This is a genomic window from Labrys okinawensis (assembly GCF_047345005.1).
Lineage (GTDB): Bacteria > Pseudomonadota > Alphaproteobacteria > Rhizobiales > Labraceae > Labrys > Labrys okinawensis.
Map to the genome: position 1 here is coordinate 3,010,031 of NZ_CP178864.1, position 111,677 is coordinate 3,121,707.

General features: G+C 62.7%; 110 protein-coding genes, 4 tRNA genes and 1 riboswitch (2 of these 115 running past the window's edge). Of the genes, 81 read left to right on the plus strand and 33 right to left on the minus strand.

Annotated features, from left to right (window positions below; all coding sequences use genetic code 11):
- The 6 genes from acpS to ACMDCR_RS13985 form a co-directional block, all read left to right on the plus strand.
- Nucleotides 1-263, plus strand: partial view of a holo-ACP synthase gene (gene acpS, locus ACMDCR_RS13960; RefSeq protein ID WP_413993101.1) — the 3' portion only. It extends 145 nt beyond the left edge of the window; the window shows 263 of its 408 coding nt (coding positions 146-408); its start codon lies beyond the left edge, outside the window; its stop codon occupies nt 261-263.
- Nucleotides 264-376: 113 nt separating this feature from the next.
- Nucleotides 377-1,195: a signal peptidase I gene (lepB, locus tag ACMDCR_RS13965; protein ID WP_413993102.1), complete on the plus strand. Its 819-nt coding sequence runs from the start codon at nt 377-379 to the stop codon at nt 1,193-1,195.
- Between the two features lie 246 nt (nt 1,196-1,441).
- Entirely contained in the window at nt 1,442-2,152 is a 711-nt protein-coding gene (rnc, locus tag ACMDCR_RS13970) for a ribonuclease III (RefSeq protein ID WP_413993103.1), read from the plus strand.
- Between the two features lie 85 nt (nt 2,153-2,237).
- Complete coding sequence (gene era, locus ACMDCR_RS13975) at nt 2,238-3,152, plus strand: GTPase Era (RefSeq protein ID WP_413993104.1); 915 nt, start codon at nt 2,238-2,240, stop codon at nt 3,150-3,152.
- Nucleotides 3,153-3,170: 18 nt separating this feature from the next.
- On the plus strand, nt 3,171-3,902 hold the full coding sequence (recO, locus tag ACMDCR_RS13980; RefSeq protein ID WP_413993105.1) for a DNA repair protein RecO: 732 nt from the start codon (nt 3,171-3,173) through the stop codon (nt 3,900-3,902).
- Between the two features lie 66 nt (nt 3,903-3,968).
- Complete coding sequence (locus ACMDCR_RS13985; RefSeq protein WP_413993106.1) at nt 3,969-4,523, plus strand: hypothetical protein; 555 nt, start codon at nt 3,969-3,971, stop codon at nt 4,521-4,523.
- A gap of 199 nt (nt 4,524-4,722) precedes the next feature.
- On the opposite strand, the gene ACMDCR_RS13990 is transcribed toward ACMDCR_RS13985, so the two are convergent.
- Nucleotides 4,723-5,496 carry a TrmH family RNA methyltransferase gene (locus ACMDCR_RS13990; RefSeq protein ID WP_413993107.1) on the minus strand — a complete coding sequence of 258 codons (774 nt, stop codon included), beginning with the start codon at nt 5,494-5,496 and terminating at the stop codon, nt 4,723-4,725.
- 213 nt (nt 5,497-5,709) lie between these two features.
- On the opposite strand from ACMDCR_RS13990, the gene ACMDCR_RS13995 reads away from it, so the two are divergent.
- The 13 genes from ACMDCR_RS13995 to rpoC all read left to right on the plus strand — a co-directional run bounded on the left by ACMDCR_RS13995 (nt 5,710) and on the right by rpoC (nt 20,693).
- Nucleotides 5,710-5,794, plus strand: a tRNA-Tyr gene (locus ACMDCR_RS13995).
- Between the two features lie 22 nt (nt 5,795-5,816).
- Nucleotides 5,817-5,890, plus strand: a tRNA-Gly gene (locus ACMDCR_RS14000).
- 139 nt (nt 5,891-6,029) lie between these two features.
- Nucleotides 6,030-7,220, plus strand: coding sequence for an elongation factor Tu (gene tuf / locus ACMDCR_RS14005; RefSeq protein ID WP_284317121.1), 1,191 nt, complete (start codon nt 6,030-6,032; stop codon nt 7,218-7,220).
- Nucleotides 7,221-7,370: 150 nt separating this feature from the next.
- Complete coding sequence (locus tag ACMDCR_RS14010) at nt 7,371-7,697, plus strand: YbjQ family protein (RefSeq protein ID WP_413993108.1); 327 nt, start codon at nt 7,371-7,373, stop codon at nt 7,695-7,697.
- A gap of 217 nt (nt 7,698-7,914) precedes the next feature.
- Nucleotides 7,915-7,990: transfer RNA gene (locus ACMDCR_RS14015), tRNA-Trp, on the plus strand.
- Between the two features lie 181 nt (nt 7,991-8,171).
- Entirely contained in the window at nt 8,172-8,369 is a 198-nt protein-coding gene (gene secE / locus ACMDCR_RS14020) for a preprotein translocase subunit SecE (RefSeq protein ID WP_284316716.1), read from the plus strand.
- Between the two features lie 9 nt (nt 8,370-8,378).
- Nucleotides 8,379-8,912: a transcription termination/antitermination protein NusG gene (gene nusG / locus ACMDCR_RS14025; protein WP_284316717.1), complete on the plus strand. Its 534-nt coding sequence runs from the start codon at nt 8,379-8,381 to the stop codon at nt 8,910-8,912.
- A gap of 134 nt (nt 8,913-9,046) precedes the next feature.
- Complete coding sequence (rplK, locus tag ACMDCR_RS14030) at nt 9,047-9,478, plus strand: 50S ribosomal protein L11 (protein WP_413993109.1); 432 nt, start codon at nt 9,047-9,049, stop codon at nt 9,476-9,478.
- 4 nt (nt 9,479-9,482) lie between these two features.
- Entirely contained in the window at nt 9,483-10,181 is a 699-nt protein-coding gene (gene rplA / locus ACMDCR_RS14035) for a 50S ribosomal protein L1 (protein WP_413993616.1), read from the plus strand.
- Between the two features lie 783 nt (nt 10,182-10,964).
- Entirely contained in the window at nt 10,965-11,483 is a 519-nt protein-coding gene (rplJ, locus tag ACMDCR_RS14040; protein WP_413993110.1) for a 50S ribosomal protein L10, read from the plus strand.
- Between the two features lie 51 nt (nt 11,484-11,534).
- Nucleotides 11,535-11,915: a 50S ribosomal protein L7/L12 gene (gene rplL / locus ACMDCR_RS14045; RefSeq protein ID WP_284316722.1), complete on the plus strand. Its 381-nt coding sequence runs from the start codon at nt 11,535-11,537 to the stop codon at nt 11,913-11,915.
- 318 nt (nt 11,916-12,233) lie between these two features.
- The gene (gene rpoB, locus ACMDCR_RS14050; RefSeq protein ID WP_413993111.1) at nt 12,234-16,355 is read left to right on the plus strand and encodes a DNA-directed RNA polymerase subunit beta; all 4,122 of its coding nucleotides are present in this window, start codon (nt 12,234-12,236) and stop codon (nt 16,353-16,355) included.
- 138 nt (nt 16,356-16,493) lie between these two features.
- Nucleotides 16,494-20,693, plus strand: a complete 4,200-nt coding sequence (gene rpoC, locus ACMDCR_RS14055) for a DNA-directed RNA polymerase subunit beta' (protein WP_413993112.1) — start codon at nt 16,494-16,496, stop codon at nt 20,691-20,693.
- Nucleotides 20,694-20,979: 286 nt separating this feature from the next.
- Here the strand turns inward: rpoC and ACMDCR_RS14060 are convergent, their stop codons facing one another.
- Nucleotides 20,980-22,908, minus strand: a complete 1,929-nt coding sequence (locus ACMDCR_RS14060; protein ID WP_413993113.1) for a hypothetical protein — start codon at nt 22,906-22,908, stop codon at nt 20,980-20,982.
- A 1,414-nt stretch (nt 22,909-24,322) separates the two neighbouring features.
- Here ACMDCR_RS14060 and rpsL point away from each other — a divergent pair.
- The 33 genes from rpsL (at nt 24,323) to ACMDCR_RS14225 (ending at nt 45,897) form a co-directional block, all read left to right on the plus strand.
- On the plus strand, nt 24,323-24,694 hold the full coding sequence (gene rpsL, locus ACMDCR_RS14065; protein ID WP_068299562.1) for a 30S ribosomal protein S12: 372 nt from the start codon (nt 24,323-24,325) through the stop codon (nt 24,692-24,694).
- Between the two features lie 14 nt (nt 24,695-24,708).
- Complete coding sequence (gene rpsG, locus ACMDCR_RS14070; RefSeq protein WP_284316727.1) at nt 24,709-25,179, plus strand: 30S ribosomal protein S7; 471 nt, start codon at nt 24,709-24,711, stop codon at nt 25,177-25,179.
- A gap of 28 nt (nt 25,180-25,207) precedes the next feature.
- On the plus strand, nt 25,208-27,283 hold the full coding sequence (fusA, locus tag ACMDCR_RS14075; protein WP_413993114.1) for an elongation factor G: 2,076 nt from the start codon (nt 25,208-25,210) through the stop codon (nt 27,281-27,283).
- A 55-nt stretch (nt 27,284-27,338) separates the two neighbouring features.
- Nucleotides 27,339-28,529, plus strand: a complete 1,191-nt coding sequence (tuf, locus tag ACMDCR_RS14080; RefSeq protein WP_284317121.1) for an elongation factor Tu — start codon at nt 27,339-27,341, stop codon at nt 28,527-28,529.
- A 65-nt stretch (nt 28,530-28,594) separates the two neighbouring features.
- On the plus strand, nt 28,595-28,903 hold the full coding sequence (gene rpsJ / locus ACMDCR_RS14085; RefSeq protein WP_284317122.1) for a 30S ribosomal protein S10: 309 nt from the start codon (nt 28,595-28,597) through the stop codon (nt 28,901-28,903).
- A 31-nt stretch (nt 28,904-28,934) separates the two neighbouring features.
- Complete coding sequence (gene rplC, locus ACMDCR_RS14090) at nt 28,935-29,639, plus strand: 50S ribosomal protein L3 (protein ID WP_284317123.1); 705 nt, start codon at nt 28,935-28,937, stop codon at nt 29,637-29,639.
- A gap of 10 nt (nt 29,640-29,649) precedes the next feature.
- Complete coding sequence (rplD, locus tag ACMDCR_RS14095) at nt 29,650-30,270, plus strand: 50S ribosomal protein L4 (protein WP_413993115.1); 621 nt, start codon at nt 29,650-29,652, stop codon at nt 30,268-30,270.
- Nucleotides 30,267-30,563: a 50S ribosomal protein L23 gene (locus tag ACMDCR_RS14100; protein ID WP_284317125.1), complete on the plus strand. Its 297-nt coding sequence runs from the start codon at nt 30,267-30,269 to the stop codon at nt 30,561-30,563. Before rplD ends, ACMDCR_RS14100 begins: the two co-directional genes overlap by 4 nt.
- 28 nt (nt 30,564-30,591) lie before the next feature.
- The gene (gene rplB, locus ACMDCR_RS14105; protein ID WP_413993116.1) at nt 30,592-31,425 is read left to right on the plus strand and encodes a 50S ribosomal protein L2; all 834 of its coding nucleotides are present in this window, start codon (nt 30,592-30,594) and stop codon (nt 31,423-31,425) included.
- Nucleotides 31,426-31,436: 11 nt separating this feature from the next.
- A complete protein-coding gene (gene rpsS / locus ACMDCR_RS14110; RefSeq protein ID WP_284317127.1) occupies nt 31,437-31,715 on the plus strand; it encodes a 30S ribosomal protein S19 in 279 nt (92 codons plus the stop codon).
- Between the two features lie 3 nt (nt 31,716-31,718).
- On the plus strand, nt 31,719-32,099 hold the full coding sequence (rplV, locus tag ACMDCR_RS14115) for a 50S ribosomal protein L22 (protein WP_284317128.1): 381 nt from the start codon (nt 31,719-31,721) through the stop codon (nt 32,097-32,099).
- A 10-nt stretch (nt 32,100-32,109) separates the two neighbouring features.
- Nucleotides 32,110-32,820, plus strand: coding sequence for a 30S ribosomal protein S3 (gene rpsC / locus ACMDCR_RS14120; RefSeq protein WP_413993117.1), 711 nt, complete (start codon nt 32,110-32,112; stop codon nt 32,818-32,820).
- A 31-nt stretch (nt 32,821-32,851) separates the two neighbouring features.
- Complete coding sequence (gene rplP, locus ACMDCR_RS14125; protein WP_307430551.1) at nt 32,852-33,265, plus strand: 50S ribosomal protein L16; 414 nt, start codon at nt 32,852-32,854, stop codon at nt 33,263-33,265.
- A gap of 10 nt (nt 33,266-33,275) precedes the next feature.
- Nucleotides 33,276-33,479, plus strand: a complete 204-nt coding sequence (gene rpmC, locus ACMDCR_RS14130) for a 50S ribosomal protein L29 (RefSeq protein ID WP_413993118.1) — start codon at nt 33,276-33,278, stop codon at nt 33,477-33,479.
- Nucleotides 33,480-33,490: 11 nt separating this feature from the next.
- Complete coding sequence (rpsQ, locus tag ACMDCR_RS14135; protein WP_413993119.1) at nt 33,491-33,742, plus strand: 30S ribosomal protein S17; 252 nt, start codon at nt 33,491-33,493, stop codon at nt 33,740-33,742.
- A 339-nt stretch (nt 33,743-34,081) separates the two neighbouring features.
- The gene (gene rplN / locus ACMDCR_RS14140; protein ID WP_413993120.1) at nt 34,082-34,450 is read left to right on the plus strand and encodes a 50S ribosomal protein L14; all 369 of its coding nucleotides are present in this window, start codon (nt 34,082-34,084) and stop codon (nt 34,448-34,450) included.
- Between the two features lies 1 nt (nt 34,451).
- Nucleotides 34,452-34,769: a 50S ribosomal protein L24 gene (rplX, locus tag ACMDCR_RS14145; protein WP_413993121.1), complete on the plus strand. Its 318-nt coding sequence runs from the start codon at nt 34,452-34,454 to the stop codon at nt 34,767-34,769.
- Nucleotides 34,762-35,361, plus strand: coding sequence for a 50S ribosomal protein L5 (gene rplE / locus ACMDCR_RS14150; RefSeq protein ID WP_413993122.1), 600 nt, complete (start codon nt 34,762-34,764; stop codon nt 35,359-35,361). The genes rplX and rplE overlap by 8 nt, the downstream gene beginning before the upstream one ends.
- A gap of 42 nt (nt 35,362-35,403) precedes the next feature.
- Nucleotides 35,404-35,709: a 30S ribosomal protein S14 gene (gene rpsN, locus ACMDCR_RS14155; RefSeq protein WP_413993123.1), complete on the plus strand. Its 306-nt coding sequence runs from the start codon at nt 35,404-35,406 to the stop codon at nt 35,707-35,709.
- A 12-nt stretch (nt 35,710-35,721) separates the two neighbouring features.
- Nucleotides 35,722-36,120: a 30S ribosomal protein S8 gene (gene rpsH / locus ACMDCR_RS14160; protein ID WP_413993124.1), complete on the plus strand. Its 399-nt coding sequence runs from the start codon at nt 35,722-35,724 to the stop codon at nt 36,118-36,120.
- A gap of 17 nt (nt 36,121-36,137) precedes the next feature.
- The gene (rplF, locus tag ACMDCR_RS14165; protein WP_413993125.1) at nt 36,138-36,671 is read left to right on the plus strand and encodes a 50S ribosomal protein L6; all 534 of its coding nucleotides are present in this window, start codon (nt 36,138-36,140) and stop codon (nt 36,669-36,671) included.
- 12 nt (nt 36,672-36,683) lie between these two features.
- Nucleotides 36,684-37,046, plus strand: coding sequence for a 50S ribosomal protein L18 (gene rplR / locus ACMDCR_RS14170; protein ID WP_413993126.1), 363 nt, complete (start codon nt 36,684-36,686; stop codon nt 37,044-37,046).
- A 12-nt stretch (nt 37,047-37,058) separates the two neighbouring features.
- Nucleotides 37,059-37,616, plus strand: coding sequence for a 30S ribosomal protein S5 (gene rpsE, locus ACMDCR_RS14175; RefSeq protein WP_413993127.1), 558 nt, complete (start codon nt 37,059-37,061; stop codon nt 37,614-37,616).
- A 17-nt stretch (nt 37,617-37,633) separates the two neighbouring features.
- The gene (gene rpmD, locus ACMDCR_RS14180; RefSeq protein ID WP_413993128.1) at nt 37,634-37,825 is read left to right on the plus strand and encodes a 50S ribosomal protein L30; all 192 of its coding nucleotides are present in this window, start codon (nt 37,634-37,636) and stop codon (nt 37,823-37,825) included.
- A gap of 12 nt (nt 37,826-37,837) precedes the next feature.
- On the plus strand, nt 37,838-38,317 hold the full coding sequence (rplO, locus tag ACMDCR_RS14185; RefSeq protein WP_413993129.1) for a 50S ribosomal protein L15: 480 nt from the start codon (nt 37,838-37,840) through the stop codon (nt 38,315-38,317).
- Nucleotides 38,318-38,393: 76 nt separating this feature from the next.
- Nucleotides 38,394-39,731, plus strand: a complete 1,338-nt coding sequence (secY, locus tag ACMDCR_RS14190) for a preprotein translocase subunit SecY (protein ID WP_413993130.1) — start codon at nt 38,394-38,396, stop codon at nt 39,729-39,731.
- Nucleotides 39,728-40,336: an adenylate kinase gene (locus ACMDCR_RS14195; RefSeq protein WP_413993131.1), complete on the plus strand. Its 609-nt coding sequence runs from the start codon at nt 39,728-39,730 to the stop codon at nt 40,334-40,336. Before secY ends, ACMDCR_RS14195 begins: the two co-directional genes overlap by 4 nt.
- Before the next feature lie 204 nt (nt 40,337-40,540).
- Entirely contained in the window at nt 40,541-40,909 is a 369-nt protein-coding gene (gene rpsM, locus ACMDCR_RS14200) for a 30S ribosomal protein S13 (protein WP_068292123.1), read from the plus strand.
- 60 nt (nt 40,910-40,969) lie between these two features.
- The gene (gene rpsK / locus ACMDCR_RS14205) at nt 40,970-41,362 is read left to right on the plus strand and encodes a 30S ribosomal protein S11 (RefSeq protein WP_068292125.1); all 393 of its coding nucleotides are present in this window, start codon (nt 40,970-40,972) and stop codon (nt 41,360-41,362) included.
- 67 nt (nt 41,363-41,429) lie between these two features.
- Nucleotides 41,430-42,461, plus strand: a complete 1,032-nt coding sequence (locus ACMDCR_RS14210) for a DNA-directed RNA polymerase subunit alpha (RefSeq protein ID WP_284317146.1) — start codon at nt 41,430-41,432, stop codon at nt 42,459-42,461.
- 39 nt (nt 42,462-42,500) lie between these two features.
- Entirely contained in the window at nt 42,501-42,914 is a 414-nt protein-coding gene (rplQ, locus tag ACMDCR_RS14215) for a 50S ribosomal protein L17 (RefSeq protein ID WP_413993132.1), read from the plus strand.
- Between the two features lie 275 nt (nt 42,915-43,189).
- Nucleotides 43,190-44,587 (plus strand): Do family serine endopeptidase, encoded by a 1,398-nt coding sequence (locus tag ACMDCR_RS14220; RefSeq protein WP_413993133.1) that lies wholly within the window; start codon nt 43,190-43,192, stop codon nt 44,585-44,587.
- Complete coding sequence (locus ACMDCR_RS14225) at nt 44,587-45,897, plus strand: replication-associated recombination protein A (RefSeq protein WP_413993134.1); 1,311 nt, start codon at nt 44,587-44,589, stop codon at nt 45,895-45,897. Before ACMDCR_RS14220 ends, ACMDCR_RS14225 begins: the two co-directional genes overlap by 1 nt.
- A gap of 89 nt (nt 45,898-45,986) precedes the next feature.
- Here the strand turns inward: ACMDCR_RS14225 and ACMDCR_RS14230 are convergent, their stop codons facing one another.
- A complete protein-coding gene (locus tag ACMDCR_RS14230) occupies nt 45,987-46,736 on the minus strand; it encodes a pyridoxamine 5'-phosphate oxidase family protein (RefSeq protein ID WP_413993135.1) in 750 nt (249 codons plus the stop codon).
- A 113-nt stretch (nt 46,737-46,849) separates the two neighbouring features.
- Between ACMDCR_RS14230 and ACMDCR_RS14235 the strand changes: the two genes are divergently transcribed.
- Complete coding sequence (locus ACMDCR_RS14235) at nt 46,850-48,220, plus strand: PLP-dependent aminotransferase family protein (RefSeq protein WP_413993136.1); 1,371 nt, start codon at nt 46,850-46,852, stop codon at nt 48,218-48,220.
- 12 nt (nt 48,221-48,232) lie between these two features.
- On the opposite strand, the gene ACMDCR_RS14240 is transcribed toward ACMDCR_RS14235, so the two are convergent.
- Nucleotides 48,233-48,649 (minus strand): GFA family protein, encoded by a 417-nt coding sequence (locus ACMDCR_RS14240; protein WP_413993137.1) that lies wholly within the window; start codon nt 48,647-48,649, stop codon nt 48,233-48,235.
- A 15-nt stretch (nt 48,650-48,664) separates the two neighbouring features.
- A complete protein-coding gene (locus ACMDCR_RS14245; protein WP_413993138.1) occupies nt 48,665-49,132 on the minus strand; it encodes a GFA family protein in 468 nt (155 codons plus the stop codon).
- A 72-nt stretch (nt 49,133-49,204) separates the two neighbouring features.
- Between ACMDCR_RS14245 and ACMDCR_RS14250 the strand changes: the two genes are divergently transcribed.
- The 5 genes from ACMDCR_RS14250 (at nt 49,205) to ACMDCR_RS14270 (ending at nt 52,316) form a co-directional block, all read left to right on the plus strand.
- Nucleotides 49,205-49,426: a DUF1127 domain-containing protein gene (locus ACMDCR_RS14250; RefSeq protein ID WP_413993139.1), complete on the plus strand. Its 222-nt coding sequence runs from the start codon at nt 49,205-49,207 to the stop codon at nt 49,424-49,426.
- Nucleotides 49,427-49,447: 21 nt separating this feature from the next.
- On the plus strand, nt 49,448-49,771 hold the full coding sequence (locus ACMDCR_RS14255; protein WP_413993140.1) for an ArsR/SmtB family transcription factor: 324 nt from the start codon (nt 49,448-49,450) through the stop codon (nt 49,769-49,771).
- Between the two features lie 65 nt (nt 49,772-49,836).
- Entirely contained in the window at nt 49,837-50,844 is a 1,008-nt protein-coding gene (locus ACMDCR_RS14260) for an RluA family pseudouridine synthase (RefSeq protein ID WP_413993141.1), read from the plus strand.
- Nucleotides 50,845-50,850: 6 nt separating this feature from the next.
- Nucleotides 50,851-51,531, plus strand: coding sequence for an HAD family hydrolase (locus ACMDCR_RS14265; protein WP_413993142.1), 681 nt, complete (start codon nt 50,851-50,853; stop codon nt 51,529-51,531).
- Nucleotides 51,528-52,316 carry an ATP12 family chaperone protein gene (locus ACMDCR_RS14270; RefSeq protein WP_413993143.1) on the plus strand — a complete coding sequence of 263 codons (789 nt, stop codon included), beginning with the start codon at nt 51,528-51,530 and terminating at the stop codon, nt 52,314-52,316. The genes ACMDCR_RS14265 and ACMDCR_RS14270 overlap by 4 nt, the downstream gene beginning before the upstream one ends.
- Nucleotides 52,317-52,350: 34 nt before the next feature.
- On the opposite strand, the gene ACMDCR_RS14275 is transcribed toward ACMDCR_RS14270, so the two are convergent.
- Nucleotides 52,351-53,634 (minus strand): aminotransferase class I/II-fold pyridoxal phosphate-dependent enzyme, encoded by a 1,284-nt coding sequence (locus tag ACMDCR_RS14275; protein ID WP_413993144.1) that lies wholly within the window; start codon nt 53,632-53,634, stop codon nt 52,351-52,353.
- 187 nt (nt 53,635-53,821) lie between these two features.
- Here ACMDCR_RS14275 and ACMDCR_RS14280 point away from each other — a divergent pair, with 187 nt between their 5' ends.
- The gene (locus ACMDCR_RS14280) at nt 53,822-55,354 is read left to right on the plus strand and encodes an acyl-CoA carboxylase subunit beta (RefSeq protein ID WP_413993145.1); all 1,533 of its coding nucleotides are present in this window, start codon (nt 53,822-53,824) and stop codon (nt 55,352-55,354) included.
- 101 nt (nt 55,355-55,455) lie between these two features.
- Here ACMDCR_RS14280 and ACMDCR_RS14285 read toward each other — a convergent pair whose 3' ends face one another.
- Together ACMDCR_RS14285 and ACMDCR_RS14290 are read right to left on the minus strand one after the other, a co-directional pair.
- Complete coding sequence (locus ACMDCR_RS14285) at nt 55,456-56,079, minus strand: alpha/beta hydrolase (RefSeq protein WP_413993146.1); 624 nt, start codon at nt 56,077-56,079, stop codon at nt 55,456-55,458.
- A gap of 137 nt (nt 56,080-56,216) precedes the next feature.
- Nucleotides 56,217-57,164 carry a ring-cleaving dioxygenase gene (locus ACMDCR_RS14290; protein WP_413993147.1) on the minus strand — a complete coding sequence of 316 codons (948 nt, stop codon included), beginning with the start codon at nt 57,162-57,164 and terminating at the stop codon, nt 56,217-56,219.
- Nucleotides 57,165-57,493: 329 nt separating this feature from the next.
- Between ACMDCR_RS14290 and ACMDCR_RS14295 the strand changes: the two genes are divergently transcribed.
- The 4 genes from ACMDCR_RS14295 to ACMDCR_RS14310 all read left to right on the plus strand — a co-directional run bounded on the left by ACMDCR_RS14295 (nt 57,494) and on the right by ACMDCR_RS14310 (nt 62,067).
- Nucleotides 57,494-58,324, plus strand: a complete 831-nt coding sequence (locus ACMDCR_RS14295; RefSeq protein ID WP_413993148.1) for a hypothetical protein — start codon at nt 57,494-57,496, stop codon at nt 58,322-58,324.
- 153 nt (nt 58,325-58,477) lie between these two features.
- Nucleotides 58,478-60,493 (plus strand): acetyl-CoA carboxylase biotin carboxylase subunit, encoded by a 2,016-nt coding sequence (locus ACMDCR_RS14300; RefSeq protein WP_413993617.1) that lies wholly within the window; start codon nt 58,478-58,480, stop codon nt 60,491-60,493.
- Between the two features lie 130 nt (nt 60,494-60,623).
- Nucleotides 60,624-61,298: a Crp/Fnr family transcriptional regulator gene (locus ACMDCR_RS14305; RefSeq protein ID WP_413993149.1), complete on the plus strand. Its 675-nt coding sequence runs from the start codon at nt 60,624-60,626 to the stop codon at nt 61,296-61,298.
- A gap of 337 nt (nt 61,299-61,635) precedes the next feature.
- Nucleotides 61,636-62,067 carry a hypothetical protein gene (locus tag ACMDCR_RS14310; protein ID WP_413993150.1) on the plus strand — a complete coding sequence of 144 codons (432 nt, stop codon included), beginning with the start codon at nt 61,636-61,638 and terminating at the stop codon, nt 62,065-62,067.
- On the opposite strand, the gene lipB is transcribed toward ACMDCR_RS14310, so the two are convergent.
- Nucleotides 62,051-62,758: a lipoyl(octanoyl) transferase LipB gene (gene lipB, locus ACMDCR_RS14315; protein ID WP_413993151.1), complete on the minus strand. Its 708-nt coding sequence runs from the start codon at nt 62,756-62,758 to the stop codon at nt 62,051-62,053. The two genes, ACMDCR_RS14310 and lipB, sit on opposite strands and share 17 nt — an antisense overlap.
- Nucleotides 62,759-62,937: 179 nt before the next feature.
- Here lipB and ACMDCR_RS14320 point away from each other — a divergent pair.
- A tRNA-Leu gene (locus ACMDCR_RS14320) sits at nt 62,938-63,022 on the plus strand.
- Between the two features lie 350 nt (nt 63,023-63,372).
- Nucleotides 63,373-63,624, plus strand: a complete 252-nt coding sequence (locus ACMDCR_RS14325; protein WP_413993152.1) for a hypothetical protein — start codon at nt 63,373-63,375, stop codon at nt 63,622-63,624.
- A 317-nt stretch (nt 63,625-63,941) separates the two neighbouring features.
- On the opposite strand, the gene ACMDCR_RS14330 is transcribed toward ACMDCR_RS14325, so the two are convergent.
- Complete coding sequence (locus ACMDCR_RS14330) at nt 63,942-64,775, minus strand: polysaccharide deacetylase family protein (RefSeq protein ID WP_413993153.1); 834 nt, start codon at nt 64,773-64,775, stop codon at nt 63,942-63,944.
- Between the two features lie 159 nt (nt 64,776-64,934).
- Between ACMDCR_RS14330 and ACMDCR_RS14335 the strand changes: the two genes are divergently transcribed.
- Entirely contained in the window at nt 64,935-65,690 is a 756-nt protein-coding gene (locus tag ACMDCR_RS14335; RefSeq protein ID WP_413993154.1) for a GH25 family lysozyme, read from the plus strand.
- 23 nt (nt 65,691-65,713) lie between these two features.
- Here the strand turns inward: ACMDCR_RS14335 and ACMDCR_RS14340 are convergent, their stop codons facing one another.
- Together ACMDCR_RS14340 and ACMDCR_RS14345 are read right to left on the minus strand one after the other, a co-directional pair.
- Nucleotides 65,714-65,977, minus strand: coding sequence for a DUF3253 domain-containing protein (locus tag ACMDCR_RS14340; RefSeq protein ID WP_413993155.1), 264 nt, complete (start codon nt 65,975-65,977; stop codon nt 65,714-65,716).
- Nucleotides 65,978-67,214: 1,237 nt separating this feature from the next.
- Nucleotides 67,215-67,604: a hypothetical protein gene (locus ACMDCR_RS14345; protein WP_413993156.1), complete on the minus strand. Its 390-nt coding sequence runs from the start codon at nt 67,602-67,604 to the stop codon at nt 67,215-67,217.
- Between the two features lie 198 nt (nt 67,605-67,802).
- Here ACMDCR_RS14345 and ACMDCR_RS14350 point away from each other — a divergent pair, with 198 nt between their 5' ends.
- From ACMDCR_RS14350 to ACMDCR_RS14360, 3 genes are all read left to right on the plus strand, one after another.
- Nucleotides 67,803-68,444, plus strand: coding sequence for a glutathione S-transferase family protein (locus tag ACMDCR_RS14350; protein ID WP_413993618.1), 642 nt, complete (start codon nt 67,803-67,805; stop codon nt 68,442-68,444).
- Entirely contained in the window at nt 68,441-68,860 is a 420-nt protein-coding gene (locus ACMDCR_RS14355) for a DUF1489 family protein (protein ID WP_413993157.1), read from the plus strand. The genes ACMDCR_RS14350 and ACMDCR_RS14355 overlap by 4 nt, the downstream gene beginning before the upstream one ends.
- 265 nt (nt 68,861-69,125) lie before the next feature.
- Nucleotides 69,126-69,485 (plus strand): hypothetical protein, encoded by a 360-nt coding sequence (locus ACMDCR_RS14360; RefSeq protein ID WP_413993158.1) that lies wholly within the window; start codon nt 69,126-69,128, stop codon nt 69,483-69,485.
- A gap of 101 nt (nt 69,486-69,586) precedes the next feature.
- Here the strand turns inward: ACMDCR_RS14360 and ACMDCR_RS14365 are convergent, their stop codons facing one another.
- The gene (locus ACMDCR_RS14365) at nt 69,587-70,174 is read right to left on the minus strand and encodes a PAS domain-containing protein (protein WP_413993159.1); all 588 of its coding nucleotides are present in this window, start codon (nt 70,172-70,174) and stop codon (nt 69,587-69,589) included.
- A 201-nt stretch (nt 70,175-70,375) separates the two neighbouring features.
- Between ACMDCR_RS14365 and ACMDCR_RS14370 the strand changes: the two genes are divergently transcribed.
- Nucleotides 70,376-71,125, plus strand: a complete 750-nt coding sequence (locus ACMDCR_RS14370) for a rhomboid family intramembrane serine protease (protein WP_413993160.1) — start codon at nt 70,376-70,378, stop codon at nt 71,123-71,125.
- Between the two features lie 133 nt (nt 71,126-71,258).
- Here ACMDCR_RS14370 and folP read toward each other — a convergent pair whose 3' ends face one another.
- From folP to ACMDCR_RS14400, 6 genes are all read right to left on the minus strand, one after another.
- Nucleotides 71,259-72,590, minus strand: coding sequence for a dihydropteroate synthase (folP, locus tag ACMDCR_RS14375; protein WP_413993161.1), 1,332 nt, complete (start codon nt 72,588-72,590; stop codon nt 71,259-71,261).
- Nucleotides 72,587-73,459 carry an aminotransferase class IV gene (locus ACMDCR_RS14380; RefSeq protein WP_413993162.1) on the minus strand — a complete coding sequence of 291 codons (873 nt, stop codon included), beginning with the start codon at nt 73,457-73,459 and terminating at the stop codon, nt 72,587-72,589. Before ACMDCR_RS14380 ends, folP begins: the two co-directional genes overlap by 4 nt.
- A complete protein-coding gene (locus ACMDCR_RS14385; protein ID WP_413993163.1) occupies nt 73,456-74,022 on the minus strand; it encodes an anthranilate synthase component II in 567 nt (188 codons plus the stop codon). Before ACMDCR_RS14385 ends, ACMDCR_RS14380 begins: the two co-directional genes overlap by 4 nt.
- Complete coding sequence (gene pabB / locus ACMDCR_RS14390; RefSeq protein WP_413993164.1) at nt 74,019-75,377, minus strand: aminodeoxychorismate synthase component I; 1,359 nt, start codon at nt 75,375-75,377, stop codon at nt 74,019-74,021. The genes ACMDCR_RS14385 and pabB overlap by 4 nt, the downstream gene beginning before the upstream one ends.
- A gap of 292 nt (nt 75,378-75,669) precedes the next feature.
- Nucleotides 75,670-76,869, minus strand: a complete 1,200-nt coding sequence (locus ACMDCR_RS14395; RefSeq protein ID WP_413993165.1) for a benzoate/H(+) symporter BenE family transporter — start codon at nt 76,867-76,869, stop codon at nt 75,670-75,672.
- Between the two features lie 188 nt (nt 76,870-77,057).
- A complete protein-coding gene (locus tag ACMDCR_RS14400) occupies nt 77,058-78,311 on the minus strand; it encodes a hypothetical protein (protein WP_413993166.1) in 1,254 nt (417 codons plus the stop codon).
- Nucleotides 78,312-78,699: 388 nt separating this feature from the next.
- On the opposite strand from ACMDCR_RS14400, the gene cckA reads away from it, so the two are divergent.
- Nucleotides 78,700-81,261 (plus strand): cell cycle histidine kinase CckA, encoded by a 2,562-nt coding sequence (gene cckA / locus ACMDCR_RS14405; RefSeq protein ID WP_413993167.1) that lies wholly within the window; start codon nt 78,700-78,702, stop codon nt 81,259-81,261.
- Between the two features lie 94 nt (nt 81,262-81,355).
- On the opposite strand, the gene metH is transcribed toward cckA, so the two are convergent.
- The 5 genes from metH to ACMDCR_RS14430 all read right to left on the minus strand — a co-directional run bounded on the left by metH (nt 81,356) and on the right by ACMDCR_RS14430 (nt 89,280).
- Nucleotides 81,356-85,126, minus strand: coding sequence for a methionine synthase (metH, locus tag ACMDCR_RS14410; RefSeq protein WP_413993168.1), 3,771 nt, complete (start codon nt 85,124-85,126; stop codon nt 81,356-81,358).
- A 146-nt stretch (nt 85,127-85,272) separates the two neighbouring features.
- Nucleotides 85,273-86,211 carry an IS110 family transposase gene (locus ACMDCR_RS14415; RefSeq protein WP_413990083.1) on the minus strand — a complete coding sequence of 313 codons (939 nt, stop codon included), beginning with the start codon at nt 86,209-86,211 and terminating at the stop codon, nt 85,273-85,275.
- Nucleotides 86,212-86,581: 370 nt separating this feature from the next.
- Nucleotides 86,582-86,881 carry a hypothetical protein gene (locus ACMDCR_RS14420; protein WP_413993169.1) on the minus strand — a complete coding sequence of 100 codons (300 nt, stop codon included), beginning with the start codon at nt 86,879-86,881 and terminating at the stop codon, nt 86,582-86,584.
- Nucleotides 86,882-86,884: 3 nt separating this feature from the next.
- A complete protein-coding gene (locus ACMDCR_RS14425; protein ID WP_413993170.1) occupies nt 86,885-87,946 on the minus strand; it encodes a 2Fe-2S iron-sulfur cluster-binding protein in 1,062 nt (353 codons plus the stop codon).
- A gap of 89 nt (nt 87,947-88,035) precedes the next feature.
- Nucleotides 88,036-89,280, minus strand: a complete 1,245-nt coding sequence (locus ACMDCR_RS14430) for an aromatic ring-hydroxylating oxygenase subunit alpha (RefSeq protein ID WP_413993171.1) — start codon at nt 89,278-89,280, stop codon at nt 88,036-88,038.
- A gap of 120 nt (nt 89,281-89,400) precedes the next feature.
- A riboswitch (cobalamin riboswitch) is annotated at nt 89,401-89,612 on the minus strand.
- Nucleotides 89,613-89,790: 178 nt separating this feature from the next.
- Here ACMDCR_RS14430 and ACMDCR_RS14435 point away from each other — a divergent pair.
- The 3 genes from ACMDCR_RS14435 (at nt 89,791) to recA (ending at nt 94,549) form a co-directional block, all read left to right on the plus strand.
- The gene (locus ACMDCR_RS14435; protein WP_413993172.1) at nt 89,791-91,431 is read left to right on the plus strand and encodes a fumarate hydratase; all 1,641 of its coding nucleotides are present in this window, start codon (nt 89,791-89,793) and stop codon (nt 91,429-91,431) included.
- Nucleotides 91,432-91,736: 305 nt separating this feature from the next.
- The gene (locus tag ACMDCR_RS14440; RefSeq protein ID WP_413993173.1) at nt 91,737-93,023 is read left to right on the plus strand and encodes a porin; all 1,287 of its coding nucleotides are present in this window, start codon (nt 91,737-91,739) and stop codon (nt 93,021-93,023) included.
- A gap of 452 nt (nt 93,024-93,475) precedes the next feature.
- Nucleotides 93,476-94,549, plus strand: coding sequence for a recombinase RecA (gene recA, locus ACMDCR_RS14445; RefSeq protein WP_413993174.1), 1,074 nt, complete (start codon nt 93,476-93,478; stop codon nt 94,547-94,549).
- Between the two features lie 172 nt (nt 94,550-94,721).
- Here recA and ACMDCR_RS14450 read toward each other — a convergent pair whose 3' ends face one another.
- Entirely contained in the window at nt 94,722-95,639 is a 918-nt protein-coding gene (locus ACMDCR_RS14450; RefSeq protein ID WP_413993175.1) for an NAD(P)-dependent oxidoreductase, read from the minus strand.
- A gap of 452 nt (nt 95,640-96,091) precedes the next feature.
- On the opposite strand from ACMDCR_RS14450, the gene alaS reads away from it, so the two are divergent.
- The 3 genes from alaS (at nt 96,092) to ACMDCR_RS14465 (ending at nt 99,887) form a co-directional block, all read left to right on the plus strand.
- A complete protein-coding gene (alaS, locus tag ACMDCR_RS14455) occupies nt 96,092-98,743 on the plus strand; it encodes an alanine--tRNA ligase (RefSeq protein WP_413993619.1) in 2,652 nt (883 codons plus the stop codon).
- Nucleotides 98,744-98,935, plus strand: a complete 192-nt coding sequence (locus ACMDCR_RS14460; protein WP_413993176.1) for a hypothetical protein — start codon at nt 98,744-98,746, stop codon at nt 98,933-98,935.
- A gap of 163 nt (nt 98,936-99,098) precedes the next feature.
- Nucleotides 99,099-99,887, plus strand: coding sequence for a dimethylarginine dimethylaminohydrolase family protein (locus ACMDCR_RS14465; protein ID WP_413993177.1), 789 nt, complete (start codon nt 99,099-99,101; stop codon nt 99,885-99,887).
- Between the two features lie 37 nt (nt 99,888-99,924).
- Here ACMDCR_RS14465 and ACMDCR_RS14470 read toward each other — a convergent pair whose 3' ends face one another.
- The 4 genes from ACMDCR_RS14470 to ACMDCR_RS14485 form a co-directional block, all read right to left on the minus strand.
- Nucleotides 99,925-100,647, minus strand: a complete 723-nt coding sequence (locus ACMDCR_RS14470) for an ABC transporter permease subunit (protein ID WP_413993178.1) — start codon at nt 100,645-100,647, stop codon at nt 99,925-99,927.
- Between the two features lie 9 nt (nt 100,648-100,656).
- Nucleotides 100,657-101,361, minus strand: coding sequence for an ABC transporter permease (locus ACMDCR_RS14475; RefSeq protein WP_413993179.1), 705 nt, complete (start codon nt 101,359-101,361; stop codon nt 100,657-100,659).
- A 94-nt stretch (nt 101,362-101,455) separates the two neighbouring features.
- Nucleotides 101,456-102,232 carry a transporter substrate-binding domain-containing protein gene (locus ACMDCR_RS14480; RefSeq protein WP_413993180.1) on the minus strand — a complete coding sequence of 259 codons (777 nt, stop codon included), beginning with the start codon at nt 102,230-102,232 and terminating at the stop codon, nt 101,456-101,458.
- 115 nt (nt 102,233-102,347) lie between these two features.
- Nucleotides 102,348-103,148 carry an ABC transporter ATP-binding protein gene (locus ACMDCR_RS14485; RefSeq protein ID WP_413993181.1) on the minus strand — a complete coding sequence of 267 codons (801 nt, stop codon included), beginning with the start codon at nt 103,146-103,148 and terminating at the stop codon, nt 102,348-102,350.
- Nucleotides 103,149-103,306: 158 nt separating this feature from the next.
- Here ACMDCR_RS14485 and ACMDCR_RS14490 point away from each other — a divergent pair, with 158 nt between their 5' ends.
- Nucleotides 103,307-104,005 carry a phosphatidylserine decarboxylase gene (locus tag ACMDCR_RS14490; protein WP_413993182.1) on the plus strand — a complete coding sequence of 233 codons (699 nt, stop codon included), beginning with the start codon at nt 103,307-103,309 and terminating at the stop codon, nt 104,003-104,005.
- 13 nt (nt 104,006-104,018) lie between these two features.
- Nucleotides 104,019-104,882, plus strand: coding sequence for a CDP-diacylglycerol--serine O-phosphatidyltransferase (gene pssA, locus ACMDCR_RS14495; protein WP_413993183.1), 864 nt, complete (start codon nt 104,019-104,021; stop codon nt 104,880-104,882).
- Between the two features lie 928 nt (nt 104,883-105,810).
- Here the strand turns inward: pssA and tyrS are convergent.
- Entirely contained in the window at nt 105,811-107,052 is a 1,242-nt protein-coding gene (gene tyrS / locus ACMDCR_RS14500; protein WP_413993184.1) for a tyrosine--tRNA ligase, read from the minus strand.
- A 96-nt stretch (nt 107,053-107,148) separates the two neighbouring features.
- On the opposite strand from tyrS, the gene ACMDCR_RS14505 reads away from it, so the two are divergent.
- Together ACMDCR_RS14505 and mce are read left to right on the plus strand one after the other, a co-directional pair.
- Nucleotides 107,149-108,276, plus strand: a complete 1,128-nt coding sequence (locus ACMDCR_RS14505) for an anhydro-N-acetylmuramic acid kinase (RefSeq protein WP_413993185.1) — start codon at nt 107,149-107,151, stop codon at nt 108,274-108,276.
- A complete protein-coding gene (mce, locus tag ACMDCR_RS14510) occupies nt 108,273-108,677 on the plus strand; it encodes a methylmalonyl-CoA epimerase (RefSeq protein WP_413993186.1) in 405 nt (134 codons plus the stop codon). Before ACMDCR_RS14505 ends, mce begins: the two co-directional genes overlap by 4 nt.
- Before the next feature lie 63 nt (nt 108,678-108,740).
- Here mce and ACMDCR_RS14515 read toward each other — a convergent pair whose 3' ends face one another.
- From ACMDCR_RS14515 to ACMDCR_RS14525, 3 genes are all read right to left on the minus strand, one after another.
- On the minus strand, nt 108,741-110,222 hold the full coding sequence (locus ACMDCR_RS14515) for a DEAD/DEAH box helicase (RefSeq protein ID WP_413993187.1): 1,482 nt from the start codon (nt 110,220-110,222) through the stop codon (nt 108,741-108,743).
- 351 nt (nt 110,223-110,573) lie between these two features.
- Nucleotides 110,574-111,152, minus strand: a complete 579-nt coding sequence (locus tag ACMDCR_RS14520; protein ID WP_413993188.1) for a hypothetical protein — start codon at nt 111,150-111,152, stop codon at nt 110,574-110,576.
- Between the two features lie 249 nt (nt 111,153-111,401).
- Nucleotides 111,402-111,677, minus strand: partial view of an HIT family protein gene (locus ACMDCR_RS14525; protein ID WP_413993189.1) — the 3' portion only. The gene runs 141 nt beyond the window's last position; the window shows 276 of its 417 coding nt (coding positions 142-417); its start codon lies beyond the right edge, outside the window; it ends in the stop codon at nt 111,402-111,404.

The window sequence follows — 111,677 nt, forward strand, 5'->3', positions numbered from 1 at the left end:
TGGCCAAGCGCTTCGCTGCCAAGGAGGCCTGCTCCAAGGCGCTGGGCAGCGGCGTCAATGGCAGGCACGGCATCCACTGGCACGACATGGAGGTTGGCAATGACGGCGCCGGGCGGCCGACATTGACCGTTACCGGCGCGGCGCGGACGCTGCTCGATACCCTCATTCCGGCGGGGCACGAGGCCGTCATTCACCTGACTTTGAGCGACGAACACCCGCTCGCGCAGGCCTTTGTGCTCATCGAAGCCCGTCCGCGAGGCTGAACGCCCCATTGCTGCCATAGAAACCGGGTCTGTCGTTGCGCCCGGAGTCGCCAAAGGTTATAGCAGCCGCGACCGGGCTGTTCCGAAAGACAGCCTCCAAAGATGGAAGATCGATGAGCGTGGCCAGCGAACCCAATAAGACGCCCAACTCCAGTGGCGCCGTGACGAAGACTAAGGACGGTGGCATCGTCGAACTCATCAAGATCATTGTTCATGCTCTGATCATCGCACTTGTGGTGCGCACGGCCCTGTTCCAGCCCTTCAATATTCCTTCGGGCTCGCTGATCCCCACGCTGCTTGTGGGTGACTATGTGATGGTGTCGAAATACAGCTATGGCTGGTCGCGTTACTCGGTGCCCTTGATCTCGGACATTCTGCCGGCGGGCCGCATCTGGTCCGGCGACGGGCCGCAGCGCGGGGACGTCGCCGTCTTCAAGCTGCCCAGCGACAATTCGACCGACTACATCAAGCGCGTGATCGGCCTGCCGGGCGACCATATCCAGATGAAGGAAGGCAGGCTCTACATCAACCAGACGATCGTGCCGCGTGAAGCAGCCAAACCCTTCCAGATGAAGGATTCCTTCGGGCGCGATGTCGACGTGCCGACCTATGTCGAAACGCTGCCCAACGGCGTGAAGCATCGCATCATCGAGGTCAGCGGCGATACGGGCTACTACGACAACACCGAAGAATTCGTGGTGCCGGCAGGCCATTACTTCATGATGGGCGACAACCGCGACAATTCCGACGATTCCCGCGACATGACCAACAGTGGCGTCGGCTATGTGCCGCTCGACAATTTCGTCGGCAAGGCCCAGATCATCTTCTTCTCGGTCGGCGACGGCCCGGAAGACAAGAGCGCCTCCGTGCTCGCCTTCTGGCAATGGCCCTGGACCGTCCGCGGCAGCCGCTTGTTCTCGCTCATCCATTAGGGCGGAGCGCTTTTCGGCAAGCCTCCGCGACCTATGTCGGCCAGTCCGGCAAGATTCTCCGATGGAGAAGCGCATCATCGCGGTGATTCCGGCGGGCTGGACTCGCCTGGGGTGACATTCCTGAGGTTTGGCGTGATATGACAACCCAGGGTGTCGGTTCCTTCCGACAGGCAATTCGATTTTCAAGGTCTGGGTCGTGCTTTACTCGACGAAGGGCGTCCCAGGGCGCAGGTTCAAACTTATCCAATGAGCGTGAAGAAGCCGCCGCTTGAGAGCCTGGAAGCCGCCATCGGTCATGTCTTTGCCGATCGCAGCCTGTTGGAGCGGGCGCTGACCCATATCAGCTTCCTCGAAGGACCCGGGCGCCTGCTAAGCTATCAGAGACTGGAGTTTCTGGGGGACCGGGTGCTTGGACTTGCAGTGGCGGACATGCTCTTCCGCGCCTTTCCGGACGACGAGGAGGGGGCGATGTCGCGCCGCCTTTCCGATCTCGTACGCAAGGAGACCTGTGCGGCCGTGGCTGCCGACTGGGGTGTCGGCCCGCATGTGAAGCTCGGCGTGGGTGAGGCGCAGTCCGGCGGGCGCAAGCGTCTGACGACGCTTGGCGATGTCTGCGAGGCGCTGATCGGCGCCGTCTTCCTCGATGCCGGCTATGAGGCGGCGCGCGCCATGGTGGAGCGTGCCTGGCAGGAGCGCCTGCATGCCCCGATCCGCCCGCCAAGCGATGCCAAGACCGCATTGCAGGAATGGGCGCAGGCAAGGGCGCTGAGGGCGCCGACTTACCGGCTGGTTTCGCGTTCGGGCCCGGATCACAATCCGCGCTTCGTTATCGCCGTCGATGTCGAGACGCAGGTTCCGGCCGAAGGCGAGGGCAAGTCGAAGCGCCTGGCCGAGCAGGCCGCCGCCGCCGCCTTCATGGCGCGCGAGGGCATCGGTCTAGAGGGGAAGGGCTCCTGAATTCCCCGCGCGAGCGTGAAAATCGCTGCTATAGTGAGAAAAATGCCATTCCCGCATTCGATCGGGATGGCCCATGGAAAGTTCAATGAACGATACTCCTGAGACCCGATGTGGCTTCGTCGCACTGATCGGCGCCCCCAATGCCGGCAAGTCGACGCTGATGAACGCCATCGTCGGTGCCAAGCTATCCATCGTCACGCATAAGGTGCAGACCACGCGCGCCATCGTGCGCGGGATCGCCATGAGCGGGACGACGCAACTGATCTTCGTCGACACGCCCGGCATCTTCCAGCCCAGGCGTCGGCTCGACCGCGCCATGGTCACCACCGCCTGGGGTGGGGCCGCGGACGCCGATGCGATCTGCCTCCTGGTCGATGCTCAGCGCGGCCTCGACGAGGGAAACGAGGCCATACTCGCAAAACTCGCCGACACCAGGCAGACCAAGATTCTTATCCTCAACAAGATCGACGCGGTGAAACGCGAGACGCTGCTCGACCTTGCCGCCAGAATCGATGCGAAGCAGAAATTCGCCGCCACCTTCATGATCTCGGCCCTGACCGGCAACGGCGTCGAGGATCTCCTCAACCACCTCGCCGGCATCATGCCGGCGGGTCCCTGGCTCTATCCCGAGGACCAGATCTCCGACGCTCCGCTGCGCTCGCTCGCTGCCGAGATCACCCGTGAGAAGCTCTTCCTGCGTCTGCATGACGAACTGCCCTATGAATCGACGGTCGAGACCACTGACTGGAAGTCGATGAGCGACGGCTCGGCCCGCATCGAGCAGACCATCTATGTCACGCGCGAGGGCCAGAAGAAGATCGTCATCGGCAAGGGCGGCGAGACGATCAAGGCGATCTCGATGGCCGCTCGCAAGGAGATCTCCGCCATGGCGGAAGCGCCGGTGCATCTCTTCCTGTTCGTCAAGGTGCGTGAAAACTGGTCGGATGATCCCGAGCGCTATCGCGAGATGGGCCTGGAATTCCCGGTCGAGAAGCGGTGAAAGCCGCATTGATCTCAGATGGAATGGACGGATAGCGGCTATGTTCTCGGCGTCAGGCGCCACGGGGAATCCAGTGTGATCCTCGAGGCGATGACGCGCGATCACGGCCGTCATCTGGGGCTGGTGAGGGGAGGACGCTCGCGTACGCAGCAACCCGTGCTGCAGCCCGGCAACGCGGTGCAGCTGGTCTGGCGGGCGCGAATCGACGGGCATCTCGGCAATTACGCTGTCGAGGGTCTCACGCTTCATGCGGCTGACTTTCTATCTTCTCGCCTCGCGCTGTTCGCCATGAGCCATGTCGCAGCCTTGGTGCGGCTGCTGCCTGAACGCGATCCCCATCCCGGCTTGCACGAGGCACTGGGACAGGTCATCGAGGTCTTGGCCGATGCCAGCCTGGCGCCTGCCTTGATCGCGCGCTTCGAACTCGAAATCCTCTCCGAGCTTGGTTTCGGGCTCGATTTGAGTGCCTGCGCCGCAACGGGCCGGCAGGACGATCTCATCTATGTCTCGCCGAAATCCGGGCGTGCCGTCAGCCGGGAGGCCGGTGCGCCCTGGCATGACAAGCTGTTGCCCTTGCCCGCCTTCCTGCGCGGAGAGGGTGGCCTGCCCGATGCCGCCGACATTGCCGATGCTCTCAGGCTCACCCAATATTTCCTCGACCGCGACGTCTTCATGCCGCGGGGCCTTGCCATGCCGGAAGGGCGGCGCGTGCTGGTGGAAGCCTTGTCCATGCCGCTGGAAAAGGGTTAATCAATCCTTATTCTGCCCAGATCGTGGGTTACCAGCAGCCAGACGATCATCCAGAGGATGGACCCCGTGACTGTTCCTGTCGTGCGCCTTGTGGCGATTTCCTTTGCTCTGGCTATCGCGCTCCCGGCTGCGCCGGCCCTCGCCGGCTGGCGCGATGGCCCCTATTACACCGACGATGGCTGGGGCGGCGACTACTATCCGCCGGCTCGGGCCTATCGTCCCTATCCCCTCTACCGCGACGAGTATCAGCCCAACTACGGCTATTACCAGCGCCCCTGGGCTGGCCGCCGTCAGGCTTATGCCCCCTATTACGACGAGCCTGACTATTACGGTCCCGACAACCGGGCGCCTGCCGCGCGGCCGCGGGTGATCCGCCCGCCGCGCAATGTCTCCGGGATGCCGGATCAGCCGCGCCGCCTGGCGCCGGTAAAGCCGAAGGTGGCGGGTGTTGGGCCCGAGGTGAAGCCCGCCCCGGCGGTGAAGGCCGATCCTGTCCAGGAGGCAAGGGCGCTTCCTGTGCCGCGGCCGAATCTGGAGATCATGGATTTCGACGCTGCGACGCCGGCAACACCAGCGCCGGCAACACCAGCGCCGGCGGCGCCAACACCTGCTGCGCCGTAGCCACGGGGATACACGCACGCGCGGGAGCTGGTGTGCAGGTCTTCTCAGCCACATCGACTTGAAATCTATGTGGCGGGAAGGGTATGTCCCCGACGACGACGCAGGCAAGATGCCTGTCTGAGGACCGGCACACCAAATGTGCCTTCCTTTCCACGCACTGCTTCCAAGAGTGGCACGGATTCTCGCGCCCCCGCCGACCTCACACCGGTACTTTCATTCTCGCCACATACAGCGCCAGCACGGCGGCATTGGAGACGTTCAGGCTCTTGATCGCGCCCGGCATGTCGAGCCGCGCGAGGGCATCGCACAGCGAGCGCGTGCGCTGCCGCAAGCCCTTGCCTTCGGCCCCGAGCACCAGGGCCAGGGGGCCGTGGAAATCAGTGCCCTCCAGCGTGGCCGGACCTTCGGAATCGAGGCCGATTCGTATCACCCCGCTCGTGCCCATCTCGTCCAGCGTATCGCCGAGATTGCGCACTGAGACCACCGGCACATGTTCGAGCCCGCCGGAGGCCGATTTCGCCAGCACGCCCGTGGCTGCGGGCGAATGGCGCTCGGTTGTGATGATCGCGGCCACCTTGAAGGCCGATGCCGAGCGGATGATGGCGCCGACATTGTGCGGGTCGGTGATCTGGTCGAGCACCAGCACGATATCGTTGGGGCCGAGATCGCCGAAGGCGGGGGCGGGCAGGGGAGCGGTTTCAAGATAGAGCCCCTGGTGGATCGAATCGGGCGTCAGCAGACGGTCGATCTCGGCAGGACGCACGATCTCGGGCTTGATTCGGGTCGACACGTTTTCTTCGGCAAGGCGCTTCAGCGCATTTTCGGTCGCGAGCAGACGCTTGAGCTTGCGGACCGGATTCTGCAGGGCCTCGCGCACGGGATGCCAGCCATAGATAACCACCGTGTCCAGCGTTGCCTGCTCCGCATAGCCCCGATGGTGGCCGCGATGGCCCCTGCGATCCCTGTCGTTCATCTCTTTCTCCGTACCGAGGAGAGCCCATTGCACGGCTGGCGCCGCAAAAAAAGCCCTGTCACGCACGAAGTGCAGAAAGTCACGGGCAAACGTCGCCTTTTGGGTTGACAGGTCTCTTTCCCCTCACCATAACGGCGCCCTCAAACGAAGCGGTCGCGCCACTCGATCGCTTCGGTTTCGCAACGGCCTTACAGCGTTGCGGAAGGACGTGCTGGAAGGGTGCCCGAGTGGTTAAAGGGGACGGACTGTAAATCCGTTGGCTCAGCCTACGTTGGTTCGAATCCAACCCCTTCCACCAACGTCCACTGTCTGTTTGGAGTGCGGGTGTAGCTCAATGGTAGAGCAGCAGCCTTCCAAGCTGAATACGAGGGTTCGATTCCCTCCACCCGCTCCAACCCTTTCCGGTCTGAATTCGAGCAGGGACACGATTTAGCGCCATTCTTTTCTTGCGCGCCGCTCCAAAAACCCCTATCGACCCGCCCGATATTTCGCACCGGCGAAATACCCAATCCTCCAATGCTGGAAACGGGGCTATGGCCAAAGAGAAATTTGAACGCAACAAGCCGCACTGCAACATCGGCACGATTGGTCACGTTGACCATGGCAAGACGTCGCTGACGGCAGCGATCACGAAGGTTCTTGCCGAGACGGGCGGTGCGACGTTCACGGCGTATGACCAGATCGACAAGGCTCCGGAAGAGAAGGCGCGCGGCATCACGATCTCGACGGCGCATGTGGAGTATGAGACGAAGAACCGTCATTATGCGCATGTGGACTGCCCCGGGCATGCGGATTATGTGAAGAACATGATCACGGGCGCGGCGCAGATGGACGGTGCGATCCTGGTTGTGTCTGCGGCGGACGGTCCGATGCCGCAGACGCGCGAGCACATTCTTCTGGCGCGCCAGGTTGGCGTTCCGGCGCTGGTGGTGTTCCTGAACAAGGTGGACATGGTCGACGATCCGGAGCTTCTGGAGCTGGTCGAGCTTGAGGTTCGCGAGCTATTGTCGAAGTACGAGTTCCCGGGCGACGACATTCCGATCACCAAGGGCTCGGCGCTGATGGCGCTGGAGAACAAGTCTCCGGAGATCGGGCATGACGCGATCCTGGCGCTGATGAAGACGGTTGACGACTACATCCCGCAGCCCGAGCGTCCGATCGACCAGCCCTTCCTGATGCCGGTCGAGGACGTGTTCTCGATCTCGGGGCGCGGCACGGTGGTGACGGGGCGCGTGGAGCGCGGCATCGTGAAGGTCGGCGAGGAAGTCGAGATCGTCGGCATCCGTGCGACGCAGAAGACGACGGTGACGGGCGTTGAGATGTTCCGCAAGCTTCTGGACCAGGGCCAGGCGGGCGACAACATCGGTGCGCTGCTGCGCGGCACCAAGCGCGAGGACGTGGAGCGCGGCCAGGTTCTGTGCAAGCCGGGTTCGGTGAAGCCGCACACCAAGTTCAAGGCCGAGGCCTACATCCTGACCAAGGAAGAGGGCGGTCGCCACACGCCGTTCTTCGGCAACTACCGTCCGCAGTTCTACTTCCGGACCACGGACGTGACGGGCATCGTGACGTTGCCGGAAGGCACGGAGATGGTGATGCCGGGGGACAACATCGCCATGACGGTGAGCCTGATCGTGCCGATCGCCATGGAAGAGAAGCTGCGCTTCGCCATCCGTGAAGGCGGCCGCACCGTCGGCGCCGGCGTCGTCGCCGCCATCATCGAGTAAGATTCGGCAACTCTTGTCGATTGCAGACCGGCGCGGGCGAAGACCGCGCCGGTTTTGTTTGGGGGGTCTTCAGACCCGCCTGGAAAGCGCACATATCTGGGCCAGAATCCGGGTCTGAAGGCCCGCCCGCCGATTTTCGAGGAGGCTCTCATGATCGTCGTCACCACCAATGACCTTGCCGGCTATCGTATCACCAGGCATTTCGGCGTCGTGCGCGGCATCACCGTGCGCTCGCGCAGCGTGATCGGCAATCTCGGCGGGGCCATCCAGTCGGTCTTCGGCGGCAAGCTTTCGGTCTATACCAACCTGGCCGAGACGGCGCGCCAGGAGGCCTACGAGCTGCTGGTGCGGCACGCGCAGGACCTGGGCGCCAATGCCGTGATCGCCATGCGCTACGACGCCAACGAGATCATGGACGGCATAACCGAAGTGCTTGCCTATGGCTCGGCGGTGCAGGTGGAGCCTATCCAGACCTAAGCTGGGAGCGCGGACGTCTCGTCCGCTCTTGAAACGAAGCGTGGCTAACAAGGGCGTGGCGTTTGTTCCAAAGGCGGCGCTTCACTCTCGAGCCAGACCGCCTAAAGAGCGGACGAGACGTCCGCGCTCCCGGCGATTTTTTTACGCAGGCACCCCCATCTACGGGATTGCGTCAAATCGTTTGCGCGGCTATGTAAGCGCCGCGCTGTTAATGCGTAGGAGTATAGCTCAGCTGGTAGAGCGACGGTCTCCAAAACCGTAGGTCGTAGGTTCGATCCCTACTGCTCCTGCCAATTCACGCGGATGAGGCGATCAGCTTTTTTCGCTCTGTCATGCAAGCCGAGGGATGGGGCTTCGCCGCACCCTCGGTTTTGTGTTGGCAAATTAGAATTCAGGCCCGGCCTTGCTTTTGCGGGGCGGGATTTCGAAATGAGTACCGAGGGCCGTTGGTCCCGGTCGAGGCGGTAGAGAACGATGGCAAAGACGACTCCATTGGAGTTCCTGCGGCAGGTTCGCAATGAAACGAACAAGGTCACCTGGCCCACCCGCCGGGAAACCTTGATCACGGCCCTTATGGTCTTCGTCTTCGTGATCATCATGGCGATCTTCTTTTCGGTCGCCGATACGCTGATGCACGCCGCCGTCGGCTTTATTCTCACCCTGGGCCGTTAGGAAAGATCCATGGCCAAGCGTTGGTATATCGTTCACGCCTATTCGAACTTTGAGAACAAGGTCGCCCAGTCGATCCGCGAGCAGGTTGCCCAGCGCGGGCTGCAGGACCTGTTCGAGGAGATCCTGGTGCCGACCGAGAAGGTCGTCGAGGTTCGCCGTGGCCGCAAGGTCGACACCGAGCGCAAGTTCTTCCCAGGTTATGTGCTGGTGAAATGCGACCTGACGGATGAGGTGCATCACCTCATCAAGAATACGCCGAAGGTTACCGGCTTCCTTGGCGCCGACAAGGCCAAGCCCGCGCCGATTCCGGACCGCGAGGCCGAGCGCATCAAGGGACAGGTCGCCGACGGCGTCGAGCGGCCCAAGCCCTCCGTCAGCTTCGAGGTTGGCGAGCAGGTCAAGGTCGCGGACGGTCCGTTCGCATCCTTCAACGGCATCGTCGAGGAAGTCGACGAGGGCCGCGCCCGCCTCAAGGTGGCGGTTTCCATTTTCGGCCGGGCCACCCCGGTCGAACTCGAATACGGGCAGGTCGAAAAGGTCTGATCCGTACGCGGGAGGGGACTTCAGGCTGGTCGCCGCCTGAACGAACCGAACCGCGAAACTCCGGCCGCTTCGGCGGTCTCTGGCCATCATCGTGATGGCTGTTAACCGCGGGGCAACCCGCACAGGAGCAACAAATGGCGAAGAAAATTACGGGCTACGTCAAGCTTCAGGTTCCGGCCGGCGCCGCGAACCCGTCGCCGCCCATCGGCCCCGCGCTCGGTCAGCGCGGTCTGAACATCATGGAATTCTGCAAGGCCTTCAATGCGAGGACCGCGCAGATGACCAAGGGCATGCCGATCCCGGTCATCATCACGGCCTATCAGGACCGTTCCTTCACCTTCGAACTCAAGCTGCCGCCCGTCTCCTATTGGGTCAAGGAAGCTGCCGGCATCAAGTCCGGTTCCCAGACCCCCGGCAAGGGCGCCAAGGCCGGCAAGATCACGATGGCTCAGATTCGTGAGATCGCCGAGAAGAAGCTGCCCGACCTCAATACGGATTCGGTTGAGTCGGCCATGGCCATGGTGAAGGGTTCCGCCCAGTCTATGGGCCTCGAGATCGTCGGGTGATATGATGTCTACTAACGGAAAGCGTATTCGCGCGGCCAAGGAAGGCATTGACCGCATCAAGTTGTACGGCCTCGACGAGGCGGTCGCTCTCGTCAAGGAGCGCGCCAAGGCCAAGTTCGACGAGACCGTCGAGATCGCCATGAACCTCGGTGTCGACCCGCGCCATGCCGACCAGATGGTCCGCGGCGTGTGCAACCTGCCGAACGGTTCGGGCCGTACCCTGCGCGTGGCCGTGTTCGCCCGTGGCGCCAAGGCTGATGAAGCCCGCGCCGCCGGTGCCGACGTGGTGGGCGCCGAGGATCTCGTCGAGATCGTCAATGGCGGCAAGATCGACTTCGATCGCTGCATCGCCACTCCGGACATGATGCCGCTGGTCGGCCGCCTTGGTAAGGTGCTCGGCCCGCGCGGCATGATGCCGAACCCGAAGGTCGGCACCGTGACCATGGACGTCACCTCGGCGGTGAAGGCTTCGAAGGGCGGCTCGGTCGAGTTCCGCGTCGAGAAGGCCGGCATCGTGCACGGCGCCGTGGGCAAGGCCTCCTTCTCGGCCGACAAGCTCGCCGAGAACATCAAGGCTTTCGCCGACGCCGTGCTCAAAGCCAAGCCGACCGGCGCCAAGGGCACCTATGTCCAGCGCGTTGCCCTGTCTTCGACCATGGGCCCGGGCGTGAAGATCGATCCGGCCTCGGTTCTGAGCGCCTGATCCATCTGATCAGTTGAAATACAGAGCCCCGCCGAAGCTGTTTCGGCGGGGCTTTTTGCTGGGAGCGCAGACACCATGTCCTCGCTGCTGATGTACCTCACTCCGTTTTGCCTGCCTCGCCCAATGGAAGAGGCCGTGCAGGAGGGGGCATCATCGATGCAGCGCCGTTGATGCATCGAGGCCGCGCGCCCGACCTCAGATCCGGGGGCGGACGACGGTGGACCTTGATAAGATAGCGCGGAGTTCTTATTTGGAATGGGTGAGCCAAAGCGCTTCGAAGACGTCGCGAAAAAGTGACACTGGTACCAAAATTCCCTCTTGGCATTCCGGCTCCGAGGGACTATATCGCGCTTCTCACTGGACTGATCAAAGGTTCATGAACCTGGGATGTGTAAACAGCCCGGGATTTTTGCTGTCCGGAGAAATCCGGATGGCTGACTGGTCGAAAGGGTTTTCGAACCCGGACGGCCATGTCCTGTCCGAGACTGCAGGCGCGGGGAAACCCGCTTAATTGCCAGCGAGATGCCCTCAAAAGCTCTCCTTTTGGCCTGCATAGACGGGGAAGACCGGTTTTCGGTATCCGCCTCGCGGTTGCCTCGTGAATTGGTTCGATCCGACGCACCTGTCATCGGGGCATGTGTCATATTGACGCATGCTCGCTTGCCGGGGGACAGGCACTCAAACGTCGTCTTCAACGGCCCGGTTCGCCGGACGCTCGCGAAGGCGGCAAGTGCAACGGTCAGCATTCTCGTGTCACGAAATGCTGCAACCGGAGAGAGCAACGTGGAAAGAGCGGAAAAGCAGGAGTTCATCGGCTTTCTCCAGGAGGTCTTCTCGACCACTGGGGTTGTCGTCGTGGCTCACTACTCCGGCCTGACCGTCGCCCAGATGCAGAACCTGCGCAAGCAGATGAAGCAGGCTGGCGCGACTGTGAAGGTCGCCAAGAACCGCCTCGCCAAGATCGCTCTCGATGGCACGGATGTGGCTTCCATCGCGCCTCTTCTGAAGGGGCCGACCCTGATCGCTTATTCCAGCGATCCGGTGGCTGCACCGAAGGTCGCCGTCGACTTCGCCAAGGGCAACGAGAAATTCGTGATCCTCGGCGGCGCGATGGGCAAGACCTCTCTGAACCAGGATGGTGTCAAGGCGCTCGCGACCTTGCCGTCTCTGGACGAACTGCGCGCCAAGCTCGTCGGCCTCATCCAGGCCCCGGGCACCAAGATCGCTCAGGTCGTCAACGCACCGGCTGCCAAGCTGGCCCGCGTGTTCGGAGCCTATGCCAAACGAGACGAAGCGGCGTAAGGCCGTTCGCAATCCGATAAACCGGTACGAACCAAACAAGGATTATGGACAATGTCCAAGATTGAAAAGATCGTTGATGACCTCTCGAGCCTGACCGTGCTCGAGGCCGCCGAGCTCGCCAAGGCTCTGGAAGAGAAGTGGGGCGTTTCGGCTGCTGCTGCCGTCGCCGTGGCCGCTCCGGCTGGTGGTGGCGCTGCTGCCGCCGCTCCGGCTGAAGTCCAGACCGAGTTCACGGTCGTTCTCGCCGCCATCGGCGACAAGAAGATCGAAGTCATCAAGGAAGTCCGCGCCATCACGGGCCTCGGCCTCAAGGAAGCCAAGGACCTCGTCGAAGCTGCTCCGAAGCCGGTCAAGGAAGCCGTGTCCAAGGAAGAAGCCGACAAGATCAAGGCGACCCTCGAGAAGGTCGGCGCCAAGGTCGAGCTCAAGTAATCGAGCTTGTGTCAGGCGTTACCGGCTCCGGGGGTTTTCCCCGGGGCCTTTTCGGCGTTTTGGGCCAGACCTCGTTTGGATTTGGACCGGAATGCCGGGGCGGCGGACCCGAGGACCTCGAGGCTCCAAGGTGGAGTTCGGGGTTTTCCGGTCCGCCGCAAAAACGGCGAAGGGCCGGCTTGCCGGCTGACGATTTAGCGATGCAGCGCACCCGCGATGCGTCGCCGGGCCGGGAAGGGCTCTTTCCCCTCTCTGCCAATGCAAATGCCTGCGATGCCGGACCCTCCCACCGGGATTGCATTAGAGGACGAGGACCACATGGCTCAGACGACCACTGCCCGCAAGCGCGTCCGCCGGTTTTTCGGAAAAATCCGCGAAGTCGCGACGATGCCGAACCTGATCGAGGTTCAGAAGGCTTCCTACGATCAATTTCTCCAGGTCGAGGAGCCCGAAGGCGGGCGGACGGACGAGGGATTGCAGACCGTCTTCAAGTCGGTCTTCCCGATCTCGGACTTCTCCAACAAGGCAATGCTCGAATTCGTCAAGTACGAGTTCGAGGCGCCCAAATATGACGTCGACGAGTGCCGCCAGCGCGGCATGACCTTTGCCGCGCCGCTCAAGGTGACGCTGCGCCTCATCGTGTTCGATGTCGACGAGGAAACTGGCGCCCGCTCCGTGAAGGATATCAAGGAGCAGGACGTGTACATGGGCGACATGCCGCTCATGACCATGAACGGCACCTTCATCGTCAACGGCACCGAGCGCGTCATCGTCTCGCAGATGCACCGTTCGCCGGGCGTGTTCTTCGACCACGACAAGGGCAAGACCCATTCTTCGGGCAAGCTCCTGTTCGCCGCGCGCATCATCCCCTATCGCGGTTCCTGGCTCGACATCGAGTTCGACGCCAAGGACATCGTGCATGCGCGCATCGACCGCCGCCGCAAGATCCCGGTCTCCTCGCTGCTCTTTGCCCTCGGCATGGACGGCGAAGAGATCCTGTCGACCTTCTACAACTCGATCACCTATGTCCGAGACAAGGCTGGCTGGCGCGTTCCCTATGACTGGAACCGCCTGAAGGGCGTCAAGCCCTCGATCGACCTCGTCGACGCCGATACCGGCGAAGTCGTGGTGGAAGCCGGCAAGAAGCTCACTGCCCGTTCCGCGCGTGCCCTGGCCGACAAGGGCCTCAAGGCGCTGCGCGTGACCGACGAGGATCTGGTGGGGCGCTACGTCTCCGAGGACATCGTCAACGTCTCGACGGGCGAGATCTATCTGGAGGCTGGCGACGAGCTCACCGAGAAGAACCTCAAATTGCTTGGCGACGAGGGCTTCCACGAGATTCCGGTGCTCGACATCGACCACGTCACCGTGGGTGCCTATATCCGCAACACCCTGGCGGTCGACAAGAACAACTCGCGCGAAGAGGCTCTCTTCGACATCTACCGCGTGATGCGTCCGGGCGAGCCGCCGACTATCGATTCAGCCGAAGCGATGTTCCAGTCGCTGTTCTTCGATTCGGAGCGTTACGATCTCTCCTCGGTCGGCCGCGTCAAGATGAACATGCGCCTCGACCTCGACGCCGAGGATACCGTCCGCGTACTGCGCAAGGACGACATCCTGGCGGTGGTGAAAACGCTGGTCGACCTGCGCGACGGCAAGGGCGAGATCGACGACATCGACCATCTCGGCAATCGCCGTGTACGTTCGGTCGGCGAGCTGATGGAGAATCAGTATCGCGTCGGACTGCTTCGCATGGAGCGTGCCATCAAGGAGCGCATGTCCTCGGTCGACGTCGACACGGTCATGCCGCAGGATCTGATCAACGCCAAGCCAGCGGCTGCGGCCGTGCGCGAGTTCTTCGGTTCCTCGCAGCTCTCGCAGTTCATGGACCAGACCAACCCGCTCTCGGAGATCACCCACAAGCGCCGTCTTTCGGCCCTTGGCCCGGGTGGTCTGACCCGCGAGCGTGCGGGCTTCGAGGTGCGCGACGTCCACCCGACGCATTACGGCCGCATCTGCCCGATCGAGACGCCGGAAGGCCCGAATATCGGTCTGATCAACTCGCTGGCCACCTTCGCCCGTGTCAACAAGTACGGCTTCATCGAGGCGCCCTATCGTCGCGTCCGCGACGGCAAGGTCACGCCCGAGGTCGTCTATCTGTCGGCGATGGAAGAGGGCAAGTACTACGTCGCACAGGCGAACATCCCGCTCGACAAGGATGGCCGCCTGACCGAGGACTTCGTGGTCTGCCGCCATGCCGGCGACGTGCTGATGGTCGCGCCCGAGCGCGTCGACTATATGGACGTCTCGCCCAAGCAGCTCGTTTCGGTTGCCGCCGCCCTCATTCCCTTCATCGAGAATGACGACGCCAACCGTGCGCTGATGGGTGCGAACATGCAGCGCCAGGCCGTGCCTTTGGTGCGCGCCGATGCGCCGTTCGTCGGCACCGGCATGGAAAGCGTGGTGGCCCGAGACTCCGGCGCCGCGATTGCTGCCCGCCGCACCGGCGTGGTCGACCAGATCGACGCGACCCGTATCGTCATCCGCGCCACGGCCGATCTCGATCCGACCCAGTCGGGCGTCGACATCTACCGCTTGATGAAGTTCCAGCGCTCCAACCAGTCGACCTGCATCACGCAGAAGCCGCTGGTGCGCGTGGGCGACATCGTCAAGAAGGGTGACATCATCGCTGACGGTCCTTCGACCGAACTCGGCGAGCTGGCGCTCGGCCGCAACGTCCTCGTCGCCTTCATGCCCTGGAACGGCTACAACTTCGAAGATTCCATCCTCCTTTCCGAGAACATCGCAAAGGAAGACGTCTTCACGTCGATTCACATCGACGAGTTCGAAGTGATGGCCCGCGACACCAAGCTGGGTCCGGAGGAGATCACGCGCGACATTCCGAACGTCTCGGAAGAGGCGCTGAAGAACCTGGACGAAGCTGGCATCGTCTATATCGGTGCCGAGGTGCAGGCTGGCGACATCCTGGTCGGCAAGATCACGCCCAAGGGCGAAAGCCCGATGACGCCGGAAGAAAAGCTCCTGCGCGCCATCTTCGGCGAGAAGGCCTCCGACGTGCGGGATACCTCGCTGCGCGTTCCCCCGGGCGTTACCGGCACCATCGTCGAAGTGCGCGTGTTCAACCGCCATGGCGTCGACAAGGACGAGCGCGCCCAGGCGATCGAGCGCGAGGAAATCGAACGCCTCGCCAAGGACCGTGACGACGAGCAGGCGATCCTGGACCGCAACGTCTATCAGCGCCTGCTCGAGATCCTCGACGGCAAGGCGGCGATCGGTGGGCCGAAAGGCTTCAAGAAGGAGACGGTGCTTTCTGCCGACATCATGCAGGAATATCCGCGCTCCCAGTGGTGGAACTTCGCGGTGGCCGACGACGCTCTGATGAGCGAGATCGAAGCCATGCGCAAGCAGTACGACGAGTCCAAGAAGCGCCTTGAACAGCGCTTCCTCGACAAGGTCGAGAAGCTGCAGCGCGGCGACGAACTGCCTCCGGGCGTGATGAAGATGGTCAAGGTCTTCGTCGCGGTGAAGCGCAAGATCCAGCCGGGTGACAAGATGGCCGGCCGTCATGGCAACAAGGGTGTCGTGTCGCGCATCATGCCGATCGAGGACATGCCGTTCCTCGAGGACGGCACGCCGGTCGATATCGTGCTCAACCCGCTCGGCGTGCCGAGTCGCATGAATGTCGGTCAGATCCTCGAAACCCATCTGGGATGGGCGGCGGCCGGTCTGGGCAAGCTCGTGGGCGATGCCATCGATGCGTATAGGAAGGGCAAGGGTGTCAAGCAGCTGAAGGGCACGCTCGACAGGATCTACGGCGCCAACGAGGAAATCGAAGGCATGGACGAGCGCGAGCTCGTCGACATGTCCTCGACGCTCCGCCGCGGCGTGCCGATCGCAACCCCGGTCTTCGATGGCGCGAAGGAAAGCGACATCGTCGACTTCCTGAAGATGTCCGGCCACGACGCCTCGGGCCAGGTGCAGCTCTATGACGGCCGCACGGGCGATCCCTTCGATCGCAAGGTGACTGTCGGCTACATCTACATGCTGAAGCTGCACCATCTGGTCGACGACAAGATCCATGCCCGTTCGATCGGTCCGTACTCGCTGGTCACGCAGCAGCCGCTGGGTGGCAAGGCGCAGTTCGGCGGCCAGCGCTTCGGCGAAATGGAGGTGTGGGCGCTCGAAGCCTATGGCGCGGCGTACACGCTGCAGGAAATGCTCACCGTCAAGTCGGACGACGTTGCCGGCCGCACCAAGGTCTACGAGGCCATCGTGCGCGGCGACGACACCTTCGAGGCGGGCATTCCAGAATCGTTCAACGTGCTGGTCAAGGAGATGCGCTCGCTCGGCCTCAACGTCGAGCTCACCGGCCTGCGCAACGCCGACCAGATGCTGCCGCCGGCGGAAGCTGCCGAGTAAGACTTGGGGGGCTGGTCTTCAGACCGGCCCGTCCCTCATTTGACGCGACGAGGCGGGTCCGAGGACCCGCCCCCCAACAGATTTCATCAGCGCGGGCAGGGGTGTTTGGCCCCGCCTTGTGCAAAACTGGAGACGGCCATGAACCAAGAGGTCATGAATCTCTTCAACCCGGTGGCGCAGCCGCAGACCTTCGATCAGATCAAGATCTCGATCGCTTCGCCGGAGAAAATTCTGTCCTGGTCCTACGGCGAGATCAAGAAGCCGGAGACCATCAACTACCGTACGTTCAAGCCTGAGCGCGACGGCCTGTTCTGCGCGCGTATCTTCGGACCGATCAAGGACTACGAATGCTTGTGCGGCAAGTACAAGCGTATGAAGTACAAGGGCGTGATCTGCGAGAAGTGCGGCGTCGAAGTCACGCTCTCGCGCGTCCGCCGCGAGCGCATGGGCCATATCGAGCTTGCCGCGCCCGTCGCCCATATCTGGTTCCTGAAGTCGCTGCCCAGCCGCATCGGCCTCCTGATGGATATGACGCTCAAGGATCTCGAGCGCATCCTGTACTTCGAGTACTACGTCGTGATCGAGCCCGGCCTCACCCCGCTGAAGGAGCGTCAGCTCCTCTCCGAGGAGGAGTACGCGCGCGCTCAGGACGAGTATGGCGAGGACAGCTTCACCGCGATGATCGGCGCCGAGGCGATCCGTGAGATGCTGCGCGCCATGGATCTGGAGAAGATCGCGGCGGACCTGCGCGTGGAGATCGCCGAGTCGACGTCGGAGCTCAAGCCGAAGAAGCTCGCCAAGCGCCTGAAGATCATCGAGGCCTTCATCCAATCGGGCAACAAGCCGGAATGGATGATCCTGACTGCCGTTCCGGTCATCCCACCGGATCTGCGTCCGCTGGTGCCGCTGGATGGCGGCCGCTTTGCGACCTCGGACCTCAACGATCTCTATCGCCGCGTCATCAACCGAAACAATCGCCTGAAGCGGCTGATCGAGTTGCGCGCGCCCGACATCATCATCCGCAATGAAAAGCGCATGCTGCAGGAAGCTGTGGACGCGCTGTTCGACAACGGCCGTCGCGGCCGCGTCATCACCGGCGCCAACAAGCGTCCGCTGAAGTCGCTGTCAGACATGCTCAAGGGTAAGCAGGGCCGGTTCCGCCAGAACCTTCTCGGCAAGCGCGTCGACTATTCCGGCCGTTCGGTGATCGTGGTCGGTCCCGAGCTCAAGCTGCATCAGTGCGGCCTGCCGAAGAAGATGGCGCTCGAGCTGTTCAAGCCCTTCATCTATTCGCGTCTCGACGCCAAGGGGCTTTCTGCAACCGTCAAGCAGGCCAAGAAGCTGGTGGAGAAGGAGAAGCCGGAAGTCTGGGATATCCTCGATGAGGTCATCCGCGAACATCCGGTGCTGCTGAACCGCGCTCCGACGCTGCATCGCCTCGGCATCCAGGCCTTCGAGCCGGTGCTGATCGAAGGCAAGGCGATCCAGCTTCACCCGCTGGTCTGCACCGCTTTCAATGCGGACTTCGATGGTGACCAGATGGCCGTGCACGTCCCGCTGTCGCTCGAAGCGCAGCTGGAAGCGCGCGTCCTGATGATGTCGACCAACAACATCCTGCATCCGGCCAATGGTCAGCCGATCATCGTGCCCTCGCAGGACGTCGTGCTCGGGCTCTATTACGTGACGCTGATGTCGGACGGCATGCCCGGTCAGGGCATGACCTTCGGCAATATCGGCGAGCTCGATCATGCGCTCGACAGCAAGGTTGTCACGCTGCACACGAAGATCAAGTGGCGCTGGAAGGGCGTCGACGCCGACGGCAACGAGATCAGCAAGATGTATGACACGACCCCCGGTCGTGTGAAGCTTGCCGAGCTGCTGCCCAAGAGCCCGAAGGTCACTTTCGACGCCGCCAACAATTTGATGACGAAGAAGGCGATCTCCGCCCTCATCGACGTCGTCTATCGTAATGTCGGCCAGAAGGAAGCGGTCATCTTCTGCGACCGCATCATGACGCTTGGCTTCTCGAACGCCTTCAAGGCCGGTATTTCCTTCGGCAAGGACGACATTGTCATTCCCGAGAACAAGTGGAAGATCGTTGCCGAGACGGACGCTCTCGCGAAGGACTACGAGCAGCAGTACAATGACGGGCTGATCACGCAGGGCGAAAAGTACAACAAGGTGGTGGACGCCTGGGCCAAGTGCGCCGATTTCCTCGCCAAGGAAATGATGGAACGCATCTCGGCCGTGAAGAAGGACGAGAACGGCCGCGACCGGCCGATCAACTCCATCTACATGATGGCTCACTCCTCGGCCCGTGGTTCGCCGGCCCAGATGCGCCAGCTCGGCGCCATGCGCGGCCTGATGGCCAAGCCGTCGGGCGAGATCATCGAGAGCCCGATCATCTCGAACTTCAAGGAAGGCCTCACCGTGCTCGAGTACTTCAACTCGACCCACGGCGCCCGCAAGGGTCTGGCCGACACCGCCTTGAAGACCGCGAACTCGGGCTATCTGACGCGCCGTCTCGTCGACGTCGCCCAGGATTCGATCATCACCGAGATCGATTGCGGCTCGCAGGGTGGCATCGGCGTGCGTGCGATCATCGATGCCGGCCAGATCGTGGCCTCGCTCGGGGTGCGTGTGCTCGGCCGTACGGCTGCCCAGAACATCACCGATCCTTCCAACGGCGCCATCATCGTGCCGATGGGCGGCATGATCGACGAAAAGGCGGTCGACCTGATCGCGGCTTCCGGTCTGCAGGAAGTCAAGATCCGCTCGGTGCTGACCTGTGAAACCAAGAACGGCGTCTGTGCCACCTGCTACGGGCGCGACCTGTCGCGTGGTTCGCGCGTCAACATGGGTGAAGCGGTCGGCGTCATCGCGGCGCAGTCCATCGGCGAGCCGGGCACGCAGTTGACGATGCGTACCTTCCACATCGGCGGCGCGGCGCAGATCAACGAGACGTCGAATATCGAGTCGACCTTCGAAGGCACGGTCAAGATCCGTAACCGCACCGTCGTGCGCAATTCGGAGGGCGAGCTGATCGCCATGGCCCGCAACCTGGCAGTGGTGGTTCTCGACCATGACGGCACGGAGCGCTCGGTCAACCGCGTGCCCTACGGTGCGCGCGTCAAGGTCGATGACGGCGACAAGATCAAGCGTGGCCAGCGCATCGCCGAGTGGGACCCCTATACCCGCCCGGTGATCACCGAAATCGAAGGCGTCGTGGGCTTCGAGGATCTGGTCGACGGTGTTTCGGTCAACGAAAGCGCCGACGAATCGACCGGTATCACCAAGCGCGTCGTCTCCGACTGGCGGACCTCGAACCGCTCGGCGGATCTGCGTCCGGCCCTCGTCATCAAGAGTGCCGACGGGAAGATCTCCAAGCTGTCCCGTGGTGGCGATGCCCGCTACTTCCTGGCGGCTGAATCGATCATCTCGGTCGAACCTGGTGCGAAGGTGCACGCCGGCGACGTCATCGCCCGCGTGCCCTTGGAGAGTGCCAAGACCCGCGACATCACCGGCGGTCTGCCGCGTGTTGCCGAGTTGTTCGAAGCACGTCGTCCGAAGGATGCGGCGATCATCGCCGAGATCACCGGCACGATCCAGTTCGGCCGCGACTACAAGAACAAGCGCCGACTCACGATCCAGCCGCACGAGGCTGATCAGGAGCCGGTGGAGTATCTGATCCCGAAGGGCAAGCACATCCATCTCCAGGACGGCGACGTCGTGGAAAAGGGTGACTTCATCGTCGATGGCAATCCTGCTCCGCATGACATCCTTGCGGTCAAGGGCGTCGAGGAACTGGCCGCCTACCTGGTCAACGAAATCCAGGAAGTCTACCGCCTGCAGGGCGTGCAGATTAACGACAAGCATATCGAGGTGATCGTTCGCCAGATGCTGCAGAAGATCGAGATCACCGACGCCGGTGAGACCGAGTTCCTGCCCAGCGAGCAGGTTGACCGCATCGAGTTCGATGAGGCCAATGCCAAGGCGATCGAAGAGAACAGGAAGCCTGCGACGGGCCATCCGGTGCTGCTCGGCATCACCAAGGCCTCGCTGCAGACACGCTCCTTCATCTCGGCAGCCTCGTTCCAGGAAACGACCCGTGTGCTCACCGAAGCTGCCGTCAACGGCAAGTCGGATGCGCTCGAGGGCCTGAAGGAAAACGTCATCGTTGGCCGTCTCATCCCGGCCGGCACCGGTGCCCAGATCGCGCGTGTCCGCGAGATCGCCAAGCGCCGCGACGACCTCATCCTGCAGCAGAAGCAGTCGGAGGCCGGCACGCCGGTCCCCGCTGCTGAGAGCGAAGTCGTGGCTCTGCCGGCGGCAGAGTGAAATGTCTTTGTCTTGAGAGACTGAATGCTAACGAGAAAGGGGCCAGAAATGGCCCCTTTTTGTATTTGCAGTGAAGTCAAATAGTCGCCAGTGAAGAATCTGGACCTAACGTCTAGGGTGAAGAATTCCTCAGCTTGCTCCTGGCCCGACTTGCTCGCTAGCAGTTGGATCGCCCCCGGCGAGAAGAAGAGCCCTGCAGGACCTGGTGCAACCGCCAACCCCGGCGCTGCGATCGGCATAGGCTTGGCAGGCTCCTGGTCTTGACACTGTCCGTCCTGGGCGTTGCTTATCGGACGCGCGTGCAGTCGCCGGCAAAGGAGGACTGCATGGTTCCAGTCGTATATACCGCGTAGGCCGTCAGATACACGGTGGTCGCCTGGGTAGCCGTCGAAAGATCGAAGGTTCTTCCAGAGACCGGCAAGTTCACCGGCTGCAGGAAGGTTTTGTTAAAGTCCTGATACATGGTGTCCGACGGTGTGCGATAAGCTGGCGGAGCGGTAGTCGACATATAGGCATCGAGTTGCGAGAAGGTGGTGTTGGTCGATGGCGAATAATTGATCATGCCTTTGCAGGTCCACACGCCGGGCGTTAGGGTCGCCGTGCCGACGCTCGTCTCGGTGGCGTTGAGGACAGTCGTCGCGCTCGAGACCACCGGAATGCTCTCGCCGGCTGGCTTGAAGAAGAGAGCCGCGTTGGGGTCGGTCGTCCCCCACGAATAGGCAGTTACCGTGTTGCCGGTCGGGCTGTTGCTGCTGTTTACCGTCTGCGTGTTGAGCGGCGGGTCGGACGTCACGTTAAAATATTTGCTGAACGTGTTGCCGCGGGCCTGCGTTCCTACGGCATTGTGTCCGACATAGATCAGGTGAGGAACGGTGCCGAGATTGAAATAGCTGAACTTGTTGTCGAGGAGCCGGACGTCGATCGCGGCACCGGAAGCATTACACTTCCCGTCGGTCTCGTTGTCTCCCTTGACGTAGACATAGGAATTGAAGGTGAGCGGCGAACCGTCGGCCGAGACCCAGGCATCCCTCAGGATGGCATTCTCGACGCGGCAGAACTTGAAGAAGTCGGCGCCCGTCGCCACCCAGTCATTGCCCTGCGCAACGGTTCTCCCGGTGGGTGACCACACCAGCCATGTCCCGCCATGGATGTTCAGATGGCTCGCATTCTGGGCCTCGACGAAGCTCGATGTGGCGCTGCAGGCCATATTGTCGATGGTGTATTGCAGGGGGGAGTAATTGTTATTCGGCGTGCCGTCGCTGTTCAATGCGCCGATTTTCACGCAGCCCTTGACCTGCCCGATATTGGTATCCTTGACGAGGACATCCTCGAACGCACCACCTTGAGCCTCAATATCCATGCCGGTCTGGAATTGGCCGAGGCTTGAATTGAAGACATGGACGATGAAATCTGCGCTTCCAACGAATTTCATGCCGGTGCCGGTTGCTGGCTCCGCATTGGACGCGGTGTTGACGCCCGCTCTGCAATACAGACGGGATACAGTCGTATTTGCGAGGTATTCCGCGTTCAAGCAGTTTCCGAACTGAAACACATCGACATTCGAAATATAGGCGGCGGTCGTATAGAAATCACCCGTTGTAATTGGTGATTTGCCGATGATATTGATCGCCTGGGATGTCGCGGTTGGCGGCGTTCCCCAGGAGAGCTCCTGCAGGAGGTAAAGGTCCTCCACGGTGATCAGGCTGGTGGCTGAGGTCGCAGGAGACTTGTCCGCACAGAAATTCAGCGCGTTGATGCTGATCGTCTTGTTGCCGCTGGTATCCCGCTGGCCGAAGGCCAGGATCGTCGATCGCGTTCCCGTACCCTTGATAGTGAGATTGATCCCGCAAGCCGTGATGGGCTGAGAGAACTCCGCCGTTCCGGTTCCGAATTGAAACGAGATGCTCGGGCTCCCCTGCTGCGTCGCGCCCTTTATGAGGGAGTTGACCACGGCGCCGTCGATCTCGTCGCTCATGCTAGTGGCCGCGGGGAGCACGGCCTGCCAGTTCGAGAGCTGCCACTGGGACGTGCTCACCCCGTTATAGGTTGCGATGCTCGACAGGGGATGGGAACCGCCGTCACCGATGTAGCCATAGGAGCGTAGCACTGCGTCATCGATTCGCGTCGGCCATGCCGCAAATGCGCCTGTCGCTGCACCGATGAATGAAACGCAAAAGAGCAAGACAGTCGCTATTTCTTTACGGAATAGTGACATTTATTAGCCTCCAATTTACATTAAACGCTGCGAATTTACGCGCGACACAACTCCAGTCAAGGTGATTTGCGATTTCATGAAGTATATCTTCCCTTACGGATTGGTGAAGTAATTGTGTTTGGATACTTGAGCGTTTTCTGACCGGGCTGCATCGCTTCAAGCGGCATAGGAGCAGTTTCGACACTCATCGGGCCGGGGGATATCGATGATGGTGCCGGCGGTCTTCCAAGGGACATCGAGGGCCCGCTGTGCGGCTTTGCGCAGGTCGACCTCAAGCTTGAAGAAGGCCATCTCAATTGGATTGAAGTGGGGGCGAGAGGGCGGGAGATATCGTAGTTGTTCTCACAGGGCCCTGATCATCTCGCCCACTCTGGGGCCGTTGTGACCGGATAATATCAAAGAGGTCGATTTCTGATTCAGGAGGACTAAACCAAGCCGCTGTCGCGACATTTTCTGTGCGGTTTGAGAACCTCTTCCCGTCTGAGAGGGTACATCATGGCGCTGCGCGAGGCCCGTTTGCAAAATTATGTAAGAATATCATAGTAAATTGACCTGTTGAGATCAATGAAGGGCCAGTTTTCTACTAAAATCCAAGTACAAAGTGAGAAGTCAGGCATAATTAATGGAGAGATATAGAAAATTACTTGGACACTCTTGGTTCGGATATTGTGTATACTGAACAAAATTCTCTCGGAGATCAGATGCTTGTATTCAGGGGAAGACAGATTGTCATCGGCGCCCTCGGCTCCGCATTCCATGCCGCTGTGTTTGCCCTGCCGGAAGCTCGACAGCTCATCTTGGCTCACGATGCTCATGTTAATTCGAATTATCGGATTTTTGGCATCGCAGGGGGGACGAAGCCGAATACTACTACACTTCCGAGGTCGCTGAACTCGGGAGGACGCCGGCAATCAGCTACACGCTTCAGTGTAATAATCCCCGGGCTGTGGCCGACGCTCTTATGGCTCTCGCCCGGCAGTAAATCGGAGCCTTTGCTTTAGAGCTGGGATCGCGAGACATTTGTCATGGCCCTCGTTGGTCTCCGGACGGTGGGATTGCCGTGCGCAAACCAACATCCTGCCAATGAAGGTTTTATTGGTCGTTTTTGACACTCTTTCTGCTTGACGCGAGCCGAGTCGGCGGCTAAAGACGGCCTCACTTTCAGGGCAGGCGGTAAGCCGTGTTGTTCCTGCTGTCTTCAGAGACGCGGAACTTGATCGCTTAGACGCTGCCTCCGGACTACCAAGACACAGTTCCGGCCATGATCGTTACGCACTGCGTCGCGATCCTCTGTAGGTGTCGCGCTTGCATCCCCTAAACGGGAAGCTGGCGCGGTTTCGTTTTGCGTGGTTGTCCACGCAGGGCAAAGCAGTGCGTTCGCAAGGACGTGCTAATCGATTTTGAAGGGCGAACGATGCCAACCATTAGCCAGCTGATCCGCAAGCCGCGCGAACCGAAAGTGTATCGCGAGAAGGCGCGCCACCTGGAAGCATGCCCGCAGAAGCGCGGTGTGTGCACTCGCGTGTATACGACGACCCCGAAGAAGCCGAACTCGGCTTTGCGTAAGGTTGCCAAGGTGCGTCTCACCAACGGCTTCGAGGTCATCGGCTACATCCCCGGCGAAGGCCATAACCTTCAGGAGCATTCCGTGGTCATGATCCGCGGCGGCCGCGTGAAGGATTTGCCCGGCGTCCGTTATCACATTCTCCGCGGCGTTCTCGACACCCAGGGCGTCAAGAACCGCAAGCAGCGCCGTTCGAAGTACGGCGCGAAGCGTCCGAAGTAAGGGAAGAGTTCGCCATGTCCCGTCGCCATCGTGCAGAGAAGCGTGAGATCATCCCGGACCCGAAGTTCGGTGATCTCGTCGTGACCAAGTTCATGAATGCCATCATGTATGATGGCAAGAAGTCGGTTGCCGAAAAGATCGTCTATGACGCTTTCGACAGCATCGAAGCCAAGGCCAAGCAGAGCCCGATCACGGTGTTCCAGTCGGCCTTGTCGAACGTCGCTCCGGCGATCGAGGTCCGTTCGCGCCGCGTCGGCGGCGCGACCTACCAGGTCCCGGTCGAAGTTCGTCCCGAGCGTCGCCAGGCTCTCGCCATCCGTTGGATTCTCAGCGCGGCCCGTAACCGCAACGAGAAGACCATGGAAGAGAAGCTCTCGGGCGAGCTGCTCGACGCCTCCAACAATCGCGGCAATGCCGTGAAGAAACGCGAAGACACGCACCGGATGGCGGAAGCCAACCGCGCCTTCTCGCATTACCGCTGGTAAGCCGGAAGACAGGACCGAGGATCACACGATGGCCCGTACCCACGCGATCGAGGACTACCGTAACTTTGGTATTATGGCGCATATTGACGCCGGTAAAACCACGACCACGGAGCGGATCCTCTATTACACCGGCAAGTCCCACAAGATCGGCGAAGTCCATGACGGCGCCGCCACGATGGACTTCATGACTCAGGAGCAGGAGCGCGGCATCACCATCACGTCCGCCGCGACGACCGCTTTCTGGGCCGGCAAGCGGCTGAACATCATCGACACCCCCGGCCACGTCGACTTCACCATCGAAGTCGAGCGTTCGCTGCGCGTGCTCGACGGTGCGGTTTGCGTTCTCGACTCCAACCAGGGCGTCGAGCCGCAGACGGAAACCGTCTGGCGCCAGGGCGACAAGTACAAGGTTCCGCGCATCGTCTTCGCCAACAAGATGGATAAGACGGGCGCCGACTTCTACAAGTGCCTCGACGATATCGTGAAGCGCCTCGGCGCCAAGCCGATCGCGATCCAGCTTCCCATCGGTTCGGAGAACAACTTCAAGGGCGTGATCGATCTCGTCCGCATGAAGGCTGTTGTCTGGTCGGGTGAATCGCTTGGCGCCGAATTCGACGCCAATCTGCCGATCCCCGAGGACATGGTCGAGAAGGCCAACGAGTATCGCAACATCCTCATCGAGGCCGCTGTCGAGTTGGATGACGATGTGCTCGCGGCTTTCTTCGATGGCCAGGAGCCGGATGAAGCGACGCTGAAGAGACTCATCCGCAAGGCCGTCCTGACGGGCGCCTTCTACCCGGTCCTCGCTGGTTCTGCCTTCAAGAACAAGGGCGTGCAGACGCTTCTTGATGCTGTGGTCGACTATCTGCCGTCGCCGGTCGATGTTCCCGCCATCAAGGGCATCGACCCGAAGACGGAAGCGGAAGTCGAGCGCAAGTCGTCGGACAGCGAGCCTCTCTCGCTCCTCGGCTTCAAGATCATGGACGACCAGTATGGCGTTCTGACCTTCTGCCGCATCTATTCCGGCAAGCTCGAGAAGGGCGTTTCGCTCCTCAACTCGAGCCGCGAGAAGACCGAGCGCGTCGGCCGCATGGTTCTCATGCATGCCAACAACCGCGAGGAAATCGCCGAGGCCTATGCTGGCGACATCGTTGCCCTCGTTGGCCTCAAGGATACCCGCACGGGCGATACGCTTTGCGATCCCAACCATCCTGTGATCCTGGAGCGCATGGAATTCCCCGAGCCCGTCATCGAAATGGCGGTCGAGCCGAAGACCAAGGCGGATCAGGAAAAGATGGCCTTGGCGTTGATCAAGCTGGCTTCGGAGGATCCGTCCTTCCGCGTGTCGACCGACCAGGAATCCGGCCAGACCATCATCAAGGGCATGGGCGAACTCCATCTCGACATCAAGGTCGACATTCTGCGTCGTACCCACAAGGTCGAGGTGAATGTCGGCGCTCCGCAGGTGGCCTTCCGCGAGAAGATCACCAAGCGCGCCGAGATCGACTACACCCACAAGAAGCAGACCGGCGGTACCGGCCAGTTCGCCCGCGTGAAGTTCATCGTCGAGCCGAACGAACCCGGCAAGGGCTTCGAGTTCGAGTCGAAGATCATCGGCGGTTCGGTGCCCAAGGAATATATTCCCGGCGTCGAAAAGGGCCTCAACTCGGTTCTGGGTGCGGGCATCGTCGCCGGCTTCCCGGTTGTCGACGTCAAGGTCACGCTGATCGACGGTGCCTTCCATGAAGTCGACTCGTCGGCCCTGGCCTTCGAAATCGCTTCGCGCGCCGCTCTTCGTGAGGGCCTGCAGAAGGGCCATTCGGTCCTGCTCGAGCCGATCATGAAGGTCGAGGTCGTGACCCCGGAGGAATATACCGGCTCGGTCATCGGCGATCTCAACTCCCGGCGTGGACAGATCCAGGGCCAGGACATGCGCGGCAACGCGAATGTCGTGAACGCCATGGTTCCGCTCATGAACATGTTCGGCTACGTCAACCAGCTGCGTTCCTTCACCCAGGGCCGCGCCAGCTACACGATGCAGTTCGATCATTATGAACAGGCGCCGTCCAACGTCGCTGCTGAAATCCAGGCGAAGTACGCCTGATCCGTTTGACACTTAGGTTCATCCGCCGTTTCGGCGACAGGTGAAGGAGGCCCCGATGGCCAAAGAGAAATTTGAACGCAACAAGCCGCACTGCAACATCGGCACGATTGGTCACGTTGACCATGGCAAGACGTCGCTGACGGCAGCGATCACGAAGGTTCTTGCCGAGACGGGCGGTGCGACGTTCACGGCGTATGACCAGATCGACAAGGCTCCGGAAGAGAAGGCGCGCGGCATCACGATCTCGACGGCGCATGTGGAGTATGAGACGAAGAACCGTCATTATGCGCATGTGGACTGCCCCGGGCATGCGGATTATGTGAAGAACATGATCACGGGCGCGGCGCAGATGGACGGTGCGATCCTGGTTGTGTCTGCGGCGGACGGTCCGATGCCGCAGACGCGCGAGCACATTCTTCTGGCGCGCCAGGTTGGCGTTCCGGCGCTGGTGGTGTTCCTGAACAAGGTGGACATGGTCGACGATCCGGAGCTTCTGGAGCTGGTCGAGCTTGAGGTTCGCGAGCTATTGTCGAAGTACGAGTTCCCGGGCGACGACATTCCGATCACCAAGGGCTCGGCGCTGATGGCGCTGGAGAACAAGTCTCCGGAGATCGGGCATGACGCGATCCTGGCGCTGATGAAGACGGTTGACGACTACATCCCGCAGCCCGAGCGTCCGATCGACCAGCCCTTCCTGATGCCGGTCGAGGACGTGTTCTCGATCTCGGGGCGCGGCACGGTGGTGACGGGGCGCGTGGAGCGCGGCATCGTGAAGGTCGGCGAGGAAGTCGAGATCGTCGGCATCCGTGCGACGCAGAAGACGACGGTGACGGGCGTCGAGATGTTCCGCAAGCTTCTGGACCAGGGCCAGGCGGGCGACAACATCGGTGCGCTGCTGCGCGGCACCAAGCGCGAGGACGTGGAGCGCGGCCAGGTTCTGTGCAAGCCGGGTTCGGTGAAGCCGCACACCAAGTTCAAGGCCGAGGCCTACATCCTGACCAAGGAAGAGGGCGGTCGCCACACGCCGTTCTTCGGCAACTACCGTCCGCAGTTCTACTTCCGGACCACGGACGTGACGGGCATCGTGACGTTGCCGGAAGGCACGGAGATGGTGATGCCGGGGGACAACATCGCCATGACGGTGAGCCTGATCGTGCCGATCGCCATGGAAGAGAAGCTGCGCTTCGCCATCCGTGAAGGCGGCCGCACCGTCGGCGCCGGCGTCGTCGCCGCCATCATCGAGTAAGAGCTCAACGCATCTTTCCGGCGCGCCGTGTTTGGCGGCGCGCCAATTATTTTCGGAGTCAGGGCATGAACGGCCAGAACATCCGCATCCGTCTCAAGGCGTTCGATCATCGTATCCTCGATGCGTCGACCCGCGAGATCGTTTCGACGGCCAAGCGCACTGGCGCCGCCGTTCGCGGACCGATTCCGCTTCCTACGCGGATCGAAAAATACACGGTGAACCGCTCGCCGCACGTCGACAAGAAATCGCGTGAGCAGTTCGAGATGCGCACCCATAAGCGCCTGCTCGACATCGTAGACCCCACCCCGCAGACCGTGGACGCGCTCATGAAGCTCGACCTCGCTGCCGGCGTGGACGTCGAGATCAAGCTCTGATCAGGCTCCTCTAGTGTTAGGAACGAACGCCATGCGTTCTGGTGTCATTGCACAGAAGATCGGCATGAGCCGCGTTTACAACGACGCTGGCGAGCATGTCCCGGTCACGGTTCTCAGGCTCGACGACTGTCAGGTCGTCGCCCACAGGACCAACGATAAGAATGGTTATACCGCGCTTCAGCTCGGTGCCGGCCTCGCCAAGGTCAAGAACACGACCAACGCGCAGCGCGGTCACTTTGCCGTCGCCAACGTAGAACCCAAGCGCAAGATCGTCGAATTCCGCGTGCCGGAAGCCGAGATGATCCCGGTTGGCGCCACGATCACCGCGGACCACTTCGTCCCCGGCCAGTTCGTGGATGTCACGGGCACGTCCGTCGGCAAGGGCTTTGCCGGTTCGATGAAGCGCTGGAACTTCGCCGGCCACCGCGCCAGCCACGGCAACTCGATCACCCATCGTGCCCATGGTTCGACCGGTCAGCGCCAGGACCCGGGCAAGACGTTCGCCGGCAAGAAGATGGCCGGTCACATGGGCGACGAGCGCGTCACCACCTTGAACCTCAAGGTCGTGCGCACCGACGTCGAACGCGGCCTGATCCTCGTCGAGGGTGCCGTTCCCGGCGCCAAGGGCGGCTGGATCCTGGTGCGTGACGCCGTGAAGAAGCAGTTGCCGGAAGCGGCGCCGAAGCCCGGCGCGTTCCGCTTGCCTGAAGCTGCTCAAGCAGCCGCTGGCGAGTGAGGAGGAGCCGATGAAACTCTCAATTACCACACTCGAAGGCTCTGACGCCGGCTCGGTTACGCTGTCGGACGAGATCTTCGGTCTCGAGCCCCGTACGGATATCCTGCAGCGCGTCGTGCGCTGGCAGCTGGCCAAGCGCCAGGCCGGCACCCACAAGACGCTGGGCCGTTCGGAGATCAACCGCACGAAGAAGAAGCTGTACAAGCAGAAGGGCACCGGCGGTGCTCGTCACGGTGCAGCGTCGGCTCCGCAGTTTCGTGGCGGCGGCCGCGCTTTTGGTCCGGTGGTGCGCTCCCATGCGCATGACCTGCCGAAGAAGGTGCGTGCGCTCGGCCTGAAGCATGCGCTTTCGTCCAAGGCGAAGACGCAGCAGCTCATCATCGTCGACAAGGCCGCTGTCGAGCAGGTCAAGACCAAGGCGCTGAAGGAAGCCTTCAGCAAGCGGGGCCTGGCCAACGTGCTCATCATCGATGGCGCCGAGGTCGATCAGAACTTCGCACTGGCCGCCCGCAACATCCCGAATGTGGATGTGCTGCCGGTTCAGGGCATCAACGTTTACGACATCCTTCGCCGTGACAGCCTCGTGCTGACCAGGGCGGCTGTCGATGCGCTGGAGGCGCGCTTCAAATGAGCACCGATGTCAGGCATTACGACGTGATCGTGTCGCCGGTGATCACCGAGAAGGCGACCGCTCACTCCGAGCACAACCAGGTGGTTTTCAAGGTCGCTCCCGATGCGACCAAGCCGCAGATCAAGGCGGCCGTTGAAAAGCTGTTCAATGTCAAGGTGACGGGTGTCAACACGCTCGTTCGCAAGGGCAAGACCAAGCGTTTCAAGGGCATTTTGGGCACCCAGAGCGACGTCAAGCGCGCGATCGTGACTTTGGCCGAAGGCCACACGATCGACGTGACGACGGGCCTCTGAGGCGCGGACCGGAAAGGGAGAGAGACCAATGGCTCTCAGGAAATTCAAGCCGGTTACGCCGGGCCTTCGCCAGCTTGTGCTGGTTGACCGCTCTGCCTTGTACAAGGGCGCTCCGGTCAAGACCTTGACCGAAGGCCTCAACAAGTCGGGCGGCCGCAACAACACCGGCCGCATCACCTCGTTCCGCAAGTCGGGCGGCCACAAGCGCGCCTACCGCATCGTCGACTTCAAGCGCCGCAAGCTCGATGTCGAGGGTACGGTCGAGCGGATCGAGTATGATCCGAACCGCACCGCCTTCATCGCACTCATCTCCTACACGGACGGTGAGCAGGCCTACATCCTCGCCCCGCAGCGCCTGGCTGTTGGCGACAAGGTGATCGCCTCGGCTTCGGCCGACGTGAAGCCGGGCAATGCGATGCCGATGTCGGCGATGCCGGTTGGCACCATCGTCCACAATGTCGAGCTCAAGCTCGGCCGTGGCGGTGCCATCGCCCGCTCCGCCGGCAGCTACGCCCAGATCGCAGGCCGCGATGGCGCTTACGTCATCCTGCGCCTGAACTCGGGCGAGCAGCGCCTGATCCTGTCGAGCTGCTTCGCCACCGTCGGCGCGGTCTCGAACCAGGACCACATGAACATCTCGCTCGGCAAGGCGGGTCGTTCGCGTTGGCTTGGCGTCAAGCCGTCGGTCCGCGGTGTTGCCATGAACCCGATCGACCATCCCCATGGTGGCGGCGAAGGCCGTACCTCGGGTGGCCGTCACCCTGTCACGCCCTGGGGCAAGCCGACCAAGGGCAAGAAGACGCGTTCGAACAAGGCGACGAACAAGTTCATCGTCTCGTCCCGTCACGCTAAGAAGAAGTAAGGAGACCACACGTGTCCCGCTCAGTCTGGAAAGGCCCGTTTGTCGACGGGTACCTCCTGAAAAAGGCGGATGCCGCGCGCGGCTCCGGCCGCAGCGAGGTCATCAAGACCTGGAGCCGCCGCTCCACCATCCTGCCGCACTTCATCGGCGTGACCTTTGGCGTCTACAACGGCCAGAAGCACGTTCCGGTGCAGGTGAACGAAGACATGGTCGGTATGAAGCTCGGTGAATTTGCCCCGACGCGTACCTTCTATGGTCACGCGGCGGACAAGAAGGCGAAGAGGAAGTAAGCGATGGGCAAGCCGAAGTCCGAACGGGCCCTGCCTGACAACGAGGCGAAGGCGGTTGCGCGCATGCTGCGCGTCTCGCCGCAGAAGCTCAACCTCGTCGCGTCCATGATCCGCGGCAAGAAGGTCGACTCGGCTCTGGCCGACCTGACCTTCTCGCGCAAGCGCATCGCGACCGATGTAAAGAAGACGCTGCAGAGCGCCATCGCCAATGCCGAGAACAATCACGGCCTGGATGTGGACGATCTGATCGTCTCCGAAGCATTTGTCGGCAAGGCCTTCGTCATCAAGCGTTTCCATGCCCGTGCCCGCGGCCGGGCAGGGCGTATCGAAAAGCCCTTCTCGAACCTGACGGTCGTGGTCCGCCAGGTCGAAGCCAAGGCGTAAGGAGCAAACGATGGGACAGAAAGTCAATCCGATCGGCCTGCGTCTGGGCATCAACCGGACCTGGGATTCCCGCTGGTTCGCCGCCAAGGGCGAATATGGCAAGCTGCTGCACGAGGATATCGCGATCCGTCAGGCGCTGATGAAGCTCCTGAAGCAGGCCGCCGTCTCGCGCATCGTCATCGAGCGTCCGCACAAGAAGTGCCGCGTCACCATCTATTCGGCTCGTCCGGGTATCGTGATCGGCAAGAAGGGCGCCGATATCGACAAGCTGAAGAAGGCCGTGTCGAAGCTCACCACCTCGGAAGTGCACATCAACATCGTTGAAGTGCGCAAGCCGGAAGTGGACGCGACCCTGGTCGCCGATTCGATCGCTCAGCAGCTCGAGCGTCGCGTGGCCTTCCGCCGCGCCATGAAGCGCGCCGTTCAGTCGGCCATGCGTCTGGGCGCCGAGGGCATTCGTATCAATTGCTCGGGCCGTCTGGGTGGCGCCGAAATCGCACGTCTGGAATGGTATCGCGAAGGTCGCGTGCCGCTTCACACGCTGCGCGCCGATGTCGACTACGGCACGGCGACGGCCTTCACCACCTTCGGCACGTGCGGCATCAAGGTCTGGATCTTCAAGGGTGAAATCCTCGAGCACGATCCGATGGCCCAGGACAAGCGCATGGCGGAGCCGGAGACCGGCCGCTCGTCGTCGCGCCCTCGTAACGAAGCTGCGTGAGCGGCTTACGGGGATCTGAGAGAAGAAAACCATGTTGCAACCCAAGCGCACCAAATTCCGTAAGCAGTTCAAGGGCCGCATCCACGGTGTGGCCTCCTCGGGCGCGCTCCTGAACTTCGGCCAGTTTGGCCTCAAGGCTCTGGAGCCCGAGCGCGTCACTGCCCGTCAGATCGAAGCCGCGCGTCGTGCGATCACCCGCGAAATGAAGCGTCAGGGTCGCGTGTGGATCCGCATCTTCCCGGACGTGCCGGTCTCGGCAAAGCCCGCGGAAGTGCGCATGGGCTCCGGCAAGGGCGCGCCCGACCATTGGGTCGCGCGCGTCAAGCCGGGCCGTATCATGTTCGAACTGGACGGCGTGAGCGAGGAAATCGCCCGCTCTGCCCTGACGCTCGGCGCGGCCAAGCTGCCGATCAAGACCCGTTTCATCCAGCGCATCGCTGAGTGAGGAAGACACCATGAAGATCGAAGACATCAAGGTGCTGTCCGACGACCAGCTTGCCGACGAACTCGCCAAGCAGAAGAAGTCGCAATTCAATATGCGCTTCCAGAAGGCCACGGGTCAGCTCGCCAACACGGCGGAAGTGCGCACGGTTCGTCGCACCATCGCCAAGATCAAGACGGTTCAGAGCCAGAAGGCCGCGACCAAAGCCAAGGCTTGAGGAGATAGTCCATGCCCAAGCGCGTCCTGCAAGGCGTCGTCGTCTCTGACAAGAACGACAAGACGATTGTGGTGAAGGTGGAGCGCCGCTTCACCCATCCGCTGCTGAAGAAGACGGTGCGCCGCACCAAGAACTACCATGCCCATGACGAGGCCAACGGCCACAAGGTCGGTGACGTCGTGTGGATCGAGGAAGGCCGTCCGATGTCCAAGCTGAAGCGCTGGGTCGTCGTCGACCAGGCTGCGGAAGCTGCCAAGGCCTGACCCGATCGGGTCCGCAAGAGGGAAGGCTGGAGTGCCTTCGCCAGTCGCGCTGAAAATAAAGCCGGCGGAAGCCGGCTTTCTGCTTGTGATTGAGCGAAGGAATCGCTAGAAGGCACGCTTTCCCGGAGCGTCGGCGAAAGGGGCGGAAGTTTCCGTCGCCTTGGCCGCGCTTTGGTTCATGTAGACTGATTTGCCTGCCGCAAGGCCGGCAAAGTGGGCTCAAGGCCGAGCAGGCGGAGAGCTTCACGGTGGCTGGGTGAATATCCTGTCGCCAAACCCGAGGTTGGGCCGGGTCCGCTGCGTGCGGATACCAGCCTGCGAAGAATAAGAGGGTACGTCATGATTCAGATGCAATCGAATCTCGACGTCGCGGACAATTCTGGTGCCCGACGCGTGATGTGCATCAAGGTTTTGGGCGGCTCGAAGCGGAAATATGCTTCCGTCGGCGACGTCATTGTCGTCTCGATCAAGGAAGCCATTCCGCGCGGGCGCGTCAAGAAGGGCGATGTGATGAAGGCCGTGGTCGTTCGCACGGCCAAGGACATCCGTCGTCCCGACGGTTCGGTGATCCGCTTCGACCGCAATGCGGCCGTGCTGATTAACAACCAGAAGGAGCCGATCGGCTCCCGTATCTTCGGACCGGTTCCGCGCGAGCTGCGCGCCAAGAACCACATGAAGATCATCTCTCTGGCGCCGGAGGTTTTGTAACATGGCTGCCAAGATCAAGAAGGGCGACAAGGTCGTCGTCATGACCGGCCGTTCCAAGGGCCGCGTCGGTGAAGTGATCCAGGTTTTCCCGGATGAGAACCGCGCAATTATCCGCGGCGTCAACGTCGTGCGCCGTCATCAGCGCCAGACGGCGAGCCAGGAAGGCGGCGTGATCTCGAAGGAAGCGCCGATTCACCTGTCGAACGTCGCCATTGCCGATCCCAAGGACGGCAAGCCGACCCGCGTCGGGTTCAAGGTTCTCGAAGGCGGCAAGAAGGTTCGCGTCGCCAAGCGTTCGGGAGAGCAGATCGATGGCTAAGTCCCCAGCCAAGCCCCAGGGCGCCGACAGCGGCGCGAACGGCGATGCCTACTCGCCGCGCCTGAAGGCCTATTACAATGATGTGGTTCGCCCACAGCTGATCGAGCAGTTCGGCTACAAGAACCCGATGGAAGTGCCCACCATCAGCAAGATCGTGCTGAACATGGGCGTCGGTGAAGCCACTGCCGACACCAAGAAGGTGACCGTGGCGGCTGCTGATCTCGCTTTGATCGCTGGCCAGAAGCCGGTCATCACCCGCGCCCGCAAGGCCATCTCGCAGTTCAAGGTGCGCGAGAACATGCCGATCGGCGCCAAGGTTACCCTGCGCAAGACTCGCATGTACGAGTTCTTCGATCGCTTGGTGACGATCGCGCTGCCGCGCGTTCGCGACTTCCGGGGCCTGAACCCGAACAGCTTCGACGGCCGTGGCAACTATGCCATGGGCTTCAAGGAGCACATCGTGTTCCCGGAAATCAACTACGACAAGATCGATCAGGTCTGGGGTATGGACATCGTCGTCTGCACCACGGCCAAGAGCGATGCCGAGGCGCGTGCGCTTCTGAAACTGATGAACTTCCCCTTCCGGCAGTGAGGCGGTTAATCCGCCCTCAAACGCGGAACGTTGGAGACCTAAATGGCCAAGAAAAGTTCGATTGAAAAGAACAAGCGCCGCGAGAAGCTCGCCAAGCAGTATGCTGGCCGGCGCGCCCGCTTGAAAGCCATCGCCAACAACGAGACGTTGTCGATGGAAGAGCGTTTCACCGCTCGTCTGAAGCTCTCGGAACTGCCGCGCAATTCCGCCAAGGAGCGCGTGCGCAACCGCTGCGAAGTGACCGGCCGTCCGCGCGCCGTTTACCGCAAGCTGAAGATGTCGCGTATCGCATTGCGCGAACTCGGTTCCAAGGGGCTGGTTCCCGGCCTCGTGAAATCGAGCTGGTGAGGAGATATCGTCATGGCGATCAATGATCCTGTCGGCGATATGCTGACCCGTATCCGCAACGCGCAGCTGCGCCGCAAGACCAGCGTCTCGACGCCTGGCTCTGGTCAGCGCGCCCGCGTGCTCGATGTGTTGCAGTCGGAAGGTTACATCCGCGGCTACACCGTGACCGACTTCGGCAATGGCCGAAGCGAGTTCGAGATCGAGTTGAAGTATTATGATGGCGCCCCGGTGATCCGTGAGATCGCCCGCGTCTCCAAGCCTGGCCGTCGCGTTTACGCGTCCGTCAAGAATATCCCGCGTGTCGCCAATGGACTTGGCGTGTCGATCGTTTCGACCCCGCGTGGCGTCATGGCCGATCATCAGGCCCGTGAAGCCAATGTTGGCGGCGAAGTGATCTGCACCGTGTTCTGAGCCGAAGGAGAAACACAATGTCTCGTATCGGCAAGAAAGCTGTTGCTGTTCCGACCGGCGTCACGGCCAGCCTCGACGGCCAGACCGTCAAGGCCAAGGGGCCGAAGGGCGAACTGCGTTTCACCATTCCCGACCTCATCAAGGTCGAGTTCAAGGACAACGCGTTCAAGGTCGACCCCAAGGACGATTCCAAGATGGCACGCTCCCAGTGGGGCATGTCGCGCACTATGGTGTCGAACATCCTGGTGGGTGTTACCCAGGGCTTCGAGAAGCGTCTCGAGATCAACGGCGTCGGCTACAAGGCCGCTGTCGCTGGCAAGGTCGTGAAGCTCTCGCTCGGCTATTCGCATGATGTCGACTATCCGATTCCGGAAGGCATCACCGTCACCACCCCGAAGCCGACGGAAATCGTCATCGCGGGTATCGACAAGCAGAAGGTCGGCCAGGTTGCCGCGGAAATCCGCGATTATCGCGGCCCCGAGCCCTACAAGGGCAAGGGTGTCAAGTACGCTGGTGAATTCATCTTCCGCAAGGAAGGCAAGAAGAAGTAAACGGAGCCTATCATGGCCAATGCAAGGCAAGCTCTTGAGCGCCGCAAGGCGCGTGTCCGCCGGCAGCTTCGCTCGGTGGCAAACGGACGGCCGCGCCTCTCGGTGTTCCGCTCTTCCAAGCACATCTACGCCCAGGTCATCGATGACGCGAACGGCACGACTGTCGTCGCCGCGTCCTCGATGGAAAAGGATCTGCGTGGCAGCTTGAAGACGGGCGCCGACATCGAGGCCGCGAAGGTGATCGGCAAGCTCCTCGCGGAGCGTGCCGTCGCCAAGGGCGTCAAGGACGTCTTTTTCGATCGTGGTGGCTACATCTTCCACGGGCGCGTCAAAGCGCTCGCCGATGCGGCCCGCGAAAGCGGCCTCAATTTCTAAGGAACGGATCCAATGGCTCGTGAACGTGAACGTGACCGTCAGCGCGAAGAGCGCGACAGCGAGTTCGTGGACCGCCTCGTCCACATCAACCGTGTCGCCAAGGTGGTGAAGGGCGGCAAGCGCTTCGGCTTTGCGGCACTCGTCGTCGTCGGTGACCAGAAGGGTCGTGTCGGCTTCGGCCATGGCAAGGCCCGCGAAGTGCCGGAAGCCATCCGCAAGGCGACCGACCAGGCCAAGCGTGGCCTGGTGCGTGTCTCGCTGCGCGAAGGCCGCACCCTGCATCATGACGTCAATGGCCGTCATGGCGCCGGCAAGGTCGTGCTTCGCGCCGCTCCGGCCGGTACCGGCATCATCGCCGGCGGCCCGATGCGTGCCGTGTTCGAATCGCTCGGCATGCATGACGTGGTTGCCAAGTCGCTCGGCTCCTCGAACCCCTACAACCTGGTCCGCGCGACGTTCGACGCGCTGAAGCAGGAAGACAGCCCGCGCTCCGTCGCGGCCCGTCGTAGCCTCAAGGTGTCCCAGATCCAGAGCCGGCGTCAGGGTATCGACGCCGAGTCGACCGATTGATCGGGGAGGGAAGAGCGATGGCTAAAACCAAGACCGTGACGGTCGAGCAGGTCGGTAGTCCGATCCGCCGCACCCAGGACCAGCGCGCGACTCTCGTCGGCCTGGGCCTGAACAAGATCCGCCGCCAGAGCACGCTGGAAGATACGCCCGCCGTGCGTGGCATGATAGCCAAGCTCGGGCACCTCGTCCGCGTGGTCGAGGCCGAGTAAGGAGACGCGACGATGAAACTCAATGATCTTCGCGACAATGAAGGCGCGACCAAGAGCCGTATCCGCGTTGGACGCGGCATCGGCTCGGGCAAGGGCAAGACCGGCGGCCGCGGCGTCAAGGGCCAGAAGGCCCGCACCGGCGTCGCCGTGAAGGGCTTCGAAGGCGGTCAGATGCCTTTGCATCGCCGTTTGCCCAAGCGTGGCTTCCACAACATCTTCGCGCTGCACTATGCCGAAGTGAACGTGGACCGCATCCAGACTGCGATCGATGCCGGCAAGCTCGATGCCAAGGCCGTGGTGAACGCCGAGGCCCTCGTCAAGGCCGGCGTGATCCGCCGTGTTCTCGACGGCGTCAAGCTGCTCGGCTCGGGTGAGCTCAAGGCCAAGGTTGCCTTCGAGGTCGCCGGCGCCACCAAGGGCGCCTTGGCTGCTGTCGAAAAGGCCGGCGGTTCGGTAAAAGTCCTTACCGTTGCTGCAAAGGCTGAGGCCTGACACTATATAGTAGCGGCCCGCCTGTTCTGGCGGGCCGCACCTTTCTTGGCGCGCTTTCGACACGGCGGAGCACGATATGGCATCGGCGGCGGAGCAGCTTGCTGCGAGCATCAATTGGAGTTCGTTCTCCAAGGCTGACGAACTTAAGAAGCGCATTTGGTTTACGCTGGGCGCGCTGCTCATCTACCGGTTGGGCACCTATATTCCCTTGCCCGGCATCAATCCCGAGGCCTATGCGAGCGCCTTCAACGGCCAGGCCGGCGGTATTCTTGGTCTTTTCAACATGTTTTCGGGCGGTGCGGTTTCGCGTATGGCGATCTTCGCGCTCGCAATCATGCCCTATATCTCCGCCTCGATCATCATTCAGCTTTTGACGACGGTGGTGCCCCAGCTCGAAGCTCTCAAGAAGGAGGGCGAGCAGGGTCGCAAGGTCATGAACCAATATACCCGCTATCTCACGGTGGTGCTGGCAACGGCGCAGGCCTGGGGTATCGCGGTGGGCCTCGAAGGCGGCCAGGGCATAGTCACCGATCCCGGACTGTTCTTCAAGCTCTCGACCACCGTCTCGCTGGTCGGCGGCACGATGTTCCTGCTGTGGCTGGGCGAGCAGATCACCTCGCGCGGTATCGGCAATGGTACCTCCCTGATCATCCAGGCCGGCATCGTCGCCGAGTTCCCGACCCATCTGGCCCAGATGTTCGATCTGGCCCGCACGGGCGGCATGTCGCCGATCACGCTGTTCATGGCGCTGATCGTCGCGGTGGCCGTGGTGTTGGCGATCGTGTTCTTCGAGCGCGCTCAGCGGCGCCTGCTGATCCAGTATCCCAAGCGTCAGGTTGGCAACCGGCTCTATGAGGGCCAGTCGTCGCATCTGCCGCTGAAGCTGAACACCTCGGGCGTCATTCCGCCGATCTTCGCTTCCTCGCTGCTGCTGCTGCCGACCACGGCCGCCACTTTTGTGGCTGCGGGTAATCCGAATTCCTGGCTCGCCAACGTCGCCATCTACCTGAACCACGGCAAGCCGCTGTTCATGGTGCTCTATGCGATCCTGATCGTGTTCTTCTGCTTCTTCTACACGGCTATCGTGTTCAATCCGACCGAAACGGCCGATAACCTGAAGAAGCATGGCGGCTTCATCCCGGGCATCCGACCGGGCGAGAACACCGCCAAGTTCATCGACTATGTGCTGACCCGCATCACGGTGGTCGGTGCGATCTATATCGCCCTGGTGTGCATGGTGCCGGAGATCCAGAATTACCTGGTTCCCTCTGTTCCCTTCGTCCTGGGCGGGACTTCGCTGCTCATCACGGTGAGCGTGGCAATGGACACGCTGGCCCAGATCCATGGACATCTGCTCGCTCATCAATATGAGGGGCTGGTGCGCAAGACCAAGCTGAAAGGGCGTCGCGGATGAAGCTCATTCTCCTGGGTCCGCCGGGGGCGGGCAAGGGTACCCAGGCCGTGCGATTGGTTGAGAAGCATGGCATTCCTCAACTGTCGACGGGCGACATGCTGCGGGCGGCCGTTAATGCCGGAACGCCGGTGGGAGTGAAGGCCAAGGCGGTGATGGCTGCTGGCAACCTGGTGTCCGACGACATCGTGGTCGGCATCGTCGCTGACCGTATCGAGGAACCGGATGCGCATAACGGCTTCATCCTGGACGGTTTCCCGCGTACGGTCGCGCAGGCGGAAGCTCTCGACAAGATGCTGGCCCAGAAGGGCATGCATCTCGACGCCGTGATCGAGTTTCTGGTCGACGAATCCGTCCTGCTGTCGCGTATCGAAAAGCGAGTGGCCGACACCATCGCCACCGGGGGCACGCCGCGTAAGGACGACAATGCCGAAGCTCTCAAGGCTCGCCTCGAGAGCTATCGCAAGGAGACGGCGCCCCTTTCCGACTATTATCGCAAATGCGGAGATCTCTACACCGTGGATGCGATGAGATCGATCGAGGATGTTTCCGCCGAGATCGATGATATCTTGGAGCCTCCCGAGTTAGGGGCGGCTTCCAGTGCATAACGGCCATTCGGCCGATTATGCATGAACTTTGTCTTTACGAGTTGACGTCTTCGCAGAGAATCTCTACAAGGCGCAACTCACGTCAAAGACGCGCGGGCCGATCGCTCATTCGAGCGAACGGCTCGTTTTTGCGCTGCCGGTTCGCCGGAGATGATTGGACTGATCTTCGGCCCTTCGCCGGATCAAAGATTTGGAGACCGGAAATTGGCCCGCATCGCTGGTGTCAACATTCCCACCGCCAAGCGCGTCGAAATCGCGCTGCAATATATCCATGGCATTGGCCCGGCCAAAGCCAAGGAAATCGTTGCCAAGGTCGGCATCGCGCCTGAGCGCCGTGTCCACCAGTTGTCGGATCAGGAAGTTTTGCAGATTCGCGAAACGATCGATCGCGACTACATCGTCGAGGGTGATCTTCGCCGTGACGTTGCCATGAACATCAAGCGTTTGATGGATCTTGGCTGCTATCGTGGCCTGCGTCATCGTCGCAGCCTGCCTGTCCGTGGACAGCGCACGCATACCAATGCCCGCACCCGCAAGGGCAAGGCAAAGCCGATCGCCGGCAAGAAGAAGTAATTCGTTTTCTCTTTTTGTCCCGAGCGCCTGGTACAACGGGCGCGCTTGAAGGATTTATACATGGCCAAGGAAGCCGCAGGTCGCGTTCGCCGTCGCGAGCGCAAGAATATCGTTTCTGGCGTTGCACACGTCAATTCGAGCTTCAACAACACGATGATTACCATCACCGACGCCCAGGGCAACACGATTGCCTGGTCTTCGTCGGGCACGATGGGTTTCAAGGGTTCGCGCAAGTCGACCCCCTACGCCGCGCAGATGGCTGCCGAGGATGCTGGCCGCAAGGCGAGCGAGCACGGCATGCGTACGTTGGAAGTTGAAGTCTCCGGTCCGGGTTCCGGTCGTGAATCGGCCCTGCGCGCCTTGCAGGCGTCGGGCTTCACGATCACTTCTATCCGCGACGTGACGCCAATTCCACATAATGGTTGCCGCCCGCGCAAGCGTCGTCGCGTCTAGTTTCGCGATTTGAAATGGCCCGGCCGCTGTTCGAGCGTGTCGGGCTTGTTGGCAGCACCGAGACCGATTGAAGGGTGTCGTCGTGATTCAGAAGAACTGGCAGGAACTTATCAAGCCGCAAAAGCTCGAAGTGACTCCGGGAGACGATCCGAAGAGCCAGGCAACTGCTGTTGCCGAGCCGCTGGAGCGTGGCTTCGGCGTGACCTTGGGCAATGCGTTGCGCCGCGTTCTGCTGTCGTCCCTGCAGGGCGCAGCGGTGACGTCCGTGCATATCGACGGCGTGTTGCACGAGTTCTCGTCCATCCCCGGCGTGCGTGAGGACGTGACCGATATCGTCCTCAACATCAAGGAAGTCGCCGTCAAGATGTCGGCGGAAGGCCCCAAGCGCATCGTGCTGAAGAAGCAGGGTCCTGGCCAGGTCTTCGCCGGCGACATCCAGACGGTCGGTGACATCCAGATCCTCAACCCCGAGCACGTGCTCTGCACGCTGGACGAGGGTGCCGAGATCCGCATGGAATTCACCGTCAACACCGGCAAGGGCTATGTTGCGGCTGACCGTAACCGTCCGGAAGATGCGCCGATCGGCCTGATCCCGGTCGACAGCCTCTATTCGCCGGTCAAGAAGGTCGCCTTCAAGGTCGAGAACACCCGTGAGGGCCAGATCCTCGACTACGACAAGCTGACGCTGACGATCGAGACCAATGGCTCGATTACCCCGGACGACGCGCTGGCTTTTGCCGCTCGCATCATCCAGGACCAGTTGGAAGTCTTCGTCAACTTCGAGGAGCCGAAGAAGGAATCCGAAGCCCCGGCCATTCCGGAGCTTGCCTTCAACCCGGCGCTCCTCAAGAAGGTGGACGAGCTGGAACTGTCGGTCCGTTCGGCAAATTGCCTGAAGAACGACAACATCGTCTATATCGGCGATCTCATCCAGAAGACGGAAGCGGAGATGCTCCGCACGCCGAACTTCGGCCGCAAGTCCTTGAACGAGATCAAGGAAGTGCTGGCACAGATGGGGCTCCACCTCGGCATGGAAGTGCCGGGCTGGCCGCCGGAGAACATCGAAGAGCTGGCCAAGCGCTTCGAGGAACATTATTGATCCGGCGCATCGCGCTGCCAAACGATAGGGAACAGGGCAATGCGTCACGGCAAGGCTCATCGCAAATTCAACCGTACCGCCGAACACCGCAAGGCGATGTTCGAGAACATGGCGGCTTCGCTCATCAAGCATGAGCAGATCGTCACCACGCTCCCCAAGGCGAAGGATCTTCGCCCGATCGTCGAAAAGCTTGTCACCCTCGGCAAGCGCGGCGACCTGCACGCTCGCCGTCAGGCCGTCGCCCAGCTTCAGGACGAGACCATCGTCAAGAAGCTCTTCGACGTGCTGGCGAGCCGCTACAAGACGCGGCAGGGTGGCTACACCCGGGTGCTGAAGGCTGGCTTCCGCCACGGTGACTCGGCGCCCGTCGCCGTGATCGAGTTCGTCGATCGCGACGTCTCGGCGAAGGGCCTGGATTCCGGTCCGGTGCAGGATCAGGCCGAAGCCGCCTGATCTTCTGGAAACGGATGAAAATTTCGAAGGGCGGTGCGCAAGCGCCGCCCTTTTTGCTGGGAGCGCGGACGTCCTACGACACTCAAGGGAGTGTCGGACGATCCGCTCTTGAACCGCCGGCGTTTCGAGATAGAGCGCAACGGTTTGTCCAAGCTCCTCGCAATGATAATGATCGCGCCTTATTTATACGAGTCTGTGGTTCGAGAGCGGATCGTCCGACACTCCCTTGAGTGTCGTAGGACGTCCGCGCTCCCAGCTATCATCCGGAGTCGCCTATGCGCCGTCTCGCCCCTGCCGCCCTCATCCTGCTTGCCGGCCTGATCCCGGCCCACGCGCAGGATGCCGCCGTGCCGCAGAGCACCGGGCAGGTAAAGCTTTCCTTCGCGCCGGTGGTGAAGGCGGTCACGCCTGCGGTGGTGAACGTCTACGCCACCCATGTCGAGAAGGAACAGGCCAATCCGATGTTCGACGACCCCTTCTTCCGTCAGTTCTTCGGCGGCGGGGGTGGGGCGCCGCGCGACAGGGTGGAGCGTTCGCTGGGCTCGGGCGTGATCGTGGCGAAGGACGGCATGATCGTGACCAATTACCATGTCATCGCCAATGCCACGCAGGTGCGCGTCGCGCTTTCGGACAAGCGCGAGTTCGATGCCGACATCATCCTCAAGGACCAGCGCGCCGACCTTGCCGTTCTCAGGCTCAAGGGCGCGAAGGGGGATCTGGCCACGCTCGACATCGCCGATTCCGACAAGGTTCAGGTGGGCGACCTCGTGCTTGCCATCGGCGACCCCTTCGGTGTGGGCCAGACCGTGACCTCCGGCATCGTTTCGGCATTGGCGCGCAGCCAGGTCGGCCAGTCCGACTTCCAGTCCTTCATCCAGACCGATGCCGCCATCAATCCTGGCAATTCAGGTGGGGCCCTCGTCGACATGTCCGGCAAGCTCGTCGGCATCAATACCGCGATCGTCTCGCGCTCGGGCGGCAATATCGGCATCGGCTTTGCCATTCCCGCTGCCATGGTGAAGGTGGTGGTCGCCTCGGCCCAGGCCGGTTCCGACCGTGTGCTCCGGCCCTGGCTCGGCGCCAGCCTGCAGAACGTCACCTCGGAGATCGCCGAATCCCTGTCGATGGACCGGCCGACCGGCGCACTCGTCACTGATGTGGCCAAGAGCGGCCCGGCGGCCGAGGGCGGCCTCACGACCGGTGATGTCGTGCTGAGTGTCGATGGCATGGCCGTCTCCGATCCCGATGAGTTCGGCTACCGCTTCGCGACCAAGGCGCTGGGCGGTACGGCTGAACTCGACGTGCTGCGCAAGGGCGAGCATGTCACCGTTCCCGTGAAGCTGACCGTGGCACCGGAAACCACGCCGCGCGATGAGACCGTGCTGGAGGGCGACTCGCCGTTGGCTGGCGCGACGGTTGCCAATCTTTCGCCAGCCGTGGCCGAGTCGCTCGGCATGTCGATGGATTCCGCTGGCGTGGTTGTGACGGACGTCGAGGATGGTAGCGCCGCCGCCAATTTCGGCTTCCAGAAGAAGGACATCATCCTGGTCATCAACGGCCAGAAGGTGACCGATCCCAAAACGCTGAACCAGCTGGCGCAGGAGCAGCGCCACCTCTGGCGCATCACGATCAACCGTGACGGCCAGCAGATCTCGACGATCCTGGGGGGCTGATGGCGGATCTCTTCTCCTCCGCGGGACTGGACAAGGACGCGCCGCGTCCGCTGGCGGACCGCATGCGGCCGAAGACGCTTGCCGAGGTGGCAGGACAGGACCATCTCGTCGGGCCCGAGGGGGCGCTGACGCGCCTGCTGGCGTCCGGTTCGATGGGCAGCCTGATCTTCTGGGGCCCACCGGGCACCGGCAAGACCACGGTGGCACGCCTGCTGGCCGGAGAGACTAACCTTGCCTTCGAGCAGATCTCGGCGATCTTCACCGGCGTCGCCGACCTGAAAAAGGTGTTCGAGGCAGCTCGTTCGCGCCGCATGATGGGCCGTGGCACCTTGCTCTTCGTCGACGAGATCCATCGTTTCAATCGCGCCCAGCAGGACAGTTTCCTGCCCGTGATGGAGGACGGCACGGTGACGCTGGTCGGCGCCACCACGGAGAACCCGTCCTTCGAGCTCAATGCCGCGCTGCTTTCGCGCGCCCGCGTCATGGTGTTCAACGCCCTGGACGAGGCGGCGATCCTGCGCCTGCTGGTCCATGCCGAAGAGGTCGAGGGCAGGAAGCTGCCGCTCGACCAGGAGGCGAGGGCGGTACTGGTGCGCATGGCGGATGGTGACGGCCGCGCGAGCCTTACTCTGGCAGAAGAAGCCTGGCGCGCCGCCAAGCCCGGCGAGGTCTTCGATGCCGCCACGCTCCAGCAGGTGCTGCAGCGTCGCGCGCCGATCTACGACAAGTCCGCCGACGGTCACTACAATCTGATCTCGGCCCTGCACAAATCCGTGCGCGGTTCGGACCCCGACGCCTCGCTCTATTATCTCGCCCGCATGTTCGATGCCGGCGAGGATCCGCTCTTCATCGCCCGGCGCGTGGTGCGCATGGCGGTGGAGGATATCGGCATGGCCGATCCGCAGGCTCTCGTCGTCGCCAATGCCGCCAAGGATGCCTATGACTTCCTCGGCAGCCCCGAGGGTGAACTCGCCATCGCTCAGGCGGTGATTTACGTCGCGACGGCACCGAAGTCGAACGCTACCTACACCGCTTACAAGGCCGCCACGCGTCTCGCCAAGGAGGCGGGCTCGCTGACGCCGCCCAAGATCATCCTGAACGCGCCGACCAAGCTGATGCAGGCGGAGAATTACGGCCAGGGCTATCGCTACGACCATGACGAGCCGGAGGGGTTTTCCGGCCAGAACTATTTCCCCGATGCCTTAGGCCGCCGCCGGTTCTACGAGCCGGTGGAGCGGGGCTTCGAGAGGGAGATCCGCAAGCGGCTGGAGTATTGGGAGAAGCTGAGGCGCGAGCGGGGCGAGGGATAACCCCGGGATCGCGGGCTTACAGCCTGCTCTTGGAATTGATCAACTCGCGGGAAAGGAAGATGCAGGCTGGAAGCCTGCGATCCCAGGAATCAGGCCACCAGCTCATCCGCCTCGGTGTCGCCCTCATAGAGAAGCTGCGCTTCGGCCAGGGCCTCATCCAGCCGGCGGCCGGTGCGGTAGCTTGCGACGCCCGCCGTCTGCTGCATGCCCGGCAGAAGGCGCGGGCAGGGCTCGGCAGCGCCGATCACCATGCTCACCGGGATGACGCCGGCCCAGACCGGATGGCGGTAATCCTCCTCGTCGTCTCCGACACCGGCGGCGCGTACCTTGGCCGAAGCCTCTTCGATGCGCATGCCGATCACCATGGTTGCCTTGGTTTCCTGCGCATGGGTCTCGCGCAATTCGGCGGCGCGGCCGGGATAGAAGCGGTCGACCACGCCGCGCAGCGCCTTCCCCTTTTCGTCCGGGTCGTCGATGATGCGGGCGGTGCCGAAGCAGATCGCCGAGCGGTAATTGGCGGAATGATTGAAGCCGCTGCGCGCCAGCACCAGCCCATCGAGATGGGAGACGGTCAGGCAGACCGGCGTGCCACCCTTGAGGTTGCGCAGCATGCGGCTGGCCGAGGAGCCATGCCAATAGAGCCAGTCGCCCTCGCGCCAATGAATGGTCGGCGTACAATAGGGCTGCCCGTCGATGACATAGGCGACATGGCAGAGGAAACCGGCGTCGAGCACGGCGTAGACTGCCTCGTGATCGTAGCGGCCACGATCGTGCCGGCGCTTCAGCCGGTTGCGCCCCGTTACGGCGAAGCTGGCGGAGGTTGCTTCCTGTACCTTCATGGCCCTTGCTTTTCATGTTGAATTGGCTGAACAGTGCGCCATGCCATTGGTTCGAAAAAGATCCAATACTGAAATAAAAAAAGAGAACCAATCCGGCGGATTGGTCGATCCTGATGCCTGTGCTGCCGGGCAGTGGTCCGCGCAGCCGCGAGCTCTATGTCGCCATTCGTAAACTTATCGAGACCGGACAGGCGTCGCCCGGCACCAAGCTGCCAACCACCCGTGATCTCGCCCAGCGGCTCGGCCTTTCCCGCGCCGCGGCCGTGGCTGCTTTCGAGATGCTGGTGGCGGACGGTTTTACCGAGGCGCGTGTCGGCTCGGGCACTTTCGTCTCAACCGTGGTGCCGACCATTGCGACCGCCCCGCCGGTTTCAGTACTCCCCCGGTCACAACGGGCGTTGCCTTGCGAACTGGGCGTTGCGACGATCGACCAGAAGACCATGGCGATCTTCCGCCGGCTGCTGTCGCGCAGCCTCCTACGACCGGGGCCGGAGCATTTCCACTATGGCGACAGCCGTGGCGGGCCGGCCGTGCGCGAGGCTATCGCCGCTTATCTGAGGACGGCCCGCGGCGTGCGCTGTGATGCCGAGCAGATTATCGTAACGACCGGCACCATGCATGGCATGAACCTTGTCGTCCGCGCCATGTTGGTCCCGGGTGACGAGGCCTGGATCGAAGATCCCTGCTACATGACGGCAAGGGCCGTGCTGGAGAGCATCGGCGCCCGCGTCATCGGCATTCCCGTGGACAGGGAGGGGCTCGATGCCGAGCGCGGCGAGGAGCTTGCTCCACGTGCGCGGCTTGCCTATGTCACGCCGTCACATCAGTTTCCCCTTGGCGTTCCGATGACGATGCGCCGCCGCCTGGCGTTGCTTGACTGGGCAAAGCGCCGTAATGCCTGGATCATCGAGGACGATTACGACAGCGAATACCGCTTCGCCGGCGCACCCCTGACGGCCTTGCAGGGTATGGACGGCGCCGAACGCGTTGTGTATCTCGGCACCTTCTCGAAGGTGCTATTTCCAGGCATCCGTATCGGTTACGCCGTCGTGCCCAAGGCACTTCTGCCGCGCATCGTCGCATTGCGCGGTTTCTTCGACCGGCAACCGCCGACGCTGGCCGAGGCCGCCGTCGCCGAGTTCCTGGATGGCGGCCATTTCGCCGCGCATCTGCGCCGCACCCGCCGGCGCGTCGAGGCGGGGCGTGATGCTCTCCTGGAGGCGCTCGCCTGCCACGCCGCGGGCGCGCTCAGCGTGATGGCGCCCGACCAGGGGCTCCACCTGGTGGCGGGACTGGGCGACAATCGCGACGACAGCGCAGTCGCCAGCCGCCTGGTCGCGGCAGGTGTGGGCGCCAAGGCGTTGTCGCCGATGTATCTCGACCTGCCACCCCGGCAAGGCCTCGTGCTGGGGTTCTCTGGTTTCGACGGAGCGACGCTGGCCGCGGCCGCTGCGACGATAGGCGGCGTCCTGAGCAAATCGTGAGCGCATGGGGGACTATTCCGAAGCGCCGCCCTCCTGGGGCAGGTCATCGCGGATCTCGTAATAATCTCCCTTCTGCCCGACGCAGATGTGCTTCACCAGCCTCAATCCTGTCGGCTCGTTCAGGGTGCCTGCAGCGATCGATATGTGGTTTGCACCTTTGCCGTCCCAGAAGATCTGAGCACCGCATTTCGCACAGAAGCCTCGCCGGGCCGTCGGCGAGGAGCGGTACCAGCGCAGCTTGCCGTTGTCGACGACTTCGAGGTCAGCGGGATCGCAGGCCGCATAGGCAGCGTGATGGCTGTGCAGCCGCCGGCACAGATAGCAATGGCAGGCCCAGACGTCGCGCAATGGCCCGCGAATAGTGTAGCGCACTGAACCACACAGGCAGCTGCCGGTGGCCCGTACGGGCCGCGTTTCGTTTCCACTCATGGGATGTCCCTCTGGTCAAATCTCACAATCCATCGATCCGGCCGGCAGCCACGGCGATGCCGAGCCCTCGCCTATCTTCCCGCCGGTCTGAGGCAGGCCGTCGGCGATGTCGTAATAGTCGCCCCGCTGGCGCACGCAGAGATGGCTCGTCAGCCGCAGGCCCGTGGGCTCATCGATTGTGCCGGCAGCGATGGCGATGTGCTGCCTGTCGTCGCGTGCCGAGAACATCTGGGCTCCGCATCTTGCACAAAACCCTCGCCGCGCCAGGGGCGAGGAGCGATACCAGCGCAGCTTGCCACCGGCGGTGATTTCCAGGTCCGACGGATCGCAGGCCGTATATGCCGCGAAATGGCTGTGCAGCCGCCGGCAAAGGTAACAATGGCATGCGGAGACGTCGACGAGCTGTCCGCGGACAGCGAAGCGCACCGAACCACACAGGCAGCGGCCCGTGGCCCGGAGCGGCTTTTTCCCACTTTCATTCATCGCAGCACCTCCTTGCAATCGCAGTTAATAGGACTATATTTCTAGAACTATGGTGATATTCAGGAGGCGACCATGTTTGAGCGTATCCGGCATATTTTCGACGAGTTGCTTGCGCAACGCGAACGCCAAGCCAATATTCGATATTTCGATGGCCTGAGCGATCGGGTGCTGAGCGATATCGGTGTCGACCGCAGCGAAATCCCCAGCCTGTTCGGCAGCGCGGAGGCTGGCGCGACCGGACAGCGGGGGCAGCCGTCGCTCAGAGTCGTGAGGGGAACGCATTACGCTCCCTGAACAGGGAACGGTGGCACGCCAATGGCGATGATGGACATGGCCTTCGAGGATGCAGCGCGTTGCATGGCAGAACTTGGCCATCCACACCGCCTGCAGATCTTTCAACTCCTCATCAAGGCCGGCGGCGAGGGGCTGGCGGTCGGCGAGATCCAGCGTCAGCTCGGTATTCCCAAATCGACCCTTGCCCATCACATTGCCCAGCTTCTGGCGGCGGGATTGATGACGCAGGAGCGCCAGGGCCGGGTGCAGCGCTGCCGCATCGCCGCGGGCCGAGCCACGGCCTTCGTCACCTTCTTCGTTACGGATTGCTGCGAAGGCCTGCCTGGGGTCGAACTGGCGATTTGAAGCAGACAGGCCGGTCTCTCTGCTTTATAGGGACGCGATCCCTTTCATTGCGCTTCGGAATCTTAATGTCCTTCCTGGTCGAAACCCGTATCGTCACTGCTGATGAGGACGGCATGCGTCTCGACCGCTGGTTCAAGACGCATTTCCCGGACCTCGCCTTCGGCCATCTGCAGAAGCTGCTGCGCTCGGGCCAGGTCCGTGTCGACGGCGGGCGAGCCAAGACCAATGATCGCTTGGCCAAGAACCAGAGCATCCGCGTGCCGCCCCTGCCGAAATCCGAGCAGGGCGCATCCAATCCCCATATTGCTACAAAGCGTTCGGCGCAGGCCGAGAAGGATGCCGAGTTCATCCGCTCGCTGATCCTGCATGAGGACAAGGACGTGCTGGTGATCAACAAGCCGCATGGCCTTGCCGTGCAGGGCGGTTCGGGCACCGAGCGCCATGTCGACGGCATGCTGGCGGCCCTGGCTGGCCCCGATGGCGAGAAGCCGCGTCTCGTCCATCGTCTCGACCGCGATACCTCCGGTGTGCTGGTGCTCGCCAAGACCCGCAAGGCCGCTTCCGAACTCGGCGCCATTTTCCGTACCCGCTCGGCCCGCAAGATCTACTGGGCGCTGGTGAAGGGCGTGCCCTCGCCCAAGCAAGGGCGCATCTCACTCTTTCTTTCCAAGCAACTTGGCATGGATGGCGAGAAGGTGCGCGTGATGAAGCATGGCGACGAGGAAGCCGTGCATTCGATCACCTATTATTCGCTTGTAGACCGGGCCGCCAATTCCGTGTCCTGGTTGTCGCTCAAGCCCGTCACCGGCCGCACCCATCAGTTGCGCGCCCACACCGCCCACATCGGTCACCCGATCATCGGCGATCCCAAATATGGCGAGGCGATGGAGAACATCCCCGAAGAGCTGCCGAAGAAGCTGCATCTGCATGCACGCCGGATCACCTTGCCGCACCCGCGCGGCGGCACCCTCGATGTCACCGCGCCGCTACCGCCCCACATGCGCCAGAGCTTCGATATTCTCGGCTTCGATGCCTCTGCCTATGACCCCATCGTCGATGCGCCGGAGGATTAAGCCCAAGTGAAACTCGTCCTGTTCGATGTCGATGGCACTCTGCTCGACAGCCAGCATCTGATCCATGCCTGCCTGGTTCATACTTTCGAGCGCCTCGGCCGCCCCTTGCTGCCGCGGGCCCGGATGCTCAGCATTGTCGGGCTGTCGCTCGAACCGGCCGTGCGTCAATTGCTGGGCGAGGAGACCACCGCGGCCGAGATCGAGCAGGCTGCCGCTTATTATCGCGAGGCTTTCCTTTCACGGGTGGATGACCCCAGCCATGCGCCGCCGCTGTTTCCTGGCGCAGCGGAGGTGGTGGCGACGCTGCGCCAGCGCCACGATGTCGTCCTCGGCATCGCCACGGGCAAATCCATGCGCGGCGTCGAACGCATTCTCGACGGTTTCGGCTGGAACAAGGGCGTCTTCGCCACCATCCAGACCGCCGACAAGGCACCCTCAAAGCCCCATCCCGGCATGGTGCTGCAGGCGGCGCGCGAGGTGGGCCTGCCGCCCGAACAGGCGATCATGATCGGCGATACCAGCTTCGACATCCTGATGGGCCGCGCCGCCGGCGCGGCGACGGTGGGCGTGTCCTGGGGCAACCATCCGGTGGCGGAACTGCGTGAAGCCGGAGCGGACCACATAATCGATACCTTCGACGAACTCCTGCCGCTGGTCGAGGCCCTCAAGGTGCCGGAACCCTCATGAACCACGAGCGCGATTTCTACAGCCATTGGTTCCGCGACGGTTCGGTTCCCGATCCAATGCATTCGGCCCAGAAGGGCATGAAGCCGGAACTGCCGAAACGCTTCTACAAGCAGGCGCATGTCGTCGAGAAGGATGGACTTCTTGCCGTCGCGCTCGATGGGCGCGTGGCCCGCACACCTGCCAAGGCGCTGCTGGCCTTTTCCTCATCCGACATCATGCAGGCGCTGGCTGAGGAGTGGAACGCGCAGGCCGATCATATCGACCCCTTCGCCATGCCGATGACACGCATCGCCAATTCGGCGATCGATGGCGTGCGCCAGACGCGCCAGGCGGTGATCGACGAGATCGCCAAATATGGCGGTTCGGACCTGCTGTGCTATCGCGCCGACACGCCTGCGGAACTGGTGCGCCGGCAGAACGAGGCATGGAACCCCGTTCTGGAATGGAGTGTCCGGAATGTCGGGGCCGAGCTGACTCTCACCGAGGGCATCATCCACAAGGCTCAGCCTCCCGAGGCGCTGGCCGCCATCGCCCGGGCCGTGTCGACCTTCGACGAGCTTGGCCTGGCAAGTCTCCATGTGATTACAACGCTCACCGGGTCCGTCGTGCTGGCGCTTGCGGTGGCCCGTGGCCATCTCGAGCCGGAAGCGGCCTGGGCGGCCGCGCATGTCGACGAAGACTACCAGATCGAGCTTTGGGGCAGTGACGAGGAGGCCCAGCAGCGCCGTGCCTGGCGCTGGCGCGAGATGGAAGCAGCGTCGCGGTTGCTGGCGATGCTTCGGTAATCCCCGGCAGCGCGGATATCCGCGCCGCCGGCACTCACCCTTCGCTGGCGAGGCGCTTCTCGCAGGCTGCCAGCAAGACGCAAAGTGCAACGGCGTCCGCAGCCTGCCTCACCTCTGCAAGGCTCGGATAGGTCGGCGCGATGCGCAGTGTCCTGTCCAGCGGGTCCTTGCCATAGGGATGGGTGGAGCCAGCCGGCGTGAGTGCGAGCCCAGCTGCCTTGGCGAGAGCTACGACACGGCTCGCGGTGCCCTCCATCACATCGAGAATGATGAAGTAGCCACCGGCCGGCTTCGTCCAGCTTGCAAATCCGTAGGGCGCCAGACGGTTCTCGAAAGCCGCTTCCACCGCCGCGAATTTCGGCGCGATCAGGCTGCGATGCTTCTCCATATGATCATGGATGCCCTTGAGGTCCTTGAGGAAGCGGACATGGCGCAGCTGGTTGAGCTTGTCGGGGCCGATCGTGCGCTTGCCGGCGCTGTCGAGATACCAGCGCACATTGGCGGGGGAGCCCGCCAGGAAAGCGAGGCCTGCGCCGGCCAGCGTGACCTTCGAGGTCGAGGCGAAGATGATCGGGCGGTCGGCATTGCCGGCCTCACTGCAGGCATCGAGGATATTGCGCAGATGCGGGCGCTCGTCGCCGAGGTGATGCAACGCATAGGCGTTGTCCCACAGGATGCGGAAATCGCTCACGCCGGTCTTCATGCGCGCCAGACGCTCCACCGTCTCGCTGCCATAGGTTTCGCCGCTCGGGTTGGAATATTGCGGCACGCACCAGATCGCCTTGACCCTTGCATCGGCTACCAGACGCTCGACTTCATCCATGTCGGGACCGTTGCCTGTGAGCGGCACAGGAATGAGCTTGATACCGAAGGATTCGGCGAGGGCGAAATGCCGGTCATAGCCTGGCACCGGGCAGAGGATGGCGATCTCCTCTTCCTTCGACCAGGGCTTGCCGCCGCCGGGCACGCCGCGCAGGAGCGCGTAGACCAGGAAGTCATGCATCATGGCCAGGCTCGAATTGTTGCCGACCACGATCTGCGCCGCTGGCGCGCCAAGCACCGGCGCGAACAAAGCGCGCACTTCGGCAAGGCCCTGCAGGCCGCCATAATTGCGGGCATCCTCGCCGGACTCCGTGATGTGGTCGCGGTTGCCGGGCAGCGCCAGCATGCCGCTGGCAAGATCGAGCTGCTCGGGCGCTGGCTTGCCACGAGTCATGTCGAGCGAGAGTTTGCGGCCCTTGAGCGCCTCATAGTCGCGCGTGAGATCGCGGTACAGGGCAGAGAGGGCCTGCGCGTCCATCCGGGCCAAAGTCGACATGGGAGCTTCCGTTCCTGATTGCTGCCGTGCGGGACTACAGCGCCGACCCGGGCGGTTCAAGCGGAAAGCGGGTTACCCCTCCACAGCTTCACCGGATTGCCTCGCGCAAAATCGATGAAATTTTCAGAATCACGGCTTATGGATGACAAGCGGCATTTGTCACAATGAGCCGCAGGAAACGCCGTTCATGAAGCATATCCTGGCTGAACTCGAAACTCGCCGCGCCCAGGCCCAGCTGGGGGGTGGCGAGAAGCGCATCGCCGCCCAACATGACAAGGGCAAGCTCACCGCCCGCGAGCGCCTGGAGCTGTTGCTCGATGCTGGTTCCTTCGAGGAGTTCGACGCCTTCGTGGAGCACCGCGCCGTCGATTTTGGCATGAGCAGCACCCATATCGCCGGCGACGGTGTGGTGACCGGCTGGGGCACGGTGAACGGGCGCAAGATCTTCGTCTTCGCCAAGGACTTTACCGTGTTTGGCGGCTCGCTGTCGGAGACGCATGCGGCCAAGATCAATAAGATCCAGGACATGGCGCTCAAGAACCGCGCCCCTATCATCGGCCTGTTCGACGCCGGCGGCGCCCGCATCCAGGAAGGCGTGGCGGCGCTCGGCGGTTATGGCGAGGTCTTCCGCCGCAATGTGCTGGCCTCGGGCGTCATCCCGCAGATCTCGCTGATCATGGGCCCCTGCGCCGGGGGCGATGTCTATTCGCCGGCGATGACCGACTTCATCTTCATGGTGAAGGATACCAGCTACATGTTCGTCACCGGCCCCGACGTGACCAAGACGGTGACGAATGAGAGCGTCACCGCCGAGGAACTCGGCGGCGCTTCCGTGCATGCCGTGCGCTCCTCGGTCGCCGACGGCGCCTATGAGAACGATGTCGAGGCGCTGCTGCAGATGCGCCGGCTGATCGATTTCCTGCCGGCCAACAATTGCGAGGGGCCGCCGGAGCTGCCGTCCTTCGACGATGCCGAGCGCCTGGAGCCTTCGCTCGATACGCTGGTACCCGACAATCCGAACAAGCCTTACGACATGAAGGAGCTTGTCACCAAATTGGCGGACGAAGGTGATTTCTTCGAAATCCAGGAGAAGTTCGCGCGCAACATCATCACGGGCTTTGCGCGCATCGCCGGACGCACGGTCGGCATCGTCGCCAACCAGCCGATGGTGCTGGCGGGCGTGCTCGATTCCGACGCCAGCCGCAAGGGCGCACGCTTCGTGCGCTTCTGCAACGCCTTCGAGATCCCGATCGTGACCCTGGTCGACGTGCCCGGCTTCCTGCCCGGCACGGCGCAGGAATATGGCGGGCTGATCAAGCACGGCGCCAAGCTGCTGTTCGCCTACTCGCAGGCCAGCGTGCCGCTGGTAACCATCATCACGCGCAAGGCCTATGGCGGCGCCTATGACGTGATGGCCTCCAAGCATGTCGGGGCCGACGTGAACTATGCCTGGCCGACGGCTCAGATCGCGGTGATGGGTGCAAAGGGCGCCGTCGAAATCATCTTCCGCCAGGACATGGCCGACCCGGAAAAGATCGCCGACCACGTCAAGCGCTACGAGGACCGCTTCCTCTCGCCCTTCGTGGCGGCCGAGCGTGGCTATGTCGATGAGGTGATCCAGCCCTCGCAGACCCGCAAGCGCGTGGCGCGGGCGCTTTCCATGCTGCGCAACAAGCATGTCGAGGCACCGAGGAAGAAGCACGACAACATACCATTGTGATGCAGGGAGCGCGGACGTCCCGTCTGGTCTTGAAGCGGTGCCGTTTGAGGGTATGCGGGAGCCTCAATTCCGGCCATCGCAAGTCCCGAGGGCGTTACGCTTCAAGAGCGGACGAGGGCGTCCGCGCTCCCGGATTCCGTCCACCAGTCCCGCGCCAGTATCAAGTCCTGCTGGATCAGCCCATGCCCGGCGGGCAGCACCTCATGCCTGACGTTGCCGCCCGCCTGGCGCAACACCGCCGCCAGTTCCTTGGAGGCCGGCGCCATCGGATCCGACTGGCCGGAGAGGATCAGCACCGGCTTGCCGGCAAGGTCCGGCAGGCTGACGGGCTCGAAGGGCAGGGTGGCGCGCATCAGGATGGCGCCGGACAGCACCTCCGAGCGAAGCAGCAGCAGCGAGGCAGCGATATTCGCACCATTCGAAAAGCCGAGGGCGACCGGCGGCTCGATGCCATAGGTCTTGCCTGCCTCCGCCACGAAGTCGCCGAGCGCCTGCGTGCGGGCCTTGAGATCGGGAATGTCGAACACGCCCTCCGCCATTCGGCGGAAGAAGCGGTTGGCCGGGCCTTCCCGAACTTGGCCGCGTGGCGAAAGCAGCGGAGCGCCCGGTGCGATGGTGCGGCCGAGGTCGATGAGGTCGTGCTCGTCGCCGCCCGTGCCGTGCAGGAGCAATAGGGACCTGGAGTTGGGGCCCGGTTCGAAACGATGGATGTGGGAGAGAGTCATGGCTGCTGGGAGCGCGGACGTCTTGTCCGCTCCTGAAACATTGAAGGTCGGGAAGGAGGCGCGGACGTCTCAGTCAGCATCTCAACCGCATGCACTACGGTTCAAGAGCGGACAGGATGTCCGCGCTCCCAGGTTAGTCAGTCGATATCCGGCAGAGCCGCTTCGATCTGGCTGCGATAGGCTTCGTACTGTGCCGGCAGCTTGAGCACGGTGCCCAGGGTGTCGACGCTTTCGTCCACCGCAAAGCCAGGATCGTCGGTGGCGATCTCGAAGATGGTGCCGCCGGGCTCGCGGAAATAGACGGAGCGGAAATAGTTCCTATCCTTCTGTTCCGTGGTGGCGACATGCATTGCATAAAGGGCCTCGACCAAGGCTTGCTGCTCGGCATCACCGGCCGCCCGAAAGGCGACATGATGGATCGAGCCGGCGCCCATGGACGGCCTGATACGCGAGGCATCGACGATGACGTCGACATGGCTGCCGATGACATCATCCGCCTTGCTGTAGCGGCTGACCTTATCTTCCTTGCCGGCAGGCGTGAAGCCGAACACGTCGGTAAGAACCTTGGCGGTACCTTCCTCGGCCGAAACATGCAGCGTCACGCCGTGGAAACCAGCGACTGCATACTCGACCGGGATTGGATTGCCCGTCCAGTTCTCGCCCTCCGGCTTGCCGGCGGCGACGAGTTCAAGGCGAATGCCATCCGGGTCGGAGAGGGCAATCAGTTCCTCGCCGAAGCGCTTGGCCTCCTCATAGGCCATGCCCATGCTGGCAAGGTGCCCACGCCACCAGCCCAGCGATCCCTCGGGAACGCGGAAGGCCACGGCCTGCGCCTCGCCGGTGCCAGGCTTGCCACGGTTGGCGCCAGCCCAGGCGAAGAAGGTCAGGATGGTGCCCGGCCTGCCGGTGGCATCGCCGAAGTAGAGGTGATGGGCTGTGGGATCGTCGAAATTGACGGTCCGCTTGACCAGGCGCAGGCCAAGCACGTCGCGATAGAAGCGGATGTTGGCACGGCCATCGGCCGTAATTGCAGTAATATGGTGAATCCCGGCGCTATGGATGCCGGTGGAGATGGTGTCGCTCATGGAAGCTGCCTTTCAGCTTGCCGCCCTGCAAACCCGGAGAATTCCGGATTCTTGCAAAAATCTATCTATATCAAACAGATGAAGCGTGGAGCTGACGGCTGATCTCCGCTCACTTCGTTGGCGCTAAAATAGAGATTCTTGCAGACATGCAAAGATGTGCAAGACTGGTTTGCATCGCGGCAATGCCACAGCTTTGTGGCAAAATGCACATTCTTTGGCCACCTCCTCTCGATAGAGTCCTCCATTAACGCAGCTTTGAGTGATGCAGGCTCAAAGTGGCCTCATGAGGCGCCGGGGGATTTGGCGCAAACATTTGCAAGGCTAGACCAATGGTGACGTCACCAATCGCAACCCTGGTGCAGCCCGCTTTGGAGCGCGGTGCGATCGAGGAATTCGAAATCGGGCAAATGCGCCGGCGTTGGCAAGGCGGCGAGCCGCTTCAGGCCGCCGACGCCGACGCCCTCTTCGCCCTTCAGGGCAGGCTGGCAGGCCGCAACCCCAGCTTCAATGCTCTCTTCGAAGACATGCTGACGGCCTATGTCCTTGAGAATGGCGAGCCCAAGGGCGGCATTTCGAGGGAGCAGGGCGCGTGGCTGCTCTCGATGCTGGATGGCGGCGAGGGGCTGGTGGCCAATGTCGCCGAGCTTGAACTGCTGATCAAGCTGATCGAGACGGCCGGCAGCGTGCCCGCCGATCTTGCAAGTTTTGCGCTGCACCAGATCCAGCACTCGGCCATGACGGGTGAGGGGCCAGCGGCGCTCGGCCGCATTCACTTCTCGCGCGTGGTCGATGCCCGGGATCTCACGAACCTCGCACGGCTGCTGCAGGTCGCCAGGGGCGACAAGCGGCGCATCATCTCGCGCCCGGAAGCCGATATCCTGTTCGAGATGGCCGAAGGCTGCACCGGCACCAACGATCCGGCTTGGGACGGCCTGTTCGCCGAGGCGATCCAGGCCCATCTGCTTGCCACCAACGATACGCATGGCCTGTCGATCTCGACGCCTGTAAAGCTCGACGACCACGACAGCGCCTGGCTCAGCCGCCGCATCCAGCATGACGGAATCGTCAGCCGCGCCGAGCGCGCGCTGCTTGCCTTGGTCGATCCTCGCCAGATGGCGGCGACCAACAATTGGGACAAGTCGATCTGCCAGATGATCTGAGGACGATATATCTGAACCGAGCGATTTGCCGGCCCCTGGGGCCGGCATTTTTGTTCACGTCGACCTCCCGCGGGGTACGACTCATTGCGCGCGGGTGAAAACTGTGAGACGCCGTGAACGGACGTTTCCGTGGCATTTCAGGTGGTCGCCGGCATGTTCTCGAAAGTTCTGATCGCCAATCGCGGCGAGATCGCCTGCCGGATCATCAAGACAGCCCGCCGCATGGGCATCGCCACCGTTGCCGTCTATTCGGATGCCGACCGCGACGCCCTCCACGTCGAAATGGCTGACGAGGCCGTGTCTATCGGACCGCCGGCAGCCGCCGAATCCTATTTGCGCATCGACAAGATCATCGCCGCCTGCCGTCAGACCGGGGCCGATGCCGTGCATCCAGGCTATGGTTTCCTGTCCGAGCGCGAGGCCTTCGCCACGGCCCTGCAGGAGGCCGGCATCATCTTCGTGGGCCCCAATCCGCATGCCATCGCGGCAATGGGCGACAAGATCGAATCCAAGAAGGCCGCGGCCGCCGCTGGCGTTTCCACCGTGCCCGGCCATCTCGGAATCATCGAGGACGGCAAGGCGGCCATCCGCATTGCCGACGAGATCGGTTACCCCGTGATGATCAAGGCCTCCGCCGGCGGCGGCGGCAAGGGCATGCGCATCGCCTATTCGGCCGGCGAGGTGGAGGAGGGCTTCCGCCTGGCACGGTCCGAGGCGAAGGCCTCCTTCGGCGATGATCGCGTCTTCGTCGAGAAGTTCATCGTCGAGCCACGCCATATCGAGATCCAGGTCCTCGGCGACAAGCACGGCAATGTCATTCACCTCGGTGAACGCGAATGCTCGATCCAGCGCCGTAACCAGAAGGTCATCGAGGAAGCGCCGTCGCCCTTGCTGGACGCGGAGACGCGGGCGCGCATGGGCGCGCAGGCGGTGGCTCTCGCCAGGGCCGTGAACTATGATTCCGCTGGCACCGTGGAGTTCGTCGCCGGCCAGGACAGGAGTTTCTACTTCCTCGAGATGAACACCCGCCTGCAGGTGGAGCATCCTGTCACCGAGCTGGTCACCGGGATCGACCTCGTCGAACAGATGTTCCGCGTGGCGGCCGGAGAGAAGCTGGCGCTCAAGCAGTCCGACATCACGCTCGACGGCTGGGCGGTGGAATCGCGCGTTTACGCCGAGGACCCCGTGCGCAGCTTCCTGCCGTCGATCGGGCGCCTTACCCAATACCGTCCGCCGGCCGAGCGGCGCGACAAGGGCGTCACCGTCCGCAACGACACCGGCGTTTTCGAGGGAGGCGAGATCTCGATCCATTATGACCCGATGATCGCCAAGCTCTGCACCCACGCGCCGACAAGGGCGGGCGCGATCGCCGCGATGTCGGATGCGCTCGATAGTTTTGCCATCGAGGGCATCCGACACAATATCCCCTTCCTCTCGGCGCTGATGGAGCATCCGCGCTGGATGGAGGGGCGGCTTTCCACAGCCTTCATCGCCGAGGAGTTTCCGAGCGGTTTTGCGCCGCCGGCCCCGAAGGGGGTGGTGGCCGATCGCCTCGCTGCAGTGGCCACGATGATCGACCACTTGCAGAACCAGCGCAAACGGCAGATCAGCGGGCAGATGGTCGGGCGGGCCGTGATCTTCGACCGCACGCGGGTTGCGGTGCTCGGGCAGGAATCGTTCACCGTCGAGGTGGACGAGGCACGTGGTGAGATGCAGGTGACTTTCCTCACTGTGGAAGGTTCGCCAGGGCGGCTCGTCATTCTGAGTTCGGACTGGAAGCCTGGCCAGCCGGTTTGGACCGGGCAGATCGATGGCGAACCCGTATCCATGCTGGTGCGCCCCATCCCCAATGGAGTCGTCCTCGCCCACCGCGGTGCAGTAGCCGATGTCCGCGTCTATACCGGGCGCGAGGCCGAGCTGGCGCGGCTGATGCCGGTCAAGACCAATGCCGCGCTCTCCACCGCTTTGCTCTGCCCCATGCCAGGCCTGGTGCGTGCCATTGAGGTGAGGGAGGGCCAGGAGGTCAAGGCGGGCGAGGCGCTCTGCGTGGTCGAGGCCATGAAGATGGAGAATGTCCTGCGCGCCGAGCGCGATGCCACCGTAAAGAAGATCCGGGTGAAATCAGGCGATACGCTGGCGGTGGATGCCGTGATCATGGAATTCGTATAAGGGAGTGGCGGTCTCCGACCGCCATCCACATGTCCGGCAAGCACGGTGCTTCAAGGTTGGTAGGCGGAGACCGCCACTCCAAGGTGGCGCTTTCCCACCATCCGGCAATCCCCACCAATGGAGCCGTGCCTTGAGCATATGGGATCAGTTTTTCAGCTGGGCGGCTGTCCCGGGGCATATCGCTTACACCATCATCGCCATTTCCTATCTGCTCACCAATATCTTCTGGCTGCGTCTGGCGGCCGTGGTCGGCATCGGCTTCGAGATCTTCTATTTCCTGTTCAGCGGCTCGGCGGTCTGGCCCAGCATCGCCTGGGATAGCGCCTTCATTCTGATCAATCTCGTACAGCTCGGCGTTCTCCTGCGCGATCGCTTCAGCCTGAAACTTTCGGATGACCAGAAGGCCTTCATCAAGCCGATCGTCGGCGATCTCGACAAGGCCCAGGTCGCCCAACTGCTGCGCACCGCCCAATGGCGCACGCTGCCGGCCGGGACCGTGATGACCATCGAGACCGAGCCGGTGCGCGAGCTGACCTTCATCTGCGAGGGCCAGACGGAGGTGCGCGTCAAGGACCAACTCGTCGCCCATGTCGGGGCCGGGGCCTTTGTGGGCGATGTCTCGTTCGCCACCGGCGTCGCTGCGACGGCGACCGTGACGACGGAGGAAGCGGTGCGCGTGCTTGCCTTCGACCAGGAAAAGCTGAAGACGCTGTGCAAACGCGACGAGCAGATCGCGCACGCACTCTACCGGCGCATTGGCGGGGGGCTGGCCGACAAGATGCGCGTGGCGACGGGGCGGCTGTAGGCCTTCCTGGGATCGCGGGTTTATCCCGGGTGCGCGGACGTCCCGTCCGCTCTTGGAAGCGCTACGTTTCCCAAGATGGGCAAGGCGTCTGCGGTTCCACGAAAGATTCGTTCGTCCGCGCACAGTGGAACAATGCCCTTTGGCCAGTCTGTACCGGCCAAAGAAGCGTTCCCGGGATCGCAGACGTCTCGCCTGTATCCTTGACCATCGCGCTTCCAAGAGCCGACGGGACGTCCGCGCACCCGGGAAAGAAAGTTGACTCTCCGCATTGAAACGCCGCGTTAACCCCTCGATGTTAAAGATAAAATCAGCTTGGTTTAACCGGGTTGTCAGGACAATGCTGTCAGTCGTCATCCTGCGTTTGCTGTTCTCGCCGAACGGATCGGTCGATCGGGGCGCCTTTTCGATCGGCGTGCTGCTGCTCGCCCTGGCCGCGCTTGGCATTCATCACGGGATGCATGGCTGGGGCGGCCCTTTCGGTCTCGGCTCCTTTGTCTTCATGGCCGCCATCGCCTGGTCGGCGCTTTGCCTGTCGCGCAAGCGGTTGCATGATTTCGGCTGGTCGGGCTTCGTGATCCCGATCTTCCTCGGCCTTTATCTCCTGGCCGTGGCTGGTGCGATCTTCTTCCTGAATCCAGAGGCACTCGCCTCCTGGCAGCAGACTTTGGCGACCTTCGGCCTGTTCAGCGGCCCGATGATCGGCTGGCTGATCGCCCTTGCCATCATCCCAGGCAACGGCCTCGCCTCGACTGTCAGGGCGACCTGGTAAGCACCGGCCCGAAGATCGGCTCGAAGGCCGAGCGCAGGGCGATATCGACATCTTCCATCGTCACGGGCAGGCCGAGATCGACCAGGCTGGTCACGCCATGGTCGCGCACGCCGCAGGGCACGATGCCGGAGAAATGCTCCAGATTCGGCTCGACATTGATGGCGATGCCGTGAAAGGACACCCAGCGCCGCAGGCGGATGCCGATGGCGGCGATCTTGTCCTCGGCGCCATCTCCACGCTCGGGCCGACGCACCCAGACGCCGACACGATCGTCGCGCCGTTCGCCGCGCACATGGAAAGCCCAGAGCGTTCCGATCAGCCATGCTTCCAGCGCCGCCACCAACAGGCGTACATCCTGCCTGCGGCGCTTGAGATCGAGCATGACATAGGCCACGCGCTGGCCCGGGCCATGATAGGTATATTGGCCGCCGCGCCCGCTCTCATGCACCGGGAAACGGTGCGGCGCCACCAGGTCCTCGCGCCGTGCCGAGGTGCCGGCCGTGTAGAGGGCGGGGTGCTCCAGCAGCCAGACGGATTCGCCCGCCTCGCCGTCGGCGATGGCAGCCGCCCGCTCCTCCATCGCCGCCACGGTTTCCGCATAAGGAAGCAGGCCGGGCAGGATCTGCCATTCGACGGGAGGAGAATCGCCAAGGGGCAGGAAGATGCTGTCGAGCGCGTTGCGGCTGGTCACGAAAGTCTGGTCCACGGGGGCAGGAAGCCCTCATATCGGTGTATTCTGGACCTTCGACAAGGGTTGTCACGGTAATGCAAGAAAATCCGCGATTGCCCTTGCTGCCCCGGGACCGATCTGTTAGACGATGCGCCGCTTCACAAGGGCACCGCGCTTCGGGCCGGCCTCGTGTAGCACCCGCGGTCATGGCGGAATTGGTAGACGCGCTAGCTTGAGGTGCTAGTTGGGCAACCAGTGGAGGTTCGAGTCCTCTTGACCGCACCATCTTCGAGCGATGCTCCAAAAGGCGATCCGATGACGGGTCGCCTTTTGTTTTTGGCGCGCGGATGTCTGCTCGTGAGCATGGGTGGCGAGGGGTTAGCCCAATCGCCATCCCTAAGAAATGCTCGCTTCAAGATATAATATATGATTGGAACAATCTATAGTTGAGCTCCAGTTTCGCACTCGATCGCGTATCGTGCGATGTGCCCTTGCAAGCCGACAATAAGAGAGAACGTCGCGTCCAGTTCTACCGCATAGCCTCAGAGAGCATCTTCGCCTTTCTCCGAGCATCACAGGTTCCTCAGTTCATGAAAATGCACGGGAAGGCTGGGATCTAACGAAGGAAAGAAGAGATGAAAACCGCAGCTTTGGCAATCTTGGTATCATTGGCAGCAACGGTTCCTGCAGCAGTAGCAGGTAAAGTCTTACCGAACGGCGTGGAGCCATTCTCGAGCCACCAGGTTATCGACAGATACTCCGGATATACAGTTGGATTGGATCTTGGGGGGATGTTCTTCTCTCCTGATGGAACAGTCACGGGTTACGTCTTGATATCGCATGCGGAGGAGATCGGCGTTGGCAAATGGACAGTGAGCGGGAACTAAGTTTGCTCCGACATGAATTGGAAATCCAAGCTTCAGAGTATGAATGAAGTCAAGTGCAAGAAGATCTATAAGTTGAGCTCTGGTACGATCTTACAAGAGACCAAGGATACCGACAGCAATTACTTGTCAGTATATCCAGACACGCAATTTTTATTCAAGGACGATAAAGTCCACGATAAGTACATCACCGTAGAGAGGCTGCTAAGCCAATAACCGGTAGGCCCCAGGTCCCCGCCTGACTGGACCGATGCCCGGCAGTGAATCAGCCTGATGTTTTGCGGGGCGGATTCGCCTTGTTTGTCGTCCGCCGCCGCCCTTCAGTGCTGCCTGGCGCGCCGCCTGTCGATGATCCGGTTGGTTTCCGACGTCCATCCCGGGGGCGCCGGCCGGGTCTCCACCGGGCCAGGGCCGGGCACGATCTGCACGATACGGAACCCCCGCTTCTTCAGTTCTTGCAGGAATTGCGGCAGCATTGCCACGGTCCGCGGCTGGATGTCATGCAGCAGCACGATGCCGCCCTTCGACTTCTCCAGACGTGCGAGGATCAACTCCAATTCGGCGTCCGGGCTTTCAGGTTCCCAGTCGCTCGCCCATTGGTCGGCGCCGAAGATCACGACATCGAGCGAAGCCAGCCAGTTGTCGAGTTGCTGTGTGTCGGCAAAGCCGGGAAAGCGAAAGAAGGGCTGGTGGGGCCGCTCGCCGGCCTTGCCGAAGACGGCCTTGTCGACGGCCCGGAAGCCATTCTCGATATCGGCCCTGGCTCTCTCGAAGGCCATGCCGCGCATGGTGGGATGGGTCATCGAGTGGTAGCCGATGGTGTGGCCTTCCCTGGCCACGCGCGCGGCGAGGGCAGGGGCGCCGGCGGCATTGCGGCCGATCATGAAGAAGGTCGCCTTCACGCATTGGGCGGCCAGCGCATCCAGCACTTTTTCGGTATGGCCAGGGCTCGGGCCATCATCGAAAGTGAGCACGACCTCGCCGGGCTGGAGCGCGAGCGTCTGCGGATAAGTCTTCAGGCCGACCTCACCCCCGCCGAGCGTTCCGACCGGCAGGACACGCGAAACGCCCACCGAATCGGGGCCGCAGGCAGCCAGGGCAACAGTGGAGGGGGCACACAGCAGGGCCGCGGCAAGGAGTACGCGCTTCATCATCTGGACCGTAGGAGGGGAGGATTCGCCTGATAACGGCGATTCTTTGGTGAGTCTCCAAAGATTTTTGTCGACAGTGAGGAGCGGTTAAGCTTCTGTGTCTACCGTGCATTTCCAGTAGTGGAACGCCGCCTGTAGCGGCTCTTATATTGGGTTGTAACCATGAGATCGCTCTCGCGGCTCGTCCGCTTTGGTCTGATCGCGGCGGGTGTCCTGTTGGTCAGTGCCTGCTCGACCGTCGAACAGGCCTATCCGGGACCGAAAGAGTTCCCTGTTCACGGCATCGACGTGTCCAAGTATCAGGGCGTGATCGACTGGCAGGCGGCTGCCCAGGGCGGCGTTCGCTTCGCCTATCTGAAGGCCACAGAGGGTGGCGATCGCGTCGACGACCAGTTCCAGGCCAATTGGAACGGCGCTCGCGCGGCTGGCATTCCCACCGGCGCTTATCACTTCTATTATTTCTGCCGCCCGGTGGAAGACCAGATCGCCTGGTTCAAGACCCATGTGCCGCCGGCGGCGGATGCATTGCCGCCGGTCCTCGATATGGAATGGAACCAGCTTTCTCCGACCTGCAAGCTGCGTCCGCCCGCCGCCAAGATCCATGTCGACATGGGGAAGTTCCTGGTCGAGATGGAACGCTTCTATGGCAAGAAGCCAATCATTTACACAACCGTCGACTTCCATCGCCAGATTCTGACGGGCGAGCTTGAGAACTATCCCTTCTGGGTGCGTTCGGTCTCGGGCCATCCGGAGCAGCGCTATGGCAATCGCTCCTGGGCCTTCTGGCAGTATACGGCCACGGGCTCCGTGCCCGGCGTGAAGGGCAAGGTCGACCGCAACGCCTTTGCCGGCTCCGAGAAGCAGTGGCAGGACTTCCTGGCGCAGAACATAGCGACGGGCAGCGTTGCCTCGAACTGACGGCGTGGCGGCTTATCGCCGCCTCAATCCATCCTCACCGGGCCGAGCCGATAGACGCCCTTGAAATCGTCGGGATCGGCCGGCTGGCCCTTGCGGTAGATCACCAGGCGACCCTCCTTGGCGAGGCGCACGGCCACGCGACGCAAGGGCTGCATAAGCGGGCCCCACTGATCCGACGCCTTGCCGGCGATCTCCTGCGCGATATCGGCTGGGGCCAATGTCTTGCCCACCGGCAAGGCCGTGATCAGCCGCAAGGCCGTCTGTTCGAGTATGTCCTTGTCGACCATCAATTCCGCCCGAGCGCCCGATATGGCAGCGCATTCCATCCGGCCGACCGTTACAGTCCCCTGGGCGATTCGCCCACAGGCGGAGTGTGCCGCATTGGGATCAGGATCAGCAGGCGCCGGCCGCCTTGCCCTACGGGCAGGAAAGAAAGGCGGGCGGAAGCGTCCCCGTAGCGGTGGTGCCGATTTGCTTCAGCCTCCGGTCAGGCGAGGGCGGCTGAAGGGTCGCTAAAAATAACGGAATCGGAATGTCGGTATTGAGACTACAGGAGGGGCGCGGCGCTGGTAGTGCCCATTTTTAAGCGATCCCCTGGTTACCCGGTCAAACCCCTCGTCAGCGACCAGATCCATCGATAACACGCCGCGCGACCTCCTCCGCCCGTGATGCATGCCGTTGGTCACAAGCACATAAAAAGAACATCTCTTGACTTTCATCCGTTGCTATGATTTATTCCGTAACGGAATGAGGCGTCAGCGGCCGGCGTGCGCGCAACCCGGCCCCGAACGCCTCCATCCACCCCAGCGGCCTGTCCAAGTGGCAGGCGCAAGCGGCGGTCCTGCTTCCTTCGAAGCCGGCCTCCAGGGGTGACGAGCGGGACAGACGGGATCGGCACCCCATGGAAGTGCCCTGGATCCCTGGACGGAGCGTGAAGGGCTTGAGCCCGGCAATGCCTTCGTCCCTCCTCCCGCCGATGCGGTGAAGACGGCTGATGCCACCGTCCGGCCAGGACGGACGTCGCTCAGCCCCTGTGCCGAGCCGGCTGGGTTCGGGTTCGGATGGTCCGTGCCATCCGCTCCCGGCTCGCCTCCGCCTGAGCAAGGCGGAAAAACGGGTGGTCCTACGCGCTTTGTCAGCGTGCCGGGCCGCCGGAACGGGGCGATGGCGGCTCGCATCGACAGTGCGGCCTGCATCTTCCATGAATCCTGCTTTCACGGCTGCCCTGCAGCCGCCATCGCCCGGTCTCCTCATCAACCCAGCCGGACAGGGCGTGGGAACGAGAACGTTTGCGCATCGCGGTGAGAAGGCGGCGGAGGCGAGAGAGTCTGATGCTTGGGGAACATTTACAAAATCAGTGAATCGGCAAGCCGGTGTTCGGACATGAGGAGGGGGCACGAGAGCGTCGGGCTTGAGGCACCTAATATTTAACGATCCTTCAGCAGCTGCTCTTTGAGTGACACCTGAAGAGCCATGGATGGTATGGACGAGCGGGGCCGCATACCATCCGGCGATCAAGTCAGCTCAGCACGCATTGGTGCCCGGCGGACAGCTGGGACTTGTGCCTGGCGTATAGCGCGGGCCGTTCCTGGCGGGACCACTGTTGACGAAAGGCCTGGAATAGTCACTCCGCGGGCGAGGGGTGACACCGGCGCCTGGCGCGACGACCGGGCCGGGGCTGGTTACCGGCGGCCTCGGCCTGCCCTGCCATGGCCGTCCGGGGTAACGGTCGCGATCATAGCGGTACTGGGGATAGCCCCGCCCATAGTAGTAGCTATTGCCATAATAGATCGGCGCGGCATAACCCGGCTCAGCGTAATACGGATCATAGGGCTGGTTACGATAATAGCCATCGTCTGCGCATCCAGCTAAGGGAATCGCCAGCAAGCCGGCAATCAGAAGCATCCGTTTCACGATCGTAACTCCCTGGTAGCTTACAGTCAGTGACGTCAGCAAACGCGCCTCGGTCGTTCGCGGAGCGCTCTGGGTGAACGCGGCGGGAGCTTGCTGGTTCCAACCCGGACAGGGGTGTTGACGATCTCAATCTTCGTTTGCGCCCAAAGCGTTAACTGGGCATGGTGCCGCACTCGGTCCGGAGTGCCCGCCTTGAAGATGATCATCGCCAACAAGAATTATTCCTCTTGGTCCATGCGGCCCTGGCTCGCTGCCAAGGCCGCCGGTATCGGCTTCGAGGAGCAGATCATCTGGCTGCGCCAGCCACAGACCTCGGCGAACATCAAGACCATCTCTGCGGCCGGCAAGGTGCCTATCCTGATCGATGGCGATATCCTCGTGCATGAATCGATCGCCATCCTTGAATATCTCGCCGAGATCGCCCCTGAACTCTGGCCACGGGACAGGGAGGCCCGCGCTCATGCCCGTTCCATCGGCGCGGAAATGCATTCCGGCTTCATGCCCCTGCGCAAGAACTGCCCGATGAACATCAAGCGCCAGCCCCGTTCGATCGTCCTCGACACCGAGACGCTGGCGAGTGTCGAGCGTGTGGTCGATCTCATCGTCGATTGCCGCGCCCGCTTCGGGGCCGGCGGCGATTTCCTGTTCGGGACGCGCTTCAACAATGCCGATGCGATGTTTGCGCCGGTTGTCAATCGCCTCCACGCTTATGATATCAAGGTTCCGGCCCTGGTTCGCACCTATCTGGATGCGGTGATGGCGACACCCATGTGGCGCGAATGGGAGGCTGCCGCCCTTGATGAAGCCGAGATCATTGCGGATATCGACGACGTAAGATGACGCTCAACCTGATCAAATTATGCGTTGGCGCTGAATCGATCGCCGATCTGGAGGAGTGGATTGCGCTGCGCCTGCGTCTTGCCGGCGAGCAGATCCATACCACCCGCATGATGCCGAAGAACCGCGAGGCCATTCTTGACGGCGGTTCGCTCTACTGGGTGATCAAGGGCGTAGTGTCCTGCCGGCAGCGGATCCTCGACCTGCGCGGCCATCGCGACGAGGACGGCATTTCCCGCTGCGACATCGTCCTCGATCCGGCCGTGGTGACCGTCGATCCCCGCCCGCGCGGCCCTTTCCAGGGCTGGCGCTACCTGAGCGCCACCGACGCACCGCCCGACCTCGCTGGCGCCGGTACGCCCGACGCCGAGTTGCCGATGGAACTGCAGCGGCAATTGCGTGTGATCGGCCTGGTTTGAGGGACCGACATGTTCTCCGACAACAAGCGCTCCGCTTCCGAGATTGGCGGTCGGTGATCGCCGCCGAGCTTGGAGCGCCTACCTTCGCGGCCCCTGCATCGAACAATCACGAGACGGTCACGTCCCCTGCGTCAAAATGGCACTCATCGGCTGGCATCATGGCCGATATTGGTTGCCATGCGTTAACCATGTTGTGTGCACGATAGCACTTCAGAAATTCGCCACTCTGTCATCATGGCTGCAGGTTGAGTGGATGGAGGACACCATGTTGATCGCAACCACGGAAGGGCAGGGCTGGTGCTACGAGGTGATCGTGCAGTCTGACGGCTTTCTAGTCCAGGCTCGGGATCTCGACACGGGCGAAGTCTGCCTCAACGAAACCAAGCTCTTCCGGACTTCGCCGGTTGCCCTGGCCTACGCCGACATGGCGGCTGCGGCAGACCGCTTCGCGGCCTCTCGCCTCGAGGATGCCGAGGACTGGCAGGATTTGGCCGACGACTTTCATCACGAACTGGATCGCTACCAGGTCATTCGCGACAGGCTGTTCGATGAAGGAGTGGGCGGCGATCTCCTGTACCAGAGCCGAGCCGGCTCCCTGCGCGAAAACGCCCACCGCATGCACTAAGGCAAAGCGCGATTGAGCGTAAACACCGCTTTGCTGCACCTCTTTGTTTCGATGCGCCTTTGCGATTCTTGCCGATTTAATCTGAAGATGAGGCGCATCAATCAGGCATGCGCCTTACCGCCATCGACCAGCGTCAGATGGCCGTAGCGCCGGGCGCCGGCGGGCAGGGCGGTTGAACGGGCGGATTTTGTGGGCAGCGTCTGGCCGTACAACACCTTCTCGATCCCTGTGATCTCGAACCGGACGATCGGATGCAGGCCGATCCAATAGGGCGCCTCGTTGGGCGTGAGGCAGCCCAGAATACGGGCGTTCGCCTTGCCGCGATGATGCAGCGGCAGTAGAAGCAACTCCAGATCGAGTTCATGTCCCTGCAAGGTTCCCGCCTTGACCGAAACGACGCGTGCCGTCATGTCGGCGGATACTGCAAGCACCACATCCTCCAGCACCGCTTGCTCGGCCCAGCGATCGAGCAGGGAGGCGCCCCTCAGTTCCTGTCCCAACAGGGCGCACATGTGGGTGCCGGCGAGGCGGAAAGGGAAGGTGTGGTTCTTGTCGATCTCCACGATGAAGGTATCGCCGAGGACGCGGCGGATGGCGGCAGGATCGATGTCGACACGCTCGGGTGCGGGCCGGCCAGCCCTCAAATTGTCCCAGTAGCCATAGAGATCGCGTGTTGCCGCATTCTTCATCGTCAGCCGCCCATTGCCCCGCCGTCTTGCGGGAGACAGTCAGACGATAGCACCGGCCATGGGAATTTCGGCAGAGGGCAGGATGGTTACTGCTTGGAAACGAATTATTAATGTTAACAAATGGTTAATGGCGCCGATTCGACGTTAGTCATAAGCGCGCCGATTTGCCATGCTTGAACGGTTGCCCGAGGAGTGTCCCGCTTGTCCTTGAATTCGCGCAACAAAGTCACTCCACCCGCTGCCTTCAACGTGCCGCTGGCGCCGGTGGCGCTGACGGGTCTGCTGGTGGTGGTCCATATCGTGCGCGCTGTACTGCCGTCGTCCTGGGCGAATTGGATCGACCTTGCGCTCGCCTTCATGCCACTGCGCTACGACCCCAGCAACGGCGTGGCGTCCGCCCTGCCGGGCGGCTATGTCACCAGTGTCACAAGTTTCCTGACGACTTTCTTTCTGCAGTCCGATCCGGGCACGCTGATGATCAATGGCGCTGCGTTGCTGGTGCTGGGCGCGGCCGTGACGTGGCGCTTCGGTACCTGGCGTTTCCTCGTCTTCGGCGCGCTCTGCGTCGTTGGCGGATCGATCGCCTGCCTGCTGATCTATTGGGGCAGGCCAACCGCGCTGGTCGGCGCCGGCGGCGGCCTCGCCGGCCTATTCGCGGCCTCCATCCACTTCCTGTTCAAGGGCGGCACGCCCATGAACGCCTTCCGCGTCGCTGGCGGCGCCGCCTTCCGCAAGCCTGCCTGGACCCTGCGCGATGCGCTCGCCGACCAGAATGTGCGCATCTGGCTGGCAGTCTTCGGCTTCATCACCGCCTGGAACGCCGTCAGCCCCTACATCCTGCCAGGAACCCAGGGCGTGGCCTCCTGGCCGGCCAACATCGGCGGCTTCCTGACCGGGCTGCTGCTCTTCCGTTTCTTCGACAAGCAGCCAAGGCTGCGGCGGGTGGTGTGATCCCGGGAGCGCGGACGTCCTCGTCCGCTCTTGAAACGCGACATCCGGGGCTGGTCTGCACAGTCATCAAGGGCGATACTTACCTAGCCGCGGCCTTTATGAAAGGTTGCGCTAACCTTGAAACGCCGTCGTTTCAAGAGCGGACGAGGACGTCCGCACTCCCAGCCTGTCCCTCGACCGCGCTCCAGACCGCAAGCGCCTGACGCGTTTCGGCAACGTCATGCACCCGCACCGCATCGGCGCCACGCTGGGCAGCGGAGATGGCGGCGGCAACCGAGCCGCCGAGACGCTCGGACGCCGGTCCTTCGCGGTCGACACCGCGGATGAAGCTCTTGCGTGAGGCGCCGATCAAGACGGGGTAGCCGAGTGTGCGCAGCTGCGGCGTCGCATCCAGCAGCGCCAGATTGTGCTCCAGCGTCTTGCCGAAGCCGAGGCCGGGATCGAGCCACAGACGCGAGCCGGCAATACCGGCCTTGATCGCCCGCTCGCAATTGCGGTCCAGCTCGGAGCGCACCTCGTTCACGACATCCTCATAACAGGGGCTGACCTGCATGCTTTGGGGATCGCCCTGCATATGCATGAGGATCACAGGCACCTCGGACCCCGCCAGGACCTCGCGGCTGGCCGGATCGTCGAGGGCCGTGATGTCGTTGATCATGCTGGCGCCGGCCGCCAGCGCGCGAGCCATGGTCTTGGCATGACGGGTGTCGACCGAGACCAGCCGGAAGCGATCGCGCGCTTCCTGCGCCAGGGCCGAGACCACCGGGCCGATGCGGGCCCATTCCGTTTCCACGTCGACGGGCCTGGAGCCGGGACGCGTGGATTCACCACCGATGTCGAGGATGTCGGCGCCATCGTCGATCAGGGCGTGGGCGTGGGCGATGGCAGCCTCGGCGGCGTCATAGCGTCCACCGTCCGAGAAGGAGTCCGGGGTGACATTCACCACGCCCATCAGGAGAGGCACCGGCCTTAACGCACGCACATTGGCCCGGTCGCTTCCGGCAAGCATAATGCGCACCGTCTCACCGGTGTTGGGATGGCGCCAGTCCGGCGCGATATCAGCGAGGGGCGCCAGCACGAAGGCGCGTTCATGCATGCGCGGATGCGGCACGATGAGATCCGGCGTCTCGATAACCTCCTGGCCGTAGGCGATGAGATCGAGGTCGAGCGTGCGGGAGGCGTTGCGTTCGCTGCGTTCGCGGCCGAACAGCAATTCGACTTCCAGCAGCAGCGCAAGCACCTGATGCGGTGCAAGCTGGGTCTCCACGGCGATGACCTGGTTGGCATACCAGGGCTGGCGCGAGCGCGGCACCGGCTCGGTGAGATAGAGGCGCGAGCGGGCAACGACAACAAGGCCTCGCAGGGCGAGAGCCGAGACTGCGCGGCGCAAAGTCTCGCGCGGAGCACCCTCGCGGGAGGGCAGGTTGGCGCCAAGCGCAATGAAGATCATGGGCAACGAACTCATGGAAGCGGAGTCGCAGTGAGATCGAGCCGTATGGAGGTCTCGCGCTCGATGCGGGCAAGGAGATAGGTGAGGACGTGCGCCGTCACAGCCGAGGTGGGGAGACTGCGTTCGCCCAAAGCGGTCACCGGCCGGATCACCCGAACGGAATTGGTGAGAAAGAGCTCGTCGGCTCGGGCAAGCAGGGTCGGCGTGAGGCTGCGCTCCGCGTGGTGCAGGCCCATGGCCGTCGCCTCCTCGAGAACGAGCGCGCGCATGATGCCATCAAGGCAGCCATCCTTCCGCGGCGGCGTGACAAGCATGCCGTCCACCACCGCGAAGATATTGGCGATCGTGGAGCAGACGGCGCTGCCGTCGAGATTTCGGATCAGGGCGTCATCGACTTTCGCATCCGCTGCTTCTCGCGCGGCCAGGATGTTGTCGAGATAGGCCAGCGACTTGATGCGCGACAGTGGGGAGTGCTGGTTTCGCGGGATGCTCGCCTCGCAGAGTCGGGCAGGCTGGCCGAGCAAGACCGGGGACCAGGGCTGCGCAGTGACCAGCAAGCTCGGTTCCGCCGCGCCGCCGGGCCACAATCCACGAGGTGCCTGGCCACGCGTCAGCGTGGTGCGGATGATGGCATGTTCGCCGCCTGCCTCGGCGAGAACCTCGTCGATCATATCATCGAAGGGAACACGATCCGCACGGATGCCAATAGTCTCGGCATGCCGTCGGAGGCGTTCGATATGGCGATCGCGCAGGAAGATATGGCCGCCGAAGCTCACCATCGTATCGAACACGCCGTCACCGAGCTGGAAGCCGCGATCGAGCACGCTGATCGCAGCGCCTTCCCTTGCTGGCAGCGCATGCAGGCGATGAATGAGGAAACTCACGAAACCCGATCCAGGAACGCACGAATGATGTCGTGACCGTGCGGCGTTAAAATCGATTCCGGATGGAATTGCACGCCGAAAGTCGGGTGCTGGCGATGGCTGACGGCCATGATCTCGCCTTCATCGCTGCGAGCGGTGACCTCGAGCGGTCCCTCATCGTCGAGTTCGACGATGAGGGAGTGATAGCGCGCTGCCTCGAAGGGCCGCGGCAGACCGCCGAACAGGCCACCGCCTTCATGGTCGATGCGCGAGGCGCGGCCATGCATCGGCGTGCGGGCGTGGGTGGTGCGGCCGCCAAAGACCTCGCCGATGCATTGATGGCCGAGGCAGATGCCGAGGATCGGCAGCTTGCCGGAGAAGGCACGGATCAGATCGAGCGAGGCGCCGGCATCCCGTGGCGTCTTCGGGCCTGGGGAGAATACCAGGGCCCTCGCACCGAGACGCTCGACATCCTGGGCCGTCACCGCATCGTTGCGCAGCACATGCGGTTTCGCGCCGGCTTCCTCGAAATAACGCGAGACGTTGAAGACGAAGGAATCGTAATTGTCGACGATGAGGATCATGCCGCCGCTTCCTCGCGGGCGGGGTCGTCAAAGGCGCCCAGCAGGCGCTCGGCCTTTGCGAGGGTCTCCTCATATTCGCCGGCTGGATCCGAAAGCAGCGTGATGCCGCCACCGGCGCGGACATGGAGATCGCGGCCGTCGAAGGTCAAGGTACGGATGGCGATATTGAGATCAGCGGCTCCGTCAAAGCCGATCCAGCCGATGGCACCGCAGTAGATGCCGCGCGGCTCGCGCTCCAATTCGCCAATGATTTCCATGGCCCGGATCTTGGGCGCGCCGGTGATGGAACCGCCGGGAAAGGTCGCGGCGATCAGGTCGGCGACGTCACGGCCCGTCTTCAGGCGCCCGGTGACCACGGAGGTGAGATGATGCACGGAGGCGTAGGTTTCGATGCCGCACAGCACCGGCACCTGCACGCTGCCCGCTTCGCATACACGGGAGAGATCATTGCGCAAAAGGTCAACGATCATAATATTTTCGGCCCGGTCTTTCTCGCTTCGCACCAGGGATTGGGCGATGGCGGCATCGAGCGTTGCATGGCTGCTGCGGCGCTTGGTGCCCTTGATCGGCCGCGCTTCCACCTTGCCATTGTCGAGGCGCAGGAAGCGTTCGGGAGAAGTCGATGCGATAAAGCGCTCGCCGTCGACCAGAAGCGCGCCGAAGGGAGCGGGGTTGGCGCGGCGGAGTGTGCGATAGGTTGCGAGCGCGTCGGCACCGCTCCGGGGGGTGGCCGAGAAGCGATGGGAGAGGTTGGCCTGGAAGATATCGCCCTCGCGGATATAGGCGACGACACGGGCCACCTCTGCCTCGTAGTCGGGGCGGCTGCGGCTGTTGCGCCAGACCAGGCCTGCCGGGGGCCGACTACGCCGCGGCGCGCGTTCCAATTGACGATAGAGCGCCTGCCCGCCGGTCTCATCCGGCGCGATGGCGAAGGCGCGCTGCTCGATCATGTCGAACGCAAAGAGACGATCGTAGAAGGGCAGATCGACCTGCGTCGTGTCCTTTGCGGGCGGTGGAACGCCCGGACCGAAGGCTTCGAACAGATGGCCGGCCTCATAGGCGATCGAGCCGATGGCTCCGCCGGTGAAGGGGGGCCCGCCAGGGACGGAAGGGCGGGCGTGGCGGGCGAGGATTGTACGCAGGGCAGCCATAGGGCGCTCCGCAAGGGCTTCCTCGTTCCAATAGGCAGCACCGTCGACCACTGTGAAACGACCGAAGGGAGAGGCGGCGAGGTAGGACCAGCGTCCCAGGCTCTCATGCGCCATGGCGCTGTCGAGCAAAGCGAGGCGTGGCTGCTCAGCCAATGCAGCGGCGGCTTCAACCGGATCGATCCAGGGTATCTCGAGCACGATCATGATAGGTCAGCACTTCCAGCCTCGCCCCAATGGGACCCAGCCAGCTTGTGTTATGCGGGCAATCCGCTCCAATGTTCGGCGATTGGAGTTTCGGGCAGCTTCCCTGTCAGCCGGCCGGAACTCATCACGCTTGGGCCAAAGCGTCTCGCGAGTTGACGGAATCGGCAAGATCGCAAAACGCGTCGAAACGACGAATTAGAGCAAAAGGCGTTTAACGCGTAGACGCGCCTTGCTCTAGGCCTCAAGCGTCCCGCATCTCTCAGCCCTGTGGAGACGCGCGGAACATCAACCCCTATTTAGCGCTTTTTTTGACTTTTGTCGTGCTCATGTTTGCGGCTGTGTAGAGGAAGTGCACCATCAGGCCGGCACACAGCCCCCAGAATGCGGCGCCGATGCCATAGAGGCTGAAACCGGACGCTGTGACAAGGAAGGTGGCGAGCGCCGGCAGACGCTGCGTTTCGTCCTGCAGGGCGCCCAGCATCGAGGTGCCGAAGGCGCCGACCAGCGCAAGGCCTGCCGCGGCCTCGATGAGGATCGGCGAGGAGGCAGTGACGAGGCTGGTGGTGATCGCCGCCAGCAAGGAGAAGATCACGACATAGACGAGGCCGGCAACCACGGCGGCCGTATAGCGTCGCTCGGGCTGGGCGTGTGCGTCTGGTCCCGCGCACAGGGCGGCGGTGATGGCGGCCAGATTGATGGTGGGGCCGCCTAGCATCGCCGTGAGGGCCGAGAGACCACCCGTGGCCAGGAAGGCCGGCCGCGTCTGCACATGATAGCCATAGGTGTTAAGCACCGCGAGGCCCGGAATGTTCTGTGAGGCCATCGTTACGATGAACAGCGGCAAGGCGATTGAAATAAGCGTTTGCCAATCAAAGCTTGGCCGAACGAATTCGAGCACCGGGAGAGCCAGTTGCTGGACGGCGCCCTGGCCGGCGAACGCCATGACCGCGAGCGCAACGGCCAGGGCTGCGGGGGCCGCCCACAGACGGTAGAAACGCCCGACGACCAGCCAGGTCAGGATCACCGGCACGGCGAATTTCGGCACTTCGCCAAGGGCCGCAACCGGCGCAAGGCAGAGCTTGAACAGGATGCCCGCCAGCATGGCGCCCGCGATGGGACGGGGAATGCGGGTGATGAGTCGTCCCAATGGCGACCACAGTCCCGCGATCATGATGAGCCCGCCCGTGACGACGAAGGCGCCGACGGCGGCCGCATAGCCCCCGGCCGGCGTGGGCAGAGTGGAGAGCAGGGCCATGCCTGGCGTGGACCAGGCCATGGAGACCGGGATGCGGGTGGCAAGGCTGAGGCCGATGCCGCAAAGGCCCATCGCCGCGCACAGGACGGCAAGGCCCGAGGTGATTTGCCCCGGCGATGCGCCCACCGCATGCATGCCGTTGATCACCACCGCCACCGAACTCGTATAGCCCACCACAGCCGTGACGATGCCGATCCCGATGGACTGGCCGCTTATATCGGAAAAGAAGGAGCGCATGGACAAATCGACTGACGGGTGGAGAGGCGGCCTTATTCGGCCGCTAGAGGCAAAAGCGCAAGCCACGAGGAGAGTGCCCTAACTTCTCCATAGCAACTGCCGCTTGCGCGGGATTGGACAGGATTGCGTGGTGTCACGAAAGCAAAACGGGCGGAATATCCGCCCGTTTCGTGTGATGGCAATCCGGCTTAGGGCTTTCTGCCGTCGTCCTTCGTGCGGCCAAGCAGATTTGCCATTTCCTCTTCGAGGCTTGCGAAGGGGTCTTCCGGTTCTACCGGAGCCTGCGTGGTGGTCGGGAGCGGCGGGGAGGTCAAGGGCCGTGTCGGCGTCGTCAGTCGTTCGCCGACACGGAACGGCTCTTGACGGGCGGGGGCTTCCGTCGCCTGAACGCGAGGCTCGGGGGGCGTGACGTTGGGTTCCACCCGGCCACCACCCAGCGGGCGTGGCTCGGGCGTGAAGCGCGGCTCGACCCGGCCTTCCGCCACACGGGGCGCAGGCGCCACGGGGGCCTCGGTGGTCGCCGCCGGCTCGGGGCGGCGCCATTGCGGCAACTTGAGATCCGGCAGGCGGATTTCGGGAAGGGTGAGGCGGGTCGTGGTCGGCTGCGGCGTGGTGACGGGCTCGACCTCCTCAGGCGCCGGCTCGATATCGGTGCCCTCGAAGTTGAATTCGCTCACCGGCGTAGTGGTGGCTGCAGTCGTCTCTTCTTCCGACGCGCCCAGCAACTCCTCGAAATGTGCGGTATCGATGTTGGCGCGCGGCTCTTCCTCTTCTTCTCTTTCGGGCTTGCTTGCCGTGGGCGGGGGCACGGCGCCAGGCGCATTCTTGAAGCTCTGGAAGCGGGTCGAGGCTCGCTGGAAGAAACCGGGCTCGCGCGGCGGTATCACGCCGGATCTGGAGGTGGGCACCGGCGTAGCCACGGCAAGTGGCGGTACTGGGGTCGGCGCCGTCACGGGGACGGCCGTGGTTGTGGGGGCCGGTGTCGGCGCTGCAGTTTCGATCCGGGCCACGGATGGCACTTCGACCGCGGCCGGGCGTGCAAAATCCTCCTCGACCTGACGGGGGGCCGGCGGATAGCTCGACACGCGTTCCGGCGCCGCGGTCGGCGGCGGCACGGCAGCACCGGCGGGGCGCGCGGCCTGGCCGGCCGTGCGGGCCCTGAGGATGGTGGATTCGATCAAGAGGTCGTTGGGGCCACCGATCATGATGAGGTGTTCGACATTGTCGCGGCGCACCAGGACGAGCTGACGCACGCCGACATCGTATTTATCTACGACGCCGAGGCGGGATTGCCGGCCGCCCTGGACCAGGCCTCGCACGTGCGGTCGGCTGATGGCCCGCCATGCATACATGGAGACAACAACGAGAACGACTCCAACCACCAGCAGCAAGATAGCCAAGGGGATCCACTGCGTGGGCAGCCAAGAGTTCAACGAATTCATCGATATGCTTCCTTAGATCAGGCCAGGCACCGAAATGCTTTTGCGGCCGGATGCCACCAGTTCTCTTTCTGGGTAATTTTCTTAGAAGACGGTTAACGTCCAAGAATCAACCGCAAACTAACCAAAGGGCCGCCGATCCCTGCAATTTGGCCATTAATGCGGGCAAATACGTTAATAGACGATCAACCCTGCCTTTCCGAGCGCTGCCCCGGGCCGGAAAAAGGGATGGACCGGCTTGCGCTGCGCGGGGGCTGTCTCAACGGCAGGCGGCCAGCTATTTTTGCGAACGAGGTTAACACATTTTGAAATGTGACCTGATAAGCCAAACTGACGATTGCTCGGTTCGCTGCAGCGAATCGTTTCTTGGATGTATGCGGTGGGGTTGATCATGGCCGATAGCGAGGAGGCAGCGGCGCGGGGCGCCGCAGTCGATCGCAGTGAGCGGCCCAGCGGTTACCGCTGGGTGATCTTGCTCGCCGTCGTCATCCTGGCGGTGGCGTTCGGCGTTTACGGTCTGCCGCCCGAGTGGGGCAAGATCGCCAGCCTGGGTATTCTCGCCGCCTTTGCCATCGCCGGCATGATCGCCATGTTCTTCTGGGCGATGGGCATTATCCATCTCAGCCTCGCCTCCAATGCGCGCAACGACCTTACCAAGCTGATCAGCGACGACTCACCCGAAGGTATCCTCGTCACCAACAAGGACGGCCGCATCATCTACGCCAACCAGGCCTATCTCACGCTGACGGGGGCGGTGGGCGAAGAGGATATGCGCACGGTCGAGCGCGCATTTACCGGCGATCCCGATGTTTCCGAGGCGACCTACCGTCTTGCGCAGGCGGGGCGCGAGGGAAAGCGCCTGACGGAGGAGTTCCGCATCGCTTCCATGCCGCCGACCGGCACGGCCTCCTGGTATCGCGTGCGCGTGCGCCCGATCGAGCGCCCATCGGGCCAGCCCGAGACGGTGTGGACGGTGGCAGACATCACGCGCGAGCGCGAGCGCCAGGAAAATGTCTTCCAGGAGCTGCAGCACGCCATCGACTATCTCGACCACGCACCGGCTGGATTCTTTTCGGCTGATCCATCGGGCGAACTCGTCTACCTCAATGCCACGCTCGCCGGCTGGCTCGACTATGATCTCGCCCAATTCGGCACCGGTGGCCTGACGCTCGCCGACATCGCGCCCGGCAATGCCGGGCCTTTGATGGTGACGCAGGCGAGCGAACCCGGCAGCGTGCGCACCGAGATCTTCGATATCGACCTGCGCCGTCGCAACGGCACCATCATGCCCGTGCGCCTCTTCCACAAGATTGCCTATGCCGCCGACGGCCAGCCCGGCCCGTCGCGAACCCTGGTGATCTATCGCGGGCCCGGCGGCGATGTTTCCGAAGGCTTGCGCGCGGCCGAGGTACGCTTTGCCCGCTTCTTCAACAATTCGCCACTCGCAATTGCCACCGTTGACGAAAACGCCAGGATCGTGCGCAACAACGCTGCCTTCCTGCGCCTCTTCAAGGATTCTCTGAACGGTGAGGCGGCCGGCCACTCCTTGTTCGAGACGGTAGTCGAGCGCGACCGCGACGGCCTCAACAAGCTCACGCGCCAGGCCATGGCCGGTCGCGGCGATATCGATCCGGCCGAGGCCTCATTGGTAGGGCAGGGCAACCGCTCGGCCCGCTTCTGGTTCGCGCCCGTTGATGGCGGTGAGAACGAGAAGGAAGCGGCGATCGTCTACGTGATCGACACCACCGAGCAGCGCGCGCTGCAGGAGCAGTTCACCCAGAGCCAGAAGATGCATGCTGTTGGGCAGCTCGCGGGCGGCGTCGCACACGACTTCAACAATGTTCTCGGCGCCATCATGCTGGCGGCGGACTTCCTGATAGGCAGCCACAAGCCGGGCGATCCCGCTTTCCAGGACATCATGTCGATCAAGAGCAATGCCAACCGCGCCGCCAACCTGGTGCGCCAGCTGCTCGCCTTCTCGCGCCGCCAGACCTTGCGCCCGCAGGTGCTGAACCTGAACGATGCCGTCTCCGATCTCTCCATGCTGCTGCGGCGCCTGCTCGGCGAGAAGGTGACGCTTGACGTCGTGCACGGCCGCGACCTCTGGCCTGTGAAGGTCGATGTCAACCAGTTCGAGCAGGTGGTGATGAACCTCACCGTCAATGCGCGCGACGCCATGCCCGACGGCGGCAAGGTGATCATCCGCACGCGCAACGTGCCGATCTCGGAAGCCAGCGCGCTCGACCGCTCCGACCTGCCGCCGGCCGACTATGTGGCTGTCGAGGTCGAGGACAATGGCAGCGGCATTCCACCCGCCATTCTCGACAAGATCTTCGAGCCCTTCTTCACCACCAAGGATGTCGGCAAGGGCACGGGCCTCGGCCTCTCCACCGTCTACGGGATCGTCAAGCAGACGGGCGGCTCGATCCTGGTGCATTCGGTCGAAGGCAAGGGCACTATCTTCCAGATCTTCCTGCCCCGCCTTGTGGAGACAGCCAAGGCGGCGCATGAGGAGCCGGAGGCGGTGGCTGGACAGCCCTTTGCCGCGGCGACGGCGGCAAAGAAGGAGATCACCGATCTCACCGGCCGTGGCCGCATCCTGCTGGTCGAGGACGAGGAGGCGTTGCGCGCTCTTTCGGCCCGCACCCTGGTTGCCCGCGGCTTCGAAGTGATCGAAGCCGGTTCCGGCATCGAGGCACTGCAGGCGCTGGAAGAGGCGGAGAACAACATCGACCTCGTGGTCTCCGACGTGGTCATGCCCGAGATGGACGGCCCGACCCTGCTCAAGGAGTTGCGAAAGCGCAATTCGCAGACCCGCATCATCTTCGTCTCAGGCTATGCCGAGGAGGCCTTCGCCAAGAACATGCCCGAGGGCGAGGAGTTCGCGTTCCTGCCCAAGCCGTTCTCGATGAAGCAGCTGGTCGAGGCCGTGAAGTCGAACATGGGGCCGTAGCTTCCTGGGATCGCAGGCATCCCTGCCTGCTCTCCTGGAAACGAGACGCCTGAAGAAAAGGAAGGGCAGGCAAGGATGCCTGCGATCCCAGGGGCTACTCCGCCGCCTCCACGCTCGGCACATAGTTCAGCACCGGCGACAGCCAACGCTCCACCTCCGCTACGGACATGGACTTGCGCACGGCATAGTCTTCGACCTGATCCCGCTCGATCTTCGACACGCCGAAGTAATAGGCATCGGGATGGGCGAGATAGAGCCCTGACACCGAGGCGCCGGGCCACATCGCGTAGCTCTCGGTGAGCTTGACGCCGATGCGCTGTTCAGCGTCGAGCAGGCGGAAGAGCGTGCCCTTCTCGGTGTGATCGGGCTGGGCCGGATAGCCGGGGGCAGGGCGGATGCCGCGATAGGGCTCGCCGATGAGATCGTCAGGCGCCAGATCCTCATCCGGCGCATAGGCCCAGAACTCCTTGCGCACGCGCTCATGCATGCGCTCTGCAAAGGCCTCGGCAAAGCGGTCGGCCAACGCCTTGACCAGGATCGAGGCGTAGTCGTCATTGGCCCGGGCGAAGCGGTGCGCGATGGCCTCCTCCTCGATGCCTGCCGTGACGACGAAACCGCCAACATAGTCGGACTTGCGGGTGCTTGCCGGCGCCACGAAGTCCGACAGAGCCACATTCGGTCGTCCGTCCCGCTTTGTCAGCTGCTGGCGCAGGGTGAAGAAGGTGGCGAGCTCAGACTGCCGACCCTCATCGGTATATAGCCGCATATCGTCGCCGTCAGCATTGGCGGGCCAGAAGCCGATTACCGCCCGAGGGTGGAACCATTTCTCCGCGATCACCTTGGCGAGCATGGCCTGGGCGTCCTCGAAGAGTTGGCGCGCGGCCGCGCCTTGTTTCTCATCCTTGAGAATGGCCGGGTAACGCCCCTTCAACTCCCACGTCTGGAAGAACGGCGTCCAGTCGATATAGCGGGCGAGTTCGGCGAGATCGTAATCCTCGAAGACGCGGGTGCCGAGGAAGGTGGGGCGCGGCGGCTGATAGTTGTCCCAGTCGACCCTGTGGGCATTGGCCCTTGCCTTCTCCAGAGGCAGGCGCAGCTTGTCGGCCTCGCTGCGGGCGTGGGCCGTAGCGACCTTGGCATATTCGGCCCGCACCGTCTCGACATAGCCCCCGCGCGCCTCGGGAGAGAGCAGGCTGGAGACCACACCGACGGCGCGGCTGGCATCGGTCACATAGACGGTCTGACCACGCTCGTAGCGCGGATGCACCTTGACCGCAGTATGCACGCGGCTGGTGGTGGCGCCACCGATCAGGAGGGGCAACTCAAAGCCTTCGCGCTCCATTTCGGAGGCGACATGCACCATCTCGTCGAGCGAGGGGGTGATCAGGCCTGAGAGGCCGATGATGTCGACATTCTCGTCGCGGGCCACCTGCAGGATCCTGGAGGACGGCACCATCACGCCAAGGTCGATGATCTCGTAATTGTTGCAGGCGAGCACGACACCGACGATATTCTTACCGATATCGTGCACATCGCCCTTCACCGTCGCCATCAGCACCTTGCCGGCGGTCCGCTGCCCGCCGGTACCGCCATTGGCGAGCTTTTCGGCCTCCATATGGGGAAGCAGCACGGCAACGGCCTGCTTCATCACGCGGGCCGATTTCACCACCTGCGGCAGGAACATCTTGCCCGAGCCGAAGAGGTCACCCACCACGTTCATGCCGGCCATCAGAGGGCCTTCGATGACATGCAGCGGACGTTCTGCCGCCTGCCGGGCTTCCTCGGTGTCCGGTTCGATGTAGTCGGTGATGCCGTTGACGAGCGCGTGCTCCAGTCGCTTCTCGACCGGCCAGGAGCGCCAGGCGAGATCCTGCTGCTTTGCCTCCCTGCCGCCGGCGCCGCGGAAACGTTCTGCCAGCGCGAGCAAGCGCTCGGTGGCATCCTCGCGGCGATAGAGCACCACATCCTCGCAGACGTCGCGCAGCTCGGCATCGATGGATTCGTAGACCGCAAGCTGCCCCGCATTGACGATGCCCATGTCCATGCCGGCCTGGATGGCATGATAGAGGAAGACGGCATGCATCGCCTCGCGCACGGGCTCATTGCCGCGGAAGGAGAAGGAGAGATTGGAGACGCCGCCCGAGATATGAGCATGGGGCAGGGTAGCCCGGATCTGCCTCGCTGCCTCGATGAACGCAAGGCCGTAGCCGTTGTGTTCCTCGATGCCGGTGGCGACGGCGAAGATGTTGGGGTCGAAGACGATATCCTCCGGTGGGAAACCTGCCTGCTCGGTAAGAAGCTTGTAGGCCCGCGTCGAGATCGCGACCTTGCGCTCCAACGTATCGGCCTGGCCCTGTTCGTCGAAGGCCATGACCACCACGGCGGCGCCATAGGCGCGCACCAGCCGGGCATGGCGCAGGAAGGCTTCCTCGCCCTCCTTCATGGAGATCGAGTTGACCAGGGCCTTGCCCTGCACGCATTTGAGCCCGGCCTCGATGATCGAGAATTTGGAGGAATCGATCATCACAGGCACGCGGGCGATATCGGGCTCGGCCGCGATCAGGTTCAGGAACTCGACCATGGCCTTTTCGGAATCGATCAGGCCCTCGTCCATGTTGATATCGATGATCTGGGCGCCGTTCGCCACCTGGTCGCGCGCGACGTCGAGGGCGGCCGTATAGTCGCCCGCCGTGATCAGCTTGCGGAACTTGGCTGAGCCGGTGACATTGGTGCGTTCGCCGACATTTACGAAGGGAATGGTGGCGTCGAGCGTGAAGGGCTCGAGGCCCGAGAGCTTCATCTGCGGCTCGAAAGCGGGAATCGACCGTGGCTTGTGGCGCCCCACAGCCTCGGCGATTGCGCGAATGTGCTCGGGCGTCGACCCGCAACAGCCGCCGACAATGTTGACCAGACCATCGCGGGCGAAACCCTCGATCTGCAGGGCCATCGCCTCTGGGCTTTCGTCGTACTGGCCGAACTCGTTGGGCAGACCGGCATTGGGATAGGCGCAGACGAGGGTGTCGGCGACTGTCGAGATCTCATCGAGATGAGCGCGCATGGCGTTGGCGCCAAGCGCGCAATTGAGGCCGATGGTGAAGGGCTTGCTGTGGCGCACCGAATGCCAGAAGGCGGTAGGTGTCTGACCGCTCAGCGTGCGGCCGGAAAGGTCGGTGATGGTGCCGGAAATCATCACCGGCAGGCGGAGGCCCTTTTCCGCGAAGACCTCCTGCGTGGCAAAGATGGCAGCCTTGGCGTTGAGCGTGTCGAAGATGGTCTCGATCAGGATGATGTCGGCGCCGCCATCGACCAGACCCCGGACCTGCTCGGCGTAGGCAATGCGCAGATCATCAAAGGAAACAGCACGATAACCGGGATTGTTGACGTCCGGCGAGATCGAGGCCGTACGGTTGGTCGGTCCGAGCGCGCCGGCCACGAAGCGCCGGCGGCCGTCCTGCTGCTCCGCCTTCACGACGGCGCGTCGGGCGAGGCGGGCGCCGTCGCGGTTGAGGTCATAGACCGCGTCCTGCATGCCGTAGTCGGCCTGCGCGATCGAGGTGGAGGAGAAGGTGTTGGTCTCTATGATGTCGGCACCGGCCATCGCATAGGCGTAGTGGATCGCCTCGATGGCCTCCGGCTGGGTCAGCGTCAGCAGGTCGTTGTTGCCCTTGAGGTGGCATTCGCAGCCGGTGAAGCGTTCACCGCGGAAATGCTGCTCCTCGAAGCCGAGTCCCTGGATCTGCGTGCCCATGGCGCCGTCGAGGATGAGGATGCGCTCGCGCGCGGCGGCTGTCAGCGCGGCGAGAATGTCCGCACCTCGATCGGTGTCAGGCGGAGCAGGAAATAAGGCTTCGATGGGAGCGCCCACGATCGGCTCCTATAAGCGAATTATGATATCAAGATGTCCTTATATGATACTTTTGGCGGCGGAAGGTCAAGGCATTCCTGGGATCGCAAGGCATCCTTGCCTATATGCGCCAACTTAAGGCGATGAGGTTCAGGCTGGGAGCAACCTTAATCGACTTGGGTTTTTGGGGTCCAAATTGAGCCTCGGATAAGGACGGCTCTGGCGATGATGAGAAGCTTACGCATTGCGGCGATGACGGCGACCTTTGTCTCCTTTCCTTTTGCCTTAAGACGGTCGTAGAGGACCTTCAGGTCGGGGTTCCACTGAGTGGCGGCAGCCAGGGTTGGCAAATAAAGGGCGTTGCGAATGTTCTTTCTGCCACCTGCGATTGAGCGAGTGCCGCGCACGGTGGCGCTGTCGTTGTTGAAGGGGGCGACGCCGACGAGAGAAGCGATCTGGGTCGGCTCCAGATGCACCAGTTCGGGCAATCGGATGATCAGGACGAGGGCACTGTAATCGCCGATGCCGGGAATGGAGAGTAGGAGCTTGAAGGCCTTGTCGAGGTCGCCATGGGCTCGCAGTTCCTTCTTCAAGGCAGCGAGCTCTTGCTTGGCCCTGGCCTTGAAGCTTGTGATATCGGCTTTGATCTTGGCGATAAGACCTGTGTCGCGATAACGATCCAGACGCCCCTGCAGGCGGATGGCATCCTCGCGCGCTTGTTCGAGAAAGAGCAGTTTCTCGGCAAAACGGGCCAATCTGGCATCTGAGAACGCGGGTTTTTGCTCCCCCAAGGCCGTGAAGCGGGCAATCAAGACGGCATCGATGACGTCCGTCTTGGCCCTCTTGAGCTGCATCTTGCGGTAGAGCTTGATCTGGGCGGGCTGGTGCTGGGCGATCGCGAAGCCGGCTTCCTGCAAGGCCTGGATTAAATCGAAGCCGTAGCTGCCGGTGGCCTCCACGCCAACCAGGCTTACCTGCTGGCGCTTGAGGAAGGCGATGATCTGGGCAAAGCCCGCAGGCTCGTTGCTGGCTTCCAGCCGCTCCTCATCCTTGTCCAACCCGACATCGAGCTTGGCCTTGCCGATGTCGATTCCTGCAACGTTCATGCTACCATGAGATGTCTTCATTTGGCCCTGCCTTGTGTGCGAACCCAAGGTTCTGGCAACCTTCCGGGTCGATTGAAGAGGCCGTCCGACGATCAAGCTCCAAGACAGGCCCAAGCCTGGTGGCGATCACGATCCGAACGAACGGCCGCCATGGGCTGGGTGGCCACCCAGCCCATGGCACTCCTCACGAAGCAGCACAACTAAAGCACATCCCAATTACACAAGTGGCGATCTCTGATCGCCATTCTTGGAAACGATGTGTTTACCGGTGAAGAAGATGGCGATCGGAGATCGCCACTCCGCGTTTCGCGCGCCTTTTTCTGCAAAGTTAGCGCATATGGGCTGGAAGCTTGCGATCCCAGGGTCGCCTTCAGGCATCCGCGCGAACGCGACGCCGGCGCCCGCGCGAACGGCCCGCATGCGTGCGAACTTCGTCCAGCAATTCACATAGATGCGGCAGGAGCGGATTGTGCTCGGGGGAGGCGGTGAGGAGCTGGCACTTCAGATCGATCGCCGCGGTCGCCAGATCCACGCCCGGCTTGAGGCTGAGAACCCAGCTGAACAGCAGTGTGCGAGCCCGCTCCTCCGCCGTCTCGACAATATCGCCCGACATCGAGAGCAGGGCGTGCACGACAAGCGCATCGGGATTGAGAGGTTCGAAGGCCTGCATGGCTCAGGCCTCGATCTCGACGCGGCCGACCGGCCGTGTGCAGCAGGCAAGCACGAAACCGGCCTCGATCTCCTCCTCTCGGATGCCGCCCTGATGGTTCATCACCGTCTCGCCGGACAGGCGCTGCACCTTGCAGGTTCCACACAGGCCCATGGTGCATCCGGTCGGCAGGTTGAGGCCGGCGGCACGGGCGAGCTGCAGGATGGTCTCCTGGCTGGAGGAGGGGACCTCGATACCGGAACGCGTGAAGGCGACGCTCCCTTCGCTAACCGCCTCGGGATCGATCTGGACAGACTTCTCGTCAATCTCCGGCGGCTGGAAGCTCTCCTCATGATAGCGGCGCATGTCGTAGCCATTGGCCTCCAGCATGTCCTTCACCGCCGCCATGAAGGGCGCGGGACCGCAACAGAACACTTCACGCTCACGGAAATCAGGAGCGATCAGGCGCAGGGCCGGGGCATTGAGACGGCCGCGAAAGCCGGTCCATATTTCGCCGGCATCGGCCTCCTCGACGATCCAGGCAAGGCGCAGATGCCGCATGCCGGCAGCAAGGCGCTCCAGTTCGTGCCGGAAGATGATCTCCGAGGGCCGGCGCGCGCAATTGACGAAGGCAATGTCGGTGGCCTTGCCGTGGTCGGCGGCAAAGCGCGTCATCGACATCATCGGCGTAATGCCGGAACCGGCTGAGATGAAGAGGTATTTCTCCGCCGGATGGCGGTGGAAGGTGAACTGGCCGAGCGGGCCATGGGCCTTCATCCGCGTGCCCGGCTTGAGGTTATCGAGCATCCAGCGCGTGCCGACGCTGGTCGCCTGCGCCTTGGCGGTGACGCTGATCGACATCGGGCGCGATGGGCTGGAGGAGAGCGTATAGGTCCGCAGCACGGGACCGTTCGCCGCCGGGATCTCCAGGGTGATGAACTGGCCCGGCTCATAGCGGAACCAGCCTTCCTCGGAGGCGCGGAAGGTGAAGGTCGCCACATCGCGGCCTTCGCTGACGATCGAGACGCATTCCAGTGTCTGCGCCTTGTCGTTCCAGGGTGGGGTTTGGTCGAGATGCTTGAACATGGGATCCTGGGAGCGCGGACTTCCAGTCCGCTCTTGGAGAGGTATCGCTTGCGGAAAAGAAGAGCGGACAGGATGTCCGCGCTCCCGGCTTACGCCACGCTGCGCAGGCGCACGGCGTCGCCGCCCAGCGATGCTTCCATCGCGTTGCGGTACCATTCGACGAACTGCATCACGCCGCCTTCATGATCCGGCGCATAGGGGCCGGGCGTGTAGGCGGGCGAGGAGACGCCGCGCTGGTTCTCCTCGACGATCTGGCGGTCCTGGTCGTTGGTCATGGTCCAGACATGAGTGAGGTCATCGAGATTGTAGTCGACGCCTTCGACCGCATCCTTGTGCACCAGCCACTTGGTGGTGACCTGCGTCTCCCTTGGGCCGATCGGGATGACGCGGAAGCTGACCGCGTGGTCACCCAGCACATGGTTCCAGGTGGTGGGATAATGGAAAAGCAGCAGCGTGCCGATATTGCCGTCCTCGATCGATGAACTCAGCGGCCGGCTCACGGCCGGCTTGCCCGACATGGTGTAGCTGAGCGCGTTTCGCAGCAGCGGCATGCGGGCCGTGCGGAACTGGCCGCTCTCCGAGATCTTGAAGGTGGAGGGCAGGCCGGCCTCCTCGCAGCGGTCCCAATGGGCCGATATCAAGGGGTCGTCCTGGGCACCCTGCACACCGCTCACCGTGGGCGCTTCCGGGAAGGTGCGGCAGAGCTCGGGATGGTTGCCGGAGCAATGGTAGCATTCGCGATTGTTCTCCCATACCAGCTTCCAGTTGCCCTGCTCGACAATGGTGCTCTCGAAGGCGACCTTCGCATCCTTGAGCCGATGCGGCGCCAGATAGGGCATCACCTGCGCGCGGAAGGCCTCGAAGTCCGGCGCGTCCTTGGCGAGGCATATCCAGAGATAGCCGCCGACGCTCTCGCAGTGGACGGGCTTCAGGCCGTATTGCCTGGCATCGAAATTCGCGCCCATGTCCCGGGCGAACAGAAGGCGGCCGTCGAGCTCGTAGGTCCACTGGTGATAGGGGCAGACGAGCTTGGCGACGGTGCCGCGCTCGGCCGAACACAGACGCGAACCACGGTGGCGGCAGGAATTGTGGAAGGCGCGGATGGCGCCGTCGCCCGAGCGCAGCACGATGACGGGATAGTCGCCGATCTGCAGGGTGATGTAGCTGCCGGGCTTGGCCAGCTCGCAATCATGGCCGGCGAACAGCCATTCGCGATACCAGATATGCTCCATGTCGAGCTTGAAGTAGTCGGCGTCCGTATAGAACTTGCCGTCCAGCGTCGTGCCGGGGCGATGGCCGCGAAGGCGGCCGAGCATGTCCTGATGCGCATTCATGTCAAAATCCCACGTGACCATCTGTGCGTTTGACGGAGAGTGGTGGGACTGGAAGCGGATGGAATTGCTCGTGCCGGCGGCACCCGAATCCCTATCCTCCTTCCGGAACGCCCGCCGCGATCCATCGGTTTCATTCGCGGCTGGTTTCCGGGCTCAGGAGTGGCCTTTGGGGCCTGGTCTTGGCGCCTTCCCAGATCGTTGCCGATCCAGTGGCTGATTGCCTCGACCAACTCCTCTACCGTTGCGGGGGCAGCGCCGGGGTTTCCGCCGGCTTCCCAATTATCCGATCCTCCTCCCAAAGCAGGACCGGCACCTCGAATATTTCAAGACTACATCGAGTCGCTGCACGCACTAGAGACGAAGCGACGTCGGCTGGTGTGTTCGGGACATTGTCGCGGGGAGTGCGCTCAGGAAGCCATAGGCAGCGGCAGCGATAAGGTCTACATCAAGGCCCATGATGGGCAGTTTGGAATTGCCCTGATCTCGCAATCCAGCCGGAGCCTTTCTCCAATGCCTGCCGATTCCGTCTCCAACCCCTCCTATCCCCATGTGCCCCTGTTTCCGTTGGGAGCGGACGAGACGCCTTACCGGAAGCTGACGGACCAGGGCGTGCGTGTGGAGAAGATCGGCGACAAGGAAGTGCTGCAGGTCGAAGGCGAGGCGATGCGCCTCCTGGCCGAGCAGGCCTTCGCCGACATCAACCATCTCCTGCGGCCCGCCCACCTGCAGCAGCTGCGCAACATTCTCGAAGATCCCGAGGCGACCGACAATGACCGCTTCGTCGCCTATGACCTCCTGAAGAACGCCAATATCGCAGCCGGCGGCGTGCTGCCGATGTGCCAGGACACGGGCACGGCCATCGTGATGGCCAAGAAGGGCCGCAAGGTCTGGACCGACGGCGAGGACGAGGGCGCCATCGCGCAAGGCATCCGCGACGCCTATGAGAAGAAGAACCTGCGGTATTCGCAGCTCGCCCCGCTCTCCATGTTCGAGGAGAAGAACACCAAGACCAACCTGCCGGCCCAGATCGACATCGCGGCGGAAGGGGAGGAAGCCTACAAGTTCCTCTTCATCGCCAAGGGCGGCGGCTCGGCCAACAAGACCTTCCTCTATCAGGCGACGCCGTCGATCCTGTCGAAGGACCGGCTGATCGCTTTTCTCAAGGAGAAGATCCTCACCCTCGGCACGGCCGCGTGCCCGCCCTATCACCTGGCGGTGGTGATCGGCGGAACCTCGGCAGAGCTGACGCTGAAGGCCGTCAAGCTCGCCTCGGCGCATTATCTCGATACGCTGCCGACGCAGGGTTCCGAGCTTGGCCATGCCTTCCGCGACCTCGAACTCGAGCAGGAAGTGCATGCGCTCACCCAGTCGCTCGGTGTCGGTGCGCAGTTCGGCGGCAAGTATTTCTGCCATGACGTGCGTGTCATCCGCCTGCCGCGCCACGGCGCCAGCCTTCCCATCGGTCTCGGCGTTTCCTGCTCGGCGGACCGCCAGGCCATGGGCAAAATCACGCGCGAGGGCATCTTCCTCGAAGAACTCGAGCATAATCCTGCGCGCTTCCTGCCCGAGATCGACGAGAGCAGGCTCGGTGGCCCCGTAGTCAAGATCGACCTGAACCAGTCGATGTCGAAGATCCTGGAGACGCTGTCGCAATATCCGGTGAAGACGCGGGTGTCCCTCTCGGGGCCGATCATCGTGGCTCGGGACCTCGCCCATGCCAAGCTGCGCGAGCGCCTGGAAACCGGCGGCGGCCTGCCCGACTACATCAGGAACCACCCCGTCTATTATGCCGGCCCGGCCAAGACGCCGGCCGGCTACGCCTCCGGATCCTTCGGCCCGACCACGGCGGGGCGCATGGACTCCTATGTCGATCAGTTCCAGGCAGCCGGCGGGTCGATGGTGATGCTCGCCAAGGGCAATCGCTCGGCCCAGGTGCGCGAAGCCTGCGCCAAGCATGGCGGCTTCTACCTCGGCTCGATCGGCGGCCCGGCCGCCCGCCTTGCGCAGGACTGCATCAAGAAAGTAGAGGTGCTCGAATATCCCGAACTCGGCATGGAGGCCGTCTGGCGGATCGAGGTTGAGGATTTCCCCGCCTTCATCGTGATCGACGACAAAGGCAACGACTTCTTCAAGGAGCTCAATCTGGGCTGAAAACGCTCATTCGGACGCAAATTCGACCCCTTCCGTGACCCCGGGAGGGGTTTTCTTTTGCCTGCACGCAGTCGTGGCGCAGTGGTGCACATTCGCCACAGTCATGAACAAACGAATTTTGTGTCTAAAACGTGACACACCTTAACATTGTGTAATTTGAGGTAAAGGCGCAGGATTCTTTCGCTGCAATGCAAAAAGCAGCCTTGTTTAAGTGATGCGAGACATACTCTACAACTTAAACGCGAATATCTCAACGAGTAAAGACCTATGTTGAGATGTCAAATAAAATAATTCGGGGTTTATCGATGACCATACGTTCCATTATTCTCGGCGCCTGCGCCGGCTTGCTCACTGTTGGGGCGGCTGCTGCTGCCGACCTTCCGATGACGAAGGGGGAGGCCGTAGAATATGTGAAGGTCTGCTCGGCCTTCGGCCCGGGCTTCTTCTATATTCCGGGAAGCGACACCTGCCTTCAGATCAGCGGCCAGATCCGCGCGGACTATTGGTACCAGTCGAACCCGGATCCTGCTTCCAACAAGCGGAATATCAACCAGACCCAGTTCCGCACGAATGCCCGTATTCGCTTCGATGCGCGTACCCAGACGGACTACGGTCTCCTGCGCTCCTTCTTCGAATTGCAGGCAGAGTCGAACGCTGGCACGGCGCCCCCGTTCGGTACAGGTGTCCATGATACTTTCACCGTCCGCCAGGCCTATCTGCAGTTCGGCGGTTTGACGGCTGGTTTCGCCTGGTCGCCTTACGCATTCTACGATCCAAAATATCAGGCCGAGTTTTTCGCACCCTATTTCGGCGAGCAGGGCCGCCGGAACTTGATCAGCTACACGGCCCAGTTTGATAAGGCGTTCGCCACGCTGTCCATCGAAGACAACCGCGATCACCGCGCCGGCACCACCTTCGGCAACAGCGGTACGTTGAATGGCGTCGCCATCAATACAGAAGGCGGTGCCCAGGTTCCGGATATCGTCGGCGTGATCGGCTATGACGACAACAAGACGGGCTGGGGCCGCGTCCAGGTGATGGGCGCCCTGCATCAGAATCGCTCGGCGCTCGCGGCCTATGGCACCGATTGGGGCTATTCGGTTGGTGCTGCAGGCAACATCAACTTCCCAATCCTCTCTGGTGCCTATATCGCGGCCGAAGGCAGCTATTCGGAAGGTGCCGTCAAGTATCTTGGTGTGGGTGGTTCCCAACCAAGTGGCAGCAGCCTGCTGAGCTTCGGCGGCACGGATGCATATGCTTCCACCGTGGCACCGTTTGATCTTGACCGGGCCAAGGGTTGGGCCATCCAGGCCGAAGCTGGCCTCAAGTTCACCGACCAGCTCCAGGCTGTGCTGTTCGGCGGTTATCTCCGCTACGATGCGCCGAACATTGCTACCAGCGCGACTGCCGATTTCCATTATTATGTCGTCGGTGGCCAGCTGAATTACACCGTGGTGAAGGGCTTCATCGCTGGTGCCGAAGTCTGGTACCAGAACAAGGATCCGAATGGCGGCGGTACGACGGTAACGGCAAATCCACGCGACACGGCTGACAGCGTCGGCGCCGGTGTACGTCTGCGCCGGACCTTCTGACCGTTCCGGCTTTCTCCAAGCGAATCAACGCCGCGTCTTCCGACGCGGCGTTTTCATTTGGAGCCCCTGAAGCGGCGAGGCCTTGTACTGTTCGCCTGCTCCGAGCTTGGCGTGATTGAGGAAGGCTATTTCTTTCCCCTGTCTGGGCCGCGGCCCTGGCAATCTGCCCCATTCATCACCCAACCACCGAACGTGAAGGTTCCAAAAGCGGCAGCCTGAGGCTGCCCCACCTATCCCGCCTCAGCCAACAAGTATGCACGTGTAAACTCAGAATGGCTTTACGCAGGATTCACTTTGCGCGCTGAGAACAAAAATAGAACTTGCGTGAACCGGAACAAAATGCGTACATAACCCCATGGGCACGGAGTCGCCGGCAAGGCAGCGAAGGCCAACGCTTAGGAAACGCATCCATTGGATGACGAATCCATTCATGCTTGATAGGGAACGGGCATATGAGTCAGACACAGCTGCGCTTGGTCGAAGGAACTTCCATGGACAAGACGAAGGCGCTCGACGCCGCCCTATCACAGATCGAACGTTCCTTTGGGAAAGGTTCGATCATGCGCCTCGGCAAGGGCACCAAGTCGATGGAGGTGGAGGCGATCCCCACCGGCTCGCTGGGGCTCGATATTGCGCTCGGCGTCGGCGGCTTGCCCAAAGGTCGTGTCATCGAAATTTACGGGCCTGAATCCTCGGGCAAGACCACTCTGGCGCTGCACAGCGTTGCCGAAGCACAGAAGAAGGGCGGTGTCTGCGCCTTCATCGATGCCGAACATGCGCTCGATCCGATCTATGCCCGCAAGCTCGGCGTCAATCTCGACGATCTCCTGATCTCCCAGCCCGATACGGGCGAACAGGCGCTGGAGATCTGCGACACCCTGGTGCGCTCTGGCGCCATCGACGTCATCGTCATCGATTCCGTCGCCGCCCTGACGCCGAAGGCCGAAATCGAAGGCGAGATGGGCGACGTCCAGCCCGGCCTGCAGGCTCGCCTTATGAGCCAGGCGCTGCGCAAGCTCACCGCTTCGATCGGCCGTTCCAATTCCATGGTGATCTTTATCAACCAGATCCGCATGAAGATCGGCGTGATGTATGGCAGCCCCGAGACGACGACGGGCGGCAACGCCCTGAAGTTCTATGCTTCCGTGCGCCTCGATATCCGCCGCGTCGGCGCCATCAAGGACCGCGAGGAGGTCGTCGGCAACCAGACCCGCGTCAAGGTGGTCAAGAACAAGGTGGCGCCGCCCTTCAAGCAGATCGAATTCGACATCATGTATGGCGAAGGCGTGTCGAAGGTGGGCGAACTGGTCGATCTCGGCGTCAAGGCGGGCGTGGTCGAGAAGTCCGGCGCCTGGTTCAGCTATGAGAGCCAGCGCCTCGGGCAAGGGCGTGAGAACGCCAAGCAGTTCCTCAAGGAAAATACCGATATCGCCAACAAGATCGAGCAGGCGATCCGTCAGAATGCCGGTCTGATTGCCGAGCGCATCCTCGACAATATCGACCCGTCCGAGGCGGAAGACGAGTAGGCCCCTTGACCCTCCATGGCGTAACCCCTGTACTGCGTTGACCCCTGTACTGCGTTGACATGGGCGGGTGCTGAACCCGCCCTTCTTTTTGCATTTTTAGGCGCTCTCACAGCCCGGGCATGAAAAGGTCAGCGCTGTCTTCGGTCAGCTTCCCGATTATAAGGCTGAGCTCTCAGGGCTGGTTGGCCGGCTTGAGGTTCACGCCGTTGAGGTTGCCGATGAAGTCGGTCAGCATCGGAACATAGGAGCGCTCGCCACCGGCCGCCATCGCGACACCGAAGGAGTTCTTCACCGCATTGCCGATCGGATTGATCACGCCGGCGGCATCAGCCATCGATTCCAGGTAGCGCAGATCCTTGAAGGCGTTGGCGATGGTGAATTTGTGGGCGTCGCGGTCGCCTTCCAGCACCCAGCGCGTGAAGGTCTGGTAGAAGCCGCAATCCATTCGCCCGCCCCGGATCACCGCATCGAAGCGCTTGGGCGAAATGCCGACCTTGTCGGCCAGGGCGATGGCCTCGGCATAGAGCGCCGCATAGCCCAGGGAAACGAAATTGTTGAGGAGCTTCATGCGGTGCCCATCGCCGGTGCCGCCCATATGGATGACGCGGCCGGCCCAGGTCGAGAGCACCGGCTTCAGGCGTTCGAACAGGGCATCACCGGCGCCTACCATGGTATCGAGCGTGCCCTCCCAGGCCTCCTTCGGCGTGCGGCCGAGCGGGGCGTCCGCGAATTCGACGCCGGCCTCCGCGAGTTCGGCTGCGATAGCGAGGGAGGAGGTGGGGTCCGAGGTCGAGCAGTCCACCACCACGGAGCCCGGCTTGAGGCCGGCCTTCAGCCCATCTGGCCCGCGCACCAGCGCCTCCACCTCCCTGGAACCCGTGACACATAGGAAGACGATGGTGGAATTGGCGCCGACCTCGCGGGGCGTCGCCACCTCCTTGGCTCCGCGCGCCACCAGATCCTCGATCGGCGCCCGGTTGCGGTGGCCAATGATGGTGAGGGGATAGCCCTTCTCGACGATGTTCTTGGCCATGCCGTGGCCCATGAAGCCAAGCCCGATGAAGCCGACTGTCTCTTTCCCGTCCGTCATGGCAATGATCCCGTTTCCGTCCCTGTGGTCTGTGGTTCTGAAAGGAGCGTAATGGAGGATGTCGCGCGCTGGAATGCAAGCAAATTGGTAGGACAAATCCGCGCATTGCAAGGGCCGTGCGGGAGGCTGGAGGCCTTTCCTCTTAAATCTCGGCGCACCGTCATCCCGGCCGAAGAGACGGGATCCATGAACATGGGCGTCGCAGGACTGTGTTCATGGATTCCGGGCTCTGCCTTTGGGAGCGCCGGAATGACGGATAGGCGGCGTGTCATTCTGCTCGGACACCTCGCTACGCCCAGGATCGGTATTCTTGCGAAAAGCTGCCTTCTCCCTTCCTTCAGGCCTGTCGCAACCCTCGACAGGCCGGGAAGGCCCCGCTACAACGCCCCTCCACCATGATGATGCTGGTCCTGCCCGAAGGGGATGGCCAGCCGGAACAGGCATACCGGGCAATGAGCGGCGTCAACGAGATCCGATCCACCTTTCTCGATTATTTCGTGCGGAACGGCCACGAGGCCGTGGCATCCTCACCGCTGGTGCCGCGCAACGACCCGACGCTGATGTTCACCAATGCCGGTATGGTGCAGTTCAAGAACGTCTTCACCGGTATCGAGAAGCGCCCCTATTCGCGGGCCGCGACCTCGCAGAAATGCGTGCGCGCCGGCGGCAAGCACAACGATCTCGACAATGTCGGCTATACCGCGCGCCACCACACCTTCTTCGAGATGCTGGGGAACTTTTCCTTCGGCGACTATTTCAAGGAACGCGCGATCGAGCTTGCCTGGAACCTGATCACCAGGGATTTCGGCCTGCCGGCCTCCAAGCTGATGGTCACCGTCTTCTCCGAGGATGACGATGCCTACGCGCTGTGGAAGAAGATCGCCGGCCTTTCCGACGACAAGATCGTGCGCATCGCGACCTCCGACAATTACTGGCGCATGGGCGATACCGGCCCGAGCGGCCCGTGCTCGGAGATCTTCTATGACCATGGCGATCATATCTGGGGCGGTCCGCCCGGCTCGCCGGATGCCGACGGCGATCGCTTCATCGAGATCTGGAACCTCGTCTTCATGCAGTTCGAGGATCTGCCGGGCGGGGAACGCGTGGATCTGCCGCGCCCCTCGATCGACACCGGCATGGGTCTGGAGCGCATCGCCGCCGTTCTGCAGCACAAGCACAACAATTACGACATTGATCTCTTCCAGGCGCTGATCCGCGCCTCGGTCGAGGCGATCGGCGTGGCGGCCGAGGGCGACACGCTCGCCAGTCATCGTGTCATCGCCGACCATCTGCGCGCCTCTTCCTTCCTGGTTGCAGACGGCGTGCTGCCCTCGAACGAGGGGCGCGGCTACGTGCTGCGCCGCATCATGCGCCGCGCCATGCGCCATATCTCGCTGCTCGGCGCCAAGGATCCGACCATGTGGAGGCTGGTGCCCGCACTGGTGCGCGAGATGGGCGCGGCCTATCCCGAACTCGTTCGCGCCGAAGATCTGATCAGCGAGACGCTGCGCCTCGAGGAGACCAGCTTCCGCCGCACGCTGGAGCGCGGCCTCGCTTTGCTCGACGGCGAGGCGAAGAAGCTCGGCGACGGCCAGGTCTTCTCCGGCGACGTCGCCTTCACGCTTTATGACACCTATGGCTTTCCGCTGGACCTGACGCAGGACGCTCTGCGGGCCCGCAACACCTCGGTCGATCTCGACAGCTATGACGCCGCCATGCGGCAGCAGAAGGCCAAGGCCCGCGCGGCCTGGGCCGGCTCCGGCGACGCGGCTACCGAAGCCGTGTGGTTCGGCCTCAAGGAGCAAGTGGGTGCCTCCGAATTCCTCGGCTATGAGACCGAGACGGCGGAGGGCGTGGCACTCGCTCTCGTCAAGGACGGCAGGCAGGTTGAGGCCCTCAATAAAGGCGAGAGCGGTTTCCTCATCCTCAACCAGACGCCGTTCTATGGCGAATCCGGCGGCCAGCAGGGCGATGCCGGCCTGGTCCATGCAACGGGCCTGAAGGTACAGGTTACCGATACGCAGAAGAAGCTTGGCGATCTCTTTGTCCACGCCATCACGGTGGAGGAGGGCACGCTGAAGGTTGGCGATGCGCTGGAACTGGCTGTCGACCACAAGCGCCGCTCCGCCATCCGCGCAAACCATTCGGCCACCCATCTGCTGCACGAGGCACTGCGCCTCACGCTGGGCGATCACGTGGCGCAGAAGGGTTCGCTGGTGGCGCCAGACCGACTTCGCTTCGACTTCTCGCACCCCAAGCTCATCACGGATGAGGAACTGCGCGAGATCGAGGACCTTGCCAACGAGATCGTGCTGCAGAACAGCGAAGTGACGACTCGCCTGATGAGTGTGGACGATGCCATTGCCTCGGGCGCGCGTGCGCTGTTCGGCGAGAAATATGGCGACGAAGTTCGTGTCGTCGCGATGGGCGAGGGCCTGCCGGGCTCCAACAAGGCGTGGTCGGTGGAACTGTGCGGCGGCACGCATGTGCGGCGTACCGGCGATATCGGCCTGATCCGCATCGTCTCGAACAGTGCGGTGGCAGCCGGCGTACGCCGTATCGAGGCCATGACGGCCGAGGGCGCCCGCAAGCATCTCGTCAATGAGAGCCGCCTGCTGCAGGGCCTCTCCGACGTGCTGCGCACGCCCGTGCACGAGGCGGGCGACCGTCTCACCGCCCTGATGGAGGAGCATCGCAAGCTGGAGCGCGATCTCGCCGAGGCCCGCAAGAAGCTCGCCATGGGCGGAGGGGGCGGAGAAAGCGAGATCCGCACCGCCGGCAAGACGCGCCTGCTTGCCAAGGCCGTGTCCGGTATCGAGCTCAAGGACCTCAAAGCCCTGGCTGACGAGGGCAAGAAGCAGATCGGTTCCGGCGTCGTCGCCATCGTCGCCACCTCCGAGGACGGACGCGCCGGCCTCGTGGTCGGCGTGACCTCGGACCTGACCGGCAGCTTCAATGCCGTCGATCTGGTGCGCAGGGGCTCCGAAGCCCTCGGCGGCAAGGGCGGCGGCGGGCGTCCCGATATGGCGCAGGCCGGTGGCCCGGATGGCGCCAAGGCGCAGGCGGCGCTCGACGCCATCGCAGCCGCAGTGGCGGAGGCCTGAATGTCACCGCCACCCCCCACGCCGAAATGGATGCAGCCACTCTGGGTGCGCCTGGCGCTCTGTATCCTGCCGGGCGTCTGGGCCGTGGTAGAGCTCATCAACGGCAACCAGTTCTGGGGGATCATGTTCGCGCTCGTCGCCGCTTACGGCGCCTGGACCTATCTGATCCAGTACAAGCCGCCGGAGGCCTGAGCCGGCCAGGGGGAAATGGAGTGGCAGTCTTCGACTGCCATTCTCGGAACCGCCGCGCTTGACCAGCACGTGGGGATGCAGTTCCCGCCTGAAAAAAGACAAACCCTTCAATTGCCTCGCGCAACCGCCGGGCCAGAAGACGCTTTCGCACTGGGGGACGACCATGAGCTTTCCCGTCTACAGCTTCGACAACGCCATCGTTCGCCTGCCGCCCGTGAGCGTGACAGAGGGGCTGCGGGCCGAGGATCGCGGCGCGCCGACGCATGAGGGTGTCGGTACCGAGCATCGGCTCTATGTCGAGGCGCTGCAGGCTGCCGGTGTCGAAGTCGAGGTGCTGCCGGCGCTGGAGGAGTTTCCGGATTCGCTGTTCGTCGAGGATCCCGCGCTGGTGTTTCCTGAAGGCGCCATCCTGCTGCGTCCGGGCGCGGAAAGCCGATTCGGAGAGACAGCCGCGATCGAACAGGTGCTGCGCCGGCGCTTCGACAATGTCCTGTCCCTGCCAGCGCCGGGCTTCGCCGATGGCGGCGACGTGCTGGTGACGCCTGACAAGGTCATGATCGGCCTGTCCGATCGCACCACGCGGGAGGGAGCAGAGTCCCTGATCGCACTGCTGGCCGAACTCGGCCGCAAGGGCGTCATCGTCAGCACGCCGCCGGGCGTGCTGCACTTCAAGTCGGACTGCTCGCTGCTCGATGCGTCCACCATGCTCGCGACCGCCCGGCTGGCGGCCTCAGGCGTGTTCGACGGCCTGCGCGTGTTGCTGGTGCCGGAAGGCGAGGAGGCCGGGGCCAACGCGTTGCGCGTGAACGAGCGCGTCTTCGTGGGCGCCGATTATCCTCGCACGGCGTCAATGCTGGAGGCGGAAGGCTACAGTGTCGTGCGCCTGCCTACGGGCGAGATCGCAAAGATCGACGCAGGCCTCTCCTGCATGTCGCTGCGCTGGCACAGCTAACCTGGGAGAGCGGACGAGGACGTCCGAGTTCCCGGCATTAAGCGGGCCGCGTCGTTTTCGCAAAATTCGCCTCGAAGCGGCGGAATACGGCCTCGATCACCAGTGTGGTAAGGAGGTAGCCCACCGCCACCACCAGGAGCGGCGTGTAGGTGATGGCCTCCCTTGAGCGGATGATATTGATCTGGCCGAGCAGGTCCTGCACGCTGACGAGATAGGCAAGCGCCGTGGATTTCAGGCACAGCACGGTCTCTCCGGCGAAGGTCGGCATCATCGCCTGCATGGCACGCGGGAGCCAGATGCGGCGGATTAGCGACATGCCATGGAAGCCATAGGCACGCCCCGCCTCCAGTTCGCCACGCGGTACCGAGAGCAAGGCACCGCGCACGATCTCGCCGACATAGCCGCCGACGCTGATCACCAGGGCGAAGATGACGTAGTAGTAGCCATCCTTGAGGACCGGCCAGATGAAGCTCTGGCGGATGCCGGGAATGGCGGGAAATAGCGAGCCGAGGCCGTAATAATAGATGAAGAGCTGCACCAGCAGCGGCGTGCCGCGAATGACCGACACGAAGCCCGTCGCCAGGCCATAGAGGGCCGGGTTCTTGGAGACGCGTCCAAAGCCGACGAGGATTGCCAGCGGGTAGCCGAACAACAGCGAGAAGAACAGGAGCTTCAGCGTCGTGAAGAAGCCGCTGAGGATAGCCACCCAGAATTTACCGATCCAGGCGAAGTTGCCGACGAACCAAGTTGCAAGATCCATGACTATGCCTCACCCCAGCCTCGGCATCCAACGCCGGATGTGATGGTCGATCATCTTGATGAAGATGTTGGAGAACTGCGTGAGCGCATAGAAGATCATGCCGCAAAACAGCAGGAACGAGAAATACATGCGTGTGGAACCCGCCGCCGCCATGGCGGTGGAGATCAACTCCTTGTAGCCGACCACGAAGATCAGCGCCGAATCCTTGAGGATCGACATCCACAGATTGGTGAGGCCGGCAAAGGCAAAGGGGATCATCAACGGCAGGATAACCCGCCGGAACAGTCCGAAGCCATGCATGCCATAGGCCTTGGCCGCCTCGATCTGCCCCTTGGGCAAGGCCAGCACCGCGCCGCGCAAGATCTCCGAAGCATAGGCGCCCTGCACGATGCCAAGCACCACGAGGGCGGCATAGAAGCCGTCGATGCCCACCGCACCGAATCCTAGTCCTGCCAGCAGTTCATTGAGCGCCTGTTGGCCTGCATAATAAAGGATCAGGATCATCAGGACTTCCGGTACGGCGCGGCAGATGGTTGAGTAGCCATTGGCCAGTGCCACGGCCCAGCGCGGTCCACGCAGTTTTGCCCAGGCCACGAGGCCGCCGATCAGCAGGCCCGCGATGTAACCGCCGATCGACAGTTCGACGGTGACCATAAGCCCCTGCAGAAAGGCGACGCCCCAGCCCGCCACGATTTGTTGCCAAAATGCTTCCACGTCCGATTCCGCCATGAAGAAAGGGACCGGCCTGACGCGTCAGGCCGGTTGGCACGGAAACCGAAATCTCAGGCAGACAAGCGCCCGGTCCGGCTCACTTCGGCGGGGTGCCGACTTCGTATTTGAAGTACTTCTTCTCGAGCGTGGCGAAATCGCCGCTGGCGTAGACGGCCTTGATGCCCTCGTCGAACTTGGCCTTCAGGTCGGTATCTTCCTTGCGCAAGCCGCCGCCGACGCCGCCTTCGAAGATCGGATCCTTGGGGAAGGTCTTGACGTCGCAGCAAGTCCCGTCCTTGCCGTTCAGGAAATCGTCGAGGGCCGCGGCATCGGCCAGCACAAGGTCGAGGCGGCCAGCGGCGAGGTCGGCATTGGCGGCGTCCTGCGTGCCGTAGGTCTTGATGTCGGCGTCGGGATAGGCCTTCTGCACATATTGGGCGTGGATGGTGCTAGTCTGCACGCCGATGGTCTTGCCCTTCAGGCCTTCAGCGGTGAAGTCGAACTTGTCGTCCTTGCTGCCGATGAACTCGGCCGGCGTGTTGTAGTAGGGGATGGTGAAGGCGACCTGCTGCGAGCGCTCGGGCGTGATGGTCATCGAGGCCCAGATCACGTCGATCTTCTTGGAGGTCAGCGCCGGGATGATGCCGTCCCAAGCGGTGGCGACGATTTCACAATCGAGCTTGGCCGCCTTGCAGACCAGGTTGGCGAGATCGACCTCGAAGCCGACCCACTTGCCTGAAGCATCGAGCGAGGCGAAGGGCGGATAGGGTTCGGCAGCGACGCTCACCTTGATCGGGTTGGCCTGGGCCGAGGCGAAGGCCGCGCTGATGAAGATCGCGGTGGCCGCAAGCATTTTCATGTTGAGATTTTTCATCTTATTTCCCTGCTGGATGGAACGGTCGTCTTTTGTTTTTATGGTGGTTTGATTTTGCAAGTCTTGAGTCCGCGAGTGTTCTGACGCCCTCCTGCCCCGGAACGAATAACTTCGGCTAATGTTGCCTCGGAGAGACGAACTGACGGCAACGTTCGCTATTGGGATTGCCGAACACCTTTGAGGGCGGGCCCTCCTCCTCGACATTACCGTTGTAGAGATACATCACATGGTTCGCGACATCGCGGGCAAAGGCCATTTCATGCGTGACCACGATCATGGTGCGGCCCTCGGCGGCAAGATCGCGGATCACGCGCAGCACCTCGCCCACCAATTCGGGGTCGAGCGCCGAAGTCGGCTCGTCGAACAGCATGACTTTCGGGCGGATCGCCAGAGCGCGGGCAATGGCGGCCCGCTGCTGCTGCCCGCCTGAGAGAAAGGCGGGGTAGGTGTCCTTCTTGGCGTATAATCCAACCTTCTTCAGGAGTTGTTCGCCGTGCTCGATGGCCTCGGCCTTGTTCTCGCCGAGCACATGCACGGGCGCCTCGATGACATTCTCCAGGACGGTTCGGTGGGCCCAGAGGTTGAAGCTCTGGAACACCATGCCAAGACGACTCCTGATGCGCTGGAGCTGCTTCTGATCGGCCACGGCCATGGCGCCGGTACTGGTGAGCTTGAGCCGGATCTCCTCATTGCCGATGAGGATGCGGCCTGAGTTGGGAACTTCCAGGAGGTTCGTGCAGCGCAGCAACGTGCTCTTGCCGGAGCCGGACGCGCCAATCAGCGCGATGACGTCGCCTTGATGTGCCGTTAGGGAGACGCCCTTGAGGACTTCCAGCAGGCCGAAGCTCTTGTGAATATTATCGAGCTGGACAACCGGCGTTTGATCCTCTGCCGCTTGCGTGCTTCCCTCAGGCATCCAGCCACCTCACGTTTCGTTTTTCACGCGCTTCTGCCTAGAACTCTAGCAGCCATTTCAGATTGCACAAGCTGGGAGCAGGCCCTTTAGGGTTTACGTCATGCTCTGGTCTTTGGTGGAAGTTTGGGGTACCCAAGCAGCCAAATTGGAACCCATCGATGTCGATTGCCTCTTCCATTCGGAAAGTCCTGGTCCCCATCAACCGTGAAGGCTACCCCTTCCTGGCCGTAGCCGGCGTGCTCACCCTGATCGCGCTGATCTGGGTCCAGGTGCTGTTCTGGCCGCTGCTGATCATTACGGCCTGGGTAGCCTATTTCTTCCGCGATCCTCCGCGCGTCACGCCGGTGCGGGACGGGCTGGTGGTCTCGCCGGCCGATGGTGTGGTGAGCCAGATCGCCCACGTGCTGCCGCCTCCGGAACTCGGCCTCGCCAACCAGTCGCTGCTGCGCGTCTCGGTCTTCATGAACGTGTTCGACTGCCATGTGAACCGCAGCCCGGTGACCGGCACCATCACACGGATCGCCTACAAGCCGGGCAAGTTCCTCAATGCCGACCTCGACAAGGCGAGCGAGGACAATGAACGCAACGGCTTCATCATCGATACCGGTTCGGTGCGCTATGGCGTGGTGCAGATTGCGGGCCTGGTGGCCCGCCGCATTGTCTGCTGGACCGGCGAGAACGAGCATGTCGCGGTCGGCCAGCGCCTCGGCATGATCCGCTTCGGGTCGCGCGTCGACGTGTACCTGCCCGAGGGCGTGCGCCCGCAGGTGGGTATCGGCCAGAAAATGGTGGCCGGCGAGACGATCATTGCCGATGCTGCCGCCGCCATGCCGCATCTCACCCACCGCATCGGCTGATCGGCCAAACCCCATGGATCCGCTGTTTCCGCCATTCCAGCCACAGAGCCCGGATCCGAGAAGGGGGTGGGGGCGGCGCGCCATTCCCTTCCGTGTGCTCATCCCCAACGTCATTACGCTGCTCGCGCTCTGCGCGGGCATGAGCGCCATACGCCTTGCCATCGAGAACAAGCTCGATCTTGCGATCGGCTGTATCGTAGTCGCGGCCTTGCTCGACGGCATCGATGGGCGCGTGGCGCGTTATCTCAAGGGCACCTCGAAATTCGGGGCAGAACTCGATTCGCTGGCCGATTTCGTCAACTTCGGCGTGGTGCCCGGCATCGTGCTCTATTTCTGGGGCCTGCACGACTTGAGGTCGCTCGGCTGGATCGGCTCGCTGGTGTTTGCCATCTGCATGGTGCTGCGTCTGGCGCGTTTCAACGTCACCAGTGCAGAACCGAATCGGCCGCCCTTCCAGGCCAATTTCTTCACGGGCATGCCGGCTCCTGCGGGCGCCTGTACGGTGCTGCTGCCGATCTATCTCAGCTTCCTGGGGCTGACGCATGAGCCCAGCCACGCGATGTTCGAGCTCGCTTATGTGCTGCTCATCGCCTTCCTGATGATCTCGACCATCCCGACCTTCTCGGGCAAGAAACTCGGCACCCGCATACCGCGGGAGTGGGTGCTGCCGATTTTCGTGGTTGCAGTCGTGGTCGTGCTCCTGTTGGCCTTCAATCCCTGGGAGACGTTGACGGCGATCACGCTGATCTATCTGGCAACCATCCCTTTCGGCGTCGTTTATTACCGCCGGCAGGCCAGGGCCTGGCAGTTTGCGCAAGAGCAGGCGGCGGGGAAGCCTTCTCCGCAAGGCGGGGAAGGTGGCGCCGCTAACCAATGACGGATGGGCTCTCGCGCCCGCTGCTTTCGCACCGCAATTCGCAAGCGCTCTCGTTCCCACGCCGTTTCCGGCTGGGTTGATGAGGAGACCGGGCGATGGCGGCTGCGGGGCAGCCGTGAAAGCAGGATCATGGAAGATGCAGGCCGCACTGTCGATGTGAGCCGCCATCGCCCCGTTCCGGCGGCCCGGCACGCTGACAAAGCATGCAAGGCCACCCGTTTTTCCGCCTTCTGAAGGCGGAGGCGAGCCTGGAGCGGATGGCACGGACCATCCGAACCCGAGCCAGCCGGCTCGGCACAGGGGCTGAGCGACGTCCGTCCTGGCCGGACGGTGGCATCAGCCGTCTTCACCGCATCGGCGGGAGGAGGGACGAAGGCGTTGCCGGGCTCAAGCCCTTCACGCTCCGTCCAGGGATCGCAGGGCACTTCCATGGGGTGCCGATCCCGTCTGTCCCGCTCGTCACCCTGGAGGCCGGCTTCGAAGGAAGCAGGACCGCCGCGCACCTATCGCCTGGATAGGCATCGGGTGGATGGAAGGTTCGGAGCCGGGTTGTTCCTTCGCCGGCTGCTGACGCTTCGTTCCGGGAAAGAGGAAAGCATGGGAATGGACGAAAGTCCAATTTTGTTTCCTCTTTGTCCAACGCAATCCAACGCCTGGGTCATCGGCGGAGGAGGATGCCGGGCAGGGTGTTGTCAAATTGATCCGGCCGCTGACCGGTGTTTTGACCAGGCAACCAAGGGATCGCTCAGGAACAAGGGCTTCAAGCGCCGCACCTCTCCTGTTCTCTGAACACCGGCTTTCCGATTCACTTGCTTTTTGGCGACCCCTTAGAGCAAAGCGCGTCTAGGTGGTAACGCTGCTTTGCTCTTACTCTCTATTTTCAGACGCGTCTTTGCGTTTTGCCGATTCCGTCAAAACACAAAACGCTCTAGATCGGCCTCGCCAGGACGTGACGTTTCTTGCCGAGCGAGAGCTTGATCACGCCATCGGCCGTCACATCGCCCAAGCCGAGCACGGCCTTTGGGTCTGTGACGATGACATCGTTGACCCTCAAGCCACCACTCGCGACCTGCCGGCGCGCCTCGCTGGTGGAGGGCACCAGCCCGGCCAGCACAAAGGCATTGAGCACGCCGACGCCCGCGCTGAGTCCCGGGAGCTCGAAGCTCGGCAGGTCGGTCGCCAGCGTGCCTTCCTCGAAAGTCTTGCGCGCGGTTTCCTCCGCCGCCAGGGCCTTGTCGCGGCCATGGAGCAGGGCGGTCGTCTCGGTGGCCAGGCGCTTCTTGGCCTCGTTGATCTCGGCCCCGCCCAGCGCGGCAAGCCTGGCGATCTCATCGAGCGGCAGCGTGGTGAACAGCTTCAGGAAGCGCTCGACATCGGCGTCCTCGGTGTTGCGCCAGTACTGCCAGTAGTCATAGGCCGACAGCATGTCCTCGTTGAGCCAGACGGCGCCGGAGGCGGTCTTGCCCATCTTGGCGCCGGAGGAGGTGGTCAGCAGCGGGCAGGTAAGGGCGTAGAGCTGTGGCGTGCCCATGCGCCGCCCGAGATCGATGCCGTTGATGATGTTGCCCCACTGGTCCGAGCCGCCCATCTGCAGGACGCAGCCGTGACGCCGAGAAAGTTCAACGAAATCATAGGCCTGCAGGATCATGTAATTGAATTCGATGAAGGAAAGCTCCTGGTCGCGATCGAGCCTGAGTTTCACCGAATCGAAGGACAGCATGCGGTTGACCGAGAAATGCCGGCCGATGTCGCGCAGCATGTCGATATAGTTGAGCTTGGTCAGCCATTCGGCATTGTCGATCATCAGGGCCCTGTCCCCCTGGTAATCGATCAGCTTGGAGAACACCTTCTGGATGCTCAGCTTGTTCTCGTCGATCTGCTCGACGGTAAGGATGCGCCGCGTCTCGTCCTTGCCCGAGGGATCACCCACGCGCGTGGTGCCTCCACCCATCAGCGTGATCGGCCGATGGCCGGTCTCCTGAAACCAGTGCAGCATCATAATCGAGATGAGCGAGCCGATATGCAGGGAAGGCGCCGTACAGTCATAACCGACATAGGCCGTGAGCTGGCCCTTGGAGGCTGCATCGTCGAGGCCTTCCAGATCCGAAACCTGATGGATGTAGCCACGCTCGGTGAGGATACGCAGGAAATCGGATTTTAACGCAGTCATGACAGAAACTTTCGATCGGCGAAGTCGGGGCGTGTCGTCTATCAGGTTTGGACGCGCTTTGGTACAGTCCAGGCTTGAAATCGAGGCAGATTGCGCATGAAGACGATGTTGACGGCCCTCGGATTGATGTCCGGCACTTCAATGGACGGCATCGATGCCGCCCTGGTCGAGACCGATGGCGAGGGCGTGGTGCGGATGGGCGCCTCGGTCGAACTCGCCTATACGGACGAGGAGCGCGCTCTGCTGCGCCAGGCTCTCGCCGATGCCTTGCCGATGAAGAAGCGGACGGAACGCCCAGGCGTGCTCGACGCGGCCGAGCGGCTGATCACCCGCAAGCACGCCGACATCATTTCCGATTTCTTGAAGGAGCATGATCTCCTGCCCGAAGATATCGACGTCGTCGGCTTCCATGGGCAGACCGTGCTGCATCGCCCGCATGAGCGCCTGACGGTGCAGATCGGTGACGGTCAGGCTCTGGCCGACAGTCTTGGCATTCCCGTTGTCTATGACTTGCGCGCCGCCGATGTCGCGGAGGGTGGTCAAGGCGCCCCGCTGGTGCCCGTCTATCACCAGGCGCTGGTGCGTGCGGGCAAGCTCGCCGGCCCCGTCGCCGTCCTCAATCTCGGTGGCGTTGGCAACATCACCTACATCGCCGAGGGGCACGATCCCGTCGCGTTCGACACCGGTCCGGCCAATGCCTTGATCGATGATCTCATGCTCGAGCGCAACGGCGTCACCATGGACCAGGACGCCCGCCACGCCCTGGCAGGACAGGTGAACCAGGAGATGCTCACCGCGCTGATGGCGCATCCCTTCTTTCAGGAAAAGCCGCCGAAATCGCTCGACCGCAACGCCTTCTCACGCGAGGCGGTGGCGGCTCTTTCGACCCGCGACGCGGCAGCGACCCTTGCCGCCTTCACGGCCCGTAGTGCCGCCGCGGCGCGGCAATGGCTGCCGCGCGAAGCCCGACTCTGGATCGTCAGCGGAGGTGGCGCGCGCAACCCCGCCATCCTGAAATTCCTGCGCGAGGAAACCGGCGCAACCGTCCGCACCGCGGATGAATTCGGCTGGTCGGCGTCCATGATGGAGGCCCAGGCCTTCGCCTATCTCGCTGTGCGCTCACTGAAGGGGTTGCCGCTGACCTTCCCCTCCAGCACCGGAGTGCCGCGGGCGCTGACGGGTGGCGTGCTGGCGACGCCAGGTCAGAGCCGGCTCCGCGCATGATCGGACGCCTCAACCATGTCGCCATCGCCGTGCGCGATCTCGCTGCCGCTTCAGCGCTTTATCGCGACACGATGGGCGCCGATGTCTCTGCGCCGCAGCCATTGCCCGAACATGGCGTGACGGTTGTGTTCATCACGCTGCCCAACACCAAGATTGAATTACTCGAGCCGCTTGGCTCCAACTCGCCGATCGCGAAATTCCTGGAGAAGAACCCGGACGGCGGCATGCACCACATCTGTTACGAGGTTGACGACATCTTCGCCGCGCGCAATCGCCTGAAACAGGCCGGCGCGCGGGTGCTTGGCGATGGCGAGCCGAAGATCGGCGCGCACGGCAAGCCGGTGCTGTTCCTGCATCCCAAGGACTTTTCCGGGACGCTGGTGGAACTGGAGCAGGCTTGATGGGAGCGCGGACGTCCCGACGACACTCTCTTGAGCGTCGTCGGGACGTCCGCGCTCCCAGCCTCAGCCGCTCTTGCGGCGGATCGGGTTAAGCAGGAAGGAAGGCACGTGATCGCCGAGGCCGATCACCACCGGCCCGTCATCGTCATCATGCCGACGCCGCTGCGGCCGATGCTGCTCGGGAGGGCGCTGTGGCGCAGGCGCCTGGCGGGCGGCACGGGGCGTTTCCGCGACTTCGCGCTCGGGCCGCGGCTCGCGCTCGGGTCTGGGCTCGCGCTCGGGTCTGGGCTCGCGCGCCGGCCTGGCGTCATGCGGCTTGGCGCGTTGTGAGCGCTCGCCCTCGTCCTTCTTGCCACCGCGCTCACGGCGGCCACGACGCGGGCGCTCCGAAATCTCTTCCTCGGCATCACCTTCGATCGGCGGCGGGTCGCTCGTGAAGGGGATCTTGTTGCCGGTCAGCGCCTCGATCGCCGAGACATGCTTGCCGTCAGTGGAAGCAACCAGGCTGAAGGCCCATCCGGCTCGGCCGGCTCGTCCGGTGCGGCCGATACGGTGGACGTAATCGTCGGCATGGACGGGTACGTCGAAATTGAAGACGTGGCTGACCTCGGGAATGTCGAGACCGCGGGCGGCGACATCCGAGGCGACGAGGATGGGCATTTCGCCATTGCGGAAGCTTTCCAGCGCCGCCATGCGCGAGCGCTGGTCCATGTCGCCATGCAGGGCGACAGCGCCGAAGCCATGCTTCACCAACGATTTATGCAGGATGGCGACTTCCGACTTACGGTTGCAGAAGACGATGGCGTTCTGAAGATTCTCGGCTGAGCGGATCAGGCGGCGCAGCGTGATGCGCTTTTCAGCCGGACCCGAACGGGTGTGCACCAGAGCCTGTATGATCGTCGTGGCGGCCGTGGCGGGGCGGGAAACTTCCACCTGCACCGGATTGTGCAGGAACTGGTCGGTGATGCGCTTGATTTCGGAGGGCATCGTCGCCGTGAAGAACAAGGTCTGGCGTGTGAAGGGCACCAGCTTGCAGATGCGCTCGATGTCGGGAATGAAACCCATGTCGAGCATGCGATCGGCTTCGTCGATCACCAGAAGCTCGACCCCGGTGAGGAGGAGCTTGCCGCGCTCGACGTGGTCGAGCAGGCGGCCGGGGGTGGCGATCAGCACATCGACCCCGCGGGTGATCTTGGCGTCCTGGTCACCGAAGGAGACGCCGCCGATCAAAAGGGCCACCGAGAGACCGCTATTGGTGCCGTAGCGGTCGAAGTTTTCCTGAACCTGCGCCGCCAGTTCGCGGGTGGGTTCGAGGATCAGCGTGCGCGGCATGCGGGCCCGGGCGCGGCCCTTTTCCAGCAGCGTCAGCATGGGCAAAGTGAAGGCGGCAGTTTTGCCGGTGCCCGTTTGCGCGATGCCCAGCACGTCGCGGCGCTGCAGCACATGAGGAATGGCCTGCGCCTGGATAGGAGTCGGCGTTGTGTAACCCGCTGCTTCCACAGCGGCGAGGACCTTGGGAGAAAGACCGAGTTCAGTAAAGCTCATTGCGGGAATGTCGAACCAACAGAGGCCGCCCCCATCGGACGGCAGAGGGCGGCTCGCATCGCCGCACGGATAATCCACACGGCCTCATCAAGGAGGCTTGGATGCCGCGAACATAGGGGTGAAAGTGGAATTGTCAATGGTTTAGGGCCAAAAACAGGCCTTTTTCTAGTTATTTACCCGCTTTTTCTTTGGATGCGCAGAGTTGGACGACAGCGCTACGAGACTGCCCATAAGGAAGGCAAGGTTGAGAAGCAGGAGGAGAAGTGACCGGGGCAGGCATCTCGTTGCCTGAGTCGAAAACAAAAAAGGCGGGCAGGGCCCACCTTCTTCGGCGTTGCTTGTGTTGTGGCCTCAGTCCATGGAAGGGTCGTCTGCCGGCTTCTTGGCGGGTTTCGCTGACTTGGCCGGCTTGCTGGCGGCCGTCTTGACCGGCTTCGGCCTGGCCTTGTGGGTTGCCGGGGCTTCGGCCGCATCGCCAAAGCGCTCATTGATCTTGCGGGCGATCGGGTCGTCCTTCTGGGCCGTTGGATCCATCGGCAGGATGGTCTCGACAGGGTCGCCCTGGTCTATCGAGCCCGTCTGGTCCTGGATGATCGGGAATTGCGGCGAATTCGGATCCGAATAGGCCTGCACAGTGCTGCCAACTGGCTGCTGCGCAGTGGCAGCGGGAGCGGCCGCCGCCGGAGCCGTGCTCGCGACCACCGGCTGCGAAGCCACCCCAGGAGCCGGCATCGTGATCGTCGCCGTCTGCGCCGTGGCGGTCTGATGGCCCGAATACAGCGAGCGCGCCGTATCGATGACGCCGACAAAGGCAACGAAGCCCGCGGCAATGAGCGCGCCTTCACGCTTCAGTTTCCAATGCCGGCGGGCCCGGTAGGCGATATGCCAAAGCCAGCCGATGGAAATATCGACAGCACTCGCAAGCAACATTTTCAACTCCAGACACAACGCAACGCAAATCAGTGACAGCCACTATTGCGCGTGATGGTGAAGAAAGGCTTGCCAAGGCGAATCGGTCGGTAAGAAATTTTTCGCGGGAGCGCGGACATCTTGTCCGCCTCTTGAACCGCCAGCGACATAGGAAAGGGTAAAACGTCGAGGTGCGTGCCCCTATTGTGATGTCAGCGTTTCCAGGAGGCGGACAAAATGTCCGCGCTCCAGGGAGGCGCTCCTCCGGCGCTACTTCAGCATCTCCCGGATCTTCTTCGCATGCTCGGCCAGCACGCTATGATCCGCCATCGTCCGCGGGCGCACCGGCACGCCCGTCTTCATCGGCAGGAGGTGGAAGTGGATATGCGGCACTTCCTGGCCGCCGGAGGCTTCCGAATGCAGGCGCAGGGTGTGGCCGTCGGCACCGAAGGCCTTGCAGGCCGCGAGCGAGACCTTCTGGGCCGCCTTGACGAGAGTAGCGAGATCCTCCGGCTCGACATCGAAGATGTTGCGCGCCGGCTTCTT

What these genes read in the sequence shown, in the direction of transcription:
- lepB (WP_413993102.1), top strand. Translation starts at nt 377, where the DNA reads ATGAGCGTGGCCAGCGAACCCAATAAGACGCCCAACTCCAGTGGCGCC.
- rnc (WP_413993103.1), top strand. Translation starts at nt 1,442, where the DNA reads ATGAGCGTGAAGAAGCCGCCGCTTGAGAGCCTGGAAGCCGCCATCGGT.
- era (WP_413993104.1), top strand. Translation starts at nt 2,238, where the DNA reads ATGAACGATACTCCTGAGACCCGATGTGGCTTCGTCGCACTGATCGGC.
- recO (WP_413993105.1), top strand. Translation starts at nt 3,171, where the DNA reads ATGGAATGGACGGATAGCGGCTATGTTCTCGGCGTCAGGCGCCACGGG.
- ACMDCR_RS13990 (WP_413993107.1), bottom strand. Translation starts at nt 5,496, where the DNA reads ATGAACGACAGGGATCGCAGGGGCCATCGCGGCCACCATCGGGGCTAT.
- tuf (WP_284317121.1), top strand. Translation starts at nt 6,030, where the DNA reads ATGGCCAAAGAGAAATTTGAACGCAACAAGCCGCACTGCAACATCGGC.
- ACMDCR_RS14010 (WP_413993108.1), top strand. Translation starts at nt 7,371, where the DNA reads ATGATCGTCGTCACCACCAATGACCTTGCCGGCTATCGTATCACCAGG.
- secE (WP_284316716.1), top strand. Translation starts at nt 8,172, where the DNA reads ATGGCAAAGACGACTCCATTGGAGTTCCTGCGGCAGGTTCGCAATGAA.
- nusG (WP_284316717.1), top strand. Translation starts at nt 8,379, where the DNA reads ATGGCCAAGCGTTGGTATATCGTTCACGCCTATTCGAACTTTGAGAAC.
- rplK (WP_413993109.1), top strand. Translation starts at nt 9,047, where the DNA reads ATGGCGAAGAAAATTACGGGCTACGTCAAGCTTCAGGTTCCGGCCGGC.
- rplA (WP_413993616.1), top strand. Translation starts at nt 9,483, where the DNA reads ATGTCTACTAACGGAAAGCGTATTCGCGCGGCCAAGGAAGGCATTGAC.
- rplL (WP_284316722.1), top strand. Translation starts at nt 11,535, where the DNA reads ATGTCCAAGATTGAAAAGATCGTTGATGACCTCTCGAGCCTGACCGTG.
- rpoB (WP_413993111.1), top strand. Translation starts at nt 12,234, where the DNA reads ATGGCTCAGACGACCACTGCCCGCAAGCGCGTCCGCCGGTTTTTCGGA.
- rpoC (WP_413993112.1), top strand. Translation starts at nt 16,494, where the DNA reads ATGAACCAAGAGGTCATGAATCTCTTCAACCCGGTGGCGCAGCCGCAG.
- ACMDCR_RS14060 (WP_413993113.1), bottom strand. Translation starts at nt 22,908, where the DNA reads ATGTCACTATTCCGTAAAGAAATAGCGACTGTCTTGCTCTTTTGCGTT.
- rpsL (WP_068299562.1), top strand. Translation starts at nt 24,323, where the DNA reads ATGCCAACCATTAGCCAGCTGATCCGCAAGCCGCGCGAACCGAAAGTG.
- rpsG (WP_284316727.1), top strand. Translation starts at nt 24,709, where the DNA reads ATGTCCCGTCGCCATCGTGCAGAGAAGCGTGAGATCATCCCGGACCCG.
- fusA (WP_413993114.1), top strand. Translation starts at nt 25,208, where the DNA reads ATGGCCCGTACCCACGCGATCGAGGACTACCGTAACTTTGGTATTATG.
- tuf (WP_284317121.1), top strand. Translation starts at nt 27,339, where the DNA reads ATGGCCAAAGAGAAATTTGAACGCAACAAGCCGCACTGCAACATCGGC.
- rpsJ (WP_284317122.1), top strand. Translation starts at nt 28,595, where the DNA reads ATGAACGGCCAGAACATCCGCATCCGTCTCAAGGCGTTCGATCATCGT.
- rplC (WP_284317123.1), top strand. Translation starts at nt 28,935, where the DNA reads ATGCGTTCTGGTGTCATTGCACAGAAGATCGGCATGAGCCGCGTTTAC.
- rplD (WP_413993115.1), top strand. Translation starts at nt 29,650, where the DNA reads ATGAAACTCTCAATTACCACACTCGAAGGCTCTGACGCCGGCTCGGTT.
- ACMDCR_RS14100 (WP_284317125.1), top strand. Translation starts at nt 30,267, where the DNA reads ATGAGCACCGATGTCAGGCATTACGACGTGATCGTGTCGCCGGTGATC.
- rplB (WP_413993116.1), top strand. Translation starts at nt 30,592, where the DNA reads ATGGCTCTCAGGAAATTCAAGCCGGTTACGCCGGGCCTTCGCCAGCTT.
- rplV (WP_284317128.1), top strand. Translation starts at nt 31,719, where the DNA reads ATGGGCAAGCCGAAGTCCGAACGGGCCCTGCCTGACAACGAGGCGAAG.
- rpsC (WP_413993117.1), top strand. Translation starts at nt 32,110, where the DNA reads ATGGGACAGAAAGTCAATCCGATCGGCCTGCGTCTGGGCATCAACCGG.
- rplP (WP_307430551.1), top strand. Translation starts at nt 32,852, where the DNA reads ATGTTGCAACCCAAGCGCACCAAATTCCGTAAGCAGTTCAAGGGCCGC.
- rpmC (WP_413993118.1), top strand. Translation starts at nt 33,276, where the DNA reads ATGAAGATCGAAGACATCAAGGTGCTGTCCGACGACCAGCTTGCCGAC.
- rpsQ (WP_413993119.1), top strand. Translation starts at nt 33,491, where the DNA reads ATGCCCAAGCGCGTCCTGCAAGGCGTCGTCGTCTCTGACAAGAACGAC.
- rplN (WP_413993120.1), top strand. Translation starts at nt 34,082, where the DNA reads ATGATTCAGATGCAATCGAATCTCGACGTCGCGGACAATTCTGGTGCC.
- rplX (WP_413993121.1), top strand. Translation starts at nt 34,452, where the DNA reads ATGGCTGCCAAGATCAAGAAGGGCGACAAGGTCGTCGTCATGACCGGC.
- rplE (WP_413993122.1), top strand. Translation starts at nt 34,762, where the DNA reads ATGGCTAAGTCCCCAGCCAAGCCCCAGGGCGCCGACAGCGGCGCGAAC.
- rpsN (WP_413993123.1), top strand. Translation starts at nt 35,404, where the DNA reads ATGGCCAAGAAAAGTTCGATTGAAAAGAACAAGCGCCGCGAGAAGCTC.
- rpsH (WP_413993124.1), top strand. Translation starts at nt 35,722, where the DNA reads ATGGCGATCAATGATCCTGTCGGCGATATGCTGACCCGTATCCGCAAC.
- rplF (WP_413993125.1), top strand. Translation starts at nt 36,138, where the DNA reads ATGTCTCGTATCGGCAAGAAAGCTGTTGCTGTTCCGACCGGCGTCACG.
- rplR (WP_413993126.1), top strand. Translation starts at nt 36,684, where the DNA reads ATGGCCAATGCAAGGCAAGCTCTTGAGCGCCGCAAGGCGCGTGTCCGC.
- rpsE (WP_413993127.1), top strand. Translation starts at nt 37,059, where the DNA reads ATGGCTCGTGAACGTGAACGTGACCGTCAGCGCGAAGAGCGCGACAGC.
- rpmD (WP_413993128.1), top strand. Translation starts at nt 37,634, where the DNA reads ATGGCTAAAACCAAGACCGTGACGGTCGAGCAGGTCGGTAGTCCGATC.
- rplO (WP_413993129.1), top strand. Translation starts at nt 37,838, where the DNA reads ATGAAACTCAATGATCTTCGCGACAATGAAGGCGCGACCAAGAGCCGT.
- secY (WP_413993130.1), top strand. Translation starts at nt 38,394, where the DNA reads ATGGCATCGGCGGCGGAGCAGCTTGCTGCGAGCATCAATTGGAGTTCG.
- ACMDCR_RS14195 (WP_413993131.1), top strand. Translation starts at nt 39,728, where the DNA reads ATGAAGCTCATTCTCCTGGGTCCGCCGGGGGCGGGCAAGGGTACCCAG.
- rpsK (WP_068292125.1), top strand. Translation starts at nt 40,970, where the DNA reads ATGGCCAAGGAAGCCGCAGGTCGCGTTCGCCGTCGCGAGCGCAAGAAT.
- rplQ (WP_413993132.1), top strand. Translation starts at nt 42,501, where the DNA reads ATGCGTCACGGCAAGGCTCATCGCAAATTCAACCGTACCGCCGAACAC.
- ACMDCR_RS14220 (WP_413993133.1), top strand. Translation starts at nt 43,190, where the DNA reads ATGCGCCGTCTCGCCCCTGCCGCCCTCATCCTGCTTGCCGGCCTGATC.
- ACMDCR_RS14225 (WP_413993134.1), top strand. Translation starts at nt 44,587, where the DNA reads ATGGCGGATCTCTTCTCCTCCGCGGGACTGGACAAGGACGCGCCGCGT.
- ACMDCR_RS14230 (WP_413993135.1), bottom strand. Translation starts at nt 46,736, where the DNA reads ATGAAGGTACAGGAAGCAACCTCCGCCAGCTTCGCCGTAACGGGGCGC.
- ACMDCR_RS14235 (WP_413993136.1), top strand. Translation starts at nt 46,850, where the DNA reads ATGCCTGTGCTGCCGGGCAGTGGTCCGCGCAGCCGCGAGCTCTATGTC.
- ACMDCR_RS14240 (WP_413993137.1), bottom strand. Translation starts at nt 48,649, where the DNA reads ATGAGTGGAAACGAAACGCGGCCCGTACGGGCCACCGGCAGCTGCCTG.
- ACMDCR_RS14245 (WP_413993138.1), bottom strand. Translation starts at nt 49,132, where the DNA reads ATGAATGAAAGTGGGAAAAAGCCGCTCCGGGCCACGGGCCGCTGCCTG.
- ACMDCR_RS14250 (WP_413993139.1), top strand. Translation starts at nt 49,205, where the DNA reads ATGTTTGAGCGTATCCGGCATATTTTCGACGAGTTGCTTGCGCAACGC.
- ACMDCR_RS14255 (WP_413993140.1), top strand. Translation starts at nt 49,448, where the DNA reads ATGGCGATGATGGACATGGCCTTCGAGGATGCAGCGCGTTGCATGGCA.
- ACMDCR_RS14260 (WP_413993141.1), top strand. Translation starts at nt 49,837, where the DNA reads ATGTCCTTCCTGGTCGAAACCCGTATCGTCACTGCTGATGAGGACGGC.
- ACMDCR_RS14270 (WP_413993143.1), top strand. Translation starts at nt 51,528, where the DNA reads ATGAACCACGAGCGCGATTTCTACAGCCATTGGTTCCGCGACGGTTCG.
- ACMDCR_RS14275 (WP_413993144.1), bottom strand. Translation starts at nt 53,634, where the DNA reads ATGTCGACTTTGGCCCGGATGGACGCGCAGGCCCTCTCTGCCCTGTAC.
- ACMDCR_RS14280 (WP_413993145.1), top strand. Translation starts at nt 53,822, where the DNA reads ATGAAGCATATCCTGGCTGAACTCGAAACTCGCCGCGCCCAGGCCCAG.
- ACMDCR_RS14285 (WP_413993146.1), bottom strand. Translation starts at nt 56,079, where the DNA reads ATGACTCTCTCCCACATCCATCGTTTCGAACCGGGCCCCAACTCCAGG.
- ACMDCR_RS14290 (WP_413993147.1), bottom strand. Translation starts at nt 57,164, where the DNA reads ATGAGCGACACCATCTCCACCGGCATCCATAGCGCCGGGATTCACCAT.
- ACMDCR_RS14295 (WP_413993148.1), top strand. Translation starts at nt 57,494, where the DNA reads ATGGTGACGTCACCAATCGCAACCCTGGTGCAGCCCGCTTTGGAGCGC.
- ACMDCR_RS14300 (WP_413993617.1), top strand. Translation starts at nt 58,478, where the DNA reads ATGTTCTCGAAAGTTCTGATCGCCAATCGCGGCGAGATCGCCTGCCGG.
- ACMDCR_RS14310 (WP_413993150.1), top strand. Translation starts at nt 61,636, where the DNA reads ATGCTGTCAGTCGTCATCCTGCGTTTGCTGTTCTCGCCGAACGGATCG.
- ACMDCR_RS14325 (WP_413993152.1), top strand. Translation starts at nt 63,373, where the DNA reads ATGAAAACCGCAGCTTTGGCAATCTTGGTATCATTGGCAGCAACGGTT.
- ACMDCR_RS14330 (WP_413993153.1), bottom strand. Translation starts at nt 64,775, where the DNA reads ATGATGAAGCGCGTACTCCTTGCCGCGGCCCTGCTGTGTGCCCCCTCC.
- ACMDCR_RS14335 (WP_413993154.1), top strand. Translation starts at nt 64,935, where the DNA reads ATGAGATCGCTCTCGCGGCTCGTCCGCTTTGGTCTGATCGCGGCGGGT.
- ACMDCR_RS14340 (WP_413993155.1), bottom strand. Translation starts at nt 65,977, where the DNA reads ATGGTCGACAAGGACATACTCGAACAGACGGCCTTGCGGCTGATCACG.
- ACMDCR_RS14350 (WP_413993618.1), top strand. Translation starts at nt 67,803, where the DNA reads ATGATCATCGCCAACAAGAATTATTCCTCTTGGTCCATGCGGCCCTGG.
- ACMDCR_RS14355 (WP_413993157.1), top strand. Translation starts at nt 68,441, where the DNA reads ATGACGCTCAACCTGATCAAATTATGCGTTGGCGCTGAATCGATCGCC.
- ACMDCR_RS14360 (WP_413993158.1), top strand. Translation starts at nt 69,126, where the DNA reads ATGTTGATCGCAACCACGGAAGGGCAGGGCTGGTGCTACGAGGTGATC.
- ACMDCR_RS14365 (WP_413993159.1), bottom strand. Translation starts at nt 70,174, where the DNA reads ATGAAGAATGCGGCAACACGCGATCTCTATGGCTACTGGGACAATTTG.
- folP (WP_413993161.1), bottom strand. Translation starts at nt 72,590, where the DNA reads ATGAGTTCGTTGCCCATGATCTTCATTGCGCTTGGCGCCAACCTGCCC.
- ACMDCR_RS14385 (WP_413993163.1), bottom strand. Translation starts at nt 74,022, where the DNA reads ATGATCCTCATCGTCGACAATTACGATTCCTTCGTCTTCAACGTCTCG.
- pabB (WP_413993164.1), bottom strand. Translation starts at nt 75,377, where the DNA reads ATGATCGTGCTCGAGATACCCTGGATCGATCCGGTTGAAGCCGCCGCT.
- ACMDCR_RS14395 (WP_413993165.1), bottom strand. Translation starts at nt 76,869, where the DNA reads ATGCGCTCCTTCTTTTCCGATATAAGCGGCCAGTCCATCGGGATCGGC.
- ACMDCR_RS14400 (WP_413993166.1), bottom strand. Translation starts at nt 78,311, where the DNA reads ATGAATTCGTTGAACTCTTGGCTGCCCACGCAGTGGATCCCCTTGGCT.
- cckA (WP_413993167.1), top strand. Translation starts at nt 78,700, where the DNA reads ATGGCCGATAGCGAGGAGGCAGCGGCGCGGGGCGCCGCAGTCGATCGC.
- ACMDCR_RS14415 (WP_413990083.1), bottom strand. Translation starts at nt 86,211, where the DNA reads ATGAACGTTGCAGGAATCGACATCGGCAAGGCCAAGCTCGATGTCGGG.
- ACMDCR_RS14420 (WP_413993169.1), bottom strand. Translation starts at nt 86,881, where the DNA reads ATGCAGGCCTTCGAACCTCTCAATCCCGATGCGCTTGTCGTGCACGCC.
- ACMDCR_RS14425 (WP_413993170.1), bottom strand. Translation starts at nt 87,946, where the DNA reads ATGTTCAAGCATCTCGACCAAACCCCACCCTGGAACGACAAGGCGCAG.
- ACMDCR_RS14430 (WP_413993171.1), bottom strand. Translation starts at nt 89,280, where the DNA reads ATGAATGCGCATCAGGACATGCTCGGCCGCCTTCGCGGCCATCGCCCC.
- ACMDCR_RS14435 (WP_413993172.1), top strand. Translation starts at nt 89,791, where the DNA reads ATGCCTGCCGATTCCGTCTCCAACCCCTCCTATCCCCATGTGCCCCTG.
- ACMDCR_RS14440 (WP_413993173.1), top strand. Translation starts at nt 91,737, where the DNA reads ATGACCATACGTTCCATTATTCTCGGCGCCTGCGCCGGCTTGCTCACT.
- recA (WP_413993174.1), top strand. Translation starts at nt 93,476, where the DNA reads ATGAGTCAGACACAGCTGCGCTTGGTCGAAGGAACTTCCATGGACAAG.
- ACMDCR_RS14450 (WP_413993175.1), bottom strand. Translation starts at nt 95,639, where the DNA reads ATGACGGACGGGAAAGAGACAGTCGGCTTCATCGGGCTTGGCTTCATG.
- alaS (WP_413993619.1), top strand. Translation starts at nt 96,092, where the DNA reads ATGAGCGGCGTCAACGAGATCCGATCCACCTTTCTCGATTATTTCGTG.
- ACMDCR_RS14460 (WP_413993176.1), top strand. Translation starts at nt 98,744, where the DNA reads ATGTCACCGCCACCCCCCACGCCGAAATGGATGCAGCCACTCTGGGTG.
- ACMDCR_RS14465 (WP_413993177.1), top strand. Translation starts at nt 99,099, where the DNA reads ATGAGCTTTCCCGTCTACAGCTTCGACAACGCCATCGTTCGCCTGCCG.
- ACMDCR_RS14470 (WP_413993178.1), bottom strand. Translation starts at nt 100,647, where the DNA reads ATGGATCTTGCAACTTGGTTCGTCGGCAACTTCGCCTGGATCGGTAAA.
- ACMDCR_RS14480 (WP_413993180.1), bottom strand. Translation starts at nt 102,232, where the DNA reads ATGAAAAATCTCAACATGAAAATGCTTGCGGCCACCGCGATCTTCATC.
- ACMDCR_RS14485 (WP_413993181.1), bottom strand. Translation starts at nt 103,148, where the DNA reads ATGCCTGAGGGAAGCACGCAAGCGGCAGAGGATCAAACGCCGGTTGTC.
- ACMDCR_RS14490 (WP_413993182.1), top strand. Translation starts at nt 103,307, where the DNA reads ATGTCGATTGCCTCTTCCATTCGGAAAGTCCTGGTCCCCATCAACCGT.
- pssA (WP_413993183.1), top strand. Translation starts at nt 104,019, where the DNA reads ATGGATCCGCTGTTTCCGCCATTCCAGCCACAGAGCCCGGATCCGAGA.
- tyrS (WP_413993184.1), bottom strand. Translation starts at nt 107,052, where the DNA reads ATGACTGCGTTAAAATCCGATTTCCTGCGTATCCTCACCGAGCGTGGC.
- ACMDCR_RS14505 (WP_413993185.1), top strand. Translation starts at nt 107,149, where the DNA reads ATGAAGACGATGTTGACGGCCCTCGGATTGATGTCCGGCACTTCAATG.
- mce (WP_413993186.1), top strand. Translation starts at nt 108,273, where the DNA reads ATGATCGGACGCCTCAACCATGTCGCCATCGCCGTGCGCGATCTCGCT.
- ACMDCR_RS14515 (WP_413993187.1), bottom strand. Translation starts at nt 110,222, where the DNA reads ATGAGCTTTACTGAACTCGGTCTTTCTCCCAAGGTCCTCGCCGCTGTG.
- ACMDCR_RS14520 (WP_413993188.1), bottom strand. Translation starts at nt 111,152, where the DNA reads ATGTTGCTTGCGAGTGCTGTCGATATTTCCATCGGCTGGCTTTGGCAT.